The organism is Aeromonas sp. 600886 (genome assembly GCF_049174935.1).
Classification (GTDB): domain Bacteria; phylum Pseudomonadota; class Gammaproteobacteria; order Enterobacterales; family Aeromonadaceae; genus Aeromonas; species Aeromonas veronii_A.
In genome coordinates this window covers 1-115,343 of the sequence record NZ_JAAKUB010000002.1, presented here as the reverse complement: position 1 = coordinate 115,343, position 115,343 = coordinate 1, and the positions used below count along the sequence as shown (strand labels likewise).

Annotated in this window: 104 protein-coding genes, 3 tRNA genes, 1 pseudogene and 1 riboswitch (1 of these 109 running past the window's edge); of the genes and pseudogenes, 50 read left to right on the top strand and 58 right to left on the bottom strand. The window is 58.1% G+C overall.

Annotated features, from left to right (window positions below; genetic code table 11):
• The 7 genes from G5179_RS02410 to G5179_RS02380 all read right to left on the bottom strand — a co-directional run.
• Window positions 1-840 carry the 5' portion of a porin gene (locus tag G5179_RS02410; protein WP_227341512.1) on the bottom strand. The gene continues 234 nt to the left of window position 1, outside the view, so the window shows 840 of its 1,074 coding nt (coding positions 1-840); the start codon lies at window positions 838-840; its stop codon lies beyond the left edge, outside the window.
• Between the two features lie 102 nt (window positions 841-942).
• The gene (gene murP / locus G5179_RS02405; protein ID WP_041234056.1) at window positions 943-2,397 is read right to left on the bottom strand and encodes a PTS N-acetylmuramic acid transporter subunit IIBC; all 1,455 of its coding nucleotides are present in this window, start codon (window positions 2,395-2,397) and stop codon (window positions 943-945) included.
• 96 nt (window positions 2,398-2,493) lie between these two features.
• Complete coding sequence (murQ, locus tag G5179_RS02400) at window positions 2,494-3,390, bottom strand: N-acetylmuramic acid 6-phosphate etherase (RefSeq protein WP_227341511.1); 897 nt, start codon at window positions 3,388-3,390, stop codon at window positions 2,494-2,496.
• Between the two features lie 262 nt (window positions 3,391-3,652).
• Window positions 3,653-3,856: a hypothetical protein gene (locus G5179_RS02395; protein ID WP_041209699.1), complete on the bottom strand. Its 204-nt coding sequence runs from the start codon at window positions 3,854-3,856 to the stop codon at window positions 3,653-3,655.
• Between the two features lie 181 nt (window positions 3,857-4,037).
• Window positions 4,038-4,241 (bottom strand): hypothetical protein, encoded by a 204-nt coding sequence (locus G5179_RS02390; RefSeq protein WP_216952760.1) that lies wholly within the window; start codon window positions 4,239-4,241, stop codon window positions 4,038-4,040.
• Between the two features lie 159 nt (window positions 4,242-4,400).
• Window positions 4,401-5,123 carry a MarC family NAAT transporter gene (locus tag G5179_RS02385; protein ID WP_337073128.1) on the bottom strand — a complete coding sequence of 241 codons (723 nt, stop codon included), beginning with the start codon at window positions 5,121-5,123 and terminating at the stop codon, window positions 4,401-4,403.
• A 144-nt stretch (window positions 5,124-5,267) separates the two neighbouring features.
• Window positions 5,268-6,587: an MFS transporter gene (locus tag G5179_RS02380; protein WP_421257805.1), complete on the bottom strand. Its 1,320-nt coding sequence runs from the start codon at window positions 6,585-6,587 to the stop codon at window positions 5,268-5,270.
• A gap of 166 nt (window positions 6,588-6,753) precedes the next feature.
• Here G5179_RS02380 and G5179_RS02375 point away from each other — a divergent pair, with 166 nt between their 5' ends.
• A complete protein-coding gene (locus G5179_RS02375; protein ID WP_421257852.1) occupies window positions 6,754-7,434 on the top strand; it encodes an ATP-binding protein in 681 nt (226 codons plus the stop codon).
• On the opposite strand, the gene G5179_RS02370 is transcribed toward G5179_RS02375, so the two are convergent.
• The 5 genes from G5179_RS02370 to G5179_RS02350 are packed head-to-tail and all read right to left on the bottom strand — an operon-like array spanning window position 7,431 to window position 13,917.
• Window positions 7,431-8,561 (bottom strand): HD-GYP domain-containing protein, encoded by a 1,131-nt coding sequence (locus G5179_RS02370; protein ID WP_421257804.1) that lies wholly within the window; start codon window positions 8,559-8,561, stop codon window positions 7,431-7,433. The two genes, G5179_RS02375 and G5179_RS02370, sit on opposite strands and share 4 nt — an antisense overlap.
• Window positions 8,562-8,571: 10 nt before the next feature.
• A complete protein-coding gene (locus tag G5179_RS02365) occupies window positions 8,572-11,238 on the bottom strand; it encodes a response regulator (RefSeq protein WP_421257803.1) in 2,667 nt (888 codons plus the stop codon).
• Window positions 11,239-12,303: an ATP-binding SpoIIE family protein phosphatase gene (locus G5179_RS02360; protein WP_216952763.1), complete on the bottom strand. Its 1,065-nt coding sequence runs from the start codon at window positions 12,301-12,303 to the stop codon at window positions 11,239-11,241.
• A 6-nt stretch (window positions 12,304-12,309) separates the two neighbouring features.
• Entirely contained in the window at window positions 12,310-12,681 is a 372-nt protein-coding gene (locus tag G5179_RS02355; protein ID WP_216954502.1) for an anti-anti-sigma factor, read from the bottom strand.
• A 15-nt stretch (window positions 12,682-12,696) separates the two neighbouring features.
• Window positions 12,697-13,917: a PAS domain-containing protein gene (locus tag G5179_RS02350; RefSeq protein ID WP_216952764.1), complete on the bottom strand. Its 1,221-nt coding sequence runs from the start codon at window positions 13,915-13,917 to the stop codon at window positions 12,697-12,699.
• A 290-nt stretch (window positions 13,918-14,207) separates the two neighbouring features.
• Between G5179_RS02350 and G5179_RS02345 the strand changes: the two genes are divergently transcribed.
• Window positions 14,208-14,354, top strand: a complete 147-nt coding sequence (locus G5179_RS02345; RefSeq protein WP_302055900.1) for a hypothetical protein — start codon at window positions 14,208-14,210, stop codon at window positions 14,352-14,354.
• Between the two features lie 100 nt (window positions 14,355-14,454).
• On the opposite strand, the gene G5179_RS02340 is transcribed toward G5179_RS02345, so the two are convergent.
• Complete coding sequence (locus G5179_RS02340) at window positions 14,455-14,718, bottom strand: hypothetical protein (RefSeq protein ID WP_042658108.1); 264 nt, start codon at window positions 14,716-14,718, stop codon at window positions 14,455-14,457.
• Between the two features lie 169 nt (window positions 14,719-14,887).
• Between G5179_RS02340 and G5179_RS02335 the strand changes: the two genes are divergently transcribed.
• The 5 genes from G5179_RS02335 to G5179_RS02315 all read left to right on the top strand — a co-directional run bounded on the left by G5179_RS02335 (window position 14,888) and on the right by G5179_RS02315 (window position 20,994).
• Window positions 14,888-15,709 (top strand): HDOD domain-containing protein, encoded by an 822-nt coding sequence (locus G5179_RS02335; protein ID WP_421257802.1) that lies wholly within the window; start codon window positions 14,888-14,890, stop codon window positions 15,707-15,709.
• A gap of 130 nt (window positions 15,710-15,839) precedes the next feature.
• The gene (locus G5179_RS02330) at window positions 15,840-16,349 is read left to right on the top strand and encodes a GNAT family N-acetyltransferase (RefSeq protein WP_421257801.1); all 510 of its coding nucleotides are present in this window, start codon (window positions 15,840-15,842) and stop codon (window positions 16,347-16,349) included.
• Window positions 16,350-16,551: 202 nt separating this feature from the next.
• Complete coding sequence (locus tag G5179_RS02325) at window positions 16,552-17,904, top strand: alpha-glucosidase/alpha-galactosidase (protein ID WP_421257800.1); 1,353 nt, start codon at window positions 16,552-16,554, stop codon at window positions 17,902-17,904.
• Window positions 17,905-17,948: 44 nt separating this feature from the next.
• On the top strand, window positions 17,949-19,349 hold the full coding sequence (gene melB / locus G5179_RS02320; RefSeq protein ID WP_421257799.1) for a melibiose:sodium transporter MelB: 1,401 nt from the start codon (window positions 17,949-17,951) through the stop codon (window positions 19,347-19,349).
• A 58-nt stretch (window positions 19,350-19,407) separates the two neighbouring features.
• The gene (locus G5179_RS02315; RefSeq protein ID WP_421257798.1) at window positions 19,408-20,994 is read left to right on the top strand and encodes a hypothetical protein; all 1,587 of its coding nucleotides are present in this window, start codon (window positions 19,408-19,410) and stop codon (window positions 20,992-20,994) included.
• Between the two features lie 51 nt (window positions 20,995-21,045).
• Here the strand turns inward: G5179_RS02315 and melR are convergent, their stop codons facing one another.
• From melR to G5179_RS02285, 6 genes are all read right to left on the bottom strand, one after another.
• Window positions 21,046-21,966, bottom strand: a complete 921-nt coding sequence (gene melR, locus G5179_RS02310) for a transcriptional regulator MelR (RefSeq protein ID WP_421172683.1) — start codon at window positions 21,964-21,966, stop codon at window positions 21,046-21,048.
• Between the two features lie 193 nt (window positions 21,967-22,159).
• On the bottom strand, window positions 22,160-23,341 hold the full coding sequence (locus tag G5179_RS02305) for a MalY/PatB family protein (RefSeq protein ID WP_421257797.1): 1,182 nt from the start codon (window positions 23,339-23,341) through the stop codon (window positions 22,160-22,162).
• Window position 23,342: 1 nt separating this feature from the next.
• A complete protein-coding gene (gene nhaC / locus G5179_RS02300; protein WP_421205577.1) occupies window positions 23,343-24,806 on the bottom strand; it encodes a Na+/H+ antiporter NhaC in 1,464 nt (487 codons plus the stop codon).
• A gap of 114 nt (window positions 24,807-24,920) precedes the next feature.
• Entirely contained in the window at window positions 24,921-25,943 is a 1,023-nt protein-coding gene (locus tag G5179_RS02295) for a LacI family DNA-binding transcriptional regulator (protein WP_236346307.1), read from the bottom strand.
• 270 nt (window positions 25,944-26,213) lie between these two features.
• Window positions 26,214-26,390, bottom strand: coding sequence for a hypothetical protein (locus G5179_RS02290; protein WP_005340085.1), 177 nt, complete (start codon window positions 26,388-26,390; stop codon window positions 26,214-26,216).
• A gap of 506 nt (window positions 26,391-26,896) precedes the next feature.
• A complete protein-coding gene (locus G5179_RS02285) occupies window positions 26,897-28,174 on the bottom strand; it encodes a cation:proton antiporter (RefSeq protein ID WP_019446508.1) in 1,278 nt (425 codons plus the stop codon).
• A 216-nt stretch (window positions 28,175-28,390) separates the two neighbouring features.
• Here G5179_RS02285 and metH point away from each other — a divergent pair, with 216 nt between their 5' ends.
• Both metH and rimK read left to right on the top strand, forming a co-directional pair.
• Window positions 28,391-32,086 (top strand): methionine synthase, encoded by a 3,696-nt coding sequence (gene metH, locus G5179_RS02280; RefSeq protein WP_421257851.1) that lies wholly within the window; start codon window positions 28,391-28,393, stop codon window positions 32,084-32,086.
• A gap of 231 nt (window positions 32,087-32,317) precedes the next feature.
• Entirely contained in the window at window positions 32,318-33,214 is an 897-nt protein-coding gene (gene rimK, locus G5179_RS02275) for a 30S ribosomal protein S6--L-glutamate ligase (protein WP_005340088.1), read from the top strand.
• Between the two features lie 95 nt (window positions 33,215-33,309).
• Here rimK and G5179_RS02270 read toward each other — a convergent pair whose 3' ends face one another.
• Window positions 33,310-34,554, bottom strand: coding sequence for a sensor histidine kinase (locus G5179_RS02270; RefSeq protein ID WP_421257796.1), 1,245 nt, complete (start codon window positions 34,552-34,554; stop codon window positions 33,310-33,312).
• Window positions 34,551-35,219, bottom strand: a complete 669-nt coding sequence (locus tag G5179_RS02265; protein WP_005340090.1) for a response regulator transcription factor — start codon at window positions 35,217-35,219, stop codon at window positions 34,551-34,553. The genes G5179_RS02270 and G5179_RS02265 overlap by 4 nt, the downstream gene beginning before the upstream one ends.
• Window positions 35,220-35,307: 88 nt before the next feature.
• Here G5179_RS02265 and G5179_RS02260 point away from each other — a divergent pair, with 88 nt between their 5' ends.
• From G5179_RS02260 to thiH, 9 genes are all read left to right on the top strand, one after another.
• The gene (locus tag G5179_RS02260; protein WP_005340092.1) at window positions 35,308-35,730 is read left to right on the top strand and encodes a hypothetical protein; all 423 of its coding nucleotides are present in this window, start codon (window positions 35,308-35,310) and stop codon (window positions 35,728-35,730) included.
• A gap of 86 nt (window positions 35,731-35,816) precedes the next feature.
• Window positions 35,817-36,302 (top strand): hypothetical protein, encoded by a 486-nt coding sequence (locus G5179_RS02255; protein ID WP_421257795.1) that lies wholly within the window; start codon window positions 35,817-35,819, stop codon window positions 36,300-36,302.
• Window positions 36,303-36,562: 260 nt separating this feature from the next.
• Window positions 36,563-38,026, top strand: coding sequence for an aerolysin AerA (aerA, locus tag G5179_RS02250; RefSeq protein WP_181363612.1), 1,464 nt, complete (start codon window positions 36,563-36,565; stop codon window positions 38,024-38,026).
• A 269-nt stretch (window positions 38,027-38,295) separates the two neighbouring features.
• A riboswitch (TPP riboswitch) is annotated at window positions 38,296-38,408 on the top strand.
• A 280-nt stretch (window positions 38,409-38,688) separates the two neighbouring features.
• Entirely contained in the window at window positions 38,689-40,680 is a 1,992-nt protein-coding gene (gene thiC / locus G5179_RS02245) for a phosphomethylpyrimidine synthase ThiC (RefSeq protein ID WP_421257794.1), read from the top strand.
• Window positions 40,677-42,305 (top strand): thiamine phosphate synthase, encoded by a 1,629-nt coding sequence (gene thiE, locus G5179_RS02240; RefSeq protein WP_421257793.1) that lies wholly within the window; start codon window positions 40,677-40,679, stop codon window positions 42,303-42,305. Before thiC ends, thiE begins: the two co-directional genes overlap by 4 nt.
• Window positions 42,295-43,089 (top strand): HesA/MoeB/ThiF family protein, encoded by a 795-nt coding sequence (locus tag G5179_RS02235; RefSeq protein ID WP_421257792.1) that lies wholly within the window; start codon window positions 42,295-42,297, stop codon window positions 43,087-43,089. The genes thiE and G5179_RS02235 overlap by 11 nt, the downstream gene beginning before the upstream one ends.
• The gene (thiS, locus tag G5179_RS02230) at window positions 43,086-43,292 is read left to right on the top strand and encodes a sulfur carrier protein ThiS (protein ID WP_204478060.1); all 207 of its coding nucleotides are present in this window, start codon (window positions 43,086-43,088) and stop codon (window positions 43,290-43,292) included. Before G5179_RS02235 ends, thiS begins: the two co-directional genes overlap by 4 nt.
• A gap of 1 nt (window position 43,293) precedes the next feature.
• Window positions 43,294-44,061: a thiazole synthase gene (locus tag G5179_RS02225; RefSeq protein WP_421257791.1), complete on the top strand. Its 768-nt coding sequence runs from the start codon at window positions 43,294-43,296 to the stop codon at window positions 44,059-44,061.
• A 20-nt stretch (window positions 44,062-44,081) separates the two neighbouring features.
• Window positions 44,082-45,302 carry a 2-iminoacetate synthase ThiH gene (thiH, locus tag G5179_RS02220; RefSeq protein WP_421257850.1) on the top strand — a complete coding sequence of 407 codons (1,221 nt, stop codon included), beginning with the start codon at window positions 44,082-44,084 and terminating at the stop codon, window positions 45,300-45,302.
• A gap of 231 nt (window positions 45,303-45,533) precedes the next feature.
• Here thiH and G5179_RS02215 read toward each other — a convergent pair whose 3' ends face one another.
• The 3 genes from G5179_RS02215 to G5179_RS02205 form a co-directional block, all read right to left on the bottom strand.
• Window positions 45,534-47,522, bottom strand: a complete 1,989-nt coding sequence (locus G5179_RS02215) for an ATP-dependent nuclease (RefSeq protein ID WP_421257790.1) — start codon at window positions 47,520-47,522, stop codon at window positions 45,534-45,536.
• A gap of 209 nt (window positions 47,523-47,731) precedes the next feature.
• Window positions 47,732-48,271, bottom strand: coding sequence for a GNAT family N-acetyltransferase (locus tag G5179_RS02210; protein ID WP_421257789.1), 540 nt, complete (start codon window positions 48,269-48,271; stop codon window positions 47,732-47,734).
• On the bottom strand, window positions 48,271-48,687 hold the full coding sequence (locus tag G5179_RS02205; RefSeq protein WP_319920162.1) for a GNAT family N-acetyltransferase: 417 nt from the start codon (window positions 48,685-48,687) through the stop codon (window positions 48,271-48,273). Before G5179_RS02205 ends, G5179_RS02210 begins: the two co-directional genes overlap by 1 nt.
• A 287-nt stretch (window positions 48,688-48,974) precedes the next feature.
• Here G5179_RS02205 and G5179_RS02200 point away from each other — a divergent pair, with 287 nt between their 5' ends.
• Complete coding sequence (locus tag G5179_RS02200) at window positions 48,975-49,556, top strand: penicillin-binding protein activator LpoB (protein ID WP_257725757.1); 582 nt, start codon at window positions 48,975-48,977, stop codon at window positions 49,554-49,556.
• An 89-nt stretch (window positions 49,557-49,645) separates the two neighbouring features.
• On the opposite strand, the gene G5179_RS02195 is transcribed toward G5179_RS02200, so the two are convergent.
• On the bottom strand, window positions 49,646-50,281 hold the full coding sequence (locus G5179_RS02195; RefSeq protein ID WP_421257788.1) for a Vat family streptogramin A O-acetyltransferase: 636 nt from the start codon (window positions 50,279-50,281) through the stop codon (window positions 49,646-49,648).
• Window positions 50,282-50,304: 23 nt separating this feature from the next.
• A complete protein-coding gene (locus G5179_RS02190; RefSeq protein ID WP_058056329.1) occupies window positions 50,305-50,622 on the bottom strand; it encodes a DUF6968 family protein in 318 nt (105 codons plus the stop codon).
• Between the two features lie 349 nt (window positions 50,623-50,971).
• On the opposite strand from G5179_RS02190, the gene G5179_RS02185 reads away from it, so the two are divergent.
• Window positions 50,972-51,862, top strand: a complete 891-nt coding sequence (locus G5179_RS02185) for a sensor domain-containing diguanylate cyclase (RefSeq protein ID WP_159158084.1) — start codon at window positions 50,972-50,974, stop codon at window positions 51,860-51,862.
• Between the two features lie 152 nt (window positions 51,863-52,014).
• Here the strand turns inward: G5179_RS02185 and G5179_RS02180 are convergent, their stop codons facing one another.
• Complete coding sequence (locus G5179_RS02180) at window positions 52,015-52,269, bottom strand: hypothetical protein (protein WP_421257787.1); 255 nt, start codon at window positions 52,267-52,269, stop codon at window positions 52,015-52,017.
• Window positions 52,270-52,333: 64 nt separating this feature from the next.
• On the opposite strand from G5179_RS02180, the gene G5179_RS02175 reads away from it, so the two are divergent.
• The gene (locus G5179_RS02175) at window positions 52,334-53,608 is read left to right on the top strand and encodes an amino acid permease (protein WP_421257786.1); all 1,275 of its coding nucleotides are present in this window, start codon (window positions 52,334-52,336) and stop codon (window positions 53,606-53,608) included.
• Between the two features lie 66 nt (window positions 53,609-53,674).
• On the opposite strand, the gene G5179_RS02170 is transcribed toward G5179_RS02175, so the two are convergent.
• Complete coding sequence (locus G5179_RS02170) at window positions 53,675-54,313, bottom strand: exopolysaccharide biosynthesis protein (protein WP_421255090.1); 639 nt, start codon at window positions 54,311-54,313, stop codon at window positions 53,675-53,677.
• Between the two features lie 251 nt (window positions 54,314-54,564).
• Here G5179_RS02170 and G5179_RS02165 point away from each other — a divergent pair, with 251 nt between their 5' ends.
• Window positions 54,565-55,188, top strand: a complete 624-nt coding sequence (locus tag G5179_RS02165) for a porin family protein (protein WP_421257849.1) — start codon at window positions 54,565-54,567, stop codon at window positions 55,186-55,188.
• Between the two features lie 91 nt (window positions 55,189-55,279).
• Here G5179_RS02165 and G5179_RS02160 read toward each other — a convergent pair whose 3' ends face one another.
• On the bottom strand, window positions 55,280-56,203 hold the full coding sequence (locus tag G5179_RS02160) for a GGDEF domain-containing protein (protein WP_421257785.1): 924 nt from the start codon (window positions 56,201-56,203) through the stop codon (window positions 55,280-55,282).
• 505 nt (window positions 56,204-56,708) lie between these two features.
• Between G5179_RS02160 and amt the strand changes: the two genes are divergently transcribed.
• The gene (amt, locus tag G5179_RS02155; protein ID WP_103252255.1) at window positions 56,709-58,136 is read left to right on the top strand and encodes an ammonium transporter; all 1,428 of its coding nucleotides are present in this window, start codon (window positions 56,709-56,711) and stop codon (window positions 58,134-58,136) included.
• Between the two features lie 82 nt (window positions 58,137-58,218).
• Here amt and G5179_RS02150 read toward each other — a convergent pair whose 3' ends face one another.
• The 9 genes from G5179_RS02150 to G5179_RS02110 form a co-directional block, all read right to left on the bottom strand.
• Window positions 58,219-58,686 carry a glycine zipper 2TM domain-containing protein gene (locus G5179_RS02150; RefSeq protein ID WP_201952827.1) on the bottom strand — a complete coding sequence of 156 codons (468 nt, stop codon included), beginning with the start codon at window positions 58,684-58,686 and terminating at the stop codon, window positions 58,219-58,221.
• 119 nt (window positions 58,687-58,805) lie between these two features.
• A complete protein-coding gene (locus G5179_RS02145) occupies window positions 58,806-59,282 on the bottom strand; it encodes a GNAT family N-acetyltransferase (protein WP_139405189.1) in 477 nt (158 codons plus the stop codon).
• Window positions 59,283-59,394: 112 nt separating this feature from the next.
• Window positions 59,395-59,799: a nitrous oxide-stimulated promoter family protein gene (locus G5179_RS02140; RefSeq protein WP_216952788.1), complete on the bottom strand. Its 405-nt coding sequence runs from the start codon at window positions 59,797-59,799 to the stop codon at window positions 59,395-59,397.
• Window positions 59,800-59,886: 87 nt separating this feature from the next.
• On the bottom strand, window positions 59,887-61,689 hold the full coding sequence (locus G5179_RS02135; RefSeq protein ID WP_421257784.1) for an aminopeptidase P family protein: 1,803 nt from the start codon (window positions 61,687-61,689) through the stop codon (window positions 59,887-59,889).
• 33 nt (window positions 61,690-61,722) lie between these two features.
• Window positions 61,723-62,388 carry a GntR family transcriptional regulator gene (locus G5179_RS02130; RefSeq protein ID WP_058056336.1) on the bottom strand — a complete coding sequence of 222 codons (666 nt, stop codon included), beginning with the start codon at window positions 62,386-62,388 and terminating at the stop codon, window positions 61,723-61,725.
• A gap of 192 nt (window positions 62,389-62,580) precedes the next feature.
• Window positions 62,581-64,206 (bottom strand): phosphoenolpyruvate carboxykinase (ATP), encoded by a 1,626-nt coding sequence (gene pckA / locus G5179_RS02125; protein ID WP_005340139.1) that lies wholly within the window; start codon window positions 64,204-64,206, stop codon window positions 62,581-62,583.
• A 149-nt stretch (window positions 64,207-64,355) separates the two neighbouring features.
• Complete coding sequence (gene hslO, locus G5179_RS02120; RefSeq protein ID WP_421257848.1) at window positions 64,356-65,240, bottom strand: Hsp33 family molecular chaperone HslO; 885 nt, start codon at window positions 65,238-65,240, stop codon at window positions 64,356-64,358.
• A gap of 77 nt (window positions 65,241-65,317) precedes the next feature.
• Entirely contained in the window at window positions 65,318-65,716 is a 399-nt protein-coding gene (gene hslR, locus G5179_RS02115; protein ID WP_005340141.1) for a ribosome-associated heat shock protein Hsp15, read from the bottom strand.
• Window positions 65,717-65,971: 255 nt separating this feature from the next.
• Complete coding sequence (locus tag G5179_RS02110) at window positions 65,972-66,352, bottom strand: hypothetical protein (protein WP_005340143.1); 381 nt, start codon at window positions 66,350-66,352, stop codon at window positions 65,972-65,974.
• A 185-nt stretch (window positions 66,353-66,537) separates the two neighbouring features.
• Here G5179_RS02110 and G5179_RS02105 point away from each other — a divergent pair, with 185 nt between their 5' ends.
• Together G5179_RS02105 and ydiK are read left to right on the top strand one after the other, a co-directional pair.
• The gene (locus tag G5179_RS02105) at window positions 66,538-67,926 is read left to right on the top strand and encodes a bifunctional NUDIX hydrolase/phosphatase PAP2 family protein (protein WP_421257783.1); all 1,389 of its coding nucleotides are present in this window, start codon (window positions 66,538-66,540) and stop codon (window positions 67,924-67,926) included.
• Complete coding sequence (gene ydiK / locus G5179_RS02100) at window positions 67,923-69,014, top strand: AI-2E family transporter YdiK (RefSeq protein ID WP_421257782.1); 1,092 nt, start codon at window positions 67,923-67,925, stop codon at window positions 69,012-69,014. The genes G5179_RS02105 and ydiK overlap by 4 nt, the downstream gene beginning before the upstream one ends.
• 104 nt (window positions 69,015-69,118) lie before the next feature.
• On the opposite strand, the gene mutS is transcribed toward ydiK, so the two are convergent.
• Complete coding sequence (gene mutS / locus G5179_RS02095; RefSeq protein WP_421257781.1) at window positions 69,119-71,674, bottom strand: DNA mismatch repair protein MutS; 2,556 nt, start codon at window positions 71,672-71,674, stop codon at window positions 69,119-69,121.
• Window positions 71,675-71,876: 202 nt separating this feature from the next.
• Here mutS and G5179_RS02090 point away from each other — a divergent pair, with 202 nt between their 5' ends.
• Window positions 71,877-73,160 (top strand): tyrosine-type recombinase/integrase, encoded by a 1,284-nt coding sequence (locus G5179_RS02090; RefSeq protein WP_231720623.1) that lies wholly within the window; start codon window positions 71,877-71,879, stop codon window positions 73,158-73,160.
• A gap of 93 nt (window positions 73,161-73,253) precedes the next feature.
• On the opposite strand, the gene G5179_RS02085 is transcribed toward G5179_RS02090, so the two are convergent.
• Window positions 73,254-74,297 (bottom strand): hypothetical protein, encoded by a 1,044-nt coding sequence (locus G5179_RS02085; RefSeq protein WP_231720622.1) that lies wholly within the window; start codon window positions 74,295-74,297, stop codon window positions 73,254-73,256.
• 406 nt (window positions 74,298-74,703) lie between these two features.
• Here G5179_RS02085 and G5179_RS02080 point away from each other — a divergent pair, with 406 nt between their 5' ends.
• The 3 genes and pseudogenes from G5179_RS02080 to G5179_RS02070 all read left to right on the top strand — a co-directional run.
• Window positions 74,704-74,886 (top strand): helix-turn-helix transcriptional regulator, encoded by a 183-nt coding sequence (locus tag G5179_RS02080; protein WP_162517042.1) that lies wholly within the window; start codon window positions 74,704-74,706, stop codon window positions 74,884-74,886.
• A gap of 632 nt (window positions 74,887-75,518) precedes the next feature.
• A complete protein-coding gene (locus tag G5179_RS02075) occupies window positions 75,519-76,202 on the top strand; it encodes an inovirus Gp2 family protein (RefSeq protein ID WP_231720621.1) in 684 nt (227 codons plus the stop codon).
• 693 nt (window positions 76,203-76,895) lie between these two features.
• Window positions 76,896-77,140, top strand: a pseudogene (locus G5179_RS02070) (transposase); the annotation flags it as partial.
• A 308-nt stretch (window positions 77,141-77,448) separates the two neighbouring features.
• Here G5179_RS02070 and galK read toward each other — a convergent pair.
• Genes galK through galE form a run of 3 tightly spaced genes read right to left on the bottom strand, consistent with a single transcriptional unit; the run spans window position 77,449 to window position 80,702 of the window.
• Window positions 77,449-78,606: a galactokinase gene (galK, locus tag G5179_RS02065; protein WP_231720620.1), complete on the bottom strand. Its 1,158-nt coding sequence runs from the start codon at window positions 78,604-78,606 to the stop codon at window positions 77,449-77,451.
• Window positions 78,607-78,615: 9 nt separating this feature from the next.
• On the bottom strand, window positions 78,616-79,656 hold the full coding sequence (gene galT, locus G5179_RS02060) for a galactose-1-phosphate uridylyltransferase (RefSeq protein WP_421257780.1): 1,041 nt from the start codon (window positions 79,654-79,656) through the stop codon (window positions 78,616-78,618).
• 26 nt (window positions 79,657-79,682) lie between these two features.
• Window positions 79,683-80,702: a UDP-glucose 4-epimerase GalE gene (gene galE, locus G5179_RS02055; protein WP_041215920.1), complete on the bottom strand. Its 1,020-nt coding sequence runs from the start codon at window positions 80,700-80,702 to the stop codon at window positions 79,683-79,685.
• Window positions 80,703-81,014: 312 nt separating this feature from the next.
• Between galE and galR the strand changes: the two genes are divergently transcribed.
• On the top strand, window positions 81,015-82,016 hold the full coding sequence (galR, locus tag G5179_RS02050) for an HTH-type transcriptional regulator GalR (protein ID WP_231720619.1): 1,002 nt from the start codon (window positions 81,015-81,017) through the stop codon (window positions 82,014-82,016).
• Window positions 82,017-82,480: 464 nt separating this feature from the next.
• Window positions 82,481-83,767, top strand: a complete 1,287-nt coding sequence (locus G5179_RS02045) for a maltoporin (protein WP_100654853.1) — start codon at window positions 82,481-82,483, stop codon at window positions 83,765-83,767.
• Between the two features lie 310 nt (window positions 83,768-84,077).
• Here the strand turns inward: G5179_RS02045 and G5179_RS02040 are convergent, their stop codons facing one another.
• From G5179_RS02040 to G5179_RS02025, 4 genes are all read right to left on the bottom strand, one after another.
• A complete protein-coding gene (locus G5179_RS02040) occupies window positions 84,078-85,082 on the bottom strand; it encodes a glycoside hydrolase family 53 protein (protein WP_231720618.1) in 1,005 nt (334 codons plus the stop codon).
• Between the two features lie 123 nt (window positions 85,083-85,205).
• Complete coding sequence (locus tag G5179_RS02035; protein ID WP_041212954.1) at window positions 85,206-85,625, bottom strand: hypothetical protein; 420 nt, start codon at window positions 85,623-85,625, stop codon at window positions 85,206-85,208.
• Between the two features lie 25 nt (window positions 85,626-85,650).
• The gene (locus tag G5179_RS02030; protein ID WP_041215314.1) at window positions 85,651-87,693 is read right to left on the bottom strand and encodes a methyl-accepting chemotaxis protein; all 2,043 of its coding nucleotides are present in this window, start codon (window positions 87,691-87,693) and stop codon (window positions 85,651-85,653) included.
• Between the two features lie 297 nt (window positions 87,694-87,990).
• The gene (locus G5179_RS02025) at window positions 87,991-89,073 is read right to left on the bottom strand and encodes an ABC transporter ATP-binding protein (protein ID WP_100654389.1); all 1,083 of its coding nucleotides are present in this window, start codon (window positions 89,071-89,073) and stop codon (window positions 87,991-87,993) included.
• A gap of 560 nt (window positions 89,074-89,633) precedes the next feature.
• Between G5179_RS02025 and G5179_RS02020 the strand changes: the two genes are divergently transcribed.
• The 9 genes from G5179_RS02020 (at window position 89,634) to G5179_RS01980 (ending at window position 100,446) form a co-directional block, all read left to right on the top strand.
• A complete protein-coding gene (locus tag G5179_RS02020; protein ID WP_421257779.1) occupies window positions 89,634-90,863 on the top strand; it encodes an extracellular solute-binding protein in 1,230 nt (409 codons plus the stop codon).
• 78 nt (window positions 90,864-90,941) lie between these two features.
• Entirely contained in the window at window positions 90,942-92,246 is a 1,305-nt protein-coding gene (locus tag G5179_RS02015) for a carbohydrate ABC transporter permease (protein ID WP_421257778.1), read from the top strand.
• 12 nt (window positions 92,247-92,258) lie between these two features.
• Complete coding sequence (locus G5179_RS02010) at window positions 92,259-93,110, top strand: sugar ABC transporter permease (protein WP_041212959.1); 852 nt, start codon at window positions 92,259-92,261, stop codon at window positions 93,108-93,110.
• Window positions 93,111-93,132: 22 nt separating this feature from the next.
• Window positions 93,133-94,332, top strand: a complete 1,200-nt coding sequence (locus tag G5179_RS02005; protein ID WP_421257777.1) for a glycoside hydrolase family 53 protein — start codon at window positions 93,133-93,135, stop codon at window positions 94,330-94,332.
• 62 nt (window positions 94,333-94,394) lie between these two features.
• Window positions 94,395-96,449 (top strand): beta-galactosidase, encoded by a 2,055-nt coding sequence (locus G5179_RS02000; RefSeq protein ID WP_100654386.1) that lies wholly within the window; start codon window positions 94,395-94,397, stop codon window positions 96,447-96,449.
• Between the two features lie 54 nt (window positions 96,450-96,503).
• A complete protein-coding gene (locus G5179_RS01995; RefSeq protein ID WP_042080911.1) occupies window positions 96,504-96,851 on the top strand; it encodes a glucose PTS transporter subunit EIIB in 348 nt (115 codons plus the stop codon).
• Window position 96,852: 1 nt separating this feature from the next.
• Window positions 96,853-98,031, top strand: a complete 1,179-nt coding sequence (locus G5179_RS01990) for a glycoside hydrolase family 53 protein (protein WP_421257776.1) — start codon at window positions 96,853-96,855, stop codon at window positions 98,029-98,031.
• Window positions 98,032-98,075: 44 nt separating this feature from the next.
• A complete protein-coding gene (pykF, locus tag G5179_RS01985; RefSeq protein WP_421257775.1) occupies window positions 98,076-99,488 on the top strand; it encodes a pyruvate kinase PykF in 1,413 nt (470 codons plus the stop codon).
• 547 nt (window positions 99,489-100,035) lie between these two features.
• Window positions 100,036-100,446: a S16 family serine protease gene (locus G5179_RS01980; protein WP_266134617.1), complete on the top strand. Its 411-nt coding sequence runs from the start codon at window positions 100,036-100,038 to the stop codon at window positions 100,444-100,446.
• A gap of 59 nt (window positions 100,447-100,505) precedes the next feature.
• Here G5179_RS01980 and G5179_RS01975 read toward each other — a convergent pair whose 3' ends face one another.
• The 8 genes from G5179_RS01975 to G5179_RS01940 form a co-directional block, all read right to left on the bottom strand.
• On the bottom strand, window positions 100,506-100,850 hold the full coding sequence (locus G5179_RS01975; protein ID WP_082177875.1) for a type IV toxin-antitoxin system YeeU family antitoxin: 345 nt from the start codon (window positions 100,848-100,850) through the stop codon (window positions 100,506-100,508).
• 91 nt (window positions 100,851-100,941) lie between these two features.
• Window positions 100,942-101,439 carry a RadC family protein gene (gene radC, locus G5179_RS01970; protein ID WP_421257774.1) on the bottom strand — a complete coding sequence of 166 codons (498 nt, stop codon included), beginning with the start codon at window positions 101,437-101,439 and terminating at the stop codon, window positions 100,942-100,944.
• Between the two features lie 111 nt (window positions 101,440-101,550).
• Complete coding sequence (locus tag G5179_RS01965; protein WP_100654382.1) at window positions 101,551-101,808, bottom strand: hypothetical protein; 258 nt, start codon at window positions 101,806-101,808, stop codon at window positions 101,551-101,553.
• Window positions 101,801-102,211: a hypothetical protein gene (locus G5179_RS01960; RefSeq protein ID WP_421257773.1), complete on the bottom strand. Its 411-nt coding sequence runs from the start codon at window positions 102,209-102,211 to the stop codon at window positions 101,801-101,803. Before G5179_RS01960 ends, G5179_RS01965 begins: the two co-directional genes overlap by 8 nt.
• A 9-nt stretch (window positions 102,212-102,220) precedes the next feature.
• On the bottom strand, window positions 102,221-102,646 hold the full coding sequence (locus G5179_RS01955) for a DUF2787 domain-containing protein (protein WP_100654380.1): 426 nt from the start codon (window positions 102,644-102,646) through the stop codon (window positions 102,221-102,223).
• Window positions 102,647-102,665: 19 nt separating this feature from the next.
• Window positions 102,666-103,013, bottom strand: a complete 348-nt coding sequence (locus G5179_RS01950) for a YkvA family protein (protein ID WP_100654379.1) — start codon at window positions 103,011-103,013, stop codon at window positions 102,666-102,668.
• Between the two features lie 83 nt (window positions 103,014-103,096).
• On the bottom strand, window positions 103,097-103,546 hold the full coding sequence (locus G5179_RS01945) for a hypothetical protein (RefSeq protein ID WP_421257772.1): 450 nt from the start codon (window positions 103,544-103,546) through the stop codon (window positions 103,097-103,099).
• Between the two features lie 48 nt (window positions 103,547-103,594).
• Complete coding sequence (locus G5179_RS01940; RefSeq protein WP_042658366.1) at window positions 103,595-103,930, bottom strand: hypothetical protein; 336 nt, start codon at window positions 103,928-103,930, stop codon at window positions 103,595-103,597.
• 207 nt (window positions 103,931-104,137) lie between these two features.
• Between G5179_RS01940 and G5179_RS01935 the strand changes: the two genes are divergently transcribed.
• Window positions 104,138-104,488, top strand: coding sequence for a helix-turn-helix domain-containing protein (locus G5179_RS01935; protein ID WP_101530889.1), 351 nt, complete (start codon window positions 104,138-104,140; stop codon window positions 104,486-104,488).
• Window positions 104,489-104,499: 11 nt separating this feature from the next.
• Here G5179_RS01935 and G5179_RS01930 read toward each other — a convergent pair whose 3' ends face one another.
• From G5179_RS01930 to G5179_RS01920, 3 genes are all read right to left on the bottom strand, one after another.
• Window positions 104,500-105,480 (bottom strand): hypothetical protein, encoded by a 981-nt coding sequence (locus G5179_RS01930; RefSeq protein WP_421257771.1) that lies wholly within the window; start codon window positions 105,478-105,480, stop codon window positions 104,500-104,502.
• A complete protein-coding gene (locus G5179_RS01925; protein WP_421257770.1) occupies window positions 105,477-106,466 on the bottom strand; it encodes a YqaJ viral recombinase family protein in 990 nt (329 codons plus the stop codon). The genes G5179_RS01930 and G5179_RS01925 overlap by 4 nt, the downstream gene beginning before the upstream one ends.
• Before the next feature lie 94 nt (window positions 106,467-106,560).
• Window positions 106,561-107,511 carry a DUF932 domain-containing protein gene (locus G5179_RS01920; protein WP_421257769.1) on the bottom strand — a complete coding sequence of 317 codons (951 nt, stop codon included), beginning with the start codon at window positions 107,509-107,511 and terminating at the stop codon, window positions 106,561-106,563.
• 611 nt (window positions 107,512-108,122) lie between these two features.
• Between G5179_RS01920 and pncC the strand changes: the two genes are divergently transcribed.
• From pncC to G5179_RS01875, 9 genes are all read left to right on the top strand, one after another.
• Window positions 108,123-108,614: a nicotinamide-nucleotide amidase gene (pncC, locus tag G5179_RS01915; protein ID WP_421257768.1), complete on the top strand. Its 492-nt coding sequence runs from the start codon at window positions 108,123-108,125 to the stop codon at window positions 108,612-108,614.
• Window positions 108,615-108,694: 80 nt separating this feature from the next.
• Entirely contained in the window at window positions 108,695-109,759 is a 1,065-nt protein-coding gene (recA, locus tag G5179_RS01910) for a recombinase RecA (RefSeq protein WP_005348744.1), read from the top strand.
• A 44-nt stretch (window positions 109,760-109,803) separates the two neighbouring features.
• Complete coding sequence (locus G5179_RS01905; RefSeq protein WP_139405140.1) at window positions 109,804-110,313, top strand: regulatory protein RecX; 510 nt, start codon at window positions 109,804-109,806, stop codon at window positions 110,311-110,313.
• Window positions 110,314-110,608: 295 nt separating this feature from the next.
• The gene (gene alaS, locus G5179_RS01900) at window positions 110,609-113,233 is read left to right on the top strand and encodes an alanine--tRNA ligase (protein ID WP_139405126.1); all 2,625 of its coding nucleotides are present in this window, start codon (window positions 110,609-110,611) and stop codon (window positions 113,231-113,233) included.
• A gap of 16 nt (window positions 113,234-113,249) precedes the next feature.
• A complete protein-coding gene (locus G5179_RS01895) occupies window positions 113,250-114,488 on the top strand; it encodes an aspartate kinase (RefSeq protein ID WP_111809428.1) in 1,239 nt (412 codons plus the stop codon).
• Between the two features lie 103 nt (window positions 114,489-114,591).
• Window positions 114,592-114,780, top strand: a complete 189-nt coding sequence (gene csrA / locus G5179_RS01890) for a carbon storage regulator CsrA (RefSeq protein ID WP_005336053.1) — start codon at window positions 114,592-114,594, stop codon at window positions 114,778-114,780.
• Between the two features lie 213 nt (window positions 114,781-114,993).
• Window positions 114,994-115,086 (top strand) — tRNA-Ser (locus tag G5179_RS01885).
• Between the two features lie 3 nt (window positions 115,087-115,089).
• A tRNA-Arg gene (locus G5179_RS01880) sits at window positions 115,090-115,166 on the top strand.
• 100 nt (window positions 115,167-115,266) lie between these two features.
• A tRNA-Arg gene (locus G5179_RS01875) sits at window positions 115,267-115,343 on the top strand.

The window sequence follows — 115,343 nt, the reverse complement described above, 5'->3', positions numbered from 1 at the left end:
CTGGTTGATGTCATACACCGCGGTCAGTTCCCACACCTTGTCTTCACTGTCGGCACGGCCATCGCGATAGGTCACCTGATCCTTGCTATAGAGGGCACCCAACATCAGAGGGCCGAGATAGTAGCGGGTACCGATCCCGGCGAAGCGATACTCATCGGCATTGGGATCGACCTTGCTGCCACTGCTCTGGGCGGCTTTGGTCTGCTGATACGCCACGACTGGAGCCAGTTTACCTGCATTGCCCAGATCGAAGGTGTAGCGCAGGGCGCCGTTGTAGCCGTAATCAAGATCCGAGGTACCGTTACCAAGGATGTAGGCGAGCGAGAGATCCAGATTGCCGAGGGTGTTCTGGTACTGCAGGGTGCCATCCTGACGGAACACCTGCACGGCGGTGGAGTCCACCTTGCTGGCCTGACGAGCCATGGAGACATCAGAGGCGGCAAACACATCGCCAATATCGGTGAACATGATGAGGCCGGAAGAGACGCGCCCGCCGGTCACCTTGCCCCACTGGCCACCGTCGATCCCGGCCCAGACGTAACGGGCAGTGAGGTCGCTGCTGTTCTTCTGCACGTTGTTGGCGTATTCGGCTGCATTGACCTGATATTGCGCCATGCCGATCACTGCGACATCGTCATTGACGGTCTGACGGGCGGTAAAGCCGATACGGCCATCGAAGTCACCCTGATCATTGCCGCTCTTCTTGTCGGAAATATTGAAGCCAAGACGGCCGTAGAGGTCGACGTTGGAGCCATCGTCAGCCTGATAGATGACGGCCGCATGAGCGGAACCTGTGCCGAGCAGTGCGGGAAGAACCAGAGCAAGCATGGATTTTTTCATTTTTTATCGTTCCTGTACGGGCTCTGTGCCAGAGCCGGGATGAGTTTGGCCATGACCCCGATTGCTCGGGGCCAGACCTTGGCTAGAAATCCGGAGGAGGGATTAACTCAGATCGACGTTCTTGCAGCCGAACATCAGGGTGAAGAGATAGCCGCCGAGGTAGGCGACGGCGAGGCCGACCGCATAGACCATCATGCCGGGGAAGATCCCCTGGGCGGAGGTCATCAGCGGCAGGGCGACGATACCGGATGGTCCAAAGACGGTGTTGAGGCCGACCGGCAGACCCAGCCAGGAGATCAGGCCAACCACGAAGCCCCCCAGCGAACCACCGCAGCAGGCCGTGATAAAGGGTTTGACCCGCGGCAGGGTGACGCCGTAGATGAGCGGCTCACCGACCCCCAGAATGCCCGGAATGATGGTGCCCTTCACCTGAGTGCGCAGTAGGGAATCCTTGCCTGCCCGGCTGTAGAGCGCCAGCGCAGCCCCTACCTGTCCGGCACCGGCCAGCGCCAGGATAGGAAACAGGGAGTTGAAGCCCTGGGCATCCATCAGCGCAAAGTAGACGGGAACGAACCCCTGGTGGATGCCGAACATCACCGAGATGAGGAACAGGCCAGCCAGAATAGCGGTACCGAACGGGTTGCCATTGAGGTTGATGAAGAGCCAGGACATGCCGTTATAGAGCTGCACGCCGAGGGGCATGATCAGGATAAAGGTGACGGCTCCCATGATCAGCAGGGTGATGCAGGAAGTGAGGATCATATCCAGACTGTCCGGCATGTAGCGGCGAACCTGGCGCTCAACTGAGGCGCCTATGATGCAGGCGATCAGCACGCCGATGATGTTGCCGCGGGGATCGATCTGATGGCCGAAGAAGTCGGTGATACCGGAGTAGATGCCGCTGCTGGCCTGAGGGTCATAACCCATGACAAACAGAGAGGCGATGATGGCACCGTTGACGCCGGAGCCACCAAACGCCTTCTGGGCGTTGTAGCCGATCAGTATGCTGAGGAAGCTGAACAATCCCTTGCTGAAGAGCTTCATGTAGCCGACAAATTCGGCCAGCATGCCCCCTGTCTGCTGTCCTTCCAGCAGCAGGGTTTGCTCGATCAGGGTGGCGCAGCCGAGCAGCAGACCCGCAGCGATAAAACCGGGGATCAGCGGTGTGAAAATGGTGGCAAACTTGGCCAGGAAGCGGTGCGCCGCACTGCTCTGTTTCTGCTTCAGCGCCTGTTTGTTGGCGGCGGCGATGTCGACAAGATCCGCTGATTGCGGGCGGGGGGCGGTGAGGATGCCCGCGTCCGCACTCAGCATGCCGTTCATCATTTCGCAGGCGGTCTGGGCTTTGCCCGGACCAAGCACGATCTGGAACTGGTTGTCGCTTTCAATCACCCCCATCACCCCGGCGATCCGTTTGATGGTATCGCGATCGGCATGCAGGCTGTCCGCCAGGCTCAGCCGCAAGCGGGTCATGCAGTGGCCACAGTTGGTGATGTTATCCCGGCCGCCGATGGCCTGGATGATCTGGCCAATCATGGAATCAGTTATTTTTGCCATAAAGAACCCGGTCAGTCTGATGTGAGGGGGCGGATGCCCCCGCTTATGTTGTTATCCTGTCGCCATTGCTGGCGCGGCCAATGTGCGGTCGGCCGATTAATCTGTGCATTTGCTGATAAAGCCGCCGCTGCTTTTCAGCCGCTCTCGTGCTTCGCTGGCGGAGATATTGGCCAGGATCATCACAATGGCGGTCTTGCAATGGTTATCTGCGGCAGCAAGAGCCTGCTCGGCCGTGCCACGATCACATTCGGTTGCTTCCATGACGATGCGCTTCTGGCGCTCCACCAGTTTGGCGTTGGTCGCCTCCACATCCACCATCAGATTGCCGTAGACCTTGCCGGTACGGATCATGGCGCCGGTCGAGAGCATATTGAGGATCAGCTTCTGGGCTGTGCCCGCTTTCATGCGGGAGGAGCCGGTCACAATCTCGGGGCCGACCACGGCGACCATGCTGATGTCGGCCGCTTTGGCGAGCGGGCTGCCCGGGTTGCAGCTGATGCTGCACACTGTGGCACCCAGGCTCCTGGCATATTGCATGGCGCCCAGCACATAGGGGGTTCGCCCGCTGGCTGCGATACCCACCAGCACGTCGTGGGCACTGAAGTGGATATTTTTAAGATCGTTGGCACCGAGTTCTGCATCGTCTTCGGCATTCTCCACCGCCTGCAGTATGGCCTTGTGGCCCCCGGCAATCAGGCCGATGACCAGCTCGGCAGAGACCCCGTAGGTGGGCGGGCATTCGCTGGCGTCCAGGATGCCGAGGCGCCCGGAGGTGCCAGCCCCGATGTAGATCAGGCGGCCGCCTTTGCCAAATGCGGCTGCAATAGCATCGACCGCCTTGGCGATCTCGGGCAGCAGTTGGCCTACAGCCACTGCAACGTGTTGATCTTCTTGATTGATGATCCGCAGCATATCCAGCGTCGGGAGCTGATCGATCTCGATGCTGGCTGGATTGCGGGTTTCGGTAATCATGCTTGATAGGTCAATGGTCATCGCTTCCTCTACTTCAGGTCGTCGCCATTCCCGGCGTAAATCATTCTTCTCGATGCGGGTCATCATGCTCGATTTTTGATTTTTATTATGAGACTGGTGTCGCATAATTAATTATTCCAATTATTTTCTTTTTAAAGGAGGTAAAATTCCATCAGAGGAGCATAGAGAGAAGAGGGAGTGACAGGGGGATTGGCTAGCCTGCTTGATGGACATGCAACAAAAAGCCCCGGTCAGTAGGCCGGGGCTTGCAGAATCATCGGTGTTAATTGACCGAGATGGCGCGGGCGTCGATGAAGTAACGGGCTTTACCCTGTTTGTCGATCTGGATTTTGGCGAGCAGCCTCTCTTGCTGCCTGTGTTCCCACAGTTGTTCTATGTTGGCAAGAGCTGGATTGGCTATGCCGAGCACATTCAGGTATTCGTGAAACAGGCTATGACTGCCGATTTCGGTCAGCATCTTGGTCATATGGGCACTCTTCTGGAACAAGGGGGGCAGATACAAGATAGCCATGTCGAGCTGAATGAGCGCTGTACAAAAAACAAACAGGGCTTCTGGCAACAGCAGAGATAATGCGGGTCAGCGAGTGCGGGATCGCAGACAACAAAAAGCCCCGTTCGGTGGAGCGGGGCTGGCTGGTTATTCGGTATCAGTTGATGGATATTGCGCGAGCATCGATGAAGTAACGGGCATTGCCCTGTTTGTCGATCTGGATTTTGGCGACCAGCTGCTCCCGCTTTTTATATTCCCAATGTTGCTCAATCTTGGCGAGGGATGGGCTCGCAATCCCAACCACGTTCAGGTACTCGTGAAACAGGCTATGGCTCCCTATTTCGGTCAGTATCTTCTCCATCTGCATACTCTCCTGAAGTTGAGTGGGTATTCATCAACAAACCTATCAGCGTCCGTCTGAATAAAGTCTGTATAAAAAACAAACTAATCCATTTTTGTGTCAATAACATGATCAGGAACAAGATCAGTGCAGATCGTCAGAGACTTTTTGATACCGTTTTCAATCAGAGCTGGCGGGCTTTTGCGGCAACTGATCAAACGTGCCGGAAGCCTGCGGTAGCGCCGGTGCGGTTTGCACGGCCTGGCCGCCGTGGAAGACCGGATCCTGTGCCACTTCCTTGATGCCGTTGATGCAAAACTGCATACCCATGCAGACCAGCAGGAAGCCCATGATGCGTGTCATGGCATCGATGCCGGTGGCGCCAAGGATCTTGCAGACCGGATCCGCCAGCTTCAATACTCCCCAGCTGATCAGGCTCATCAGGGCAAACGCAGTGACCATGGCGCCATAGATGGTGAGGCGGTTGTACTCGTCAGGCAGCTCGGCAATCTGGGCTGCCCCGCTTATCACCAGCGCCATGGTGCCCGGCCCGCACATGCTGGGCATGGTGAGTGGTACGAAGGCGATGCTCTGGTTGATATCGACCCCGCTCTGCTGGCTGGGGGCGGGGAACAGCATGCGAAAGCCGATAAAGCCGATGATGAGCCCCCCGGCCAGGCGCAAACCCGGAATGGAGATACCGAACAGATCCAGAATCGAGGATCCGATAAAGAAAGTGATGCAGAGGGTGCAGAACAGATAGATGGCCGCCATATTGACCTGACGTCGCACATGTTCGCGCGACATCCCCTTGCTCAGCCCCAGCAGCAGGGTGGCCGTGGTAGGCGGATTGACCATGGGCAGCAACGCCAGCAAAGCGAGAAATACGACCTGAAAGAACATGTTGAGCCTCGGATAGCAGGGATGAATGGGAATACCTTGATCCAGGTGGTCACCTGACTCAAGAGGGAGGCTATCTTATGCTGGCGAAACTGAACATAAGCAGTACAAAAAAGCCCCGGCAGATACCGGGGCTTGATGTTCGGTTCAGGCCGCTTGCGGCGCTTGCTGTTGCCGGATGGCTCGTTGCTGGAACCAGAGCCAGAGGCCGATGGCGAAACCCAGCACCGACAGGCTTACCACATAGTGGGAGGGGGCCAGCATGTCGCTCTTCATCCAGAGGGTCACCGCCATCGGGGTGAGGCCGCCGAAGATGGCGTAGGCCACGTTGTAGGAGAACGACAGACCTGAGAAGCGCACCACCGGCGGGAAGGCGTTGACCATCACGTAAGGCACGGCGCCGACAATCCCGACCGCAAAGCCCGCCAGCATGTAGAGCGGCACCAGCTGGCTCGTACCGGCCGCCAGACCGTGATAGAAGGCGTAGCTGGAGCCTGCCAGCAGCAGGGAGCCGAACATGAAGGTGAGACCGCTGCCCAGCAGGTCGATCAGTCGGCCATAGACGATGCAGCCGAGGGTCAGGGCAATGATCGCCAGCGAGTTGGCGGTCAGGGCGTCCGCCGGGCTGATGCCATAAACCTTCTGCAGATAAGTCGGGGTCATCAGGATCACCACCACGATACCGGCGGAGAGCAGCCAGGTGAGCAGCATGGAGACCACCACGCAGCTCTTGTGGTTGCGCAGCACCGACTTGAGGGGCAGCTCGTCAGCCAGGGTCTTGTTGGCCTTCATCTCGGCGAAAACCGGGGTCTCGTGCAACCAGCGACGCAGGTACATGGCGACGATGCCGAAGATACCGCCCAGCAGGAAGGGAACTCGCCAGCCCCAGTCACTCACTTCGGCCGGGGCCAGGCTCTTGTTGACCGCAGTGGCGATGAGGGAGCCGAGCAGGATGCCGGCCGTCAATCCCGCCGTGAGCGTGCCGCAGGCGACCCCGACCCGACGGGCAGGAACGTGCTCGGCGACAAATACCCAGGCGCCCGGCACTTCACCGCCGATGGCGGCGCCTTGCAGGATCCGCAATCCCAGCAGGGCGATGGGGGCGCCGATGCCGAGCACCGCATAGGTGGGCAGCAGACCGATCAACAGGGTCGGCAGCGCCATCATGATGATGCTGAGGGTGAACATCCGCTTGCGACCGATGAGATCGCCAAAGTGGGCCATGATGATGCCGCCAAGCGGGCGGGCCAGATAACCGGCGGCGAAGATGCCGAAGGTCTGGAACTGGCGCAGCCACTCGGGAATGTCGGCCGGGAAGAACAGCTCGCCGATGACCACGGCGAAGAAGACGAAGATGATGAAGTCGTAAAACTCCAGCGCGCCGCCGAGGGCAGCCAGACTCAGAGTTTTGTAATCCTGTCGATTGAGGGGGCGGGCGTGATCGTGTTGTTGTGTGGTCGTGGTCATATCCGTATGTTTCCCATCGGTTTTTTTAGTTATTGTCACCCCGGACAAGGGGTATATACAGGTGATCGAGAGTATGCTGCCTGCCTCTTGTGTGTAAATCGCGCAATTCGCAACACTGTCTTGCATCTTTTTGGGGCAATCCGAGTGCCCCGCTGGTGGAGGAATGATGGAAAAGAAACGGGTACTGCTCTCCTGGAGCAGCGGCAAGGATTGCGCATGGGCACTGCATCAGTTGCGGCAAGATCCCGCCATCGAGGTGGTGGGGCTGTTTACCACCCTCAATCAGGCATTCGAGCGGGTAGCGATGCATGGGGTGCGAAAGCAGCTGTTGACCGAACAGGCCGCCTGCGTCGGGCTGCCGCTCATCACCATCGATCTGCCCTGGCCCTGCAGCAACGAGGATTACGCCCGTATCATGACCGGCTTTATCGCCGATGTGGTGGCACAGGGGATCCGCCATATGGCCTTTGGCGACTTGTTCCTTGAGGATGTGCGCGCCTATCGTGAAAAGCAGCTGGCAGGTACCGGCATCGAACCACTGTTCCCGCTGTGGGGCAGCAATACCCGTGAACTGGCGCCGCAGATGGTGGCCGCTGGGTTGAAGGCGCGGATCAGTGCTCTCGACCCGAACAAGCTGGATGCCAGCCTGGGTGGCCACGATTTTGACGAGGCACTGCTGGCGGCGCTGCCGGCGGGGGTCGATCCGTGCGGCGAGAACGGCGAGTTTCACACTCTGGCCTGGGATGGTCCCATGTTTCTGCGCCCGCTGGCGATCTGCACGGGGAAGACGGTGGAGCGCGATGGTTTCATCTTCACTGACTTGTTGCCTGCTGATTCCAGCACCTAGTCGAGTTTGGCCTCCTGATCGCTCTTGTCGTCGTTGTAGCGCAGCGCGATCTCGTGAAATTGCACGTGGATGTGAGCGAAGGCATCCGTGATGTCGGGATCAAAATGGTTGCCCCTTCCCGCCAAAATGATGGGCACCACCTCTGCATGGGTCATGGCTGCCTTGTAACACCGCTTGCTGATCAAGGCATCGTACACATCTGCTAGCGCCATCAGTCGGGCCGAGAGGGGAATTTCATCTCCTATCAGACCGTAGGGGTAGCCGGTGCCATCCCACTTCTCGTGGTGGTAGCAGGCGATCTCCTTGGCCAGTCTCAGAAATTCCACCTCTACCCCCAGTGCCTCCTCGGCGTGGACTATGGCCTCTTTGCCAAGGGTGGAGTGGTGTTTCATCTGGGCGAACTCATCTTCATCGAGTTTGCCGGGTTTGAGCAGGATCCGGTCCGGTACGCCGACTTTGCCGATATCGTGCAGGGGGGCCGACTTGAACAGCAGCTCTATGGTCTTGGGGGTCAGCTCGGCACGAAAGCGAGGGTGCTCGCAGAGAGTTTCCGCCAATATCTTCACATAATGCTGGGTGCGCAGAATGTGGTTGCCGGTCTCGTTGTCCCGGGTTTCGGCCAGAGAGGCGAGGGAGTGGATGGTGATGTTCTGGATCAGCTCGTTTTCTCGGGTGCGTCGTTCAACCTCCTGCTCCAGATAGGCATTTTGGTCATGTAGCAGATCCCGTGCCGTCTTCAGCTCAAGGTGGTTTCTGACGCGGGCCAGCACGATGGCGGGGGAGATCGGCTTGTGAATATAGTCCACGGCGCCGAGAGCCAGTCCATGTGCCTCGGCGCTCTCCTCTACCTTGGCAGTCAGAAAAATCACCGGAATATGCCGTGCCTGCGGCATCTCCTGCAGTGCCTGCATCACCTGATAACCATCCATCCCGGGCATCACGACATCAAGCAGGATCAAATCTACCCGGGAGTCTGATGACAGTATCTCCAGTGCCCGCAGGCCACTGATGGCGACCTTGACCCGGTATTGCGGGCTGAGCAAGGCGCTGAGCAATGAGAGGTTTTCAGGGGTGTCATCGACCACCAGCAGGGTGGGCTTGGTATCGGGATCCAGCAGGTTGAGCATGGTGGTGCCCTCACTCTTGGTTGAACAGATCGGGCCTGAGGGCCCGGACTTGCTTCAGGTGTGCCAGTGCATCCGTAAAACGGAAGCCGGTAATGGCGTCAGCCATCCTGGATGCCGTCTCTCCCAGCACTCTCGTCAGCTGCTGCTGATGCTGCTGGAACAGGGTCAGAGCTCCGGCATCATCTTCCGCCAGCAGCCGGATCAGCTGCGCCAGCAGGGGCGCCAGGTCGACTTGTTCTTGCTCCGGCAGGTCGGCTGTGGTCTGGGTGGGTAGCAGGGCCTGTAGGCCATCGCTCAGTTGCTGCTGCATCTGCAGCCCCTGTTCCGCCAGTGGAAGCAGGCTGGTGGTGTCATCCCCCCGGGAGAGTGCACTCTCCAGCCTGGCCGAGATACCCCGCAGTGGTTCGGCGCCCAGAGTGGCGGTAATCCCCTTGAGGGTATGGGCCTGACGATGGGCCTCCTCCCGGTCGTTCTTCTGCAGGGCGGCGATCAGGCTCTGCATGGGCCGGGTGCCCTGTTGGGCAAATCGTTGCAGCAGATCCTGATACCACCCCCAGTTGTACATCAGCCGTTGCAGGGCGGCTTCGGCATTGAGTCCGAGCGCTCTTAACTGAGGCTGCAATGGCTGGTGCTGTGGTGAAGGTGCGCTCTTGGGTATTGCATCGGTTTCAACGCTGAAGGCAGGGGCCCAGCACTGCAGTGCGGCATAAAGCTTGTCGGGGTCGATGGGCTTGGCGATGTGGTCATCCATACCGGCCGCCAGACAGCGTTCCCGGTCACCGGCCATGACATTGGCCGTCATGGCGAGGATCGGAGTGTGGTGCCCTTCGCTCTCTTGCTGGCGCAACTGACGGGTGGCAGTCAGTCCATCCATCACCGGCATCTGCATGTCCATCAGGATCAGGTCGTATGGTTGTTGCGCAGCCATTTCCAGAGCAATGGCACCATTGGCAGCAATGCTGACGTCGATGCCCGCCGCTCGCAGCAGTTCCATGGCCACCTGCTGATTCAGCTCGTTGTCTTCTGCCAGCAGTATACGGAGTCCCTCGAAGCGATAGTTGTGGGTAGGCTGGGTGGGCTTCAAGGCAGTCGCCGTGGTTTGCTGGCCGAACAGCCCAATGATGGTATCAAACAACACAGAGGCACAGACTGGTTTGACCAGTACCCTATCAAAGCCGGCGGCCTCTGCTTCGCGAAAAATCTCTTCCCGCCCATAACCTGTCACCATGACCCGATAAAGCCGCTTGCCAAGGCCGCGGGCGATGAGGCGGCGCCCCGTCTCTATGCCATCCAGCCCGGGCATGTGCCAATCCAGCAGCACCACCTCGTAGGCGTTACCTTCCTGCTCGGCACAGGCGATCATCTGCAGCCCTTGCTGACCCGATTCGGCGGTGTCGACCACGAAACTCATGCTGCGCAGCAGGGCAGCCAGTATGGTGCGGGCGCTGGCACTGTCGTCGACCACCAGTATGCGGCGGCCACGCAGATCCAGACTTGGCAGATAGCGTGAGCGGTATCTGCCGCGGCCGAGTCGGGCAGTAAACCAGAAAGTGCTTCCCTTGCCCGGTTCGCTCTGCACGCCGACCTCCCCTCCCATCAGTGCCGCCAGTTCGCGGGAGATGGCGAGCCCGAGGCCGGTGCCGCCGTATTTGCGGGTGGTGGAGCTGTCCGCCTGCTGGAAAGACTGGAACAGCCGTTGCTGCTGCTCCTGGCTCATGCCGATCCCCGTGTCCTGCACCGAGCAGTGCAACAGCACCTCTTGCGGTCGTTTCTCCAGACAAGTGACCTTGACCAGTATCTCCCCCTGCTCGGTGAATTTGACTGCGTTGTTGGCGTAGTTGATCAGGATCTGGCCGAGCCGCAGGGGATCGCCATAGAGCAGGGTGTCTAGCTGGTGATCGACCTCGAACAGCAGTTCTATGCCTTTGGCTTCGGCCTTCTCGCCCACCAGGGTTGCCAGATTTTCCAGCACATGGTCGAGATCGAACTCGATCTGCTCCAGATCCAGCTTGCCCGCCTCGATCTTGGAGAAGTCGAGGATATCGTTGATGATGCCGAGCAGGTGATGGGCCGAGCGCTGGATCTTGCCCAGATAATCAGCCTGCTGCGAGTCGAGGCGTGTTTGCAGGGCGAGGTGGGCCATACCCAGAATGGCGTTCATCGGGGTGCGGATTTCATGGCTCATGTTGGCGAGAAAATCGCTTTTGGCCCGGGTTGCGCTTTCTGCCAGCTCATAGGCCTGCTCCAGCTCCTGATTCTTGGTCTGCATCACGGCGAACAGCTCATCCCGGGTCGGTTCAGCGAACTGCTGCTGCATCTGCAACAGCAGAGCGTCATCGGGCCAGTGTGGCAGGTGGCATACCAGAGCGATGGCGGTGTCAGCATGAGGAACCAGCCGGATGCTGCCATGGGTTGCACCGGGTGCGTTGTGCTGCAGTGGCTCGTCGGCCGAGAGGGAGACCCACAGCTCCCGCGTATTGCTCTCCAGCCAAAGCTGGAGTTGCAGTGAGTCGATGGTTGCCGTCAGCTGGCGCACCAGCTCCGAGGTGGTACCCGCCAGCGGCGCCACGAAGGTGGGGCTCTTGTCGATGCAGGTGAGCACCTGGATCACCTTGCGTCTGGCGGTGAGGGCTGCCGTCGGGCCAGAGAGCCTGATATCACCGATCAGCTGCCGCATCTAGCGCTCCTTCTCTGGTTGTACCCGCAGCACAATACAGCTCGCATCGTCGGTGCTGCGCCCACTATGGTCTATGACTTGACGGGCCAGAATGACGGGATCAGCCCCCAGATCCAGTGCGCCGTCACGCAGGTTGAGTGACTCGCTGATGCCATCCGAATAGAGCATCAGCACATCCCCCGGCTTGATGGGCTGCCGTTGCAGCAAGGGGGTGGGGAAGCGCTCCCCCAGCACCCCATCACGGGAGATACCGCGCCAGAGGTCATGGCCGCGCAGACAGATGCGGGTGTTGCCGATGCCGGCGTAGCTCAGTTCACCCCGTTCACTGTTGACCAGGGCTATGCCAGCGGCCGCTCCCCGGGTACCGATGCAGTGTTGGTGCAACAGCTGCAGCAGAGGTGCCGGCTCCTGTTCAGGGGTGTTTTGCAGCGCCTCTTGCAGTATCAGTGCCAGCTTGTTGGCCGAGGAGCCGTGGCCGCTGACATCGATCAGTACCAGCAAGACGCCGTCGGATGTGGGCCGGATAAAGACCAGATCGCCGGAGACCTTTTCCGGATAACAGGGTCTGTTTTCGCTAGCCCAGACCAGTGTCAGACCTGCCTGCCCCCATTGTTGGGTGGGCGTGATGAGACGTGGGACCGAGGGTACAGAACCCAGCCATTTGCGCGCCTGCACCAGGGTGCCCCCTTCCGGCGGTGTGCTGATGGTGAGCTCTGACATCATGCGCCGCACGCCGGGCAGTCCCAGTCCCAGGGTGCCGGAAGTGCTGTAGTGATCCTGCAGGGCCTGATAGACATCCGATATGCCGGGCCCTTTGTCACGGGCGATGATGTCGATGCAGGATCTCCCCTTCGGGTGATGGAGCATCAGGGTGATCTCCCCCTGCCCGGCGTATTTCAGGATATTGCTGCCAAGTTCGGAGACCACGGTGGAGAGCATGGCGCGATCCACGTCGGATAGGTTGGCGATAAATGGGAGCCGACGAACCGACATCACAGCCAGGTGCAGATCGATATCGTGGCGTAGCGGATAGCTGGCCTCCCGGGTCGCATGCTCTTGTATCATGGCGGTTTACTCCTCGCCCTGGAGGCGGCTGACATGGGCAAAAGCGTCGTCCATGTCGATGAAGCAGCGCAGTGGCCCGGGCTGTGCCTCGGCTAGCGCCAGAAATGCGGCGATCCCGGCATTGAGCCCTACCAGCAGGCAGGTGGCACCCAACAGACGGCACACCTCGGCAAGTTTGCAAACCTGTCTGAATTCATGGTGATCCAGTAGCATGACGCCGGAGAAGTCGAGCAAGACTGCATGGTGACGCCCGTGTACCAGTCGCTGGGAGAGGGCCTGCATCAGCATCTGCATGCCGTCGTCTCCGAGATCGGGGCGCATGCTGACTACTATGCAGTCGGCCATATCGGCGATGCCAAGATCGTTGTTGAGCTGCATGGTCATTGCCGCGACCTAGAGGGCTGAGCCAACCCGTTTGAGCGCTATTTCGAAGGCGTCTCTCAGGGTCGCCGTGGTACGGACGTCACCGACCGACACCCCCAGCTCCACCATGGTACGGGCAATGGCGGGGGAGACTCCCGAGATGATGGCTTCACAGCCCATAAACTGGGTCGCCTTGGTGATCTTGATCAGCTGGTTGGCGACGCCAGTGTCCACGGTGGCGACTCCGGCAATATCCAGCACAAAGACCCGGGCGCGGGTTTCGGCAATCTTGGTGAGCGACTTGTTCATCACGTCGGCAGTGCGCATGGAGTCGATGATCCCAACCAGTGGCAGCAGCAGGATCCCGTCCCAGATAGGGGTGACAGGGGTCGACATCTCTTGCAGAGACTTGTGCAGCTCCTCGCGCACTCTGGCGGCCTCTTCCGCTTCCACCATCGCCTGTTTGAGCTGGCGGTGCTGCTCCACCTGCGCCGTGATGTCGGTGGCAAACTTGACGATTTTACTGGGCTTGCCGTTCAGATCCAGCACGGGGTTGTAGGAGCCCTGGATCCATACCTCCTGTCCCTGCTTGTTCAGGCGGCAGAATTCGCCAGCCAGAAACTCGCCCCGGCGCAGCGTGTCCCAGAAGGCGAGGTAATCCGCCGACTGGGCGTAGTCTGGGTCAACCAGCAGCCTGTGGTGTTGCCCTTTCAGCTCTTCCAGCTGGTAACCCACTATGTCGAGAAAGCGTGGATTGGCATCCAGTATGGTGCCCTCCAGCGAAAACTCGACCTTGCCCATGACCCGGCTCAGCGCATTGAGCTGGCCCTCGAAGCTGGCCGTGAGCTGCTTCTGCCCGGTCAGATCCATGGCGTACAGAGTCATACGAGATAGTTGTCCATTGTCATCCAGAACCGGGCTGCAGGCTCCACGGATCCAGACATCCCGTCCCGGCTTGTCCAGCAGGTGAAGCTCGTCCTCCTGCGAGGAGCCGCTGCGCAGTGCGGCCTGAAAGGTGTCATGTGTGGCGGATTGCACCTGGTCCGGGGAGAGCAGCATGCCGTAGTGCTTGCCGGAGAGCTCATCTAGCGTGTAGCCCATGAGGCTCAGAAATCGCGGGTTGGCATCAAGGATCTGCCCCTCTGGCGAGAGTTCGAGCCGTACCAGCACCTGATCGAGGGTGTCTATCCCGGCATGATGAGTGGAAGGGGCCGAACCTGTGGTATTGGAAGAGGAAGTGTGCGCGTCCATGGCATCTCCAGAGAGAGTCGTTGATTTTGATATCAATAGCGGGTGTTAAGCAGTTATAGCCCACTCTGGCTCTTCCAGCCGATATCTAGGGTCAAAAGAGGCTTGTCATATCCTGGTTGGTGGAGGCTTATCCCGGGCGGATAAAATGGGGGGCTAGCCACCAAGACCGAGACCGTGAGCCAGATCCTGCAGCAGACCATGAATATTCCGGCCGACCAGCTCAATCCGGTGATCTTCGCCGGTGGCCAGCGGGGCAGAACACCAAGGTGCAGTGGCTCAAGGATAAGCCGATGACGCTCTTCTACGGTGATATCAAGGCGGCGCAGGAGGTCGGCATTCGCGGCATTCGGCTGCTGCGGGCCGCCAACTCCAGCTATCGACCACTGCCGTTGGCAGGGGCGCTGGGGGAAGAGGTGGTCATCAACTCCCAGTTCTGATCCGGAGCGGATCCATACAACAAGGGCGGGGCCATTGGCGCCCGCCCTTCTGTTTTGAAGGAGTCATGCAAAGGCGTAGCGCCTTGGTCAGCTCCGGTTATCAGTCAGCCCACGGCATCTCGGGCAGGCTGTCGAGGAATTCGCCGTAGCGGGTCAGATTGAAGGGGCCCTGATCGGCCTCCATCGCCATCAGCTCGGCCCCTAGGGCGCAGGCGATATATTGCAACGCCTCTTCCCGCGGGGTGCCCTTCATCACCAGCCGCATCAGGGTCGCCTTCACATGGGGAGGGTGACCATCGTTGAGCTGGTTCTCCACCATCTCCAGCAGCGTCTCTTCGTCAAAAAATTCCTGAGTGTCGTTCATGGGATATCCGCAACAGTGAATGTGGCGGCCAGTATAGCCTGAATGTGACTAACACCTTGAATGGCCAGCGAATAAACAATCCGATGAGGAGGCCATTTGTTACCCATAATTAGGAAGAGTTTGCCAAGGCAAACAGGTTGGAACACAGATAACATGGATGGACACGCCTATGCCCACGATAGATTCCCTGCTGGCCGAGCCCAAGCTACTGCCCCAGATCCCGGAAGTGATGCGCGATTTGATCCAGACCTTCAATGAAAAGGATCCGGATCTGCTGAAGATCAGCAAGTTGATCAACAAGGACCCTGTCATCTCCGCCAAGTTGCTGCGGCTGGCCAACTCGGCCAAATTCGGCAGCAGTCGTCAGATCGGCACCGTCAATGAAGCCGCGGTGCGGCTTGGACTGGCGATGGTGCGCAACATGGTGCTGGCCTGCGGGCTCACCGAATCGGTCAAGGCCGTGCCCGGCATTGATCTCAAACATTTCTGGGGCAGCGTGTTCAACGTGGCTGAACTGGCCCGCCGTCTGGCGGTGAAGAAAGGGATGAAGGGAGATGAGGTTTTTACCTGCGCTCTGCTGCACGATCTTGGCCGGCTGGTGATGCACGTGGGGCTGCCTGAAAACACTGTCCACCACATTCACGATCTGGAGCTGCACAAGGGGCGGGCCAAGGCAGAAGAGCTGGTGGTTGGCTTCAACTATGCCCAGGTCGGGGCGGCCATGGCTCGTTACTGGAAGTTTCCCGATACCATCAGCAATGCGGTGGAGTATCACTACAATCCCATGCTGGCCAAGGTATTTTCCGCCGAGGCCGGGTTGATCCATCTGGCCATTGTGCTGGCGGCCCAGTCCGATGTGGGGGAAGAGGCGCCCCCTGAGTGGCCCCACAAGGTGGCAGATGCGTTGGGGCTGAGCTGGGCCGATTGCGCTGCCCAGTTCACTGCGCTGCGCGAGCAGGGCAACGGCTATGCCGGACTGCTGGCCGCCTGAGCCCGTTTCTCCCATCTCGTCAGGGGTCGCACTGCGGCCCCTTTTGTATGAGTGATGGTGCCACAGGCTTGCCAGCCCGGGAGTGACGGGGCACTCTTTGCCCTTCACTTTCCGTTTGAGAGCCCTTGCCATGATTGCCTCCTCCCGCCTGATCCTGCGCGAAATGATCGCCACCGACGCCCCCTTCATCCTTGAGCTGCTCAATGACGGTGACTTCTATCGCTACATCGGTGATCGGGGCATTCACACCCTCGAACAGGCGCAGGAGTATATCCAGCAGGGGCCGGCAGTCAGCTATGCCCGCTATGGTCACGGGCTCTATCTGGTGGAGCGCAAGGATGACGGTGCCAGCCTCGGTATCTGCGGTCTGATCAAGCGCGATACCCTGGAGCAGGTCGATATCGGTTACGCCTTCCTGCCGCAATATCGTGGCCAGGGCTACGCCATTGAAGCGGCGCAGGCCGCCCTTGCCGATGGCAAAAGCCGGTTGGGGATCGGGCAGGTAGTTGCCATCGTCACTCCGGGCAACGAGCGATCCATCGGCCTGCTGGCCAAGCTGGGGCTGGTGCACAGTCGACTGGTCAAATTGAGCGAAGATGCCGATGAGTGCCTGCTGCTCGAATCCGGGGTAACGGAGTAACGTTCCGGCTGTCTGCGAGCCGGTCGATGCCAGGAGAAGGGAGTCCCACTTTCGGGAACAAGTGTCCCGTTTCCTAAGATCTTGTCAGCCAGCCCATCAAAAATGAGTTTTTGGGAGTCTCTGTTCCGTAAGCGAGACGCACCTGACGGGACCAGCCCTGCATAGTAGGCACACTGGTTTCACCGTCATTGGAGCAATGGACATGAGAACTCCCAATATCACCTTTATCGGCGCAGGCTCTACCATCTTTGTGAAGAACATCCTGGGGGATGTGTTTCACAAACCGGCCCTGAAAAATGCCAACATCTCCCTGATGGACATAGATCCACAGCGGCTTGAAGAGTCCCAGATTGTGGTGCGCAAGCTGATGGATTCCAGCGGTGCCAAGGGGCTGCTCAGTTGCCATACCGAGCTGAAACCTGCGCTGGCAGGGGCCAACTTTGTCATCGTTGCTTTCCAGATCGGCGGTTACGAGCCCTGTACCGTGACCGATTTCGAGGTGTGCAAACGCCACGGTCTCGAACAGACCATTGCCGATACGCTTGGGCCCGGCGGCATCATGCGGGCACTGCGCACCATCCCTCATCTTTGGCGGGTGTGCGAGGTAATGAGCGAGGTGTGCCCCGATGCAACCATGCTCAACTACGTCAACCCGATGGCGATGAACACCTGGGCCATGTATCAACAGTTCCCTCATATCAAGCAGGTGGGACTGTGCCACTCGGTGCAGGGAACGGCGCACGAGTTGGCCCGTGATCTCGGCATCGATCCGGCGACCTTGCGTTATCGCTGTGCCGGTATCAACCACATGGCCTTCTATTTGACCCTTGAGCATCAGCTGGAGAGCGGCGAATTCGTCAATCTCTATCCCGAGCTGCTGGCTGCCTATGAAGCGGGGACTGCCCCCAAACCCGGCCTGCACCACAACCAGCGTTGCCAGAATCTGGTGCGCTACGAGCTGTTCAAGAAGTTTGGCTACTTCGTTACCGAATCTTCCGAGCACTTTGCCGAGTACACCCCCTACTTCATCAAGCCGGGACGCCCCGATCTCATCGAGCGCTACAAGGTGCCGCTCGACGAGTATCCCAAGCGCTGCGTCGAGCAGATTGCCCGCTGGCAGGATGACCTCACTGCCTATCGTCAGGCCGAACGGGTCGAGGTGCCCGAATCGAACGAGTATGCGAGCGTCATCATCAACTCCCTCTGGAGCGGTGAGCCCAGCGTCATTTATGGCAACGTCAGAAACGACGGCCTCATTACCAACCTGCCGGATGGCTGCTGCGTGGAGGTGCCCTGTCTGGTGGATGCCAACGGCATTCAGCCCACCGCCATCGGTCGGCTGCCAACCCATCTGGCCGCCCTGATGAGCACCAACATCAACGTGCAGGCGCTGGTCACCGAGGCGATCACCGAGCGCAAGCGGGAAAGCATCTACCATGCAGCCCTGCTCGATCCCCACACGGCGGCAGTGCTTGGCATGGACGAGATCTACGCCCTGATCGACGAACTGATTGAAGCCCACCGCGGCTGGTTGCCGGAGTGGATTCACGGCTGAGCAAGAGCCCCCTGCGGGGGGCTTAACCCCCAAGGAGATAAACCATGAGCGTCTCGCTGAAAACCAAGTTGAGCTATGGCTTCGGGGCCTTCGGCAAGGATTTTGCCATCGGCATCGTCTACATGTACCTGATGTTCTATTACACGGATGTGGTGGGGGTGTCGGCTGCCTTCGTCGGCACCATCTTTCTGATTGCCAGGATTTGGGATGCGGTCAATGACCCCATCATGGGGTGGATTGTCGACAATACCCGCAGCCGTTGGGGCAAGTTCAAACCCTGGATACTGATAGGTACAGTGGTCAACTCCATCGCCCTGGTGATGGTGTTCAGTGCCCACTATTTCGAAGGGACGGCCCTGCTCGTCTATGTGGCCATCACCTACATCCTGTGGGGCATGACCTATACCCTGATGGATATACCCTTCTGGTCGCTGGTGCCAACGTTGACCATCGACAAGCACGAGCGCGAGGCACTGGTTCCCTATCCCCGCTTCTTTGCCAGTCTCTCCTGGCTTATTACCGGTGCCATCGGCCTCAAGGTAGTGGACTATTTTGGCCAGGGGGACAAGGCCCACGGTTTTCTGATGTTCACCTTCATCCTGGTCGCCTTCTTTCTTGTCTCGACCCTGGTCACCCTGCGCAATGTGAAGGAGCGCTACAGCTCGGCCGCGACCCCCACTGTCAGTCAGCAGCGCACCACCATCATGGATTCGGTCAAGCTTATTTTCCGCAACGATCAGCTCACCAGCGTGCTGTTTATGGCGCTCTGCTACAACGTGGCGAACAACACCATCACCGCCTTCGCCATCTACTACTTTACCTATGTGATTGGTCAGGAGTCCCTCTTTCCCAGCTTCATGATGTACGGGGGCATCGCCAACCTGATCACCCTGATGATCTTCCCGCGGCTGGCCCGCTTCATCTCGCGGCGGGTGCTCTGGGCGTTGGCCTCACTCTGCCCCATAACGAGCTGCCTGATGCTGATGTATATCGGTTTCATTGCTCCCCAGAATGTCGCGCTGATCATCCTCTCCGGCATCCTGCTCCACATAGGTACCGCCCTGTTCTGGGTGCTACAGGTGATCATGGTCGCCGACACGGTCGACTATGGCGAGTACAAGCTTGGCACCCGCAACGAGAGCATCGCTTACTCGGTGCAGACCATGGTGGTCAAGGTTGGCTCGGCCTTCGCCGGCTTCTTCATCGGTGTCATGTTGACTCTGGTCGGTTATGTCCCCAATGCGGTGCAGAGTGCCGAAACCCTCTTCGGCATGCAGGCCATCATGGTGGTGCTGCCGGCCATCTTCTTTGCCCTGACCCTGTTTGTTTACTTCCGCTTCTACAAGCTCAACGGCCACTACCAGAGCAAGGTGGTAGATCATCTGATGTGCAAATATGAATCCGAAAGTATCGAGGCCAAGCAGGCGCAGGCGGCGGCCAGCTGATCTCTTTCACCTATAACGCCGACCTTGGGGTCGGCGTTCATCATCAAAGGAGTTGAACATGGGATATCCAATGAGTCGCCGGGCCCGTCTCTCATGCGCCATGATGGCGGCAGGCATCGCTACCCTCTGTGCGCAGCCGGCGGTCGCCGCCGGAGTGGAGGCTGCATCGCAACCGGCCGTGCATCTCAGCTCTTCCAGCACCGAACTGGCGGAAGGATTCAACTGGGCGGCCGCCAAAACGGCGCAGTTCATCATGACCGGCCAGCGTGGCGTCACCAACAAGGACGAGTACCACCCGGAGGGGGATGGCACCGGCCTGCATGACTACATCCCCTCCTACTGGGCCGGCTATTACGATCGCACGGCCTTTTACGGACGCGACTTTGCCCATCAGGTTGCCGGTGCCGAGATTGCTGGCTGGCGCGCCGAGAACTTTTCGATGTTCAAGGTGTTTGCTCGCAATGCCACCGACGCGCGCAAGTGGTATACCCTCTGGGCCTTCAACTTTGATGGCTCTCCCCACACCATCGACTACAAGGACGACAGCTGGTTCGTGCGCGAGGTGCCCGCCCAGTTCGAGTTGGTGGAGAAGGCTTACCACGCCTACCTCTGGAGCGGCGATCGCCGCTATATCGAGGATCCCGAGCTGTGGTCCTTTTACGGCAAGGTGCTGACCGACTTCATCGCGCTGCATGATGAGCAGCACCCCAACGGGATCGCCGAGGGCAAGGGAGGTATTTTCCAGGGATCCTGCACCTACAACGAGCGGGGTGAGCACCCGATAGAGGCAGCCGATGCCATCGGCTCCCAGTATCAGGCGACGCTGGCTTATGCCGCTATGCTACAGGCTCGCGGTGAAAAGCGGGCGGCGCAAGTCTGGCAGCGCAAGGCGGTGCTGCTGAAGCGCTACTTCAACGAGGAGTGGAGCCGGGTTGCCGGGGATGAGCAGGGCCACTATGCCCGCATCCTCGACAGCAATCTCAGCAAGCGCAACGATTTTGGCAAGGAGAACAGCTGGTTTATTCCGATGAAGCGGCTATCTGAGCCGGGGCCGCGCAATGACCGCTATCTCGACTTTATCAGCGAGATGGTGGGTGAGGGGATCGGCTCGACACCACAGGCACCCGCCAACATCGAGGCCTACACCTATCTGCCGGATACCTATTTCCCCTATCAGCGCAACGAGGAGGCGTGGCGCTGGATGCGCTACATTCTGGCCAAGCGAAATCTCCCCCATGAGCGGCCTAGTCAGGGCACCAATGGCGACTATCCGGAGATCTCCTTTACGCTGGTGTCGCAGACCGTGGAGGGGATGATGGGGGTTGAGCCGGATGCGGCCGCGCACCGGGTGGCAACCCTGCCCCGATTGCCCGCTTTCATCGACTGGGTAGCCATCGAGCAACTGCCGGTCGGGGCCCACCGGTTGTCACTGCGCCATGAGGGCGTTACCGCCAGCAAGTTGGGCAACACGGGGCCGCGCGCGCTGTTCTGGGAGGCCCGCTTCCCGGGCAACCACGGATTCCTGCTGGTGGATGGCAAGCAGCGCAAGGCGCGTATGCAGCGCCTCAACGGAGTCACTGTGAGTGCGGTCGAGGTGACTGTGCCGCCGGGTGGACGAGTGAATGTATCGGTACCGTCCCGCTAAGCGGGGAGAGATTGAGTCAGGGGGGCGTGAGCCCCTTTTTTATTTGGGAATTTACTGCGAAGAGTTGGCCCGTTCCCGACTCAGTTGGCGGTAGCGACTCGGTGTCAGCCCCAGATAACGCTGGAAGGTCTCATAGAAGCGGCTGCTGGAGTTGAAACCTGCCGTCAGTGCGACATCGAGGATGGTGCGGTCGGTATCGCTGAGCAGGGCTCTGGCATGGTTGATCCGCATCGCGGTGACGTACTGCTTGATGCTCATCTGCATCACCTTCTGAAACAGCCCCATGGCGTAGTTGGGGTGCAACCCAACATGATCGGCCAGCTCCCTGGTGGTGAGCGGGGCATCATGGTGGGCGGCAATGTATTCGAGCATCTGCTGCACATGGAACTGGGAGTGTTTCGAGGCACCCGTCGTCGTCCCCTGATTGCTGTGGTTGGCGAGCAGGCGGCTCCAGCCATCCAGCCCTAGGCGCCGCAACATCAGGCAGATCTCGTCGGCAACCAGTTGCTGACGGCCAGGGTCATCCATCCGGCTCTCCGTGACCCAGCGGGTCAGTTCAAACTCGCTCACCAGCATGGCTGATCGCGACTGCAGTACGCCGCCATGGGTGACCTGATTCAGCAGCTCCCGATTGATGGGCCAGGAGAGAAACAGATGGATCGGTATATTGATGAGGCCCATTTGCGAGCAGTGGCCGATACGGGTCAGCTGATGGGGAATGGCCGCCCAGAACAACCCTGCATGCCCTGCCGCCAGGGTAAAGGATTGGCCATTCATGGTGTACTCCACATCGCCATCGAACGGGATGTTGACTTCCACCTGGCCATGCCAGTGGTAACCGGCCATCTCGTGGGGAGCCCGCAGTTCCACATCGATCGCCTCATAAACGGAGTAGAGCGAGAGGGGGCTGCTTAGCCCCTCATCGGTCTCGTGCACGCTGGAAAAGTAGGGGCGTTCAAGCTTCGTCATCATGCAGGCATCGTTATCAGGTGGATTGAAGAGACCCTGTTTGTATCACCATTCCGAGTCTCTGCCTGTGGCGGTCGTTCCGTTATTGCATCTTGTGGTGCACCAGAGCGGGAAACTGCCGGTGAACTCACAGTTGGGGTATGCAGGAGACAGCGGGGTTGCATGCTCTACCCCTGTTGTCCCCTGCTCTGCGATGTCATCTGGACACCAGCCGCTCCAGTCCGGTGAGTGCTTGTTCCAGATAGCTGCGCGGGCAGCCCAGATTGAGGCGAATAAAGCCCTGCCCCCCTTTGCCAAAGCCGATCCCCATCGACGGGACAACTCTCGCCTCTTCGATAAGCCGCTGTTTCAGCTCATCGTCATCCAGCTCCAGCTGGCGGCAATCGATCCAGGCCAGATAGGTGGCATCGGCCTCCATCAGTTGCAGACGGGGCAACCGGGTTGCCAGCTGCTCGGCAAACCAGTGGCGATTGTCTGTCAGATAGGCGAGCAGCCCGTTTAGCCATGCCTCGCCGTGCTGATAGGCCGCAGTGGCAGCCTCCATGGAGAGCGCATTGAATACATCCAGACCATGGGCATCGAGACGCTGTTTGAAGCGCTGGCGCAGCGCAGGATCCGGGATGATGAAGTTGGAGATGCGCAGCGAGGAGAGACCGAAGCTCTTGCTGGCAGAGGTCGCTACCACCATGTTGGGCAGCAAATGGGGCGGCAGGGAGAGCACCGAGGTATGCCGATGGCCAGCCAGTTGCAGATCGGCCCAGATCTCGTCTGATACCAGCGTCACGCCGTGCTGCTGGCACAGGGTCGCCAGTTCATAGAGCTCGGTGAACGTCCAGCTCCTGCCGGTCGGGTTGTGGGGATTGCAGAGGATCATCATGGCGGGGTGCTCCACCATGAAGAGACGTGCCAGCTGCGGCAGATCCATCTCGTAGCGATTCCCTTTTCGCAGCAACGGGTTATCTAGCAGTCGTCGCTCGTTTAGCGCGATGATCTTGGCAAAGGAACCATAACAGGGGCCCTGGACCACAATCCCTTCTCCGGGTTGTGTCAGCATTTGCAGTAGCAGCGAGATGCCGGGGATCACCCCCTCGACGGAGTGGATCCACTCCCGTTCTATGGTGATCTGATGGCGCCGGGCAAACCATTGTTGTATGGCGCTGAAGTAGTCATCCCGTCGCTCGCTGTATCCGAATACGCCGTGGGCGACCCGCCGTTGCAGTGCCTGCTGCACGGTTGGTGGACAGGCAAAGTCGAAATCGGATACCCACATGGGTAGCAGATCGCTGCCGTCGATGCCAAGGTACTGGGGCATACAGTCCCATTTGATGGAGTTGGTATTGTGGCGATCAATCACTTGGTCAAAGTTGTGCTCCGGCATCTTATCGCTCCTCCGCCACTGTCATGGTCCGCGGCTCCTCTGTCACCTCTTTCCGGTCTGCATGGGCGATGCCAATACCGGTAAAGCCGTAGCCCAGGGCAAAGAAAAGGGCGGCATAGCACTGGATGGCCCAGGGGAGGTAATCGAGCGTCGGGATGCCAAGGGTGCCCGCCATATAGACACCAGCAGCCGTCCATGGGATCAGGGGCTCAATCACGGTGCCCGCATCCTCTATGGTGCGGGAGAGGTTCTTGGTATCCAGCCCCATGCGACGGTAGGCGTCCTGAAACAGCTCGCCCGGGATGAGCAGGGCCAGCTTGCCGTCACTGGTGGCACCGGTGACCAGCAGGGTGGTGGCAATGGTCGAGGCGATCAATTGGCCAGTGGAGTGAATAAGGGTCAGCAGGCGATTGATGATGAGGTCGAGCGCCCCCGTCAGGGTCAGTACACCGGCAAAGGAGAAGGCGCAGAAGACCAGCAGAATGGTGCTCATCATCGAGAACATGCCACCGCGATTGAGTAGGCGGGGGATATCGGGGAGCAGCTGGCTGACGTCATGACCCAGCGGGGTGAACATGGTGAGGTTGAAGCCGTCGATCAGGGCATTGAAACCGGACTGTAGCGGCAATCCCTGCAACGTAATCCCGAGGATAATGGCGATGGCGCTGGCCAGCAGCATCAAGGGAATAGTGGGCTTCTTGGCGATCGCCCCCCACAGCACAATCAGCGGGGGCAGCAGCAGGAGAGGATTGAAGTGGTAGAGCTGCTCCAGTGTGGACAGGATGGTGATGACCTTCTCCGGTGTGGCCACCTCTTCACCGATGACTGAAAAACCGGCGACGAAGAAGACGCCGGCAGCCAGCAGGAAGCTGGGCAGCGTGGTCCAGAGCAGGTGCTGGATATGGGCGTAGAGGGTGGTATCGGCCACAATGGCGGCGAAGTTGGTCGAATCGGAGAGAGGAGAGATCTTGTCGCCGAAATAGGCGCCTGACACCACGGCCCCGGCTGCCGCTGCCAGCGAAACATCCAGACCGTGCGCAACCCCCATCAGGGCTACCCCGACGGTGCCTGCTGAGCCCCAGGAGGTACCGGTACAGACCGAGACCAGACTGGTGATGAAGAAGGCCGCAATGAGAATGTATTGCGGGCTGATCAGCTTGAGCCCCCAATAGACCATGTAAGGGATGGTGCCGCTGAACATCCAGCTGCCAATCAATCCACCCACACAGACCAGGATCAGAATGACCGGCATCGCCTTGGCCAGCTTCTGGACGATGGACTGGATGATCTCGTCCCAGCTATATCCCTGCCAGCAGGCGAGCAGTGCTGTGAAGATGGCGGACAGCAGGAGCAGTGGCTCAATGCGCAATCCCATCAGAACATAGCCAACGATCAGGAGCCCCAGCATCACCAGAATGGGTAATGTGGCAAGCCCCAGGGTCAGGGTCTTTCTCTCTTGTTTCATCACAGTTGATCCATCGCTTCAGAACATGGCGCCATTGTGGGGCGAGCAGCCTGGTGGAAATGTGAGCCTTGCACGCCAGCCATGTAACCGGTTACATGGTGTTCTGGAACGTGATCATGGTCGCAGAAGGGGAGGTTGCGTCAGGGGGATAACCGACTCGCGAATGACCAGTGCAGGGGTGAACTCATGGATCTCCGGGCCCGGGTCCTGCTGTTGCAGTCGGGTGATGGCCAGCTCGGCAGCCCGTTTGGCCATGGTCTCAATGGGGTAGTGCAGAGTGGTCAGTGTCGGGTAGAGGTAGCGGGCCAGCATGATGTCATCGAACCCGATAATCGACAGGTCTTCAGGGATCCGTCGCCCGCATTTTCTCAGGTGCGACATCATGCCTGCCGCCATCACATCGTTGAAAGTGAGCACGGCGGTTACCTCGGGGCACTCAGCAAGCAAGCGCGCCGCCGCCTGTTCGCCCCCCTCCTCGGTAAAGGGCTGGCTGATAACCCACTGTGGTTTGAGTGCCAGATGATAGTGAGCCATTCCTTGCTCATATCCCTCCAGGCGGAGCTGCCGATCGGCGATGGGCAAATCACAGGTGATGAAGCCGATCCGGCGATGACCTTGAGCCACCAGATGGTCGACGGCGGCTCGGGTGCCTGCCCGGTTGTCCAGCCAGACACTGCGGTGAGCCAGCTCGGGCAGATAGCGATTGATGGGAATGAGTGCTGGCATGTGTGAGGCGTAACGGAGCAGCAGTTCGTCAGAGAGGCGAGTGGTATGGGCAACGATGGCTTCGCAGCCCTGATTGATCAGAAACTCGAGCCCATACTGCTCCTGCTCGCTTTGATGGGACCCGCTACAGACCATCAACCGAAAGCCGTGCTGCCGGCTGATGGCTTCTACTCCGCGGGCCAGTCTGGCAAAGAAGGGATCGGCCAGATTGCCGGTCAACAGGCCGAGCATATTGCCGCTGCGTTTTGCCAGAGCCACTGCCGCCATGTCGCGTCGATAGTCGAGCGCACGCATTGCTTTCTCTACCCGTTCCCTGGTCGCCGGTTCAACATGGGCAGAGTTATTGATCACTCTTGAGACGGTTGCCGTCGAGACCTTGGCGAGGGTTGCGACCTGTCTGATGGTGGCCATCTGATTGCCTTGTTCATACTCCGGAGATAAGGGGCTCTCTTATAACGACAACTCGGTATGTCAGCTACCTCTTGCGGTTCGCTTTACTGCGATTTGTGATCGGAGTGGCACATTGGTGGTTTGCAAGGCGAATGAGATAAAGAGGCTAAGGGAAGGAGCAGAGACGATGCGGGGTGTACTATCACCAGATGATGGCGGAGGGGGATAAGCAAAGAGGCCGCCGTGAGTTGCGGCCTGTCTGCATCGGGCGCTGCCGGAGGGCAGGCAGGATCAGTTGAGGTCTTCGATGGAGAACTCGCCAGCGATACCATCACAGGAGATGGCGAAACCGCCGCTGAAGCGGGTGCTGAACTGGATCAGAAACGCATCATTGTCGTGCTCTTGCACAGGCAGGTTGATGGGCTTGCTGCGACGCAGGGGCTTGTGTGTTTGTACTGCTTTCATCATGGTATTTCTCTATATAAATTAGGTGTTTGCTCCTTGTATTGGCAAATGTCAGGTCAATGGGCGCGGTCGATTGGGTGAACGACAAGCGCGCAGGAATACCCAGCCCGGTTAAAGGGCGTCTGCACTTTCAAGGAATATGCTGATGCATAAATCAAATTGGGTGGGCAGATCGGGTCTGCACCGTGAGAGCCGGGCAACGCAGGCAGACAGCCTGACGGTTCTCAAGGCGAGTAAATCAGAAGAAGGTTATGCGGGTACTGGCAGGATTCATCGTGAGGTGAAGCATTGCAGGATAAACATAAACAGGGCTGATTAACTAGCCGACGCGCATTCTCTCCTCGAAATGAATAAAAAGCAAACAATAATTTGCCAATGTTGAAGTCAGTACGCTTTTCCTCTGTGTAATCAAGGGGCTATGAGCAGCAAATATTCGCATCTATCCGCCATAAAAAGAGGGCTCCCGACGGGAGCCCTCTCTCATTCTGCAACCAGCACAGTGGGCCGACTCAGTAGTCGCCACAGGCCTTCTTGGCGGCCGTGATCATCGGGGTGATGGTCATGCCTTGCACCACGATGGAGAACATCACCACCGAGTAGGTCATCACCAGGATGACCTCCCGCAGGTCGACGCCATGTTCCGGGATCATCATGACGCCGGAGGGGAGTGCCAGCGCCATCGCCATGGCCAGACCACCGCGCAGGCCACCCCAAGTGAGGATCCGTACCGAGAAGGTGTTGTAATTGCGGAATCGGCGGAAAGCCACATAGGGCAGCGACACGCTGATAAAGCGGGCACCCAGGCAGAGCGGTACCGCAATGACCAGCAGGATCCAGTCACGCCAGGCGAGATCCAGCAGTACCAGCGCCAGACCGATCAGCAGGAACAGCAGGGCGTTGAGGAACTGGTCCATCAACTCCCAGAAATGATCCAGGTGATGGCTGCTCTGCTCGGAGAAGCCGGAGTGACGGGTCCAGTTGCCGATCATGATGCCGGTGACCACCATGGCCAGTGCGCCGGAGACGCCGATCATGTTGGCAAAGGCAAAGCCGGCGGTCGGGATACAGAGGGTCAGCAGCAGCTCCAATGAACCGTCATCGGTGGCGCTGATCATCACGTGGGCGATAAGGCCCAGCACGGCGCCGAACAGGATGCCACCGAGAGCTTCGTGCAGGAACAGACCGGCCACGCTACCGAAGGTGGGCTCGACACCGCCAAAGGCGACGGCAAACACGGTAGCGAAGATGACGAGGCCGACACCGTCGTTGAACAGGGATTCCCCTTCGATCTGGATGGCGATCTGGGGTGGCGCTTTCATCTTCTTGACGATGGCCAGTACGGCAATCGGGTCAGTGGGGGAGATCAGCGCGCCGAACAGCATGCAGTAGACCAGCGGCAACTCCCAGCCCAGCAGCTTGGCGATAAACCAGAAGCCGTAGCCGATGAGGAAGGTGGAGAGCAGGGTGGCAATGATGGCCAGAATGGTGATCTCCCACTTCTGGCTACGCAGCGCCTTGAGGTTGATGCCGAGGCCACCGGCGAACAGCAGGAAGCCCAGAATCCCCTTCAGCAGGAAGTTCTGGAAGTCGATGCTCTCCATGGTCTTGACGGCAAGAGGTTCCAGGTTGAACCAGCCCAGTTTGCCAAACAGCACCAGCAGTGCGGAGATCAGCATGGAGCCCGCAGTAATGGCGATGGTGGTCTGGATCTTCACAACATACTGGTTGGCAAAGGCGATAAAAATCGCCAACGCTGCCAGAAAACAGAGTGTGTAGTAGACGCTCATAGTTATTTTTTTCTCATTGGTAGACAGCAAGCACGTATCCCTATGCAGGACGGGCATAGGTTACTCTCGGGCCCTATGTTACTCATTACCCATAAATGAGTATATGGTGGCGCATTTGGACTGATAGACGGCTAGATTTCCATTTTATTTGTTTGCTGTTAGGATGCTGTTTACGCAGTTGCATGGATGTAAGAGGAACACGCGGTGTCGAACGTAATGTCGAGCAGAGAGCCGAGCAAGCAGTCGGACGTAACAAAGAAGCTGGAAGCCTGCCTCAGGGAGCGGATCCTGATCATCGACGGGGCCATGGGTACCATGATCCAGGGCTACAAACTCGGGGAGGCGGATTATCGGGGTGAGCGGTTTGCCGACTGGCATACCGATATCAAGGGCAACAACGATCTGCTGGTGCTGACCCGTCCGGCGGTGATCCGCGAGATCCACGAGCAGTATTGCGCTGCCGGGGCCGACATTCTCGAGACCAACACCTTCAACGCCACTCGCATCGCCATGGCCGATTACGAGATGGAAGAATTCTCGGCCGAGATCAACCGTGAAGCCGCCCGTCTGGCCCGCGCCGTGGCAGACGAGTGGACGGCAAAAGATCCCGCCAAGCCGCGTTTCGTGGCAGGGGTGTTGGGCCCCACCAACCGTACCGCCTCCATCTCGCCGGATGTGAACGATCCCGGCAAGCGTAACGTCACCTATGACCAGCTGGTGGCGGCCTACACCGAATCGACCCATGCCCTGATCGAGGGCGGCGCCGATATCATCCTGATCGAGACCATCTTCGATACCCTCAACGCCAAGGCGGCCGCCTTCGCGGTGGAAGGGGTGTTCGAGGCGCTGGGCTACAGCCTGCCGGTGATGATCTCCGGCACCATTACCGATGCCTCCGGCCGTACCCTTTCCGGCCAGACCACCGAAGCCTTCTACCATTCGTTGCGCCACGTCAAACCGGTGTCGTTCGGCCTCAACTGTGCGCTGGGCCCGGACGAGCTGCGCCAGTATGTGGAGGAGTTGTCGCGCATCAGCGAATCCTGCGTCAGCGCCCACCCCAACGCCGGTCTGCCCAATGCGTTCGGCGAGTACGATCTCGATGCCGTCGAGATGGCGGAGCATATCCGCGAGTGGGCCCAGAGCGGCTTCCTCAACCTGGTCGGCGGTTGCTGCGGCACCACCCCGACTCATATCCGCGCCATGGCCGATGCCGTGGCGGGCATCAAGCCGCGTGTGCTGCCCGAGCTGCCGGTGGCCTGCCGGTTGTCGGGCCTCGAGCCCCTTATCATCACCCCTGAATCCATGTTCGTGAACGTGGGGGAGCGCACCAACGTCACCGGTTCGGCCAAGTTCAAGCGGCTGATCAAAGAGGGGCTCTACGACGAGGCGCTCGACGTTGCCAAGCAGCAGGTAGAGAACGGTGCCCAGATCATCGACATCAACATGGACGAGGGGATGCTGGACGCCGAAGCGGCCATGGTGCGCTTCCTGAACCTCATCGCCGGTGAGCCGGATATCGCCCGGGTGCCGGTGATGATCGACTCCTCCAAGTGGGAGGTGCTGGAAGCGGGCCTCAAGTGCGTGCAGGGCAAGCCGGTGGTCAACTCCATCTCCATGAAAGAGGGGGAGGAGAAGTTCATTCAGCAGGCGAAACTGCTGCGCCGCTACGGCGCCGCCGTCATCGTGATGGCGTTCGATGAAGCGGGGCAGGCCGATACCCGCGCCCGCAAGTTCGAGATCTGCCAGCGTGCCTACCGGATCCTGGTGGATCAGGTCGGTTTCCCGCCGGAAGACATCATCTTCGACCCCAACATCTTCGCGGTAGCGACCGGCATCGACGAGCACAACAACTACGCGGTGGACTTCATCGAGGCGGTGAAGGACATCAAGACGCACCTGCCCCACGCCATGATCTCCGGCGGCGTCTCCAACGTCTCGTTTTCGTTTCGCGGCAACGAGCCGGTGCGCGAAGCCATTCACGCCGTCTTCCTCTACCACGCCATCAAGAACGGCATGGACATGGGGATCGTCAACGCCGGTCAGCTCGCCATCTATGAAGACATTCCGGCGGAGCTGAAAGAGAAGGTCGAGGCGGTGGTGCTCAACCTCAATGACAATGCCACCGAGGAGCTGCTGGCCATCGCCGAGAAGTATCGCGGTGCCGGTGCCCAGGCTGAGGATCCGCGGGATCAGGAGTGGCGCAGCTGGCCGGTGGGCAAGCGGCTGGAGCACGCACTGGTCAAGGGGATCACCGACTTTATCGAAGAGGATACCGAAGAGGCGCGCGCTGGCGCCGAGAAGCCGCTGCACGTCATCGAAGGGCCGTTGATGGATGGCATGAACGTGGTCGGCGACCTGTTCGGCGCGGGCAAGATGTTTCTGCCGCAGGTGGTGAAGTCAGCGCGGGTGATGAAGCGGGCGGTGGCCTATCTGCAGCCCTATATCGAGGCGGAAAAGTCGGGCGGCTCCAGCAACGGCAAAATCGTGCTGGCGACCGTGAAAGGGGACGTGCACGACATCGGCAAGAACATCGTCGGGGTGGTGCTGCAGTGCAACAACTTCGAGATTGTCGACCTCGGGGTCATGGTCTCCTGCGAGACCATTCTCAAGACTGCGCGTGAGGTCGGCGCCGATATCATCGGGTTGTCGGGTCTCATCACCCCGTCCTTGGACGAGATGGTGCACGTGGCCAAAGAGATGGAGCGTCAGGGCTTCAAGCTGCCGCTGCTGATCGGTGGTGCTACCACCTCCAAGGCGCACACTGCGGTGAAGATCGAACAGAACTACTCGGAGCCAGTGGTCTATGTCTCCAACGCTTCCCGCGCGGTGGGGGTGGCCCAGAGCCTGCTTAGTCCGGATCTCAAGGAGGCGTTTGTCGCCCGCATCGACAAGGAGTACGAGATCGCCCGGGATCAGCATGCCCGCAAGCAGCCGCGCTCCCGCCCGGTCAGTCTGGCCCACGCCCGCGCTAACCGGCATCAGCTGGATTGGGTTGGCTACCAGCCACCCAAGCCCCACGAGCTCGGGGTGCAGAAGTTCGAAGATGTGGCCATTTCGGTGCTGCGCCCCTACATCGACTGGACGCCGTTCTTCCTCAGCTGGGAGCTGGCGGGCAAGTATCCGCGCATCCTCGAGGACGAGATCATCGGCGAGGAAGCGACCAAGCTGTTTGCCGACGCCAACGCCATGCTGGACCAGCTGGAAAAGGATCAGAGCGTGCGCTGCGCCGGGGTGGTCGGCCTGTTCCCGGCCAACGCGGTAGGGGACAGCATCGAGGTCTACAGCGACGAGTCCCGCACCGAGGTCATCAAGGTGCTGCATCACCTGCGCCAGCAGAGCGAGAAGCAGGGCTTCCCCAACTACTGTCTGGCGGACTATGTGGCGCCGAAAGAGAGCGGCAAGCCCGACTGGATCGGCGCCTTCGCGGTGACCGGCGGCATCGGTGAGGAGGCCATCGCCAAGGCCTACAAAGCGCAGCACGATGACTACAATGCCATCCTCATCCAGGCGGTGTGTGACCGTCTCGCCGAGGCCTTCGCCGAGTATCTGCACGAACAGGTACGCAAGGTTCACTGGGGCTATGCTCCCGACGAGGCCCTCAGCAACGAGGAGCTGATCCGCGAGAACTATCAGGGCATCCGCCCGGCCCCCGGTTATCCGGCCTGCCCGGAGCACACCGAAAAGGGGAGCATCTGGGAGCTGCTGGATGTCGAGCAGGCTATCGGCATGCAGCTCACCGAATCCTACGCCATGTGGCCGGGTGCGGCGGTGTCGGGCTGGTACTTCTCCCACCCCGAGAGCAAATACTTCGCGGTGGCGCAGATCCAGCAAGATCAGGCGGAAGATTACGCCGTTCGCAAGGGGATGACGCTGGCCGAGGCCGAGCGCTGGTTGGGGCCAAACTTGAACTGATTTCCGCGTGACATCGGTTGATCTTTAACGAGAAACGGCGGCATCCTTGCTTGGGTTGAACAACCTGCGCAGAGCCGCCGTTTAACCTGTTGGTCACAGTGATGTGGTAGCGTGCGGTTTGGTGTGGTTTGTCTTGTTGTCAGGATAAACAATTGGCGTTGTCTTGGCGCTGTGGCACCTTATACTCTCCCGCCCCATCCTGCCCAGGCACAGCCTTCTAGCGGAATTGTCATGAAGATCGCCATTTTATCCCGTGAGCCGAAAAACTACTCCACCCGCCGTCTGGTCGAGGTGGCACAGGCGCGCGGTCATCAGGTAGAGGTGCTCGACACCCTGCGCTGCTATATGAACATCGCTTCCCACAACCCCTCCATTCACTACGAGGGTGGGGAGCTGGGAAGTTATGACGCCGTGATCCCCCGGATCGGTGCCAGCATTACCGCCTACGGCACCGCCGTGCTGCGCCAGTTCGAGATGATGAACACCATGGCCCTCAACAGCTCGGTGGCCATCAGCCGTTCCCGCGACAAGCTGCGGGCGATGCAACTGCTCTCCCGCCATGGCATCGGCCTGCCCATCACCGGCTATGCCCACAGCACCCACGACGTGCCCGACCTCATCACCATGGTGGGCGGTGCGCCGCTGGTGGTGAAGCTGCTGGAGGGAACCCAGGGGATTGGCGTGGTGCTCTGCGAGACCCAGAAAGCCGCCGAGAGTGTGATCGAGGCCTTTATCCAGACCAACAACAACATTCTGGTGCAGGAGTATATCCGCGAGGCCAATGGCGCCGATATCCGCTGTCTGGTGGTCAACGGCAAGGTGGTTGCCGCCATGCGCCGTCAGGCCCAGCCGGGAGAGTTTCGCTCCAACCTGCACCGTGGCGGCACCGCCGAGGCGATCAAGATCACCCCGGAAGAGCGCGCCACCGCGGTGCAGGCCGCCAAGATCATGGGACTGGATGTGGCGGGGGTGGATATCCTGCGCAGCGCCCGTGGCCCGCTGGTGCTGGAGGTCAACTCTTCCCCCGGCCTGCAAGGGGTGGAAGCCGCCTCGGGCAAGGATGTGGCCGGCAAGATCATCGAGTTCCTCGAACTCAAGGCGAGCCGCAAGAACAAACCGGCGGAGTGAGCCGCGGGCTTGCATCCGTCAGATAGAAACAGGGCGCCCTCGGGCGCCTTGTTGCTATCTGGCTGGTGGGTTGGCGGTGCCACTGCGCCCTCACCCTAACCCTCTCCCAAAGGGAGAGGGAACTGTTCGGCAGTGATCATTGCCAGCCGGGCGCTGAAAATTCCGTCCTTCAGCCGGGTATCGATCTGCCAGCCCAGCTTCTCGCAGATGCGCTGAATGATGGTGAGGCCACAGCCGTAGCCGAGGATCTGATCCGGCGCCGCCGCCGTCGGGTTGCTGATGGTGAGCACCGGGCCACACAGCTCGATGTCGATATGTCCTTCGGCATAGCTCAGGGCATTTTTCAGCAGGTTGCCGAGGGCAATGGCGAGCAGGGAGAGGGGGGCGTTTACTTCGCTGCTCTCGTCCAGATTAAGCCGGATATCGAGGGCCTCCCGCTGCAACAGCGGAGCGAGGCGGGCCAGCTCCTGACGGATCAGCGGGGTCACCTGCTGCAGTGGCCGCTCCACCGCCTCCTTGCGGCCCAGCAGCAGGAAGGTCTCGGTGAGCAGCGCCATCTCGTCGGCGGCGGCGCGGATGCGGGTGGTGGCGCGGGCGGCCGGTGCGGGCAGATCTGTTACCTTGCCGAGCAGGGCGGCCGAGCCCTGGATCACCATGTTGGGGGTGCGCAGCTCGTGGCTGGCGAAGCGACTGAACTCCTGCTCGCGAGCAAACACTGCGCTCACCTCCTGCTTGCCAGCCAGCAGCGCCAGCTCGATATCCCGCAGCTCCTGCCAGGGGGCGTCGGGTTCGAAATCCGCCTGATCCGGGGTGAGGTGGGCGACCCTCTGTTGCAGCCGTTGCAGCGGCCCTGTGATATGGCGCACCAGCCAGATGCCGAAGCCGAGGCAGCCCAGCAGCAGGGTCACCCCGATCAGCCGGGTCGCCAGATGCAGCTTGTCTTCGTAGGGATCCAGGTAGTCATCGGCGTCGTCATTGAAGACCAGATAGAGCAGTCCCTCGCCGGAGGGGTGACGGGCCACCAGAAAGTGTTTGTCCTCCTTGCCCAGCTGATGCTCGAAAAAGCCGGGTGTCTGGTAGCGCTTCAGCCACTTCGGCAGGCGTCCCGCCTCGGTCCAGTAGCTGGAGAACTGTCTGGGGCTCGGGGCGGCGGCCGCCGGGCCGAGTCGCAGCCAGTCATCGCTGTAGCGGGTTACTTCGGCTTCCAGCCAGTGGCGCAGGCTCAGCTCTTCCATCTTGTCCTCGGCCACCAGCATCAGGCCGGAGAGCAGGATCAGCAGCACCACCCCGGCGCCGCCGAGCGCCATGATCAGGCGGCGACGCAGGCTCGGCAGGCTCATGCGCTCACCAGTCGGTAGCCCTGGCCGTGGAGGGTCTCCAGCATGGGGGTGGGGAAGGGTTTGTCGAGCGCGTTGCGCAGGGCGTAGATATGGCTGCGCAGGGCATCGGAGTCGGGCTCCTCATCCCCCCAGACGGTGTCGAGCACCTCCTGACGGCTGACGATGGCGGGGGCGCGGCGGGCCAGCAGGGCGAGGATCCGGAACGGGATCTTGCCGAGCTTGAGGGGCTCTCCGGCGCGGGTGGCGCGGCCGCTGGCGACATCGACCGTCAGATCGCCAAAGCTGATGGCCCCCACATCGCCGCGCGGGCCACGCAGGCTCAGGGCTTGCAGTCGCACCTCCAGCTCCTCCATGGCGAACGGCTTGACCAGATAGTCATCCCCTCCAGCCTTGAAGCCCGCCAGCTTGTCTTCCAGGCTGTCGCGGGCGGTGAGAAACAGCACGGGAGTGGCAATCCCCTGCTCGCGCAGGCGCGCCACCGTGCTGAGGCCATCGAGGCGCGGCATCATCACATCCATGATGATGACGTCAAAACGCTGCTCCTCCAGCAGTTGCAGCGCCGCCTGACCGTGATAGGCACAATCAAGGCGGTGACCGGCCAGCTCCAGATAATCCATGATGGTTTCCGCCACCTGAGGATTGTCTTCCACTACCAAAATCTTCATGCTTTGCTCTCCTGGTTGGCGAGCGTTTCACGCTCTTTTCACACCGGATTCGGCATCCTGTTTGCCAGTGTAACCCCGAGGATCCCTGATGAAGAAGTCTCTCTGCGCCCTCCTGCTGCTGATTTTGTTGCCACTTGGCACCGCACAGGCGACCGAATTCAAACTGACCGGCCGCACCACCTGGCAGCTTGGCCAGTTGATGGTCAACGGCATGCCGTTCGTGATCGACGACCAGACCCGCTTCAAGGATTGGCTCAACGAGGATGATCTCGGCGGCACCTGGGTCGAGATGAAGGGGGTGGTGGAGAACGGCGTGCGTTATGTACGCAAGGTCGAAGCCCTCGACGAAGATGACAAGGACGAGATGGATCTGGAGGGGCCGGTGGAAGGGGGGCGGATCTGGGGCTACACCACCTCGGACAACAGTCTGGCGCCGTTCGAAGGGCGCTGGCTGGAGCTGGAGTGCAAGTTTGACGGCATGCGCCTGAGCCGCTGCCGCGAGGATGACTGATCCGATCTCTGCGTTCCGATTAGAAATGCTCCCGAATGAAGCCCATGCTTGTCCAGCATGGGCTTTTTGTTCAGGGACGAACGAAGATGGAACAATCGAGAAAGTGGTGTGCATGGATGCTGGGTGTGCCGCTCTGGGCAGCGCAGGCGGGAGCCGATGAATTGTGGCTGGTGGAGCTGGAGCACAGCGACGGCATCCGCCTGCAATTTCAGGGGGCCGAGGTGGAGCAGGGCAGTGCCGCCGTCTGGCGGCAGGGGGAGATTTGGCCACAGCCACTCAAACCCGGCGACCAGCTCGCCCTGCTGGTCACCGATGGCGTTGCCACCCGGATTGAGCAGCTGGCCGCCAGAGCTCCGCTGGCCAATCAGCCCTGGCAGCGGGCGCAAGATCGCCTGCAATCCTTCGATGACCGGCAGCTCACGCTGGCCACCCTGGGCACTGTGCCACTCAATCCGCAGGTGCGCTGGGTCAACGGCTCGGCCGCCGATCTGCATGCCGGGAGCGAGCTGGTATTGATCCGTTCGTCGGATGGAATATTGCAGGGAATTGAAGTGATCAATCCGGAAGAGTAATTCAGCATCTTCTTATTTAATATGGTTTCACCATATTGTGGCAGGCATTAAATAATGACTGTCACAATATTTATGATTTATTCCTCAATAAAGTCATCGCTCTAATTATTTTCCAGTATCACCATTATTTTGTTTGTCATGGATGTTTTTTGGTGGTTTATTTTATTTGTGTCAGGTTTTGTCGGAGTCCATACCTGTCAAATGAAAAAGGATATTTCTACACAATAACAATTATCGTATGTCTGAAAGAGGGATAAATGATGAATAGAATAATTACCGCCAATCTGGCGTTTTTGGCGTCTTCATTGATGCTCGCTCAGGTGCAGGCGGCTGAACCTGTCTACCCTGATCAGGTCAAGTGGGCGGGTCTTGGCACGGGCGTCTGTGCCAGTGGTTACCGTCCTCTGACCCGCGATGAAGCCATGAGTATCAAGGGTAATCTGGTCAGCCGCATGGGGCAGTGGCAGATCACCGGGCTGGCGGATCGCTGGGTGATTATGGGGCCGGGATATAATGGCGAAATCAAACAGGGCACTGCCGGAGAAACCTGGTGTTATCCCAATTCACCGGTTTCCGGAGAAATACCAACACTCTCTGACTGGAATATTCCGGCGGGTGATGAGGTCGATGTGCAATGGCGGCTTGTCCACGACAATGATTATTTTATCAAGCCAGTCAGTTATCTCGCCCATTATTTGGGATACGCCTGGGTGGGTGGAAATCATAGCCCCTATGTCGGAGAAGATATGGATGTTACCCGGGTTGGCGATGGCTGGCTGATAAAGGGAAATAATGACGGCGGCTGCTCCGGATATCGTTGTGGGGAGAAGAGCTCCATCAAGGTAAGCAACTTCTCATATACCCTGGAACCCGACTCCTTCAGCCATGGTCAGGTCACCGAGAGCGGCAAGCAGCTGGTCAAGACCATCACGGCCAATGCGACCAACTACACGGATCTGCCTCAGCAGGTGGTGGTGACCCTGAAGTACGACAAGGCCACCAACTGGTCGAAGACCGACACCTACAGCCTGAGCGAGAAGGTGACCACCAAGAACAAGTTTCAGTGGCCGTTGGTGGGGGAAACCGAACTGGCCATCGAGATTGCAGCGAGCCAGAGCTGGGCCTCCCAGAAAGGGGGCTCGACGACCGAGACCGTCTCGGTTGAAGCGCGCCCCACGGTGCCGCCTCACTCCAGCCTGCCGGTGCGGGTTGCCCTCTACAAGTCCAACATCTCCTACCCCTACGAGTTCAAGGCCGAGGTCAATTATGACCTGACCATGAAGGGCTTCCTGCGTTGGGGCGGCAATGCCTGGTATACCCATCCTGAGAATCGTCCGACCTGGGAGCACACCTTTGCCGTCGGCCCGTTCCGCGACAAGGCGAGCAGCATTCGCTACCAGTGGGACAAGCGTTATATCCCGGGTGAAGTGAAGTGGTGGGACTGGAACTGGACCATCAGCGAGTATGGTTTGTCGACCATGCAGAATAACCTGGGTCGTGTGCTGCGCCCGATCCGTTCGGCGGTGACCGGTGACTTCTATGCCGAGAGCCAGTTTGCCGGCGATATCGAGATTGGTCAGCCCCAGACCCGTTCCGCGGCCTCTGCCCAGTTGCGCAGTGCCTCTGCCGATGAGGTGGCGCTTACCGGTGTGGATCTGGATAGCGAGGCCCTTGCCAACGAAGGGTTTGGCAATGTATCCCTGACCATAGTTCCGGTTCAATAACCTCCCTCGCAGGCCCCTTTCATAGGGGCCTGTTTCTGCTCTGCGCAAGACGATGCACTTGCCTGCGCCCCTCGATTTTCCCTCTTTTTTCCTCTTGTCCCTGCATGATCACAGCGGGAATCTGTGGCTTGCCAAGGGGATGCCAACGCAGGTTTGACCTCTGTTTGGGGTGGCCCCGTGAGCGAGGCATTGTTCACTCATTTGTTGAAAGAGGTGTGTTGGCCAGATTGTTAACGGCTTGTGCTTTAAATTTTCCCCCTTATACTGGCGCCATCTTGTCGGAGTGCTGACCGTCGAACGACGCGAAGCTGAGACCGTTAATTCGGGATCCGTGGAACCTGATCAGGTTAAAACCTGCGAAGGGAACAAGGGTAACTTGCGGGTTACCGCGCCGGGGGAGGAACAAGCCTCTTCCGCTCATCGAAGGGATCACTCTTGATGGGTCAGGGCGCACAGGAGGGAGTCTGTCCCGTCCGGTTGTCCAGCTCGTGGGGCGCCTTGCCCACAGCATGCAGAGAGCGGGAAGCGGCAGAACAGCAGCGCGGAGATCCATCCCGCGCGCACTCCCTCCCGAGATAAACACCCCGCCGCAAGTTCATCTTCTCCTCGAACTCCAGACAAGCAAACACCCATAACTTCAACCAGTTAATGTGAGTTTTGCTATGTCTACTTCCGTATCTGATATCGCCAAATCCAGCCGCCGCGAGCAGCGCTCCAGCGCCCAGGCCTTTATCGACAGCCTCAAGGGGATGGCTCACCCCAACTCCCGCCGCATCTTTATCGAAGGCTCCCGCGCAGATATCCGTGTCCCGCTGCGGGAGATCCAGCTGGCCGACACCTTCGTCGGCGGCACCAAAGACGATCCCAAGTTTGAACCCAACGAGCCGGTGCCGGTCTACGACACCTCGGGCCGTTACGGGGAGGAGGGGGTCGCCATCGATGTGCGCCGCGGCTTGCCGCGCCTGCGGGAGAACTGGGTGCTGGAGCGTGATGATACCGACGAACTGCCGGGGCTCAGCTCCACCTTTACTCAGGAGCGGCTGGCCGATGAGGGGCTGGATCACCTGCGCTTCGAGCATCTGCCGAAACCGCGCCGCGCCAAGCCGGGTCGTCGGGTTACCCAGCTGCACTATGCTCGTGCCGGCATCGTCACTCCCGAGATGGAATTTATCGCCATTCGCGAAAACATGGGCCGTGAGCGGGTGCGCTCCGAGCTCCTGCGCACCCAGCATCCGGGCCGCGATTTCGGTGCCCGCCTGCCCCAGAACATCACCCCCGAATTTGTCCGTGATGAGGTGGCCGCCGGTCGCGCCATCATCCCCAGCAACATCAACCACCCGGAAGCGGAGCCGATGATCATCGGCCGCAATTTTCTGGTGAAGATCAACGCCAACATCGGCAACTCGGCGGTCACCTCCAGCATTGAAGAGGAGGTGGAGAAGCTGGTCTGGTCAACCCGCTGGGGCGCGGACACCGTCATGGATCTCTCCACCGGCCGCTACATCCACGAGACCCGCGAGTGGATCCTGCGCAACAGCCCGGTGCCCATCGGTACCGTGCCCATCTATCAGGCGCTGGAAAAGACCAACGGCATCGCCGAAGACCTCACCTGGGAGCTGTTCCGCGACACCCTGCTGGAGCAGGCCGAGCAGGGGGTGGACTACTTCACCATCCACGCCGGTGTCTTGCTGCGCTTCGTGCCGATGACCGCCAAGCGCCTCACCGGCATCGTGTCGCGCGGCGGCAGCATCATGGCCAAGTGGTGCCTCTCCCACCATAAAGAGAACTTCCTCTACCAGCACTTCCGAGAAATTTGCGAGATCTGCGCCGCCTATGATGTGGCCCTGTCGCTGGGCGATGGTCTGCGTCCGGGCTCCGTCTATGATGCCAACGACGAGGCCCAGTTCGCCGAGCTGCGCACCCTGGGCGAGCTGACCAAGATCGCGTGGGAGTACGACGTGCAGGTGATGATCGAGGGGCCGGGTCATGTGCCGATGCACATGATCGAGCGCAACATGACCGAGCAGCTGGATCACTGCCACGAGGCGCCGTTCTATACGCTGGGCCCGCTCACCACCGACATCGCCCCCGGTTACGATCACTTCACCTCCGGCATCGGTGCCGCGCTCATCGGCTGGTACGGCTGCGCCATGCTCTGCTACGTCACCCCCAAGGAGCATCTGGGGCTGCCCAACAAGGAGGATGTGAAGCAGGGGCTGATTACCTACAAGATCGCAGCCCACGCCGCCGATCTTGCCAAGGGCCACCCGGGCGCCCAGATCCGCGACAACGCCATGTCCAAGGCGCGCTTCGAGTTCCGCTGGGAGGATCAGTTCAATCTGGCCCTCGACCCCGACACCGCCCGCGCCTATCACGACGAGACCCTGCCGCAGGAGTCCGGCAAGGTGGCTCACTTCTGCTCCATGTGCGGGCCCAAGTTCTGCTCCATGAAGATCACTCAGGACGTGCGCGACTACGCAGCAAAGCTTGAGGCCGTGGAAATCAAGCTGGTCGGTATGGATGGTCAGCAGGAGCAGGTAGTGGCTCAGGTGGAGAGCGGCATGGCCCGCATGGCGGAGACCTTCAAGGAGACTGGCGGCGAGATCTACCATCAGGCAGCTGCGCTGAAACAGGCCGCAGGGGAGGAGGCGTGATCAGCGCAAGCGGGGCTGTCAGCCCCGCCGACCTGTCGCCCGTGACCGACTCGCGACCCTTGGGTTGTGATCTCAAAATGAGAGTCTGGACCATAGCCGGTTCCGACTCCGGCGGCGGCGCCGGCATTCAGGCCGACTTGCACACATTGCACGACCTCGGCGTGCACGGCTGCTCGGTCATCTCCGCCATTACCGCCCAGAACTCGGTGGCGGTGAAGATGGTCGACCCCGTGCTGATGCAGACCTTCACCGCCCAGATCGACGCCCTTGGCGTCGATCTGCCGCCCGCAGCCATCAAGATTGGCCTGCTGCCGACCCGGCTTCACGTTGAGGTGCTGGCCCGCCGACTGGCTGCCATCGAGGCTCCCTTCGTGGTCTACGACCCGGTGGCCATCGCCAGCACCGGCACCCCGATGGCGGAGCCTAATATGCTGGAGGCGGTGCGCGAGCAGCTGCTGCCACGTCTGTCGCTTATTACCCCCAACGGCCCCGAGCTGGAAGCCCTGACCGGACTGCCGGTCAGCAGCCCCGAACTGGTGCGCCTTGCCGCCCGCCGCCTGCGTGAACTCGGCGCCCGCGCCGTGCTGGTCAAGGGGGGGCATCTGGAGTGGAGCGGCGATCTCTGCCTCGACTACTACCAGGATGAGACCCGCGAATTCTGGCTCGCGGCGCCGCGCCTCGACACCCGCCACGGCCATGGCACCGGCTGCTGCTACGCCAGCGCCATCGCCGCCGTGGTGGCGCAGGATTATCCGATGGAAGATGCCATCACCCTTGCTCGTGCCTACCTGCAACAGGGGTTGGCGGCGGCGCAGGGGGTGGGTGCAGGCCCGGGCCCCATCGCCCATCTCGGCTGGCCAGCCGACCTTGCCCACTTCCCCCGCGCCGTGCTGGCAGGTTCAACCCTCGATCGCCGTTTCGGACTTTATGAAACAAGCCGCGCCCGCCTGCCGCAGGGCCCCTTCGCGCCGACCGAACATAACCTCGGCCTCTATCCGGTGGTCGATTCGGTCAAGTGGCTGCGCCGCCTGCTGGGGCAGGGGGTCAAGACCATCCAGCTGCGGATCAAGAATCTGCCCGCCGCTCAGGTGGCACCGGCCATTCGCGATGCGGTAGCGCTTGGTCACCGCCATGGGGCGCGGCTCTTTATCAACGACTACTGGCAGCAGGCCATTGAGGCGGGTGCCTGGGGCGTGCATCTGGGGCAGGAGGATATGGAGACAGCCGATCTCGCCGCTATTCAGGCCGCCGGGCTGCGCCTTGGCATCTCCACCCATGGCTACTTCGAGCTGATGCGGGCCCGCGAGCTGGCCCCCTCCTACATAGCGCTCGGCCATATCTTCCCGACCAATACCAAGGCGATGCCTTCGCATCCGCAGGGGCTGGTGCGGTTGCACCGCTACCGCGCCCTGATGGCGGACTGGCCGACGGTGGCCATCGGCGGCATCAGCGAGGAGCGGGTGGCGGCGGTCAAGGCAAGCGGGGTCGGCAGTATCGCGCTGGTCTCGGCCATCACTGCCAGCGACGACTGGCAGGGGGCGACCGAGCGGCTGCTCGCGGCCGTGGGGGCGGGGGATGAGCCACGCTCGGCCACCGTTATACGGGAGGCAGAACATGCGCTCTGATGCTGCTTCTCTTGGTGACAAAGAGTATTTGAGATACGGCCGCCAGCTGATGCTGGCGGAAGTGGGGGAGGCGGGTCAGGCACGGCTGAAAGATAAGTCCGTGCTGATCGTCGGTCTCGGCGGGCTCGGCTCGCCGCTGGCCCTCTATCTGGCTGGCGCCGGTGTGGGCACCTTGTGGCTGGCCGATGGCGATACGGTCGATTCCAGCAATCTGCCGCGCCAGATCCTGTTCGATAGCGAGGCGGTCAACCACTCCAAGGCGGAGCTGGCCCGCGAGCGCTTGGCCGCCCACAACCCGCTGGTGGAGCTGATTGCCATCAACCAGCGGCTCGATGCTGCCAGCCTGCCGGAGTTTGTGGCCGAGGTGGATCTGGTGATCGACTGCTGCGACAACCTCGCCACCCGCCAGGCCATCAACGCCGCCTGCGTGGCTCAGGACAAGCCCTGGATCTCCGCCGCCGCAGTGGGTTGGCAGGGGCAGCTGATGGCGCGTACCAGCACGGATCACGCCTGCTACGCCTGCCTCTATCCGCTGGATACCACGCTCTCCCAGAGCTGCGAGACCAGTGGCGTCACTGGCCCGCTGGTCGGGGTAATGGGCTCCTTGCAGGCGCTGGAGGCACTGAAAGTGTTGCTCGGTCTGCCGAGCCCGGTTGCCGGCACCCTGCGCCGTTTCGATGCGCTGGCCCATCAGTGGCAGACCCTCACTCTGGCTCCCGACCCCGATTGCCCGGTTTGCGGGCAGCGCCGATGCCCGACACACGATAAGGAGATCACCCCATGACCCTCACCATCCGACTCAACGATAAAGCGCAGCCGCTGACGGCAGGGCAGAGCGTGGCCGACCTGCTGGCGGCGCAAGACGTTAATCCACAGGGGGTAGCGGTGGCCCTTAACGGCACCGTGCTACCCCGAGGCCGCTGGGCCGAGACCCGTCTCAATGACGGAGACGAACTTCACCTTTTCACCGCCATTGCGGGAGGCTGACATGCTGAAAATTGCCGATCACACCTTCTCATCGCGCCTCTTTACCGGCACCGGCAAGTTTGCCCGCCCGGATCTGATGGCCGCCGCCATCGAGGCGAGTGGCTCCCGGCTGGTCACCATGGCCATCAAGCGGCTCGAACCGGGCAAGGCCCACGACGATATCCTGAGCCCCTTGCTGCAACTCGGGGTCAAGCTGCTGCCCAACACCTCTGGCGCCAAGACCGCCGCCGAGGCAGTGTTTGCCGCCCACCTCGCCCGCGAGGCGCTGGGGACGAACTGGCTGAAGCTGGAGATCCACCCCGACCCGCGCTATCTGCTGCCCGATCCCATCGAGACGCTGAAAGCCGCCGAGCTGCTGGTGAGAGAGGGCTTTGTGGTGCTGCCCTACTGCGGCGCCGACCCCGTGCTCTGCAAGCGGCTGGAAGAGGTGGGCTGCGCCGCCGTGATGCCGCTCGGTGCGCCCATCGGCTCCAATCAGGGGCTGGTGACCCGGGAGTTTCTCTCCATCATCGTCGAGCAGGCCAATGTGCCTGTGGTGGTGGATGCGGGGATCGGTGCACCGAGCCATGCGGCCGCTGCCTTTGAACTGGGCGCCGATGCCGTGCTGGTCAACACCGCCATTGCGGTGAGCGGCGATCCGGTCGCCATGGGCCGCGCCTTTGCACTGGCCTGCACCGCCGGTCGCAGCGCCTATGAAGCTGGCCTTGGCGCCCGCGCCCTGCAGGCGCAAGCCTCCAGCCCGCTCACCGATTTTCTGGGGGCGTTATGAGTCATGAAACAGGGGCGACCATGAACATCTCCCCCTTGCCCCAAGGGCAGCCAGAGGTTTGCCTCCCTCTCCCTCTGGGAGAGGGGCTGGGGGTGAGGGCGCCGGGGGGGAGGGCTAAGGAGCCTTCCTTTCTCGACCGCTGGTTCGAACTTGAGTGGGACGATATCGGCATGCAGATCCGCGCCAAAACTGCCGCCGATGTGGCCCGCGCCCTGAGTGCTCCGCGCCGCACTCTGGGCGATTTTATGGCGCTGATCTCCCCTGCCGCCGAAGTCTATCTACCGCAGATGGCGGCCGAGGCCGAGCGGCTGACCCGCCAGCGCTTTGGCAACACCATCGGCTTCTATGTGCCGCTCTATCTGTCGAACCTCTGCGCCAACGACTGCACCTACTGCGGCTTCTCCATGAGCAACCGCCTCAAGCGCAAGACCTTGAATACAGAGGAGATTGAGCGCGAGTGTCTGGCCATCAAGGCGCGCGGTTTTGACAGCGTGCTGCTGGTGACCGGCGAGCACGAGCACAAGGTGGGGCTCGCCTATTTTCGCGAGGTGATGCCCATCATCCGCCGCCACTTCAGCACGGTGGGGATGGAGGTTCAGCCCCTCTCGCAGGCTGACTATGCCGAACTGAAGAGCCTCGGCCTCGATGCCGTCATGGTTTATCAGGAGACCTACCACGCCCCCACCTACGCCCGCCACCATCTGCGTGGCAACAAGCGGGATATCGCATGGCGCCTCGCCACGCCGGATCGGCTGGGCCGCGCCGGTATCGACAAAATCGGGTTGGGGGCGCTGATCGGCCTCTCCTCGGACTGGCGCGCCGACAGCTACTTTGTCGCCGAGCATCTGAGCTGGCTTGAGCGCCACCACTGGCAGAGCCGCTACTCGCTCTCCTTCCCGCGCCTGCGCCCCTGCACCGGTGGGCTGGAGCCTTCCGTGGTCATGTCGGATCGCCAATTGGCCCAACTTATCTGCGCCTGGCGCCTCTTCTCACCGACGCTGGACTTGTCGCTCTCGACCCGCGAGTCGGCCGCGTTTCGCAACGGCGCGGTGCGCCTTGGCATTACCCAGATGTCGGCCGAGTCGCGCACCCAGCCGGGGGGCTATGCCGAGGGAGATGCCGAGGAGCTGGAGCAGTTCGCCATCCACGACGACCGCCCGGTGGGGGAGGTGGCCGCCGCTGTGCGGCAGGCCGGGTTGCAGCCGGTGTTCAAGGACTGGGAGCCGTTTTTGGGGAGATAGAGGGTGATTTCACTTTGCCATACGCAGATCGGGGAGTGTGATGCCGAAACTCAATAGCTATTCGCGGTAAACGTTGGGCTTCGCAAGCTCAGCCACAACCTACATCTGTGGTAGGTTGGCGCTGAGCGTAGCGAAGCCCAACATACGAGATCCAATCAGCAATGGCTGGTTTGGAGTAAGGGCCGGAATGAATAGCAAAGTTCGGCAGACCGAATGAGTTGATAGCCTTTATTATTTTTGATGCATTCGACCGCGCTCGTTCAAAAAGCGAGCAAATCTATGTATTTCTGGAAAACCAACAGCCCCATTAGAGAACATTTTATCTAGGGAAAAATAAAAGTAATCTTCTATGTAGGATGGTTCTAATGAAATACAGGAAATAATTCCAGAGATAATATCCTTAAAGTCATCTTTATCGCATGAGTGTGAAATATCACATTGATTTAGCTTTTCTATAGAGTATGTCATATATGTATGGTAATACATGGTATCTTGACAACCGAATATTTTTATTATGTTTGATGGGTTTTTTAAAAGGGATTTTTTGATGTGGTTAGACCTAGCTGTCAATTGTCCAGTAACTTTTTCTGAGTGCTTTTTGTTTAAGAGCCGTTCCTTGTGACTTGCTATATGTTGAGACCAATACATCTCAATAATAGTGCTAATGTACTCTGCTGTGAATTCGTCACTTTTGTACATTGAAGTAATAAAATGAGTAAAGCTTTGCTTGTTGGTGAATATTGATGATTCAATAGTGTAGCTCTCCCATATAAAACAATCTATGGAGATTTCCTCCTTTAATTTATCAATCAGGTTATTTGTCTGGTCTTTTGTTAAACAATCACTATCAATAATTATTTTCGATTTGTCCCATAACGGTTCACTAGAGCCAATACCATCAAGAAATGATTTGAAATGTTTTATTTCTTGTAGCAAGGAATCAACTCCCTTGAATGACCAGAACGCACAGTTTATATCCAGCTCATACATTTCAAGTATTTTCTTAATATATTTTATGTCATCAATACCTTCAACAAGTAAGATTAGGTCTGCTTCAATAAAGCCAATGATATCTAAGGAGGATGTTGAGTGAATTTTACTTATTATAGATGAGTGATGATCTATGCCAGCTCCTTTTTGTCTTTGGGTATTACTTTCTGATATGATTGGGTAAATGTTAGTTTTATCTGAGGTACAAATATTCTCTTCTATATGAAAGATGTTCTTAGGATTAGTTGAACGAATTAACCCTTCATTATGCGTTGTTAGAAAAATTTGTGTTGCAGCCGTTTTTTTCTGTAGTGTTTGGATAAGTCTTTTCTGGATGTCTCTATGTATGTGTGAATCCGGTTCATCTAAGAGTATTAAGTTAAGATCTTTTTCTTCCTCATAACATGTCAGAAGTAAGCCTATAATTTGTAATGTTCCACTTCCTAGCAAAGATACATCTTTATAACTTAGCTCAATGCCCATCCTTATACTGACATTAATGTTTGTATCTTTATTTATATCGCTTTCAATACTAAAGTATATTTTATTTTTGTTATTGTTTAAGATGTATGAAACATCATTTGAGAATGCCTCAAAAGCCTCTTTTTGTTTGGACAGAAGATAAAGTCTATTTCTTATGTAAGACGATGACTCTCGAGATGTCACACGGTTCTTTATGATCGGTTTTGTTGCAAATTCCTCATATGCTGGAATTACTGCTATAGGAAGAGCAAAGTAGCAGCCAATTGGTTCGGGAAGATGTTTAAATGAGCTGTTGAACCACTCAAAATCAAATTCATCATGATCTTTAAGGATTATCTCATAATTACTACTGCCAGATGCTCCCCTAATTTTGAAACAAATTTCTTTGGTTGTCCCATTATTATCAAAAAATGACAATCCAATTTCAATTTGATTAGAAATGGTCAACTCATAGAAAATATCACTAAATCGATAGCTCCGTACAGAATGTATAGCCCGATAATCAAAGTAATTCTGTGCTTTCTTCCCTAGACGGTAATAACCTGATTTTATAGTTGTTCCACGCGTAGCCTTCTTTGCCATCATTAACAGAAGAGAAAAGCATTCATGCCATAATGCAATTGCTTCAAGAATGGTCGTCTTGCCACTATTATTTGTGCCAGTTATTACGTTAAGGCTTTCATCAGCATGAAACATGGTGTTTCTATATGCTTTGAAGTTGTTTATATATATGCTTTTTATTTTCAATTTTATCTCTTGCAATATGTTTTTATGTTATTGACTAGTTTAACTCTTATTGGGTTTTATATGAAGCTTTTTGGACTGGACGAAATGCTATGAACTCCACGTTTTCAACAGTGAAGTAATAACTATGTGTAAAGGGTAAACATCATGTGTGGTGACTATCACTATTAACCCTCCAGAATTGTGCAGAGTGTCTCTACTACAGAATTAAGCTACTCGGGAATAAGAGCATAGATATGTGCATCAAGAGGCTGGCCATGTAGGAAGATGCGATTCCTTGCCCGGCACTCAAAGGTTGCCCCAGCGGCGATGGCAACGGCTTCGCTGGCGCTGTTGCCAACTTCCATCACGATCTCAAGCCGAAATAGGCCCAACTGCTGAAAGCCAAAGTCACGGAGCAGGGCGACCGCCTGTCGGGCGATGCCGCAGCCTTGGCGGGATTGCCGCACCCAATAGCCGATATTGCCGTAGCGGTGATGGGGCGACAGCTGGTTGATACCTGCGCCACCCAAAAGCTGGCCGGTGGTGGCGCAGAAGATGCCCATGTCAAAGGCACGTCCCGCCGCACGATCCTGATCGCAGCTGGCAAACCACTCCAGCGCGCTCTCCCGGGTAAATGAAGGGGAGCACCAGCTCATCCATTGGCCGACCGTCTCGATGGATTCGTGGGCCGCGTGGACAAACTCGTCGGCATCGGCCGGTTCGAACGGGCGGATCACGATATTGGCATTGGCAAGGGGCTGGAATGTCATCACTTGTCCTGCTTTTTCAGAAAGTAACTGATATGCCCCGGCGGCATATCGGGCAGCTGGCCAAAGACTTCGTAACCCTGCTTCTGATAGAAGGGGAGGGCCTGAAAACTGGTGGTTTCCAGATGGTAGTTGCTGATGCCTTTGCTTTGGGCGTACTGCTCCATGGCGCCGAGCAGGCGGCCGCCCCAGCCATCGCGGCGGATGCTTTCGTCGATCCAGAGCCAGTCAACATGCAGCCAGCCCCACTTGATGTCGGCGATGATGCCGCCGTGTACCTTGCCCTCTTTATCCTTGATAAAGCTTGCGATCCGCTCGCGCAGATGGGTGCCGGCGTGATCCTTGTTGAAGCCCGAGAGGCCAATGCGCAGCGCTTCGATCTCATCGTCCTGAGGCGGTTGGGGTGGGGTGAGTTGCATAGTGCTTCCTGCTTGAGTGTGATGATCTCTGTCGGGTTGCGACGTGTTGTGCGCCGGGCTTACCGCTGCGTTACTGTTGATGTTTTACCGACACTACCCTAACGGAATCGGGTGGAGCCGTGCCAGCTTTTTCGTGGGCCCAGGTTCGCCAGTCTCTGTCGCCCTGTGGTGGTGGGCGTATCGACCCCGCCGGGGTTTGTCCCTAGCATAAGGAGGATGCGGGGCAGGGGCTCCGCCATGCGGGCATGTGTTGATGCCCGTTTACGGATTTCTGGCGGAGAGAAAAGATGAAGCTGCGTTCCTTGTTGATGGTGGGGGCCCTGCTGCTGGGCGGTTGTGCGGTCAATCCCTACGGTGGTACTCAGGCTCCTGTCAGTGAACCCGATCAGCCAGTGAGCCAGCCGGACAAGCCGGTGACCAAACCGGATAGCGGGGACGTTCAGCCCAAGCCGGTGGCGCCGACCGGACTGGCGCAGGCCATGGCCGATCTCTTTGTGCAGGCCCCCGAGGTGCGGGAGCTGGCGCAAACCGGTCAGCCGGTGCTGCTGCTCACCCCGCCCCAGAACGGCACCGGCGAGCCGGTGGACACCCGCGCCATGGCGGCGGCCATGAGCAAGCGCATCCAGAGCAAGAGCGGTTTTCACTTTGTCGACCAAGGGCAGGTGGCAGCCATCACCGGCCAGCTGGAGTATCAGCAGGGCAGGATGAACCCGGCCTCCCTTGTGCGGCTTGGCCGTCAGACCGGCGCCGGCTACATGCTCTACGGGGATCTGGTGACAGAGGGGAGCCGTTATCGGTTGTCGATGACCCTGATGGAGCTGCGCAGCGGCGAGCTGATCTGGAGCGGTAGTCGCTCCGCCAGCCACTGAGCGGTCTGCGACCAATCAAAAAGAGGGTTGAGTGCCTGTACGCTCAACCCTCTTCTCATTTCTGGCCCTATGCCTGATGGGGCTTGTCTCTAGCGGATTGCCGCTTCCAGCGCGGCTATCTCGCCGCCGCTGATGAGCGGCAGGTTGCGGCTGATCTGCTCCACCGGCCAGTCCCACCAGGCGATGGCGTTGAGACGGGCGATGGTGTCGTCGTCGAAGCGGTAGCGGATCACTTTGGCCGGGTTGCCGCCGACCACGGCGTAGGCGGGCACGTCACCGGTGACCACGGAGCGGGCGGCGATAATGGCGCCGTTGCCGACCTTTACCCCCGGCATGATCAGAGCCTCATAGCCAATCCAGACATCGTTGCCGATCACGGTATCGCCCTTGTAGGGGAGGCTGCCCGGGGCGGGGGCGGCGCTCTCCCAACCGTTGCCGAAGATAAAGAAGGGGTAGGTGGAGAAGCCGGAGGTCTGGTGGTTGGCGCCGTTCATGATGAACTTCACCCCGCGGGCGATGGCGCAGAACTTGCCGATGATGAGCTTGTCGCCGATGAAGGGGAAGTGGTAGAGGACGTTGCGCTCGAAGCCCGCCGAATCCTCCGGGTCGTCGTAATAGGTGTAGTCACCCACCTCGATATTGGGCCCCTTGATGGTGTTCTTGATAAAACACACCTGGGGGAAGCCATTCATGGGGTGGGGATTGGCGGGGTCGGGTCCGTGCATCCGGGCTCCTAGGGTTGGCCGGGCTAGAGCGCCGGGAAGTAGCAGGCGCTCATGTCGATAGGGTGATCGGGGCAGCCTGGCAGATAGAATTGCCAGCCCGCATCGGAGAAGGCGCGCAGTTCAGTTTCGACAAACTTGATGGCGAGGCTCAGGGCCTGCAGGCTGTCGATGCCGTAGATAAAGGTTTTGTCGCTCAGCCCCGCCAGCTTCACCTTGCAGCGCCAGTCACCGCTGGCGGACTTGGGATCCGGCTCGGGGGCCTTGATGGCGATCTTGAGGGTGAGCTGTTCCCCTTCGGTACTGATAGCGTCGAAGCGGGCGGTAACGATGGCGTTTTTCATCTGGCGATTCCTTTTCCGTGGTACAGCCCCTGCGGTTGCGGGGGGGCTGGCGTTCCTGATGGCTGATGAGGTGAAAACTGGACTCGTGACGGCCAGCGTAAATGAACTTGTGAGTTGAAACAATGAGATATCATTGAGCGAGGGAGGGGCCATCCGCCACTGCGAACGGTCGCAAGTCAGAGCGGCGGTGGGCGCAGGCAATCCTTGCTGGCCGAGACGTCTGCATGCTGCTAGATGTAAAGGGTTGTTGGCTATGACGGCAGATTTTTCTCCGTTGCCGATGAGGGCGAGTGAGTCCTTTTAAGGCAGAATATCTCCCCCTGTTTGACCCTAACGTACAGGAGTCTCCGTGGCGCTTTCGGTAACCCAGCTTTATGAAGTGATGGCCCAACTGCCAGATCCCATCTTCATCCTCAGTGAAGATGGTTATTACGTGGAATATATCGGCGGCATGGAGCAGCAATCCTATCACGATGGCAATCCGCTGGCGGGCAAGCAACTGGCCGATGTGCTGCCACCCGAGATGGCCATGTGGGTCAAGGCACAGGTTGCCGAGTCACTGGCGAGCGGTCAGGTGCGGGTGGTGGAGTATGAGCTATCAGCAGCCGAGGTGGGGGGGATCAATGCCGCCGTCGGGCCGCAGGGGGTACAACGCTTCGAGGGCAAGATTGCCCCGCTGCCCTCCCTCTATGACGGCAAGCGGGCGGTGGCCTGGGTGACTCGCAATATTACCCGCCAGTACGAGTTGCAGCAGCGACTGCAGCGCCAGAGCGAGACCGATCAGCTGACCGGTCTCTACAACCGCCGCTTCTTCTTCGAGCACTGCCAGCCGCTGCGGACAGGGGAGGCGCCCTGTGGCCTTATCATGCTCGACATCGATCACTTCAAGCAGATCAACGATCACTACGGCCATCAGCAGGGAGATCGGGCCTTGCAGCGATTCAGTGGCTGCATCGATGCCCTGTTGCGTGCGGACGATCTCTTTGTGCGCAGCGGCGGCGAGGAGTTTCTTATCCTGTTGCCACGGATCGATGAGGCCGGTTTGCTGCAGATGGCGGAGCAGATCCGTGCTGCTGTCGAAGCATTGCCTGCCGATCCGGTCGCCATCACGGTCAGTCTGGGCACAACCCTGGTGCAGCCGGAGGAGGAGATCAATCAGGCGCTGGCCCGGGCCGACGAGTGGCTCTATCAGGCCAAGCGGGCAGGGCGCAACCGGGTGGCACACTGCCCGGCACGCTGAGCTGATTGGTCCTGTTATTGGCAGACATCACCTTTCCTTTTGCCATAAATAAATTGGCTGACATCACTGTCAATTAGTCGAAAAGTTGGCCGAATTATTTCACTCATATTCCACAGCTTAAGGTGTTAATATTATCGGCCTGATCGCTGGTCTTATTTGTGTTGTTGGGCAACAGCATGAGGTTTTATCGGTATGTTATCAAAAGGGTTTGGATCTGGTTCTGGATGACGAATGTGACACATTTCATTGTCTTTTGAAACAATCCGATTCAAACGGTCATGAATTATTAACCTTGACCAGGTTGGCGATTTCAACGATGGTAGCGTGGCAGCTCCGTTTCTCTCCGGTGGCTCTGTTGGCCGCTGGCGGCGTTGTTTTTTCATGTGCAGGGCGATATGCAACGACATATCTCCAGCCTGTTATTCGGGCCAATAAAAATAATGATGACAGACTAATAAGGTATATATTGCAATGAGTGTTTCTATTGCTGAAAAGAGTAACTCTGTTTCAAAATTGAAATGGGAGAAAAGCGATTCGGTATGGACCATGGGCCTATATGCCACTGCTGTCGGTGCCGGTACGTTATTTCTTCCTATTACTGTCGGCAGTAATTCCCCGGTTATTTTGCTGTTTATTTTATTGCTGGCTTTTCCGCTCTCTTATTATTCCCACCGGGCATTGAGCCGCTTTGTGCTCTCCAGCTCCCATAAGGAAGGGGATATCACCCATGTGGTGGAGGAGCACTTCGGTGCCAGGGCGGGCAAGCTGCTGATGCTGGTCTATCTGATGGCCTTCTACCCCATCATTCTGGTCTACAGCATCTCCATCACCAATGCGATCCAGAGCTTCGTGGTACATCAGCTGGGGGATGCCGAGCTTCCCCGCGGCTTGCTGGTGCTGGGGGTGATGCTGGGCCTGCATCTGGTGCTGCTGGCCGGCAAACAGATCGTGGTGTCGGCCATCAGCGTGCTGGCGCTGCCCATGGTCGCCTTTCTGATTGGCCTCTCCATCTATCTGCTGCCCCAGTGGAGCCTCTCCTATTTCACAGAGAGTCAGGCAGTGGAGTGGCGTGACCCGGCGTTCTGGAAATCCCTCTGGCTGATCGTGCCGGTGATGGTCTTCTCCTTCAGTCATGCGCCCATTATCTCCTCCTTCAGCGCGGCGCAGAAAAAGCGCTGTCAGGAGAGTGCCGACCTGCGTGCCAAGCGGATCATCAAGTACAGCAGCATGCTGATTTGCGGCAGCGTGCTCTTCTTCGTGGTGAGCTGCGTGATGAGCCTGAGTCAGGCCGAGATGGCGCTGGCCCGCACCGACAATATCTCCGTGCTGTCGGCGCTGGCGAACAAGTTTTCCAATCCGCTGATCGCCTATGTGGGGCCGCTTATCGCCATTCTGGCCATGTCCAAATCCTTCCTCGGCACCTCCATGGGGGTTAGCGAGGGGACGGTGAGCATGGTGAGCGGTGCCTGTCAGGGGCTGGGGCTCTCTCTCAAGGAGTCGACCATCGCCCGGGTGTCGTCGGTGATCCTGTTTATGGTGACCGCCCTCATCACCTATCTGAACCCCAATGTGCTCGACATCATCGAGCGCGTCAGTGGCCCGCTGATCGCGGTGATCCTGTTTCTGCTGCCGGCCTGCTCCATCTATCGCTTACCCGCACTCAAGCGTTATCGCGGGCCGAGTACCCTTTTTGTGTTGGTGATGGGGCTGCTTGCCATCTCGGCCCTTATCTACGATCTGCTTTGACCGGGCAGTATCCCGCACAAATCCAAAAGGGCGACCATCTGGTCGCCCTTTTTCTGTGCATCGGGGTTAGCCGAGCAGGCCGGTGGCGCTCTGGCCCGCCATCAGCAAGCCGATGGCCAGCACGCTGAACCAGACCAGGGTCGCACTTACCAGCAGATAGCCGCTGGCAACGAACAGACCGTCCCGCTGCAACATGCCGGTGCAGAGCAACAGGATGGCCCAAGCAGGCATGGCATTGGTGAAGGGGATGGCGCCCAGGGGTAGCATCAGCAGCAGGGCGGCCAGCATGATCAGCAGACCGTTGCAGCGGTTGACCGTGCTGCTGCCGGTCAGCACCAGCAGACGCGGGCGGATAACGCGATCGACACGGGCCAGCAGATCTGCCCCCTTGTGCAGGGTCGGCTTGAGCTGGTCGGCGGCGAAGCGGCGCTCCATCAGGATGGCGGGTAGCCAGGGCACCCGGTTGAGGGTGATGCCTATACCGATAAAAAGGATCAGCAGGCCAAACGGGGTGCTGACACCGGGGATGGAGACCGGCAACAGAAAGGGGACGGTGAGCAGCACGCAAAACAGCAGCATGCCCTGTTCGCCCACCAGCTCCAGCATCTGGCGCAGGCTGATGTGGCTTTCGTCGATGGCGTGCGCGGTGGCCCGCAGGGTATCCGCGAGGGTGGTTTGGGGGTCGTGAAGTTGCGCGGCAACCATTCCCTGATGTCCTTCTGAGTGGTGATGACTGGTCCCTATGACCCGCTTTGGCGCCAGCATACGTGGCAGAGGTTAACCGTCGATGAATGGTGGCGGGGAGTACGGCAAGGCCACAATGGTACTGCTTTGCCGCGCCATCGATGAGTGTGATCCCCCCCATGAAAGTGATCCGGTACAGCCGCCGTTTAGGATGGGCCTAGGACGCCTCTGGTATGCTTTCTGCACAATCACACAGGGAGCAGGGGATGATGATGAAGAGAGCCGGGATAGTGATGATGGGGCTGTTGCTGCCACTGGGTCAGGCCTGGAGTAGTGAGGCAGCAACCACATCCGGTTGGCAGGTGACGCCGTTTTTCGGCTACAGCTCAGCCATCGACTTCGAGAAGAGTGACGAGGTGGTGCAGCCGGTCTCGCGCTCGGCCTCGCTCGATTCACTGCAGGGGCAGGGCTCTGGCAGTTGGGGTCTCTTTATCAGCAAGGAGGTGGATGATCCGGGCATGATCGAGCTGCTCTACAGCCATCAGTCCACCACCCTCTCTCCCGACCAGCCGGATCGCCTGACGGTGGACATCCTGCACTTTGCCGGTGCTCTGACCCTCTCTGACAACCTGATGGCGCCCTATATCGGCGCCGGGATCGGGGTGACCCGCTTTGCCGCTTACGACAGCGAGGTGACCCCTTCCATGTCGCTGGCGCTCGGGGTGCAACCGCGCCTCGCCGAGCTTCTGGCGCTGCGGGCCGAGGTGCGCGGTTATGGCTCGCTGGTTAACGACAACAACCAGTTTCTCTGCAACCCGGAGCAGTGCGTGTTCAAGGTACGCGGGGAGCTGGTGACCCAGTGGCAGGCCAATATCGGTCTTACCTTCCGCTTTTAGGTGGGGGGATTTCCCCCCATAAAACAGGGGCCCCTGGGCCCCTGTTTCAGCAGCAATGTTCCGCAGTGACCGGCAATCAACCGGCAGCTCTTCACGCCTCTTTATTAGTCGGCGTCGCCCATACCGCGCAGTTTCTACCCGCCTCCTTGGCGCCATAAAGCGCCTGATCCACCCGTTTGAACAGCGAGACGGCCGGCTCCCCGGGCTCGCGGATCCCCATCCCCAGACTGACCGTCATGGTATGGGTCGGGTCGGGGGCTATGGTGCGGGTCGCAGTGAGCAGGGTGTTGGTCAGTTGCTGCAAATCGGCTTCGTGAGCGACGGGCAGCAGCAGGGCAAACTCTTCACCACCGACGCGGGCCGCCAGCGCACCCGGTGGGCAGTGCTGTTGCAACAGCTCGCCAAACTGCTGCAACACCCGATCCCCGATATCGTGGCCGTAGTTGTCATTGATCCGCTTGAAGTGATCCAGGTCCAGCAGGATGAGGGCATGGCAAACCCCTTGCTCCAGAAACAGCTGCTGATGAAAGTAGCGCCGGTTTGGCAGCTTGGTCAGATCGTCAAACAGCGCCTGCTCTCTGAGCCGGGTATTGATATGAAAGAGGTGGTGCATGGTGCTCAGGATGCCGATGCTGCTGAGCAGGATGCCGCTGGAGCGCAGCAGATCCTCGGCATAGATGGCGAGCCAGAGCGGCTGCGCCACCAGCTCATCCATGATGTCGGCGGTGGCCCCCATGAGCCACAGCATCAGACCGCAGGAGAGCATGCGGTAGGTGTGGGTGGGCAGGTGGGCGCACTGCACCACCCAGAACAGGAACAGCATGGTGAGCCAGTTGATCACCTCGAAGCCAAAGCTGACGGCGTAAAAGCGCTCGTAGGGGAAGTGGGGCAGCAGCAACAGATGAAGGGTCATGATGGCCAGCATCAATCCCCCCAGCAACAAGATGTGGGAACGATGCTCCCGATCGAGCTGATGGTAGTGGGAGAGGCTGATATCGAGACGATCAAACTGCATGGTGTTCCTCGGATTGGGCCCGCCATCACGTTGCAAACAAGGCGCTGCGTAATGGTATGCCGTAGTCGGATAACAGAAACGGCTGGTCTGCCAGTGTAAACGAGTTGGCCCGCAGCGCGCGATATCGAGGGCTTCAGCTTGTGGGCTGGTTCAGGATTTGCGCATTTGTGGTGCGCCGGCCATGCCCTGCCCTGTGACAGGGCGGTTCAGTACCGGTTAGCGCAGAGCGTGCGCCATTTTGGTGCGTTAACGATGGCTGAGATAGTTAATTTAATGATTTTTAAGGATTTAAAATTATGGCTCACTTTATGCTTTTTTACATGTCAGACGGTCTCTTGCGCTCATCGGCGGCAGACGCAGTGATGAGGAAGTGGCAAGAGGCATCCCCGTGCCGGGCGCGGGTGTGATTCTGGCGGGTTGCAGCAACACCTTGCGGTTCGCCACAGATTCAATCAGGGAAACGGAGCCGGTCTTGTACCGGTACGACAGGGAAGGAGAGTGCTCTATGGTCAAAAAATGGATGATGGCGGGTCTGACGATGTTGCCTGCCTTGCTGGTTACCCCAAGTTGGGCCGAAGAGGTCGCTCAGGTACAGGCGGCGGTGGCACCGGTTGCCGCCATGACAATCAACAAGGGTGACAACACCTGGATGCTGCTCTCGGCGGCCCTGGTGATCCTGATGTCGATCCCCGGTCTGGCCCTCTTCTACGGTGGTCTGGTGCGGGCCAAGAATATGCTGAGCGTGCTGATGCAGGTCTTTACCCTGTTCTGCCTTATCTGCGTGCTCTGGGTAATTTACGGTTATTCACTGGCCTTTACCGAGGGGGGCAATTTCTACGGCTCCTTCAGCAAGGTGCTGCTCAAGGGGGTGACCCCTGACTCCATCGCCGCCACCTTCAGCAAGGGTGTCGGGATCAGCGAGCTGATCTATGTGGTGTTCCAGGGGGCCTTTGCCGCCATCACCTGCGGCCTTATCGTGGGGGCGTTTGCCGAGCGCATCAAGTTTGCCGCCGTGCTGCTCTTCTCGGTGATCTGGTTCACCTTCGCCTATATCCCGCTGGCTCATATGGTGTGGTATTGGGCGGGTCCGGATGCCTATACCAGCGCCGAAGCCGCAGCAACCGCGACCGCAACTGCCGGGTATCTGTTCCAGCATGGTGCGCTGGACTTTGCAGGCGGCACCGTGGTGCACATCAACGCCGCCGTGGCGGGTCTGGTGGGAGCCTATCTGGTGGGCAAGCGTCTGGGCTATGGTCGTGATCCCATGACCCCGCACAGCCTGACCATGACCATGATCGGTGCCTCCCTGCTCTGGTTCGGCTGGTTCGGTTTCAACGCGGGCTCCGCGCTGGAAGCCAACGGGGTGGCTGCGCTCGCCTTTATCAACACCTGGGTGGCGCCGGCTGCGGCAGCTCTGTCATGGACGCTGGCCGAGTGGGTGATGAAGGGGCGTCCCTCCCTGCTGGGTGCGGCGTCCGGAGCGGTGTCCGGTCTGGTGATGATCACCCCGGCGGCCGGGTTTGTCGGTGTCGGTGGCGCGCTGGTGATGGGTCTTGTCAGTGGTGTGGCCGGTCTGTGGGGCGTCCACGGTCTTAAGCGTCTGCTGGGGGCCGATGACAGCCTGGATGTCTTCGGTCTGCACGGGGTGTGCGGCATTCTCGGCGCCCTGCTGACCGGCGTCTTTGCCAGCCCGGATCTGGGCGGCACCGGGGTGTGGGACTATGTCACCAATCAGGTTGCCGAGGGCTACTCCATCCTGACTCAGGTGAAGATCCAGGCTATCGGGGTCGGTGTCACCCTGCTCTGGTCCGGTGCCGTGGCGGCGATTGCCTTCAAGGCGGTCGACATGCTGATCGGGCTGAGGGTCAATGGCGATGCCGAGCGGGAAGGGCTGGATGTCACCTCCCACGGCGAGAAGGCTTACAGCATGTAATCCCGAACGTCAGACAACAAAAAACCGCCGGAACCGGCGGTTTTTTTATGGCTCGAGGGTGGCGAAACCTTGGTTCACACGCTTAATTCACGACGGCCACGTTGATGCTGCCATTGCCCTGGGTCATGCGTACCCGCGCGCCCGGCACGAAGGTGGGGCTGGCTTTTTGTACCACCACGATGGCTTCGCCGTTCTCTTTCTTGATCTCCAGCTCGACCCCGTCGACCTGGTTGAGTTTGTCGCCAGCGGCCTTGCCGGCTGCCGCGCCTGCAATGGCACCACCTGCTGTGGCGATATCACGGCCGGTGCCGCCGCCTATGGTGCTGCCTAGCAGGCCGCCGACCACGGCGCCGCCAATAGTGCCGAGCAGGGAGTTTTCATCAGCCTGGATCTTCACCGGGCGGGTGGAGATGATGGTGCCATAGCTTACGGTTTGTACCTGTTTGGCACGGTCTTTGGTGTAGACATCGCCAGAGTAGACATCGCTGTTGGCGCAACCGGTGACGGTAGTGGCGGCCAGCAGGGCAATAAGGGTCATACGTTTCAACATGATGGGCCTCCAAGGCTGAATAGAATTCAAACAATCAGTTTGATGAATTGAACTTTACTCCAAGCAAGCGGGACATGAAATCGGCAAAATGTAACCAATTATGCGTTCTGTAACCGGTTTTATCCTTGAATCGCAGCTGTACCGGAGAGGGTTTTAACCAGCACAAGCCGATCCTCGCCGGGGCCGAAGTAGTCGGCGACCTCTTCAACCAGTTGATAGCCAAGACGGTAGTAGAGGCGCTGGGCCGGATTGGCCGGATCGACCGTGAGCCGCAGTTCGCTGATCTGCAGCGCCTGCTGGTTGGCCTCCATCTGGCGCATCATCCGCTCCGCGAGGCCGAAACCGCGCGCCTCGGGCAGCACCGCCAGCGAGAGCACCCAGCCTTGCGACCGCTCCTGACCAAAGCCACCCAGCACATAACCCACCAGTTGCCCCTCGTATTCGGCCACCAGCAACAACTCGGGCCATAAATCCATCGCCTGACGGAAGAAGAAGGCGGGATAGACATCTTCACCAAAGACTTTGGCATCGATCTGCCAGATGGCGTGCATGTCATTGTGGGTGGCGGTGCGTAGCAGGGGCGGGTTGTGGTGCATCAGGACTCCATCGGCAGCAAACGGATCGGCAACGCCGCTGACCTTGGGGCCAACGGCAGAAAAGGAGTCATAGGGTAGTGGTCATCCCCTGCCGGATGCAAGGGATTGGCGGTTATGGCGGCAGCGGTCTGCTGTGGGGCAGTTTGGGAGCCTTGCGCAAGCCGTCGAGCAGATGGCGGAGGGTGAGCCAGGGGTGGCGCAGCAACATGCGCGGGCCGCTCCACTTCATCACCTGCTGGATCTGTTTGCGCATCGCCGGTGCGTAGCAGTGGATATTGCAGTTGGCGCAGGTGGGTTTGTGGCCGTGGCCATAACGGCAGCGACGAAGGCGCTGATGGGCGAAATCCCGCAACTGGCGACAGTGGCGGCAATGGGGATCCTGATGATGGTGCTGGCAGTAGAGGCGGATCATGGCGCTGACCGTCTGCTGCTCGCGCATGAGTCTGGGATGGTCACTCGCCTTTTTGCTGGCTGCGGCGTGTGAGCCCCGGGCTGGGTGGGCATGATGACTTTTCATGGCCGCCATTCTCCTGACCTGCTCGCATGGGGTGTTGATACAGGTCAAAAGGGGGGATAAAAAACAGGGCCCGCAGGCCCTGTGTCATCAGATGAGGCTGGTTGCCTGCTCCAGCCAGGCGAGATCCTCGCCCTCGAGCAGCGGGCTCAGGCGGCGGAACACCTCGACGTGGTATTCGTTGATCCAGCGGAATTCGGCCGGGCTCAGCAGGCTGCGGTCGATCAGGCGGGTATCGAACGGCACGTAGGTCAGACGCTCGAAGCCCAGCATCGGCAGCTCGCCAACCTGTTCCAGCTCGGTCACGACTACCAGGTTCTCGCAACGGATGCCGAAGCCATCTTCACGGTAGTAGCCCGGCTCGTTGGAGAGCACCATGCCCGGTTGCAGGGCGACCATGCTCCCTTTCGGCGCGATGCGCTGGGGCCCTTCGTGGACACTCAGGAAGTGGCCGACGCCGTGGCCGGTGCCGTGGTCGTAGTTGTAACCGGCTTGCCACAGCGGCATGCGGGCCAGCACGTCGAGCTGGATACCGGCGGTGCCGCGGGGGAAGCGGGCCTGATCCAGCGCGATATGGCCCTGCAATACGCGGGTAAACATCGCTTTCTGCTCGTCGCTCACCTCACCCACCTTGATGGTGCGGGTGATGTCGGTGGTGCCATCCATGTATTGGCCACCGGAGTCCAGCAGATAGAGGCTGTCCTGACCAAACGCACGGGGAGTGCCGTTGGTGTGGTGGTAGTGGCACATGGCGGCGTTGGGGCCGAGTGCCGAGATGGTGTCGAAGCTCGGCTCGACGTAGTGCTCCTGCTCGCGGCGGAACGCTTCCACCTGATCGGCCAGGGTGCCTTCATCCACTCCCTCGAACTCGCCGGAGGCAACCAGCCGATCCAGCCAGGCGAGGAAGCGGGTCATGGCCACGCCATCGCGCAGGTGAGCGGCACGCATGCCGGTCAGCTCGATCTCGTTCTTGCACGCTTTCGGCAGCATGGTGGGGTCTTGCCCTGCCACCAGAATGGCGCCCGCCTCTTCCATGACGAGCTGGGTCCAGGCGTTGGCGCTGTCCGGATCGGCCAGCACCTTCTGCTGATCTTCACCGATGCGCTGCAACACGTCGCCCAGCTTGTCGATGGGGTAGACGGAGACATCCTGCCCCACGTGTTGGGTGAAGGCGAAGCAGTCAATTTTGTCGGTATCGACGAAGAAATCCATGCTGGTGTTGGCGTAGAGCACCGCAAAGCCCAGCACCACCGGCAGCCGGTCGATGTCGCGGCCACGCAGGTTGAGCAGCCAGTTGATGGGCTCGGCCTGGGTCAGCAGCACTGCATCCAGCCCGCGCTTGCGCAGGTCGGCCGCAAGCTGTTCACGTTTGGACTGGCTGGACTGGCCTGCCAGCTCCTCGCTGTAGAGGATGACCGGGCTCTTGGTCGGCTCCGGGCGATCGCGCCAGTTCAGGTCGATGGGGTTCTGCTCGACGCGGATCAGCTCGATACCGCGGTCGGCCAGCACGGCCTTGGCATTCTTGTACCAGGTCAGGCTGTGCAGGCGGGCATCGAAGCCAACCCGGGAGCCTGACGGCAGCTGCTCGGCCAGCCACTGCACATGAGGATTTTCAATAAGGTGGAGGAATTCGAACAGTTCGGCGGGGGTTTGCATCCGCGCCTGCACCGTATAGCGACCATCGACAAAGAGGGCTGCTCGCTGGGCCATGATGATGGCGACCCCGGCAGAGCCGTTGAAACCGGTGATCCAGTCAAGCCGCTCGGCATAGGCGGGGATGTACTCGCCGAGGTGCTCATCATCGTGGGGGACGATAAATGCGTCCAACTCCTGCATGGCCAGCTCGGCCCTGACTTGGGCGACGCGGGTTTCAATTATCTCGAAATTATTCATGTCGTTAGTGCCAGATGGTTGCTATATGAGTGTTCAGTTTTTATGGCCGCTGGCCAGGATCCGCTTGATCGACTGACCTGCTGCTTCGATATGCTGCCTGAGCAGCACCACCGCCTCGTGCTTGCGCCGGGCGCGGCACAGTTCCAGCAATTGGGCGTGTTCACGCTCCGCCTTGTCCACCCCGTCGCTGGCAAACAGCAGCTCGAAGCGGACATAGCGGTCACAGCTCAGATTGATCTGGGCGATCAGGTCAAGTGCCTGGGGGCGACCGGCTGCCTGATAGAGGGTGGCGTGAAAGCTGTGGTTCAACTCGGCCCAATGTTCGATCTGGGTGCCTGACTCCAGGGCGTGATCAAACTGGGCGAGGATCGCCTCCGCTTGCGCGAAGGTGGCTTCCGTCATCTTGTCGACGGCGTGGAACAGGGTATCGGCTTCCAGCAGCGCTCGCAAATAAAAGAGCTCTTCAATGGCCGAGGCGTCCAGCATGGTGACCACGGCGCCGCGATGGGCTTCGAACTTCACCAGCCCCTGCGCTTCCAGCTGCATCAGGGCTTCGCGCACCGGGATGCGGCTCACCGCCAGCTCTTTGGCAATGGCATCCTGACGCAAGGGGGCGCCAGCGGGGAACTCCCCACGGAGGATCCGGCCACGGAGGTTTTCCATCACCATCTGGGTTCGGGTCTTGTAGGGGGGGGTCATGGTCGGGTCACGATTGGGCGTTACAAAATTGTATATTGTATAAAGTTTGGCTGAATCTACCCCGTCAGGGCTGGCAAGGCAAGGTTTAGGGGGCTGTTGCTGCGTGGTTGGCGGCGTTCGGGGCTCCACAAAAACAAAAATGCCGGTCAGCGTGGCTGACCGGCATGATGTCACTGATACGAAGCGAGCCTGTTACAGCTGCGGGCCTGCCGCAACCAGACGTTTGCCTTCATCGTTATCGGTGAAGCGCTCGAAGTTCTTGATGAAACGGCCTGCCAGATCGACGGCCTTGGCATCCCACTCGGCCTTGTCGGCGTAAGTGTCGCGCGGGTCGAGGATCGCCGGGTTCACATCGTGCAGCGCGGTCGGGATCTCCAGATTGAAGATCGGCAGCACCTTGGTCTCGGCCTTCTCGATGGAGCCATCCAGGATGGCATCGATGATGGCGCGGGTATCCTTGATGGAGATGCGCTTGCCGGTGCCGTTCCAGCCGGTGTTGACCAGATAGGCCTCTGCACCTGCCGCTTCCATCCGTTTCACCAGCTCCTGACCGTACTTGGTCGGGTGCAGGGAGAGGAAGGCTGCGCCGAAGCAGGAGGAGAAGGTCGGAGTCGGCTCAGTGATGCCGCGCTCGGTACCGGCCAGTTTGGCGGTGAAGCCAGACAGGAAGTGGTACTTGGTCTGCTCCTTGGTCAGCTTGGAGACCGGGGGCAGTACGCCGAAGGCGTCAGCAGTCAGGAAGATCACCTTGGTGGCGTGACCTGCCTTGGAGACCGGCTTGACGATGTTGTCGATGTGATAGATGGGGTAGGAGACGCGGGTGTTCTCGGTCTTGGAGCCATCATCGAAGTCGATGGTGCCATCGGCAGCAACGGTCACGTTCTCCAGCAGCGCATCGCGACGGATGGCGTGGTAGATATCCGGCTCGGCCTCTTCGGAGAGCTTGATGGTCTTGGCGTAGCAGCCCCCTTCGAAGTTGAACACGCCGTGGTCATCCCAGCCGTGCTCGTCATCGCCGATCAGCTGACGCTTGGGATCGGTGGAGAGGGTGGTCTTGCCGGTGCCGGAGAGGCCGAAGAAGATGGCGACGTCGCCGTCCTGACCCACGTTGGCGGAGCAGTGCATGGAGGCAATGCCGCGCAGGGGCAGGAAGTAGTTCATCATGGAGAACATGCCCTTCTTCATCTCGCCACCGTACCAGGTGCCACCGATGAGCTGCATTTTCTCGGTCATGTTGAAGGCAACAAAGTTCTCGGAGTTGAGACCCTGCTCCTTCCAGTTCGGGTTGGTGCACTTGGCACCGTTCATCACCACGAAGTCAGGCTTGAAGGTTTTCAGCTCTTCATCGCTCGGGCGGATGAACATGTTTTTCACGAAGTGTGCCTGCCAGGCCACCTCGGTGATGATGCGCACGGCCAGGCGGGTATCCGGGTTGGCACCGCAGAAACCGTCGACCACAAACAGGCGCTTGCCGGAGAGTTGTTTGGTGACCAGCCCTTTCAGATGTGACCACACTTCCGGGGTAATGGCTTTGTTATCGTTTTTACCCTGGTCAGACCACCACACAGTATCCTGGGTAGTGGCATCTTTGACGATATATTTATCTTTTGGGGAGCGACCGGTGAAGATACCGGTGTTTACGTTGACGGCGCCCAGCTCGGTCACCACACCGCGCTCGAACCCTTCCAGGTCAGGGCGTGTCTCTTCGGCGAAAAGCTGCTCGTAAGAGGGGTTGCGAACGATTTCTTGGCTGTTTTTGATGCCGTACTGGTCCAGTCCTAATTGTTGGGCCAGGGTGGGTTCTGCCACGATTGTCATTGTATTCTCCTGGGTTCAGAGGTTGGTAGGGTTCTATCTGACGGTCATCCTATCACTTAGGTGGTAGAGTTTAGCGATCGCCATCAAACTTTATAAAATAGGGTATTTTTTTGTTATTAAAGTTAAAGGCGGGTTTTGCCCGCCTTTAATTAGTGTAACTGGTTTGCATCATTGCCGGGAGCCCTGCTGAACAGGGTTTCGACATCGATCCCATTAAATTGGTACTGGGCGCCGCAATAATCACAGTGCATGTCGATCTTGCCGAGCTCCTGCACCATCTCCATCACCTCTTCCTTTTCTATCTGCAACAGGGCTCCTTCGCAGCGCTCGCGGGAGCAGGTGCAACGGAACTCGACCGCCTGCGGATCGAACACCCGCACCTTGTCCTGATGGTAGAGACGATAGAGGATCTCTTCTGCCTGCAGGCCGAACAGCTCTTCATCCTTGATGGTGCTGGTGAGCTGGGTCAGGTGATCGAAATCGTTGCTGTGATCTTCGCTCTGGGCGGGCAGCTCCTGCAGCATGATGCCGGCAGCGCGCGGTTTGCCTTCATGGTAGCCGGTACGGATCCACAGCTTGGTGGCCAGCTGTTCGGAGCGGGCAAAGTAGTGCTCCAGGCAGCCCGCCAAGGTGTCGGCGTCCAGCGCTATGATGCCCTGATAGCGCTCGCCCTGCTCCGGGGTGATGGTGATGATCAGCTGGCCGTTGCCGATCAGGCTCTGCAGCTTGCCATCGCTCGGCAGCTCGCCTTCATAGCGGGCCACGCCGCGCAGCTGCTGGTTGTTGTCACCGTTGATCACGGCCAGACGCACCGGGCCATCGCCCTGCAGTTGCACCGTGATGGAGCCTTCAAACTTGAGGGTGGCGGTCAGCAGGCTGGTGGCGACCAGCAGCTCGCCCAGCAGTTTTTGCACCTGCACCGGGTAGTTCTGGGCTTCCACTACGTGGCGGTAGGTGTGATCCAGCTGGACCAGCTCGCCACGCACTTCGTACTCTTCAAACAGATAGCGATACAGCAGATCTTGGTTGCTCATCATGTATTCCTGGCTTTTCGGTGAGGTAAATCGGGCGGGCTGGGGTTGATGCCAGCCCGGTATCAAATCGGGGTCGGTCAGTACTGCTTGACCTTGAGCAACTGGCGTCGCTCCTGCTTGTCGGGGCGGCGCTCTGGGCTGGGGGCAAACTGGCTGTTGAAGCGACGCGCCTCGCTGTTCTCGGCCCGTTTTTTCAGGCTCTCGGCGGTCTCTTCATAGAGCTGCTGGGCCAGCGGTGCCGATTTGCGCTGCTCGCTCAAGGCCAGCACCCGCACTTCGCGTTCGTCCTGCCCCTGCCAGAAGCGGATCAATGCACCCACTTCCACCTGTTTGCCCGGTTTGCTGCGCTGACCATTGTAGTGCACCTTGCCCCCGTCTATCTGATCCCGCGCAATGGAGCGGGTCTTGTAGAATCGGGCTGCCCACAACCACTTGTCGAGACGAACCTCGAGGGCACTTTCTGCATGATTGGGCATGAACAGGCTCCATAACGGGGAAAAGAGGTGGTCGATTATACCAGAGCACGGGGTCGGGATAGAAACCGGGCCGCCGCCGCGCGGGGCGCAAACCATGTCAAGGTGATGCAACATATGGGCAGTTTGCTGATTCACAAGGGAAAGCGCTGCTTTATCGGGTATTCATGGGGTCTGGGAAGGGCCTTCATACCGCGCATATAAAGCTGCCGCCCCGGTTGGGGGCGGCAGCGTTCACATCCGTTGACCACTGCTTAGTCAGAAGTGATCGTGCTGATCCGGCTTCTTCTGGTCGTGGGGGCCTTCGCTGTGGGCGATGGCGGTGCGGATGAGATCAACTCCGGCGCGGATAATCAGCACCCCCATGTTGACCAGCTTGACGCAGACCCACATGAAGGTGATGAGCAGGATCAGCTTGAGCACGGTCTGGAAGGCTTCCAGGAAGTTCTGCTCCAGCTGGGCGGTCAGGCCGTTGGCGCTGGTCATCAGCCAGGTGTAGACCTCGCGCACGAACGGGATGCGGCTTGGCATCTCCAGTACATCCAGTGCGGCAGGGAGCGCCTGGAAGATGACGATGCTGCCGAACAGGATCAAAATGACACCGATGGCGATGCCGAGGAAAAAGCCGAACTGTCTCATGGAGGGCTCCAGCATTTGCTGCATGAAATTGAAGATAGCCGCCAATAGTAGGGAGTGCCCTGCTTCATCGCAATCTTCCGTGCACCGCCAGCGAGGCGGGAACGGCGGCGATCCGGCCGCTACCGTTGCCCAACTATCTGATTTCTGGGAGGCTTGTCGCCATTGTGCATAGGGAAAGCAAATTGATGTCGAGAACCCTCTTTTTACTCTTGCTGGCGCTGTTTGCCGCTCTGCCAGCCCTGAGTGCCGAACCGGCTGGCCCAACGGCAGCCGCCTGCGCCATCCGCCATCAGGATCAACTGCTGCTGGTGCAGGATCGCATCTCCTCTCGCTACAGCTTGAGTGGCGGCTATATAGATGGCGACGAGCGCCCCGAGCAGGCGGCGCTGCGCGAGCTGTATCAAGAGACCGGTCTGCGCGGCAAAGTTGTCGCGGATCTTGGCCGCTGGCAGAAAGCGCAGGTCTTTGCCTGCCGCACTCTTGAGCCTATCGTCGCCCAGCAAGATTCCGATTTTGTCTCGCTGCTGCAGGCCCCCAATCTGGGCAGGGAGATCCTCAATGCCCGCTTGATCGCGGTGGACAAGCTGCCCCGCGCGCAGCGCCGCTTCCCGGAGCAGCTCGACTGGCTGCAAGCCCGGCTTGGCGAGCTGCCCGAGAGCGAGGTGCACTGGCAGGCCGATTTCGTGGCGCAGGGCAATGCGCTGCATCAGGCCGAGATCCCGCTGATGATGCGCCTGCAACAGTGGCTGGGGCCAGATGTCTGGTGGCTGTCGGTCAGCAATCTGTTTGGTTCAGGCGGCTTTCAGCTTGCCCTGATACCTTTGCTGCTCCCGCTGCTGGGGTGGCCACGGCTGCGCCAGCTGCTGTTCGCCATGCTCTGGCTCGGTCTGCTGGTGCAGGCGAGCAAGGAGGGGATCGGCTGGCCGCGCCCCTTCCATCTGCAACCTGAACTGGCGACTCACAGTGCCCAGGGCTTTGGCATGCCGAGCGGTCACACCGCGTCGGCCCTGCTGTTCTGGGGGGCGCTGCTTGGCTGGCTGTGGCCGACGCACCGTTGGCGGGTGCTCTCGCTGGCCCTGCTACTGGCACTGACTACAGGTCTTGCGCGGGTTTGGCTCGGGGTGCACTTTATCTCCGATGTGGCGGTTGGCCTGCTGATTGGCGCCTTGCTGCTGGCGGTTCGCCCATACTGGCGGCTGGATCAGCGCGCTTCTGCCTGGGGCTTGCTGATCGTCGCCGCACTGGTTTGCGCTGGCCTGAGCCAGTCGGCCCATCTGGCCGGGATCGGGCTGGCCGCGCTGGGCCTCTGGCTCGGGGGAAGGGGCACGCTGGTGCGTGACGGTTATTCCCCGTGGCTTATCGGCGCCGTGGTACTGGCGGGCATGCTGCTGATGGTGGCGGGCGCGTGGGCATTGCCGCTGTTGACCAGTAGTTCGCTCACTATCCTGCTTGGTCAGTTTGTGCTCTTTTTCGGGTTGGGGCTCTGGTTGAGCGCTGGCCTCTGGTGGATACTATCTCTCTTGAAACAAGACTCTCGACCCAGGGGCGGATGCCCTGACAGGGAAACCCTATGAACATGAAAAAAGTGGATTTGGCCAAGATAACCCTGGGGGTGCTGTTTATCAGCATCCTGATTATCTCCTGTTTCCTGGTGCTGCAGCCCTTCCTGCCCGCGCTGGTGTGGGCAACCATGATCACCATCGCCACCTGGCCGCTGATGCTGATGGTGCAGCGGGTGCTGTGGGGCAAACGGTCGCTGGCGGCCCTGTTCATGACGCTGGTGCTGCTGCTGATGTTCGTTATCCCGCTCTTTATGACGCTGGCCAATGTGGCAGAGAAGGCGCCCATGCTGATCGAGCTGGGCACCAATATCAGTCAGTCGCCGCCGCCCGAGCTGCTCTGGTTGCAACAGATCCCGCTGGTGGGCGACAAGCTCTACGGCTTCTGGCAGCAAATTCTGGCGAGCGGTGGTCAGGTGCTGTTTGCCAAGCTGGCCCCTTACTTTGGCCAGACCGCCCGCTGGCTCGCCTCTCAGGCGGGCAATCTGGGGTTGCTGTTCGTTCACTTCCTGCTGACCGTCGGCATCTGCGGCCTGCTCTACCACTCCGGTGAAGTGGTGGCGACCGGCATTCGCCGCTTTGCCCACCGTCTGGCTGGGGATCGCGGTGACAACGCCACCGTACTCGCTTCACAGGCGATCCGTGCCGTGGCCATGGGGGTGGTAGTGACCGCGCTGGTGCAATCCTCGGTGGCCGGTATTGGCCTGCTGATTGCCGGTATCCCCTACGCCATGGTGCTGGTGGTGGTGATGTTCTTGCTGATCGTTGCCCAGATCGGCCCCTTCCCGGTGCTGCTGGCCTGTATCGGCTACCTCTACTGGAGCGGCGACACCACCTGGGGCACCTTCCTGCTGGTCTGGTCACTGTTTGCGGGCACCATGGACAACTTCCTGCGCCCTTTCCTCATCAAGCGCGGCGCCAATCTGCCGCTCATCCTCATTCTGGTGGGGGTTATCGGCGGCCTGCTGGCGATGGGGATCATCGGTCTGTTTATCGGCCCTGTGGTGCTGGCTGTGGCTTATACCTTGCTGGATGCCTGGATCAAGGAGGGTGACCATCAGTCAGAGGCGACCCATATCGCTGCACCGCCCAGAGTAGATTGACGGTTCTATAACAAGCTGATGCAAAGAGCCGCCCGATGGGCGGCTCTTTTGTTGATGATGACAGCGTCAGGCCAGTTGTTTCATACCTGAGCCGCAGCGGTTGTTCACAGCATCTGCTTGAGGCGATAGAGCAGGTCCAGCGCCTGGCGCGGGGTGAGCTCGTCCGGGCGCACCGTTTCCAGCTCTTCCACCACCGGATGAGGCTGCGGGGCGAGAGTCACCGGAGCCGGACGGGTTTCACCGGCGGCGGCCGGAGTGGCGCTCTCCAGCTCATGCAGTTTGTGACGGGCCTGCTGGATCACCGATTTGGGTACCCCCGCCAGTGCCGCTACTTGCAGGCCGTAGGAGCGGCTGGCCGCCCCTTCCTGCACTGCGTGCATAAAGGCGATGGTGTCGCCGTGCTCTACCGCATCGAGGTGGACGTTGGCCAGCCCGCTCATCAGCTCGGGCAGGCGGGTCAGCTCGAAGTAGTGGGTGGCGAACAGGGTGTAGGCGCCAATCTTGCTCGCCAGCTGTTCGGCGCAGGCCCACGCCAGCGAGAGGCCGTCGTAGGTGCTGGTGCCGCGGCCAATTTCGTCCATCAGCACCAGACTGCGGGCGGTGGCGTTGTTGAGGATATTGGCAGTCTCGGTCATCTCCACCATAAAGGTGGAGCGGCCGGAGGCGAGATCGTCCGATGCCCCGATGCGGGTAAAGATGCGGTCGATGGGGCCGATGCGGGCGCTGTCGGCGGGCACGAAGGCACCGATGTGGGCCAGCAGCACGATCAGCGCGGTCTGGCGCATATAGGTGGATTTACCGCCCATGTTGGGACCGGTGATGATCAGCATCCGCCGCTCCCGCTCCAGCCGGATAGGGTTGGCGATAAAGGGATCTGTCATCACCTGCTCAACCACCGGATGGCGGCCCGCCTCGATGATGATCTGATCTTCGTCGATGAGGGTCGGGCAGCGATAGTCGAGGGTCTCGGCCCGCTCGGCCAGGTTGGCCAGCACGTCCAGCTCCGCCAGTGCGGCGGCGGAATCCTGCAGATCGCCCAGATGCGGCAGCAGGGCATCGAGCAGCTCTTCGTAGAGCCGCTTCTCCAGCGCCAGCGCCTGGGACTGGGCGGTGAGTACCTTGTCCTCGTACTTCTTCAGCTCATCGATGATGTAGCGTTCGTTATTCTTGAGGGTCTGGCGGCGGATGTAGTGGGCCGGCACCAGATGGCTGTTGGCGCGGCTCACCTCGATATAGAAGCCGTGCACCTTGTTGTAACCCACCTTGAGGGTGTTGATGCCGGTCAGCAGTTTTTCCCGCTCCTCGATGCGGGCGAGGCTGGCGGTGGCGCCGTTGGCGAGATCCCGCAGCTCGTCCAGCTCCTGATTGAAGCCGTCACGGATGACGCCACCATCGCGGATTAGCACCGGCGGCACTTCCATCACTGCGCGCTCCAGCAGGTCGAGCAGCTCGGGGAAGGTGCTGGCCCGCTCGGCCAGCTGTTGCACCGCTTCGTGCTCGTTGTCCGCCAGCAGGCGTTGCAACTCTGGCAACTGGGCGAAGGCCTGACGCAGGCGGGTGAGGTCGCGCGGGCGGGCCGAGCGCAGGGCGAGGCGCGCCAGCACCCGCTCCACATCCCCCACCTGACGCAGCAGGTTGCCCAACTCGTCGTAGAGGTTCTGCTCAATGAGCTCCTTGATGGTGCTCTGGCGACCTTTCAGGATCACCCGATCGCGGATCGGCTGGTGGATCCAGCGCTTGAGCAGGCGGCTGCCCATGGGAGTGGCGGTGCGATCCAGCACCTCGGCCAGGGTATTTTCATAGCCACCGGCCAGATTCTGGGTCAGCTCCAGATTGCGGCGGGTGGCGGCATCCATGATGACCGCATGATCCGGCTGCTCGAGGCGAACGTTGCGGATGTGGGGCAGGGCGGTGCGCTGGGTATCTTTGACGTACTGCATCAGACAACCGGCGGCGCACAGGGCGGTCTCGCTCTTGTCGACGCCAAAGCCCACCAGATCCTGAGTGCCGAACTGCTGGCAGAGCAGCTTGCGAGCTGTGCCCAGCTCAAACTCCCACTCCGGACGGCGGCGCAGGCCGCGGCGACCCTCGATATGGTGCAGGAACTCGAACGATTCGGGATAGAGCAGCTCGGCCGGATTGGTGCGTTGCAGCTCCGCCAGCAGGGTCTCTTCCTTCTCGAACTGGTTGATGAAGAAGCGACCAGAGCCGATATCCATGGTGCCATAGCCGAAGCGGCGGCCATCGTGGTAAACGGCGGCGATCAGGTTGTCCTGCCGCTCGCTGAGCAGCGCCTCGTCGGAGACGGTACCCGGGGTGATGATGCGGATCACCTTGCGCTCCACCGGCCCCTTGCTGGTGGCGGGATCCCCCACCTGTTCGCAGATGGCGGCGGATTCGCCAAGCTGCACCAGCTTGGCCAGATAGCCCTCGATGGCGTGATAGGGCACCCCCGCCATCGGGATGGGGCTGCCCGCCGACTGGCCACGTTTGGTCAGGGAGATATCGAGCAGTTGGGACGCCTTGCGGGCATCGTCATAGAACAACTCGTAGAAGTCGCCCATCCGGTAGAACAGCAGGATCTCCGGGTTCTCGGCCTTGAGGCCAAGGTACTGCTGCATCATAGGTGTGTGTTGCTGTAGATTTTCTATTGTTATCAATGTCTGCTCGTCGTTAAGTTACTGTTCTTAAACTGTCTTTATTCTTTGTTAAAGCTCAGCATGGTTCAGTTTGTCTCACCTAAGCTCACTGAATCTTGCTTCAAAGCGTAGGCTAAAGCGTAGGTTTGTGTGATGATGAACGTGATTAGAATGAAAACCTACGCTTTTCTCTCATAAAAAACGATATGAAAGGATGTAAGTGATGGCTGCGCCCCAGAATAGCAAACCGCTTTCTTACAAGGCAATTGAGTCGATGAAGCCAGGAGACAAAGATAAAGTCGACATCGGTGATTACCGAGGATTGCGAGTAGCGTGCGGGAAAACGGGAAAGAAAAGCTTTTACTACCGCTACAATGACCCTTTGAATCCGCGTAAACAAAAGCAAGTCACCTTAGGTGTCTTTCCTGCCATGTCATTGGAGGAGGCAAGGACCAAGTTCAAGGAATTGAAGCTCATGAGGCATCAAGGTGTCTGTCCGGCTACAGAGCTGAGCGCAGTTAAAGTCAAGCTCGAGCAGGAACCTGAAGTCGTTGCACCGTTTACCATCACTGACATGATCGAGCTTTACCTGACTGAGCACATCGAAGATCGGCACGCCAAGGAAGGAGGGATTTTACCTGGAGCCCGTAAACCCAAAGGGCAAGCAGAAACACGAAGGACTCTCTATAACGATCCTGTGCGTGTATTCGGAGAGAGTTTAGCCACGGAGGTGCTAGCTAACGATATCGTGGCTTTGATCATGGAGATTGTTGCGCGGGGAGCGAATGTTCAAGCTGGTAGTGTTCTGCGTGAGCTATCAGCTGCTTTCGATTATGCAATTGGAACGGGTAAACTGGATGAGCACTTTGTAAACCCAGTTACAAACGCAAAGAAAAGATTAAAATTAGCGAAAGTGCGTTTAACATGTCAAAAAGGAACTCGAATTCTTAGTGATGAAGAGCTAAAAAAATTTCTTCTCTGGTTACCAAGTTCTGGTTTTACTATTCCACAGAAAAACGTGCTCAGAATGACGCTATGGACAGGATGCCGTACCGGAGAAATATGTGGTGCTTATTGGCGAGATATTGATCTAAGTAATGGTACATTCCATTTAAAAGAAACAAAAACTGATACCGAGCGATATGTTCAGTTGCCAAGACAAGCTATCGAATTTCTTCATTCACTGAAATTAATCACAGGTGATTGTTTATTCCCATCTATTTTGACTAAAAAACCGATACCTCAAAAATTGTTAACTGAAACAGCATGGCGACTGCGCAAAGACAATGTAATGATTGATATACCTTCTTGGACACCACATGACCTTAGGCGTACCGTTAGAACGGGGCTTGCAAAGCTGAAATGCCCCAGTGATATTGCAGAGGCAATACTAGGTCATGCCCCGAAAGGCATAGAAGGAACATACAACCTACACAGATACAATGATGAGTGCAAAGAGTGGTTGCAAAAGTGGGCGGATCATTTAGAAAGGTTAATTGCGATATAGAAAATTCTCATCGGTCAAATATATTTATTTGTGGGGGCGTAAGTGCCCCCATGTAACATGTGATTTTTATAGCTAGCTTAAATATTGATGAAACTACCCATCAGGATTGATGTTGCAGTACGCATCGTTGATTAGTTTTTCTATGACTTCATTTCTTTTTAGTCCCTTCGACTTTGTAATTTCTTTTAATTTACCTTCAATGTCTACACTCATGATGAAATTATATTGCTTGCTGTCTGGATTGCTTTTTCTGTAATTTTTTTGAGTTAGGGATTTTTTGATTCTATCAACTTTGACTATGCAGTCACTTTCTTTAAATACGAATAGTAAGTCAAAGTAGGTTTTAATGGTCTCGAAAACATCTTTGTTACTATTACCGTCAATTATTTTTAAAAAAAGCTCATCTTGATCTATCTGGTTTTTTATCCATAACAAATCTTCATTTTTTAATTTTTCAAAGTTTGACCAGCTTTTAGGTTTTTGGCTTTTAACTATTTTATTCCAAAACAATTCAATAAGCTGAAGGTGCTTGGCCTTTATAGCTATTTCATCATCTAAGTGATCAAAATACTCTATTATCCTTTCTTTTTTTTGACGAGGAGTTTTGGCTCTGGGGGGTGTATTGGTAAAACGCATGTGGCTGAATGATATTGCGTCTTCAAATGAATTGTTTCTAAAATAATTTGGCCCTGGCTGACTAAAGTTTTGGATAGGCTTCTTGTAAAGGTCACTATCTTTGTCAAAAAAATAACCCCAATTATTAGTTATGGCAAATGCAAAATTACACACTCTTTGGTTCGCTTCCTGTATCCAGCAAAAGTGTTCTATTTCTAGACAGTTTCTACTAAACTGTTTGAATAGAAATTCTGCGATGGTATCGATATTCTCTAGCTGTATGGAGTTATCTATTTTTCGAATATAGTTTGCGACAACATAATCGGGGTTGGTTTTTAAATAGTCATTAAAAGTTAATAAAATTGAGTCGGAATCAATATTGATGGTATCAACTTGTAGTTGATGCAGAATATATCCTGCAAATCTTATCATTTCCTCTGTAGCTTTAAGTCTATTGAATTTATCCTTCCACGGGTATTTTGAATCACTTGTTTTTGGTAATTCATAATTGGCTGGCGTCATATTAACTAATTCCATTTAAAAGTTATTTAATTTTTATACTAGGGTTTTCCTAGTGTCGGTCAAGTGTTTTTTTAGGGTTTTTATTGAATTTTTGTAGTCTGTTTATAGTGTTTTTATGTGAGCTAAAAACCCATGGAAGCCATGGCTTTTCATTGATTTTTATTAGCTTTTATGGGCGATTGCGTTGTGTCTCGTGGTTGGTGTGAGGTTTCTCATCACTGGTTTTACAGAGAGCTGGTATGTGAATACCTATAGTAGCATCGGTGAGTTGTTGATGATTTGGTATTGGCTGTGGATCAGTGAGTATAAATATTGGGGTAATAGATCAGAGTGTGATGATGGCGTCTGGGCTATGTAAAAATGAACGCAACGAACCTTAGGTATGAAAAAATCTAAGGAGTGTAAGATGGGTCTCATTAAAATAAATGAATTAATAGCAATGACTAAGCTGTCTCGCCCTACAATCTACCGGCTAATCAAGGCTGGAAAGTTCCCTTCACAACTCAAAACATCGCCCAAGACGGTGGCATGGGAAAAATCAGAAATAGAGGACTGGATTCGCAAATTGATAATGGAGCGAGAAGGCTAACAACTAACAATTTACTTGGCTCCCCTTTGGGGAGCCTTTTTAGCTTGGTGGTTTAATTTTATCTGTTTAGGGGCGGTAACTGTTGGTCGACAACTTTTTGCTGGTTAATTTCATTGCATGGAGTAGTTGCTTGTACGTTGAATCTAACTTCAGAGTAACTTTCTTGCCTTAACAACCAGTATTAGTGGAGGTTTATTTAAAATAATCACGTGTTCCCCGGTGATTTAGGAGGTCGCTAAGTTCGGTAATAGTAATATATACACCAAGGTGTATACCAAGGTAGAGGGTGTAGGAGATATATCGAAGATGAGAGTGATACACCACCAAAGTGTATCACAGGGTATACCAACGAGCATATGTGATATACACACGAAGTGTATACCAATCAGATACACATCGGGCTTGTACGTCAGATACAAGCCATTAGCCGTATACATCGGCATAGCGCAGCATATGCAAAGCACAGAGTGCTAAACGCAGGTTGGTATATCAACCTACTGGTTTGATAAGAGAGCAGGGTATCAGTTGACCGTAAAGTTTTACGCAGCGGCCCTCATTAATGACGATGAGTGCTGTTACCTGAGCATCTAACCAACTGGCATGGGTATTCCATGTAAATCATAGGGCCGTATATGAAATCAAATGGCGGGTATTGTTTAATAGGCAACGAGCTAGACAATTTGCGAGTTGTGGCTGAGGCCAAGTATGGTGAAATATCCTTTGAGCAGTTGAAAACATCCGTGGAGGTGATCGCCAGCTTTTTGAATAAACATCCGAGAGTGTTTGCTGTACGCGTTGATATGCGTTTCCCTCATATACCAGTTATGGATGATCCGGACATGCCGACAAGCTTTCCACCGGAGGTAGAAGAGGAAAAGGTTATTACGCGATTTATTGCTTCACTAAAAAGCCAGATACATGCGTTACGTCACCGTAAGGGTAAGACTGGTAAACGATTCTTCTTGGGTTATATCTGGGTAAAGGAGCAAGTAACAAGCCAGTACCCTCATTATCACGTGGTGCTACTATTTAACCGAGATGATTACGGTTATCTTGGTGGCTACGCTAATTTTGATGCGGATAACATGGCTACGCGTATTCGTAAAGCTTGGTGCAGAGCATTGAGGCTTGCATACCCTGATTATGCGTCTTTGGTGCATTTCCCTCCTGACGCAGAGTATCGATTTGATCGCAGAGATGCAGATCTGCAGAATGAGAATTTTTATAACTTCTTGGTGAGGATCGGGTATTTATTTAAATTGCGTTCGAAAGTACGAGGTGAGCGTAATTTCGGGCATAGTGAACGGATAAGGTAATGTTCACTCTTAATTCACTGGCCCTAGTGGGGATGCTTGGACATTCAAATTCAATTCGGGAGTTTCTACTCCCGGATCTGTTAAGCTAATCCCTCATTTGTTATCGCATCAGTTGGAGTAACCCATGGCAGCCTATTCCCCTTCCTTCACCCATGACCCATGCCATGTTGAGTCGAGTGGCGGATATCGCTGAGTTGCTGCGGCTGTAGCGGTTTGCTCAGAGCTCTCAGGTTCTTATGTTGCGTCGAGAGAACCGGATCCGCACCATCCAAGCTTCGCTAGCTACTGAGCACAATACTCTGAGTGTTGAGCAGGTGACGGCAGTGATTGAGGGGAAGACGGTACTTGGGCTTCCACGGGAAATCCAAGAGGTCCGTAATGCGTTTGCGGCCTATGAGGCAATGCCTAATAGGGATCCAGCTTCAGCGGAAGATTTACTTGGTGCTCACGGACTACTGATGCGTGGACTCTGTGATGATGCGGGTCACTGGCGTAGGTATTTATCGAGGCGAGCAGTTAGTGCATATGGCTCCCCCTGCGAACCAGGTCCCTCGTCTGATGGGACAGCTATTGACTTGGCTGGCTGAGAACGAGGCTCATCCGCTGCCATATAAAGGGGTTTGGTCGGTGTGAATTGCCCCTAGTTCCCTAGAGACCTAACTGCCTTAAAATGAGGCCAGCATTGGAGGTGCCATGGTCCGTCAGCGTTATCCAGAAACTTTCAAAATCGAAGCTGTTAAACAAGTTACTGAGCGTGAGATGCCTGTGGCTGACGTTGCACGAGCCCTTGGGGTATCCAGCCACATTCTGTATGCCTAGCTCAAGCCGTACGGCAAGCCTGCAGAGCAGCAACACGAAGAGTCTGCCTTGCAAGCCGAGATACACTGCTTGAAAACCGATCTGCGTCAATTAACCGAGGAGAGCGCAACATCTTAAAGGAGGATGGGATTCAATCGGGTGTGTCACGACCATGTGAAAACATGCAGTTGCGGAGGATTGTTGAATGCAACGAACATTTACAGCAAAGGAAAAGGGGACTGCCGAAGCAGTCCCTGAGTTAGGCTCATTGCGATAACACATGTCTGAAGTTTGGTTCAATTGTATTATCTACATGTTAACCACAGCTGCTCACAGAGAGCGTTGTTTAACTCAACTAAGTCGAGCGTTCACCGTCTAGCAGGGCGGCTATACCATGACCAGTCTGGAAATACGTGACCACTACAATATTGAGGTGTCAGCGAACATATCAGAGTGGGCCGGCTCCGGCGGAGGGCTTACAGATATAGATGCTCGGGGCCAGACCGCTCACTTGGGGATAACGAATATTAACCTGTTCGCACACTGCTGCTGTCAGTGACTGTGGAACCAATGCAACCACACAGCCACCAAACCCGCCACCAGTCATCCTCACACCACCACGACTGCCGATGATCTCTTTGATCATGTCGACCAAGGCGTCGATAGCAGGCACTGTGATGGCAAAATCATCACGCATCGAGGCATGGGACCGCGCCATTAATTCGGCCATCATGACCATGTCTTCATTCGCAAGCGCATCGGCTGCTGCCAGCGTTCGTTCATTCTCGGAGATGACGTGGCGTGCACGGCTCGCGACGACAGGATCCAGTTCGTTGGCTCGCTCGGTGAACTGGGTCATCGTCAGATCGCGCAGTGCCTTGACCCCAAAATGCCGTGCGGCCTCTTCACACTGTGCCCTGCGGGTATTGTATTCGCTATCCACCAGGCCCCGACGTACGTTCGAGTTGATAATGACCACATCAATGTCGGCTGGCATGCTCACAGGACAGGTATCCAGACTGCGGCAATCGATCAGCAGAGCATGATCTTGCTGACCCAGAGCCGAGATGAACTGATCCATGATGCCGCAGTTGCAACCGACGAACCTGTTTTCCGCCAGTTGTCCATTCAGGGCGATATCTGCTTGGCTGATGTCGAGGTGATTCATCTCTTTGAAGATCTGTCCTACTGCCACCTCCAGAGAGGCGGAAGAGCTCAGGCCTGCTCCCTGAGGTACATTGCCACTGATTACCAGGTCTGCCCCTGTCAGTTGACAGCCTCGCAATAGCAAATATTTGACGACGCCTCGCACATAGTTGGCCCACAGGTATTCCGGGCGCGCCTCTATGGGGTGGCGTAAGTCAAATTCATCCAGTTGGTTGTGATAGTCGGCAGCGATAACCCTGATCAGACTATCTTGGCGGGGGGCAGCACTGATCACGGTCTGATAATCGATGGCGCAGGGTAGCACGAAGCCATCGTTATAGTCCGTGTGTTCCCCAATGAGGTTAACACGCCCAGGTGCCTGAATGGCGAGGGTCGGGCGATAACCATACTGAGTGTAAAAGGTATGTTCAGTCACGCTGTGTGGCGATTCAATACTCATATCTCAACCTCAAACCTGTTCACGAAAATGGATATCGCTGACGGAACGCAGGCGTTCGGCCGCCTGTTCTGTCGTCAGGTCACGTTGTGTTTCTGCCAGCATTTCATAGCCCACCATAAACTTGCGTACGCTCGCAGAGCGCAGCAGGGGCGGGTAGAAGTGGGCATGCAACTGCCAGTGATCATTCTCTTCGCCATTGAATGGCGCACCATGCCATCCCATCGAATAGGGGAAGGAGCACTGAAACAGGTTGTCATAGCGGCTGGTTAGTTTTTTGAGCGCCAGTGCGAGGTCTGCACGCTGTTGCGGTGTCAGTGTCGGTAGACGTGTTACCGCAAACTTGGGAAGCAACAGGGTTTCGAAGGGCCAGGCAGCCCAATAAGGCACTACTGCCAGCCAGTGTTCCGTTTCCACTACGGTGCGGCTGCCGTCAGCCTGCTCGCGTTCCGCATAATCGAGCAACATGGCTCGACCATGTTTGGCAAAATACTCCCGTTGGGCGACATCTTCCCGCGCGGCTTCGTTGGGCAAGAAGTCGTTGGCCCATATCTGCCCATGGGGATGGGGATTGGAGCACCCCATCATGGTGCCCTTGTTTTCGAATACTTGGATCCAGCGGTATTCGCGCCCCAGCTCTGCAGTTTGTTCACACCAGGTGTTGACCACGGCAGTGAGGGAGGGGATAGACAACTCGGGCAAGGTCTTGCTGTGATCCGGTGAGAAGCAGATTACCCTGCTGGTGCCGCGTGCACTCTCTAGCTGGAAGAGGGGGTCCTCGCTGGTTGGGGCCATAGGTGTATCAACCATCAGTGCCGCAAAGTCGTTGGTAAAAACGAAGGTCGACGGATAATCCGGATTTTTGTCACCAGTGACGCGAGTATTGCCGGCGCAGAGGAAACAATCCGGATCGTGAGGGGAGCGCTGGGTACGATCGGGTTCATCCTGCTGGCCCTGCCAAGGGCGTTTCGCCCTGTGGGGAGAAACGAGAACCCACTGTTGGATCAATGGGTTGTAACGACGGTGAGGGTGGTCGGTCGGTTCGAATTGCATAGTAAGGTCTGTCTCGTTCTGTATATTCATGGAAGGGGGTAACCGTTTGGATTTTGGGATTGCCAGCGCCAGGTATCAGCCGTCATCTCATCAAGCGTGCGATAAGCCTTCCACCCCAGCTCGTTATAGGCTCGTGTTGGATCTGCCCAACACTGTGCTATGTCCCCAGCGCGGCGCGGCACGATCTCATAAGGCAGTTCGCGGCCACAGGCCTTGGAGAAGGCGGCATGAATGTCCAGGACACTGTAGCCATGCCCAGTGCCCAGGTTGTACACATGGACGCCAGCTTGCCCAAGCGCATGTTTCAAGGCTGCGACGTGGCCATCGGCTAGATCCATGACATGAATGTAATCCCGCACACCGGTACCATCTGGTGTCGGGTAGTCATCACCAAAGATGGCGAGTTTGGCACGGCGGCCCACTGCCACCTGGGCAATATAGGGCATCAGGTTATTGGGAATGCCCTGGGGATCCTCGCCCATCAGGCCGCTGGGATGGGCGCCCACCGGATTGAAATAGCGCAACAGGGTCAATGACCAGTCGGGGGCTGAGTGTGCAAAGTCCTTGATGAGGCGCTCCACCATCAGCTTGCTTTGACCATAAGGGTTGGTGGCGTGAAAGGTGGGCGACTCCTCGGTGATGGGCATGATCTCCGGCTCGCCATAGACGGTGGCAGATGAGCTGAACAGCAGGGTCTTGACCCCGGCGCGTCGCATTGCCTGCAGCAACACCAGGGTGCCGCTGACATTGTTGTCATAGTACTCGAGAGGCTTTTGTACCGATTCCCCTACGGCCTTGAGGCCTGCGAAATGGATCACGGCATCTATCTGCTGGTCTGCAAACACACGATCCAGCAGGTCGGCATCCCGCACATCACCGTGATAGTGCTGGGGGCGCAGTCCGCTGAGGCTGTGGATACGTTCGAGGACGCTCTCTTTGCTGTTAACCAGATTGTCCAACAAGATGGGGGTCATCCCGGCAGCGATAAGCTGCAAGCAGGTATGACTACCTATGTAACCAGTTCCACCTGTCACGAGTATCTTCAACATGAATCGCTCCTTGGTGCTCGTTTTCATTGGGTTTTATTTGGTGTAATCGCTTTCCCTTATTCTGCGCTTGTGAACAAGGTCCTGGAAGATGCATCTCCATTTGATGTGATTTTTGTCACATTTTTCACCGCGATGAGCATGAGAATGGATAAGGGTGTATGTAAATGGATTACACAGCGAGACGCTCGTATTGATAGAATGCTCCCGCTTTTGACATGAAAGCCGTGTCAGGTATTGGAAATGTCGGTAGTATCTTGACCCTATAAAGCACTGGTTTTTATTTATACCGTTCACCGGAAAAGCTAATTCATGGCAACCATCAAAGATGTAGCACTCCTGTCAGGCGTATCCGTCGCCACAGTCTCACGTGTCATCAATAATTCGCCAAAGGCAAGTCAGGCGTCACGCGATGCCGTCTTCAAGGCGATGCATGAACTCAACTACCACCCCAACGCGAATGCGAGAGCCTTGGCCCATCAGAACAACGAAACGCTGGGGTTGATTGTTGCCGATGTGTCTGACCCCTTCTTTGGCACCATGGTTAAAGCAGTTGAGCAGGTGGCGCAGGCTACGGGGAATTTTCTGCTCATCGGAAATGGCTACCACGACGCAGCCAAAGAGAAGCACGTAATAGAGCAGTTGATAGGGCATCGCTGCTCTGGCTTGGTGGTTCATGCCAAAATGCTGCCAGATGAAGAGCTGATCCAGATGATGAGCTATGTTCCCGGCATGGTGCTAATCAACCGTATCGTTCCAGGGTTCGAGTCCCGTTGTGTGGCGCTGGACGATCGCTATGGTTCCTGGCTTGCAACTCGTCACCTGATCCAGGAAGGGCACAAGAAGATAGGGTTTCTGTGTTCAAATCATCTGATCTCTGACTCTCAGGATCGCATGCAGGGGTATCTGGATGCGCTGCAAGAGCACAATATCCCGGTCGATGAGCGCCTGATCTCCCGTGGCAGTCCGGATGAGCTGGGAGGTGAAGCCGCGATGACTGAGTTGTTGAGCCGGGGGCAACAGATGACGGCGGTCGTCTGTTATAACGATTCGATGGCGGCAGGAGCTTTGTCCGTGCTTAGCGACAACGGGATCGAGGTTCCCCAGGAGCTATCTCTGGTGGGGTTTGATGATGTACTGATATCCCGCTACTTGCGCCCTCGTCTGACTACGGTGCGTTATCCCATCATCGCCATGGCGACCCAGGCCGCCGAGCTGGCCATTGCTCTGGCAAAAGGTGGGCCCTTGCCCCAGACGACACATATGTTCAGCCCGACTCTGGTACGCCGTCATTCAGTCCGCAGTATCGATTGATCGACGATTTGGCAACCTGAATTCATCGGCCATCAGGCAAGGTTACCCGTCAGGGGCCTTGCCTTTTTAGTGCCTCATCTTCTTCCTCTCTCTTTTGTCGCTCACTCCTGTGGGGTCGGGAAGGTCTCACGGTGCCTTCCTATGCCCTGCACGAGGAGGTCATGTCTGCTGCGATGAGTCTGGTCGAGTCATGGTTCTCAGGTGTAGATATTACCATTACGAGTGTAATCGATAACACATGATTTTTTATCAAATACCCCTTTAATTTCAATTGCTTGAGTTTGCCTTGTGGCTTTATCAAGTGTTTTTATAGCAGTATTTATGTAATAATTACAGTTTTGTGAGTTTTGTCATGTCAATGATGGCACAGTTATTCCTATAATCTCCATCGGACAGTGAAAGCGCTTTCCCTATGGGTTGGTAAGCGGTTCATCAAGATAACAATGCAACAGTGGATTAAAGGAATAACTATGAAAGTGAAACTACTGACGACATCCGTTGCCCTCGCTCTGTCAATGACTGCATTGAATGCTAATGCTGTTGATTTTACAGGCTATTTCCGCTCTGGCGTAGGTGTATCCCAAGACGGTGATATGCAAACCGGTCGACAGAACTTTGTCGGTCGTTTGGGTAACGAAAGCGATACCTATACCGAAATTGGTATTGGTCAGGAGGTTTACAACAAGGATGGCAAGACTTTCTATGTAGACAGCATGTTCAGCATGCAGAGCGATGGCTCCAATGACTATGAAAGTACCACCACTGTGTGTAACTTCGATCAAAAGGAGTGCAAGGACGATGCAACATTTGCCCTGCGCCAATTCAATGTTAAGGCCAAGGGGCTGATTTCCGCTGCGCCCGATGCTGTGGTGTGGGCTGGCAAGCGCTTCTATCAGCGTCACGACCTTCACATCATCGATACCAAATACTGGAATATCTCGGGAGCCGGTGCCGGTATTGAGAACCTCAAGGCAGGTCCAGGCGCCTTCTCACTGGCGTGGATCCGGTCTGATGGTAACGATATCGATAACTCGATTGTCAACAATGACCTCAACGTTAACTTCCTGGACCTGCGCTATGCCGGCTGGGCTCCTTGGGAAGGGGCTTGGACTGAAGCGGGTGTCAGCTATGCCATGCCCAATCCGACCGATGAGCAGGAGAAAGCTGGTAATCTCTATGATCCCAAAAATGGTGTCATGTTGACCGCAGAAATGAGTCAATACTTTGCCGATAGCCGCATCTACGAGAAGTTGGTGCTGCAATATGCTGATAAAGGGCTGGCCCAGAACATGATCTCCCAAGGGGGCGGTTGGTATGATGTTTGGCATCTGACCGATGATGCCAAGGGATACCGTGTGATTCTGACTGGTGACATTCCCATGGGAGAGAAATTCAGTGTGAACCATGTATTCACTTACGGTAAGGGTGAGAAACTTGAAGCATGGCATGACAACACCGAACTGTTCAGCGCTGTCGCGCGAGGCGGTTATGCGTGGACTGACATCATGAAGACGCTGGTTGAAGCCGGTACTTATGAGAGCACCAAGACCTGGACAAGCGGCTCTGAAGAAAAATCGAGTGGTCAAAAATATACCTTGGCTCAAGCTTGGTCAGCTGGTTCCAGCATGTTTGCCCGCCCGGAGATCCGGGTTTTTGCCAGCTATCTGAAAGATGGCGAAGGCAAATCCTTCAACGGCGGTGAGGATGATAATACTTGGAACTTCGGCGTGCAGGCTGAAGCCTGGTGGTAAATCCCGACTCGTCACCCCGCAGGGAGCCCGCTTGGGCTCCCTTTTTTATTTTGCATTGAACGCGCGCCTTGTCGTGCTGACGTCGTCATCGGGGCTCCATCGTTGCGAATCCCGGCGACGAAGGTGTCGTCCGCGAGTCTGCCTCGGGGAGAGGGTGGCCATGTTTTGGTGATGGTGCCGGAGGGCGCGGAGCGGTGGAGGCGGGATGATAAGCGATGGCGAGAAAGGGCGAAGAGACGGGCTAAGTCATGTCCAGGCGGCAGATGGAAGAGGCGCACGACTCACCGCGCCTCTGTGTAACGTTACATCTTTATTGCAACAGGAAGGCATCCAGCGCATAGGTGGGTTTGCCGCTGTTGTCCATCAGACCCAGGCTGTAGCCCTGCCAGTTCTTGTAGCTCTGTGGTTCCCAGTAGAGCACGCCGAGTCCCTTGCCGTCAGGGATCCACGTCATCTTGTTGAGCAGGTCGGCAATGGTGTCGTAACTGTTTTTCGGGTCATCCCACGGCATGCCCACCTCGACGATCATCACCTCCTTGCCATAGCGGGTCACCATGTCGGAGAGGTTGTCGTAGCAGAGATTGTCTAGGGTGAACCAGTCACCGTTGCCGCTCTGGGTCGGGTAGAGGGAGGCGCCTATCACATCCCACTTGGCCCCGTTGCTCTTCAGCCCGTCAAACATCCAGCGATAGAGGCTGTTGTTCTCGCAGTTGGCCAGATGGACGATCACCTTGGTGCCGCTGTTGACCGCCTTGACCGCGTCATAGCCGCTGTTGATGAGCCAGGCAAAGTTCTTCATGTTGACCGAGGCTCGCCCCTCTTCCCACAGCATGCCATTGTTGGTCTCGTTGCCCACCTGCACCCACTTGGGGGTAATGCCGGCATTTTTCAGGGCCACCAGGGCGTTATAGGTGTGCCACCAGACGTTCGACATCAACTGCTCGAAGGTGTAGCTCTGCCAGGCCGCCGGCTTGGTCTGCTTGCCCGGATCGGCCCAGCTGTCGCTGTAGTGGAAGTCAATCAGCAGATCGAAACCGGCCGCCTTGGCCCGCTTGGCCTTGGCGATGACGTCACTGATGTTGTTCCAGCCATCGGCAGGATTGACCCATACCCTGAGCCGGATGGTGTTCATACCGTGCTCTTTCAGGGTCTTGAACAGATCCTGCTGCTGGCCGGCGTCGTTATAGAACTTGTACCCGGCTTTCTCCATCTGGGTCAGCCAGCTGACGTCAGCTCCCTTGACCATGGCCTCTCCCTGGCCATGAAACAGCAGGGCGCCGCCAAGCAGCAGGGTGGTAAGCAGATGTCTCTTCATTGTTGTTATCTCCTGTCTGGATGTGTGTAGGGTGGCGACAGGGAGGCAGTCCCGCGCCGGGATGGCGTCGCCGTGCGGCGCCATCCCGGCGGAGGCTGGGGCCGCCTTGCGGCGGCCCTAGGATCACCCGGCGGGGGAGACGGTGACCTGGATGTGTTGGGGATCGCGGCGATCCAGGGTGATGCGATACTGGCCGTCGCTGGGCGGGGTGAACTTCATGTCGCTCCACTGCCAGCCGGCCTTGACTACCACCGGCTTGTCCGACTCGACCTTGGCGGCGGGGTCGAACTGGCCATAGGTGGTGTCGGCCTTCCACTTCTCGTCGGCAATCTTGAACTTGTAGGCGCCGTGACTGGCCTGCAAGGCCACCTGGACCGACAGCAAGTCCCCTTGCTGGGTAACCAGTTGCTGGTCTGCCGGGGCCTCCCAGTTGTTCATCTCGCCGCGCAGGAACAGCGGGCGGGCCAGGGGATCCTCCTCGTTGGCCAGCGCGGGCTGGAGGCAGGCGATCAGGGTAGTCAGCAACAGTGTCTTCTTGAACATGGATGGTCCTCTCTGTGGTGTGTGATCAGGCGCTCTGCAGGGTGAAGCGGCGGGTCAGCGACAGTTGCTGCTGCGATAGCTGCTGCAACTGGTCGCTGGTCTGTGCCACCTTGGCCAGGGCGCCCTGGTTGTCGTCGGCAATCCGGGCGATGTTGGTAATGTTGCGGGCGATCTCGGCGCTGGTCTGCTGTTGCTGCAGGGTCGCGCTGGCGATACGGCTGCTCTGCTCGGCCACCTGCTGCAGCGCCTGGGATAGCTCGGCTAGGGTGGCGCAACCCGCGTCGCTGTCGGTGCGACTCTGGGCCATGGCGTCGTGGCAGCGCAGCATGGTGGCGACCGCACCGCGGGTGCTTTGCTGCAGATCGTCGATGATCCCCTGGATGCGGGTGGTGGAGTCTGCTGTGTGGTGCGCCAACTGACGCACCTCGTCGGCCACCACGGCAAAGCCACGCCCCTGTTCGCCGGCGCGGGCCGCCTCGATGGCGGCGTTGAGGGCCAGCAGATTGGTCTGCTCCGTGATGCGCTCGATCAGGGCGAGGATGTCACCGATGCTGACGCTCAATGTCTGCACCTGCTCCACGCTGCGGCGCGACTCCGCCAACTCGTCAGCCAGTTGCTGCAGCCGTTGACCGGTCGCCGCCCCACGCAGGCTGGCGGCGTGGGCCGCCGCGGCTATGTTGCCGAGGGTCTGCTCGGTCTGGCCTATGCTGCCGGCGACCTCGCGCACCGAGTAGTCCATCTCCTCCATGGCGCTGCAGACCCCTGTGGTTTCGTTGCGCTGCTCGCCGATGGCAAGTTGGGCGTGATGCTGGGCGTGCTGGTTCTGGCCGGCCATGCGGCCGAGGGCATCGGCGGCCTGAACTATCTGACCGAGCATGCCGCTCATCTCGTCGGCCAGGGCGTTGATGCCGGTCGCAAGCTGGCCGAACTCGTCGTGACGCAGTAGCGGCACGCGTTGGCGCATATCTCCCTGACTCAGGGCCTTGAGGGTGGTGAGGATGTGGTGCAGTGGCTGGCGGATGGCGCGAACCAGGTGCCACAGCACCAGGGCGCCGAGACCGAGGGAGAGCAACAGGCCGGCGCACAGCCCGAGGCGCAGCCAGAGCAGGATGGCGCCGCTGCCGGCGGTGCTGTGGCGAAGCTGAGCGTCGATCGCGGCGTCAAGCTCGCTTAGATCGCCTAGCAGGCTGTCGATAAGGCGGCTGGCCTGCACACTCTGGTTGCGCAACATGATGCTCTGTTCGACCAGCGCCAGGTGGCGTGCCGGCAGGCTCTCGGGGCCGGCCAGCAGGGTGGCGAGGGTATCGAACCTGGCACCCGTGCCGCGTTCCAGGCTCAGGGGCACGCCGAAGGCATCCTCCTGGCCGGCGAGCTGGCGTGCCAGCTCCTGGCGCAGTGCCGCCGCCTGTTCGCTGGCGCGTGCATTGGCAGCCAGACGTGCGGCAACGGGGGCCGGATCCTGCTGCTTGAGGATCTCCTGTGTGGCGCTGACCTGTTGTTCCAGGTTTGCCAGCAGGCGGCTCTTGAGCAGCACGGCGGGGTGGCTGCCCAGAGGGGCGAGCAGCACATCGAGGGCGCTGGCAAGCTGGCGCGCCGTGTCGCCAAGGCGGGTGTCGGCCGCCAGCTTGCTCTGTTCGAGGCGGTTGTGGGCATAGTCATCGACCAGTTGCTGGGCCAGTTGCCAGTAGGCGGCCTGTTGCTCGCGCAGGCTCTCGACGCGCGCACTCTGTTGCGGCTCCCCCGCTATCTGTCGAGCCAAGGTGGCCAGATCCTGGTCGAAACGGGCCTGCCATTGCTGCATCTGCTCGCGGGCGGCGCCCAGCTCCTCCTCTCCGGTCTGCAGCAATGCGTTACCCAGATGTCGGTCGAGGGTGAAGAGATCGCGGGTCACGGCGCGGCTCTGCACCAGGGTCGGCGCGGTATGGCTGGCGAGCAGCCCCACCTGGTCGGCCAGCCGTTGGCCGGCGTAGAGAGAGAGGGCCACCGAGAGCAGCAGCAGCAACAGGATGACGGCAAAGCCCAGCGCCAGGCGCTGGATGATGGAAAGGTGACGAGTGCGCAAGTTCATGGTATCGGTTACATGTGGTTTTGAGTCAACCCAGCCTGATGGTGCAAGTGATAAGTCATCTCTTATCAGTGCTTTATCTTGTTAAAAGATAAGGCCGCGATAATGGAGGGAACCTAATTCTGATTTTTAGTGTAACTCTTTCATTGTTTTGTGAATCTTTTACACTCTTTCTCGGCACCCTTGTACGGGATTTGTCCAGGGTTGCGAGCCCGCTCTCATTTTGTGTCCCGCGCCCGGGGATAAAAAAAGCCCCCGACTGGCGGGGGCAAAATGGATCGGGGCATGCAGTAGCCGCGTTCAGCGGCTGATCCTGAGCCCTTCGGCATTGAACACAAGGCAATTTTGCGGGGCAAAGAAGACATCCATCTTCTGGTACGGATGAAACTCCCCATCCCCTGCCAGCAGCAGCTTGAAGCCGTCGGTGCCGCAGCACTGACCGAACAGGTAGGTGCTGTTGCCAAGACGTTCCACCACCTCGCAGGTAAAGGCGAGGTGGATCCCCTCTGCGCCCGGCACCACATGCTCGGGACGCAGGCCAAGGGAGATCTCGCTGCCCGGCTCGAGTCGCTCGGTGAGGATGGGCAGGGTGAGCTCCTGCTGGCCGGCTACCTTGACCCGGATCTGCTCCGGGCTCCAGGCCAGTACGCGGGCCGGCAGGAAGTTCATCTTGGGTGAGCCGATGAAACCGGCCACGAAGCGGTTGCAGGGTTTGTAGTAGAGCTCCATCGGCGAGCCGACCTGTTCCACCTTGCCATAGTTCATCACCACTATCTTGTCGGCCAGGGTCATGGCCTCCACCTGATCGTGGGTCACGTAGATCATGGTGGTCTTGAGCTCCTGATGCAGCTTGGCGATGTGCAGGCGCATCTCGACACGCAGCTCGGCATCGAGGTTGGAGAGCGGCTCGTCAAACAGGAACACCTTGGGGTTGCGCACGATGGCACGGCCGATGGCTACCCGCTGGCGCTGGCCGCCGGAGAGTTGCTTGGGCTTGCGATCGAGCAGGTGGGAGAGCTGCAGCGTCTTGGCCACCATGCTGACCTGGTGGGTTATCTCCTCTTTCGGCACGCCATTGACACGCAGGCCATAGCCCATGTTCTCGGCCACCGTCATGTGGGGATAGAGGGCATAGGACTGGAACACCATGGCCACGCCGCGATGAGCCGGTGCGACATCGTTGACCACCTGCTCATCGATGGCAATCTGGCCTTCCGATATATCTTCCAGGCCGGCGATCATCCGCAGCAGGGTGGACTTGCCACAACCGGAAGGGCCGACGAAGACGGTGAACTCGCCGTCTTCCACGTCCAGGTTGACGTTATGCAAGGTCACGTTGCTGCCAAAACGCTTGACCACATTGTTCAATCTGATACTCGCCATGAGCTTTAACTCCTTGATAATGAATGCATTAGCTGCAGAACTCCGAGGTGGCCATACCCCTGCTGCGGCTTCTTTGCCCTGGGAGGGAGAAGGCGTTTCACACCGTTTCACTCTGTGGCTTTGGGAGGACTATATCAGTCAGGTGTAAGCGGTTGCACAAAATGCTGTTTCTTTTGTGCATGAGATCACAGCCTTGGTACGTGCTACTGGCAGGCTGGGCAAGCACCGCTTACCGTAGAGCCATTCGGTGTAATCGTTACCTTTTTTGCCGCATGAAAGCGCAGTGAAAGGCGTGGGTGGCAAGAAACAAGAGAGAGAGCGAATTGCTCCGGATCTGATGTATAGGATTAAACCAGTTATTTATCATGATATTAGGTGACGGTGAGTGCGCGTCATAGAGGCCAGACCAGTACAGTGTGCAATGTGGTTGTGCTCTGTTTTACACACTAATCGGTAACAAGCGTCATAAGTTACACCGGCTGGATGGCATCGTAACACCCACCTAACCGACGTGGTCGGCGAAGGCCTGTTTTTACCTGAGTTAGGGACAAGGAAATCATATGAAAATCAATAAATTGACCGCTGCAATGTTGTTTTCTCTTGGCGTGGTGGGGTTGGGGCAGGTAGCCCGGGCTGCCGACGGTGAACTGCTGGTGTGGGAAGACATCAAGAAATCAAACGGCATAGAGGAGGCCGTCAAGGCGTTCGAAGCCAAGCACAACGTCAAGGTGAAGATCCTCGAAACCCCCTATGCCCAGCAGATCGAGAAGCTGCGCCTGGATGGCCCGGCCGGCATAGGCCCGGATGTGTTGGTATTGCCCCATGATCAGGTGGGTACCGCCGTGGTGCAGGGGCTCATCAGCGAGATCAAGCCGGGTGCCGACTATCTGGCAGGCTTTACCAAGCCGGCGGTGGATGCCCAGACTTATGAAGGCAAGCTCTATGGCCTGCCCAAGGCGGTCGAGACCATCGTCATGGTCTACAACAAAGACCTGCTGCCCAAGGCGCCGGAGAGCTTCGACGAGCTGGTCAAGGCCTCCCAGACCCTGCGTGGGGAGAACAAATACGGCCTGCTCGCCAAGTTTGACGAGATCTATTACTCCTACGGCGTAGTGGCCGCCATGGGGGGCTACATCTTCGGCCAGAACCCCAACGGTTCGCTCAACGTCAAGGACGTGGGCCTGGCCAACCAGGGGGCGGTCGACGCGGTCAGCTTCCTCAAGCGCTTCTATAGCGAAGGGCTTTTCCCGGCCGGTATCGTCGGTGAGACCGGCGCCAACGCCATCGATTCCCTGTTCACCGAGAAGAAGGCCGCTGCCGTCATCACCGGGCCCTGGTCGTTCCAACCCTACAAGGATGCCGGTGTGAACTACGGTGTCGCCCCGCTGCCGACACTGCCCAATGGCGAACACATGCGCTCCTTCCTCGGCGTGAAGGGGTACAGCATCTCCACCTATTCCAAGCAGAAAGAGCTGGCGCAGCAGTTCATCGAGTTCATCAACCAGCCTGAGTACGCCAAGGTCCGCTTCCAGAAGACCGGCGAGATCCCGCCGCTCAAGGCGCTGATCGACGATCCGCTCATCAAGGACGACGAGAAATCCCGGGCCGTGGCCATTCAGGCTGGCTTCGCCACCCCGATGCCGAGCGTGCCCGAGATGCAAGAGGTGTGGACCCCTGCCAACAGTGCACTGCAGCTTGGCGTGACTGGCAAGCAGGATGTGAAGGCGGCACTGGAAGGTGCAGTCAAGAACATCAACATGCAGATCGAAGTTAACCACGCGCAGCAATAACACAAGTTGGGCGCAGGCACAATTCGGGCCGGGCGGCATTCGTGGCCGCCCGGGCTCTTAATGGAAAGGAGGTACATTGTGGTTGTCGATTCCGGATCGCTTACCCAGATCGGTACAAGAACCCATCATGCCAAGGTGGCCGCCCTGCTCTCGCTGATCCCGGGACTCGGTCAGTGGTATAACCTGCAATGGGTCAAGGGCACCCTGTTTTTCACCGTCATGGCCTGCTTCTTCGGCGTATTCCATGATTTTCTATCTCAAGGGTTCTGGGGGTTGTTTACCCTCGGCACCGAGTTGCCCCGGGACAACTCCGTCTTCCTCCTGGCCAAGGGGGTTATCAGCGTACTGGTGGCCATCTTTGGTTGTGCCATCTATTACTGGAGCGTCCGCGACGCCTATGTTAACGGCGATCGCCGGGATCGTGGCGTAGCGCTGACCAGTGTGCGCAAGCAATACCAGTTGCTGCTGAGCGAAGGTTTTCCGTACCTGATGATCACCCCGGGCTTCATCCTGCTGGTGTTCGTGGTGGTGTTCCCCATCATCTTTGGTTTCTCCATCGCCTTCACCAACTACGATCTCTACCACACGCCGCCGGCCAAGCTGGTGGACTGGGTGGGGATGAAGAACTTCATCAACATCTTCAAGCTCGATCTGTGGCGTTCGACCTTGCTCGACGTGCTGCAGTGGACCGTGATCTGGACGCTGATCGCCACCACGTTGCAATGCTCGGTCGGGGTGCTGCTGGCGATCCTGGTCAATCAGAAGGATCTGCGCTTCAAGCCGCTCATCCGCACCATCCTGATCCTGCCGTGGGCAGTGCCCGGTTTTGTCACCATTCTGGTGTTCGCCGGCATGTTCAACGAGACCTTTGGCGTCATCAACAACGGTATTCTGGCTTCTCTGGGTATCGACCCCAAGGCATGGATGACAGATCCCTTCTGGACCAAGACGGCCCTCATCCTGATGCAGACCTGGCTTGGCTTCCCATTCGTCTTCGCCATGACCACTGGGGTGTTGCAGGCTATCCCGGATGATCTCTACGAGGCGGCCACCATCGACGGTGCCAGCACATGGCACAAGCTGACCACCATTACGCTGCCCCTGGTGCTGTATTCGATCGCTCCGATCCTCATCACCCAGTACACCTTCAACTTCAACAACTTCAACATTATTTACCTGTTCAACAACGGGGGACCTGCGGTGGCTGGTTCCAATGCCGGCGGCACCGACATCCTGGTCTCCTGGATCTACAAGCTGACCATGTCGTCATCCCAGTATGCGATTGCAGCGAGCATCACCATTCTGCTCTCCATCTTCGTGGTCGGCATTGCCCTGTGGCAGTTCCGTGCGACCAATTCGTTCAAGCAAGACGACATGGTGTAAGGAGATCCAGCCATGAGTGCCAAACACAGTCTGAAAAAGAGTAATGCCATCCGCCTGACCCTAAGCTATTTGCTGCTGGCTATGGTTGCGGTGATCATCATCTACCCCCTCATCTGGACGGTGGGGGCATCCCTCAACCCGGGCAGCAGCCTGCTCAACACCTCGATCATCCCGGAAAACTTCTCCTTTATTCATTACCAGGAGCTGTTTGACGGGCGCATCGACTACGCCGCCTGGTACTGGAACTCGATGAAGATCAGTTTCCTGACCATGGTGTTGACCCTCATCAGCGTCAGCTTCACTGCCTATGCCTTCTCGCGCTTTCGTTTCCGTGGGCGGCAAAATGGCCTGATGTTGTTCCTGTTGTTGCAGATGGTGCCCCAGTTCTCGGCCCTCATCGCCATCTTCGTGTTGGCCCAGATGCTGGGTCTGGTCAACAGCCACCTGGCGCTGGTGCTGGTCTATGTGGGCGGCATGATCCCGATGAACACCTATCTGATGAAGGGTTATCTGGACGCCATCCCCAAGGATCTTGACGAGTCGGCGCGTATGGACGGAGCGGGCAACTTCCGCATCTTCATCGAGATCATCATGCCGCTCTCCAAGCCCATCATTGCGGTGGTTGCACTGTTCTCCTTCACCGGCCCGCTTGGCGACTTCATCCTGGCCAGCACCATATTGCGCACCCCGGATCAGTTCACCTTGCCCATTGGTCTCTACAACCTGGTCGCCCAGAAGATGGGGGCCAGCTACACCACCTATGCGGCGGGAGCTGTGCTCATCGCGGTGCCGGTGGCCATCTTGTACCTCTCCTTGCAGAAGTACTTCGTTTCCGGTCTTACCGCAGGTGGGACCAAGGGTTAATCCGTTAAACAGGACGTTCGACATGAAAATCAAGAAGACGCTGGTGATGGCGGCGCTGCTCGCCACCGGCATGTTGGGTATGCATGCCCCCGCCGTGGCTGCCGAAAATGTGGTGGTGCAACCAGTTGCGGTACCGCAGGAGTTCATCAAGGGGGCTGATGTCTCCATGCTGGCCGAAGTAGAGAAATTTGGTGGCAAGTTCTTTGATGCCAGTGGCAAGCAACAGGACGCCATGGCAATCCTCAAGGAGAACGGCTTTAACTACATTCGCCTGCGCCTGTGGGTAGACCCCAAGGATGCGGACGGCAAGCCTTACGGCGGTGGTAACAACGATCTGGCTGCAACGATAGCGCTTGCCAAGCGTGCCAAGGCCCTTGGTATGAAGTTCCTGCTCGATTTCCACTACAGCGACTTCTGGACCGATCCGGGCCGCCAGAACAAGCCCAAGGCGTGGCGTACGATGTCAGTCGAGCAGTTGGCGGATGCCGTTTACGCCCATACCAAGGAAAGCATGGATGCCCTGGCAAAGGCCGGTGTGATGCCTGACATGGTGCAGGTCGGCAACGAGATCAATGGTGGCATGTTATGGCCAGAGGGCAAGAGCTGGGGGCAAAACGGTGGGGAGTTTGATCGCCTGGCCACACTGCTCAAGGCTGGTGTACGTGCTGTGAAAGAGCACGGCAAAGATATCAAGGTGATGCTGCATCTGGCTGAGGGCACCAAAAACGACACCTTCGTCTGGTGGTTTGATGAAGTCGCCAAGCGCGAGGTGCCCTTCGATATCATCGGACTCTCCTTCTACACCTACTGGAATGGCCCCATCAATGCCCTCAAGGCCAACATGGATGACATCAGCAAGCGCTATGGCAAGGATGTGATCGTGGTCGAGGCCGCCTACGGCTACACCACGGAGAACTGCGACAACGCCGAGAACAACTTCACTGCCAAGGAGGCGAGCGACGGTGGTTACCCGGCCAGCGTACAGGGGCAGGCCGACTTCCTGCGCGATCTGATCAAGAGCGTGGTGGCGGTACCGGACGGGCGTGGCAAGGGAGTCTTCTACTGGGAGCCTGCGTGGCTGCCAACCCCTGGTGCCACTTGGGCTACCAAGGCTGGGATGAAGTACAACAACGACGACTGGAAAGAGGGCAATGCCCGGGAGAACCAGGCGCTGTTTGACTGCTCCGGCCATGTGCTTCCCTCGATCAAGGTATTCAACTGACCCGGTTCAACCGATAGGGCGACCGGCCATGGCCGGCGCCCCCTCGTTTTAGGAGATGTGTGATGTTCAAGTTTCCCCCGCTCAGTGAACGCGTGCCCGCCCTGCTGCATGGTGCTGATTACAACCCGGATCAGTGGCTGGATGATCCCCAGGTGTTCGAGCGCGATCTCGAGATGATGAAGCAAACCCGCTGCAACGTGATGTCGGTCGGCATCTTCAGTTGGTCTTCCCTGGAGCCACAAGAGGGGCACTATGAGTTCGGCTGGCTCGATACGGTGCTCGATCGCTTGCACGAAAACGGTGTGTCAGTTTTCCTCGCCACACCAAGTGGTGCTCGTCCGGCTTGGCTTTCCCAGCGTTATCCCGAGGTGCTGCGGGTCAGCAAGGAACGTGTGAAGGCACTGCACGGTGGCCGTCACAATCACTGTATGAGTTCGCCTGTCTATCGTGACAAGGTGCGCGCTATCAACGGTGCCCTGGCCGAACGCTACGGCCATCATCCCGGTGTCATCGCCTGGCACATCTCCAACGAGTACGGCGGCGAGTGCCACTGCGAGCTTTGTCAGGAGCGCTTTCGTGACTGGCTCAAGGCTCGTTATGGCAGCATAGAAGCGCTCAATCACGCCTGGTGGAGCAGCTTCTGGAGCCATACCTACACCGACTGGTCACAGATCGAATCCCCGTCTCCCATCGGCGAGAGCTCGATCCACGGCCTCAACCTAGACTGGAAGCGTTTCAATACCGCCCAGGTGAGCGATTTCTGTGCCGAGGAGATCAAGCCCTTGAAGGCGGCCAACCCGAGCCTGCCGGCCACCACCAACTTCATGGAGTACTTCTACGACTATGACTACTGGCAGTTGGCCAAGGAGATCGATTTCATCTCCTGGGACAGCTACCCCCTCTGGCACAACAGTGGCGATGACTCGACCCTGGCGGCGTACACCGCCATGTATCACGACCTGATGCGCACTCTCAAGGGAGGCAAACCTTTCTTCCTGATGGAGTCGACCCCGAGCCTGACCAACTGGCAGCCCATCAGCAAGCTCAAGAAGCCGGGAATGCATATCCTCTCCTCCTTGCAGGCGGTAGCCCACGGCTCCGACTCGGTGCAGTACTTCCAGTGGCGCAAGAGCCGTGGTTCGGTCGAGAAGTTCCACGGCGCCGTGGTCGATCACGTTGGTCACATCGATACCCGGGTGGGCCGCGAGGTGCAGGCGCTAGGCGAGATCCTAGCCAAGTTGCAAGAGGTCGCTGGCAGCCGCGTCGAGGCCAAAGTGGCCATCATTTTCGACTGGGAGAGCCGTTGGGCCATGGACAATGCCCAGGGGCCGCGCAATGCCGGCCTCTTCTACGAGAAGACGGTAGCCGAGCACTACCGCCCATTCTGGGAGGCCGGGGTGGCGGTGGATGTCATCAATGCCGACTGCGCGCTTGATGGCTATGACCTGGTTATCGCCCCGATGCTCTACATGGTGCGCGATGGCTTTGCCGAACGGGTTGACGCCTTTGTCAAACGAGGTGGGCAGTTTGTTACCACTTACTGGAGTGGCATCGTCAACGAGACCGATCTCTGTCACCTGGGGGGATTCCCAGGGCCGCTACGCCCGGTCCTTGGGATCTGGGCAGAGGAGATAGACGGTCTCTATGACGAGGAACGTAACGCCGTCTCGGGTCTTGCTGGCAACGAAGCCGGACTCTGCGGCCCTTACGAAGTCACTCACCTTTGCGATCTCATCCACCTGGAAGGCGCGAGGGCCCTGGCCAGCTATGACGGTGACTTTTATGCCGGACGTCCGGCGGTGACGGTCAACGAGCACGGGACAGGTCGCGCCTATTATGTCGCCTCGCGAAATGATCTGGCGTTCCAACACGACTTCTTTGGCCATCTCATCGAGACCCTGGCCCTGCCGCGTGCTTTGCCAGCCTTGCCGGAGGGGGTCACCGCCCAGTGCCGCAGCGATGGTAAGCAGGTGTTCGTGTTTGTGCAAAACTTCGCCAACGCCGAGCGCCTGGTCACTCTGCCGGGTGGTCACAGTGACATGGTGAGCGGTGAGGCGCTGAGCGATTCACTGGTGCTGCCTCCATTCGGCTGCCGGGTGCTGCGTCGCGCCCGTTGATTGCGGGGCGGAGCCAGTGGCTTCGCCCTCTTTTTTCACGTTTAGGAGGTTCAAATGGTCAAGATGCAGGACTTCAAGCGGCTGTTCGCCGCGGCCCTCGGCCACAAGGAGGAGAAATCGGCCGAGGCACCGCTCTCCGGGCTGGACGAAGCGGCCATCACCGCGCTCATCGCTGCCTTTGGCGGGCGCGACAACATCGTGGGCTTTGACGCCTGCCTGACCCGGCTGCGGGTCAGGGTCAATGCCTTGCAGCCGGTCGACAGCGAGGCGCTGCAGCGTCTCGGCGCCATAGGCGTCATCATCATCGGCGACGAGGTGCAGGCCATCTTCGGCAAACGCTCGGACAACCTGCGTCGTGATCTCGGTCAGTGGTTCGAGCTGCACGAGCCGGAGCAGCACTAGGATGCGCCCCCCGCTGAGCTGGCCACTGTTGGTCATGCTGGGAGCCATCAGTGCAGGGGCTGGTGCCGCTCCTCATAACCTGGCTATCCGAGGGGCGGATGTCTCCACCCTAGCCGAACTCGAGCGCCTGGGCGTTCACTATCAAGACGGAACGCGGCAGGGGGATTTGCTAACCCTGATGCGCAAGCGTGGCCTCAACCTGGTACGCCTGCGGCTGTGGGTCGATCCCCGTTCGGCCAAGGGGGAACCCTTTGGTGGTGGCAACAATGACTTGGAAAAGGTGATTGCACTGGCGCAGCGAAGCCGGTCCCTCAACCTGCCCTGGTTGCTCGATCTTCATTACAGCGACTTCTGGGCCGACCCTGGCAAGCAGCACACGCCACGGACCTGGCGAGGCAAGTCGGATGCAGAGCTGGCGGCAATGCTGCACGATTACAGCGCCGCCGTGATACAACGCCTGCGCGAGGCCGGGGTGCAACCGCAAATGGTGCAGGTCGGCAACGAACTCAATAACGGCATGCTGTGGCCGCAGGGGCAACTACACCGGCAAGAAGAAGAGGAGGGGTTCGATCGATTAGCCCAGTTGCTCAAGGCGGCCATCGCCGGGATCCGTGCTGGCAGCGAGGGGGGTATCACCCCACGACTGATGCTACATCTTGCTGAAGGAGGGGATGAGGCTCAGTGCCTACGCTGGTTCAAGGCGATGCAGGTACGCGATGTGCCGTTCGATCTGGTGGGTATCTCCTTCTACCCATATTGGCACGGATCTCTGGGCGACCTCTCGCGCACCATGAACAGCCTTGCCACCCAAATCAGGCGTCCGCTGCTGGTCGTTGAGACCGCCTATGGGCATGACACCGTCAACCAGGACGAGGTTCGTAACGCCTTCGGTGAGCAGGAGGCCGTACGCGGCGGGTTTGCTGCGACGCCCGAGGGGCAACTAGCGTTTCTCGATGCACTGCGTGCTGCTATTGCCGCAGTGCCGGATCAGCTCGGGCTCGGGTTTGTCTATTGGGAGCCGGGCTGGATCCGGGTCCCCGGCGACAGTTGGGCCAGTCGCGCTGGCATGGCGTTCCTCGGGATAGATGAGCCCCTCGGCAATGGCTGGGAGAACCAGGCCCTGTTTGATCGGGAGGGCAGAGGACTGCCGGCGTTGGCCGCCTTTGGCCTGACCCGCTGACTATTTCATATTAAAGAGATGACAACAGCACCATGAAGATTGACATGAAAAAGACCAAAATTGTCTGCACCATCGGTCCGAAGACCGAATCCAAAGAAATGCTGGCCAAAATGCTGGACGCCGGCATGAACGTCATGCGCCTGAACTTCTCCCACGGTGACTACGCCGAGCACGGCAGCCGCATCAGCAACCTGCGCGCTGTGATGGCAGAGACCGGCAAGCACGCTGCTATCCTGCTGGACACCAAGGGTCCGGAAATCCGTACCATGAAGCTGGAAGGCGGCAACGACGTCGCGCTGGTCGCTGGCCAGACTTTCACCTTCACCACCGACCAGACCGTGGTTGGCAACAAAGACAAAGTGGCCGTGACCTATGCAGGTTTCGCCAACGATCTGCGCGTCGGCAACCGCATCCTGGTTGATGACGGCCTGATCGGTCTGGACGTTATCGAAATCACCGAGCGCGAAGTTATCTGTAAAGTGCTGAACAACGGTGACCTGGGCGAGAACAAAGGCGTTAACCTGCCGGGCGTCTCCATCAAGCTGCCGGCCCTGGCCGAGAAAGACAAGCGCGACCTGATCTTCGGTTGCGAGCAAGGCGTTGATTTCGTTGCTGCTTCTTTCATCCGCAAGAAAGAAGACGTTCTGGAAATCCGTGAGCACCTGAAGGCCCACGGTGGCGAGAACATCCAGATCATCTCCAAGATCGAAAACCAGGAAGGTCTGGACAACTTCGACGAGATCCTGGCTGTTTCCGACGGCATCATGGTTGCTCGTGGCGACATGGGTGTAGAGATCCCGGTTGAAGAGGTTATCTTCGCCCAGAAGATGATCATCGCCAAGTGCAACAAAGCCCGCAAAGTGGTTATCACTGCCACCCAGATGCTGGACTCCATGATCAAGAACCCGCGTCCGACCCGCGCCGAAGCTGGTGACGTGGCCAACGCCATCCTGGACGGTACCGACGCAGTGATGCTGTCCGGTGAATCCGCCAAGGGTAAGTACCCGCTGGAAGCCGTGACCATCATGGCCACCATCTGCGAGCGTACCGATGCCGTGATGCCGTCCAACCTGTCTGCTGCCAACGACAGCAACAAGCTGCGCATCACCGAAGCCGTATGTAAAGGCGCCGTAGAGACCTCCGAGAAGCTGGACGCCCCGCTGATCGTGGTCGCTACCGAAGGCGGCAAATCTGCCAAGGCCATTCGCAAGTACTTCCCGAAAGCCTGGATCCTGGCTATCACCACCAACAAGAAAACTGCTGCCCAGCTGGTTCTGACCAAGGGTGTGGTTGCCCACGTGGTTGACAGCATCGCCTCTACCGACGATTTCTATCGCATCGGTAAAGAAGCCGCGCTGGAAATCGGCATGGGTCTGAAAGGTGACGTGGTTGTGATGGTCTCCGGTGCTCTGGTACCGAGCGGCACAACTAACACCGCCTCCGTGCATATACTCTGAGCGGGAGTCGAGTCTTTTTAGTCCCATACTAGACTTAAACATTCTTAGCTAACTTCTAACTACTCAGAACCCGTGATGCACCATATCACGGGTTCTGTATTTCAAGAGGGGTACGCATATGTTATAAATATGCGCTATCTTACCGCCTTGATATCACTGCAGAAAACGTGGTTTACCACCTTTCCATCTTCTGCGGGGCACTTCCATTTTACCTATGCTTCTGAAGAGCTCATACATCACAGTCAGTAGCATTTCATCAAATTTGAGCAAATAGTTCAGCACATTATGCAATAGCAGATGACGTTCTTCTAAGTCATCGTGATACACCATGCTAATATCGTATATTCCCTACTCCTCAAACTTATTCCTATACGCATTACAGTTGTAATATGTTCTGGGTGCACTGCTCAGTGATTTCCAGCCTTGGCCTAATCGACGCCAAAGGTTAATATCAGTGACGGCGTATCGTTTGTGGGCACGGATGGCGCCAGATAACGGCAAGCATTAAACCTCAGGCCTAGGTTCCAATACGCCAGCGAAGGAGGCGATCCGGGTCGGTTTCGATTACTTCAAAGGCAACCTGAATCGGGTCAGCGCAACGGCCAAGTTCTCCGAGCATGAGTACCATTTGCATGTGGTCGAGCTACATAACTCCGGCCCTAGCACCAAAACCAGTCTGGCCGCGCTGGTGGCGTTTTGTTCCATTCTGATGGGCAAGCCGGTGCAGGAGCAGATGGTGGTGCTGGGTGACATGACGCTAGGCGGTGTGGTCAATCCGGTTGAGGATTTGGCTGGCAGTCTGCAACTGGCAATGGACAGTGGCGGAAAACGAGTATTACTGCCGATGGCGTCAGCCTCGGATATTCCAACCGTACCGGCGGAGATCTTCTCCAAGTTTCAAATCAGCTTTTATGCTGATCCGGTGGATGCCGTCTACAAGGCATTAGGGGTTCAGTAGTCAGCCAAAAAAAGAAGTCTCAGGTAGGGTGAGCTACATGCTCACCCTCTGCCTCAGATTTATCTTTTCGTGGCTTGAACATTACCGCATTCCTGCCGGTAGACATCCAGATAGAGATATCCGTAGCTGGCTTTGGGATTAGCCAGACATACCCATTCCCCTTGCTGCAACGTCACCAATTTATCTTGGTCACTCAGTAGTTCTCCTTGTTGAAAGAGCTTGCTAAGGCGCTCAATAAAACTCGGTATAACGGTATCAATGTCGGTGAGCCATTGCTCGTCAGCATCGCCATAGACGCCGCAGCGATCCCAAAGCAGGGAAACCCTGCTTCGTTCAACAATTGCACGTGCGCCAAAACGTGGTTGAACTTGGGTGTGTAATCCCCAACTCCCTATGGTTCCCATTTTCTGTGTACTCCTAATGATGGTAAGTCGTTGTAGAGCTCACTGCTGGCCATGCCTTCTTCCTCCATGGGCTCCCTGACCGGCGTGGTAGTTACAAATTCCCTCGTTCCGCCAGCGACACCACACCCTCAGTACCGACGACCAGATGATCCAAAATCCGGATATCCACCAGTGCCAGGGCATTCTGTAGGCGCAGGGTGATCTCGATATCTGCCCGGCTGGGTTCCGGGTATCCCGACGGGTGGTTATGCACCAGCATCAGGGCGGCAGCATTGTGGGGCAGTGCTCGCTTGACGACATCGCGGGGGTAGATGGTCGCAGCGGACAGGGTGCCAAGGAACAGTTCCTCGTAGGCCAGGATCCGGTGTTGGTTATCGAGGAACAGTGCCGCAAAAACTTCTCGATCTCGTGTTTGCAGCAGCCCTTGCAGGGCCTGATGGGCCAAGTGTTTATCGGTAATAGCTTCTCCCTTGGCCAGTTTCTGCCGGGCAACAGCTTGGGCGATGGTGAGCAGGTCATCGTCGGTGACAAGGTCAGTCACCCGGTAGGTGCCGGGTTGCTCCCCGGCGGTGAGTTTTTGATGCAACATGATTAGGCTCCATACGCCATCGCCCCACCGCATTGGACGCGGCAGGCTAGGCGAAGTAGTTGGTTAATGGGTTACTGAATGGGGTGTGACCGCAGGCTTGGCTGGCTGTGTTCAGGCCGCCAAGGTGTGCGGGGTGTAGTCGTGTAGCGGAATGTGGTAACTGGTGGCGAGCATGGTGCCTAACTGGGTTAGCCAGCGGTGATCCGGATGATCGCACAGCCATTGCGCCAGTCTGTCACCCCGTTCGTTTTCATAGCGTAGATAGATAGCGTAACCGGCCACCGGCTGGCCTTGGTCATGCACTGCTTCAATCTGACCATTGTGCTCAAGATAAGCCTCCAGCTCGATGGCGATCACGGCGTTAATCATCTTCGCTCTCCTTGTCGGCGATGGGGCCACTCTCCACGACATAGCCGCGATGGGTGCAGATCCGCTGCAGGTCAGCCAGGAAACTTGCCAGTACGCGAGGCCGCTCGGTGAGCGGCACGGGTCCAGCTTGGCAACGCCAGAAACAGCGACGTTTGGGGGCGATGCAGATCTCATCTCTCGGCTGGCTCATGGTGTGCCAGTCCTCGGCATTGCTGATGGTGAGCAGTTGCCACTGCACGCCTGACCAACGGACCTGCAGGGTGACTGTGCGGATGTGTGGACTATCCGGTGTCAGGTGCAGCAGCCATCGCTGACTACTGCGGGTGGGGGTTATCTTGGCGTTGGCGACAACTTGTCCCAACCACTGACGTGAGTAGTGGGAGAGCGCTAATTCTTGGCTCATCGTGTCCTCCTAATCTCCTGCGACCGTGACGCTGAAACACTCCAACCGGCAGTAGGCAATGAAGTTGCTCTGCCAGATATCGAACAGCTCCCGCGCTTCGGCCAGCCGCAGCGGTCCCCAGCCCAGCATGGTGTGTTCCCCATCAAGGAAGTTGAAATCGAGCTCCTTGCTGAGCTCGGCATCCGAGCCCAGCCCTTGATAACTGAAGTCGGTGACGTAATCGAACAGCCAGCCATCGAGCCCACGGATCAGCCGGATCTCGACTGGGTGCACGCCGCCTTGAGCGGCACTGTAGCCGGGGTTACGAAAGTTGAAGGTCAGTTGGGTTAAGCGCTCGATGTCGAGCTCGGTTTTAGCGACTTCTTGGTTGAGCAGAACCAGCAAAGCTTGGGCAACGGGCAGGGCAAAGCCCTCCCGGAAAAAGGGAATGGCCATGGTGTACTCCTTGTGGGGGTTAATCTTGGTCGAACAGCTCGCGCATTTTTTTGGCCACACGGGCACGGATCTGTTCATCAATAAAGGCGGCAATGCTGGCGAGAGCTGCACTCAGTACCGCGATGTCATCGGTGAGTCCCATCGGCAACACATCCGGGATCGCATCAATGGGCGATATAAAGTAGGCCAGCGCACTGTAAATCAGGAGCTTGGCCCAAAGCGGCAGATCATCCTTTTGGCTGGTGTAGTAGAGCAACAGGCAGGTCTCGATAAAGGGCCGACCGGCACGTTTGGCAAAGGCCCAGAGTTTGTGCCAAAAGCCTTGGTGATCGAACGGCTCGCATTCAGGGGGAATGCAGGGGGGCATAGTGCGTCTCCTTCAAGAGTGGGTGAATGGCAGAAATAAAAAGAGGAGGCAAATGCCTCCTCTTGGATGGGAATGGGTGTGACCTATTGGTCCCACATCAAGCAGTTAAACTCGGGGGTATTGGTGGCGGGCAGAACTGATGCCACCTCTTGGGTCGGCAGTGCGAGCTGCTTGCCGTCAGCCGTCAAAATTCTGATCGACTTGGCCTTGCGTAGCTTGCCCCACATGTCGAAGAAATTGTTCTCACCGACACGGGACTCGGTCTCATAGGGCGCATCGTATTGGCTGCCATCGACGACGATGGAGAAAGCCTGCCCAGCATAAGAGCCGTACTCCTTGCCCTGCACGGTGGCCGTCATGCTGACCTTGCGGGTGTCATTACAGGCGATATAGAGGTTGTTTTGCTCGTTGACCACCGCCGTGTATTCGCTGGTGCCCTGACCCCAGCCGCTGCTCCAGCGTCCGGCCTCGCCATACGCCATGGCGTTGCCGCACAGCAGCAGTGCTGTTGAGGTAATGAAGAGTTTTTTCATCCCTGTGACTCCTAAAGGCTCAAGGATTTAGATGAGCCATTAACGTGGTTATTTTTTGTAAAGCACGCTGAGTGAGTTATCCACCAAGTGCTTAACGATTTCATAGTCTGGATTGTAAGTGGCGAGATTATGTGCCGCGATGGTGACGGCAGATGCGATCCCGGCTAGACCGGTAATACCGCCAAAGACGCTGGCCCCTGCTGCGGCGATCCGGCCCTTGGTATACACCCGGCATTTCAGCCCGGCAGGTTCGATGCTGTTTTCAAGTTTTGTCACAGCGGCGCTCATACGCCCAGATAGCCCCACGACTTCGAAAGATTTTCGTGCACGGATCAGTGAGGCCAGCTTGTCAGTACCTAGATCTTCATAAGTCAGTCTTTCCATGTTTTGTTTCCTTGGTCGTTTAGTAAAAGGGTCTTATGGAGCCCACCTGTTGCGAGTTGGTCACGCTGGTTTATTGGTTGAGGGCCTCGCATCTGTGTCAAATCAGCACCAATTGCCGTTTATGGACTCATTAAGTCTTTAGTCTACCTTTTGAGTCCTTATCGTCAATGGGTCCATGGTCAACCATAGAGGTTGACTGGAGGACCCATGACAGATATCAACCTTGAGCTGTTAGCCAAGAGCGTTGGCAAGGCGATCAGCCACAAGCGTACTCAAGCCGGATTCACGCAAGAGCATGTGGCTGAACACCTCAATATCGGGATGGAAGCCGTCTCTCGAATGGAGCGGGGAATTGTGGTGCCGACCGTGGTGCGGCTGGCGGAGCTCGCTCAACTGTTTGGTTGTGAGCTAGCCGACTTTCTGCGTGAGACCAGTAACCGCCCGACCGAGCAGGGCATTGTGCTGAGCCAGCAACTGGCTCGGCTCGATGATGCTGACCGAACCCTGTTGCTGGAAACGGTAGAACGGTTGGTGGAGCGGTTGGCGCGTCCCCGCTGATCACCCGCCATTCACTGGGGAGGGGATGGGTTCCCTTTCCCCAATTTGTTGGTGAGTGGACTCCTTCTTGGTTGCGGCCTCTGTGGCGTTCTGGTTGCTTGGCTTTGCGGTGCGGCATGCGAAGTAGTCGCCTCCACACCAGCGTTACCATTCGCCGTCTCGTCGCTGTTGGTTTCGGGATAGAACTCCTCCAGCAGCATCGGTACCTCTTCATCAATATCCTCAAACTGGCCGTTACGCAGCAGCTCACGAGCGGCTTGCTCCATCTGGTCGATTGCAAGGCCTGCCTCCTGGTCACGCTGGGCCGCCTCCTGTGCGAGCCTGACTGCCTCGGTCAGGTTGGTTTCCTCCCGCAAGGTTAAATCCACGTAGTAGACCGGGGTGCGGTAGGACTGGGTGGTGCTCTTGGCCCGCAGCCGTAGAGTGAGCGGCAGATAGCGGGTATGGCCCCCGCTCACAGCCTCCAGGTACTTCAGTCGAGCCGCCAGAGTGCGCACCGAGTTGTAGCCGGTGGTGCGGAAGATAAAGCTACCCAGCTCATCCCCTTGCCCCTCCACAAACAGGTTCAGTCGACCGTACAGCTTGCAGCCCTGTTGCCCTGCAAAGGCGCAGCGCTCTGGTCCAGGGCAGCTGACTTCCTCCATGCCTTGCGCCCCCACTCGTCTCGCCACCTCCCCATTCCCGACACACAACGGCCTGCCGGTTTGACGGTCAAAGGCGCTATATTCCGCCCGTAGATTCAAGTCGCTATCGTTGAACAGCACCCGCACCGGAATGGCGCGGATCTTGGTTTGTTCCTGCCCTTGGCCACTCTTTTGCGATGAGTAGTGTTGATGCAGGGGATGGAGTAACCATCCCCCTTTTTGTTGTACCTGGGTGGTGAGGGTGAAGCTGTCGTCCTTCTCCGGTACCCATTTATCCTGTTTTTGCACCAGCTTGCCGATGCAGATCCGCCCGATCACGGGCGGGGTGATCGCCAGTCCTTTGATCATGGAGTTTGCCTCAAGGGTTGAATGGTGAAACGGCGCACGCCGGGCACCGGTTTGACGTAACGGGTGAGCAGGTCGGGATGATCCTGACCGAGCTTATCCAGATCCGGCGCCAGCCGGTCTTTGCTGCGCTTCCAGGTGATCTTGCCATCGGCAAACAGCCCGGCTGTCGCTTCACCCAAGGTGGCTTGCAGCCGCTGCTTGAGCTGCGACTCCTGCAGCTCGACAGCTTCCTTCTGCTGACGCAATCGCAGCAGCTCCCCAAACAGCTGGTTGAACTCGGGAGAATCGGAGAGATCTACCGTCTGGCCATCGTCACGCGGAAACAGCCAGCTCAGGGCATTGGCGGCATCATTGGAGCCGTCAGGCTCGGGCTGCTGGTCTTGTTGCACCATCTGCCAGAACTGCGCTTCCCGCTCGGTGAGATCCTGGATCTTCTCCTCATCGCGCTCGATGCGGTAAATCCGAAAATCCTGGCCGCCGATCAGCACTGCCACCTCAGCCCAGGCATGGCCGGTAACCGCCAATTGATGCAGTACCTGACACTGATAAGCCACCGGCACTCCTTCCTCCCACTGGGGAGCGCTGTGATAGCTGGCGGTCTTGATCTCCAGAATGCCCGGCCCATCGGGATGGCCGACTACCTCCCGATCGAGGTTGGCGAGCATGAAAGGATGCTCGGGGTGTTGCAGTACCGCATTGACCCGTCGAACCTTGTAGCCAGTGCGTTTGGCATAGACCTGCGCCAACACCGGCTCCAGCTCAATGCCCCACAGCACCGCGTCCTTGTGGGAGATATCCTCTGGCTCCTTGCGACCGGTCTTTTCCAGCCACAGGCTGAGCGGACATTTGTAGGGAGAGAGCCCCACTGCCACGGCGGCATCGGAGGAGCCAATGCCGAGCTTGCGGATAGCGAGCCACTGCTCGCGGGTTAACTGGGTAGTAGAGGCTAGCCGCAGGGCTTGGCCGTATTTGGCTTTTGATTTCATGACTATTCCTTGTTGACGGCATAAATGGCGACGCCCGGATTGGCTTGCGCCAGTCCGGGTGAGGTCGTTATGCGGTTTGAATGGGGAAGCGTAATTACTGCAGCAGAGTGAGTGCCTGATTCAAGGCTTGGGATTTGAGTTGGGCGCCCTGACCGAACCAGGCGGAATCGAGCCGGTGATCCTGGCTGCGGGCACGGCGGTGGTGATCCACGTATTCAGTGACCGCATTGACCAGCCCCCAGGCGGTATTGCGGGAGCTCGCAAGTTCTGAGCCCATGCCTGCACCCTGATAGAGCTCATGCAGTCGTTGTACCGGCTTGGTGAGAATGATGTTCTCCTCATCGAGCGGTTGCGCCAGCAAGTCGCTGAAAAAGCGCAGCGCCTCTTCGGGGGTGACGGGCCGTTGTGCCAATTCCTTAGTCTGGACTTTGAACTCATCCCAATGGGAGAGCCCCAGCCCGAGCGACTCTTTGACGGCAGCGGCATCGAACTGAGTAGAGTGGGGCACCTTGATGGCGCCGGTAGCACCGCGCAGTGCCATCTGTAGGGTGTTGTTGCAGACTACCCGCAGCGAGGTGAACTGCGCCGTGGTGCAGAGCGTGCCGTCGCAGCTGGTCGCCAGCAGCAGATAGGACTTTACCAAGTCATTGCCTTTGAGTTTTAGATCCTGGCCGGTCTTAGCGAGTGCCCACAGCTTGCGGCCGCCTTTGAGCGAACCAGCAGTCTCCAGCTCAAAGCCACCGGCTTCCACTAGATCTTGATAGAAGTGCAGCACCTCGTGAGGCTGTACCACGTTGTAGCGGCTTGAGACCACCGACAGAGGGGTGAGGGTATCGGAGCGATACAGCACCTTGCTATCGCTGTAGGGACGGATATGCAGTGCATCGGAGGCGACGTTAAACATCACGTCGCTCTGCTCGATGGTCCAATCCATCCCGGCTGCCTGTAGCCAGATATCGAGAGATTGTTGCGGAGGCAAAACATTGCCAAGGCCATGCCAAGGGGTTTGGCCGGTGTAGGCCATGGTGTCGATCAGGTGAGCCATATCTCCTCCAGGAATTGTGAAATGCAGACATTCAGCCTGCTAACTCATGTAGGTGATATAGGTTTGAAATTTCATTGAATAGGATGTAGTCGTGTTTTTATTTGTGTGCGCTGTTAAGCAGCATACTGGTTGTTATGTTTGGACAATGCCCTTCATTGGGGATGTGGGTGCAGGATTGGTAAAAGAGGCTCAATCATGAAGGGTGTTCATAGCGTAGGTTAAAGCGTAGAAAGATAGATAAATTTCAAAAAAGCACATTAAAATCAACATGTAAACACCCTTGCATCATGGGCGTGTGGGCGCTCAGATTTGCGCCGGGAGCGGAGCCTGTGGCGCCGCTGGCTTGGTGTTGTGCGGTCATGTTCTGTTCCAGAAGGGGCCTCTGCGGGCCAGTGTCTGCGGTGATGAGCCTTGAGCTTGATGGCGCCATTCTACACATAAGCGCCGCGCCGGGGGAGCGGGTGTTCCGGGCGCGGTTGTTCTGCACTATTGAAGGCATGACACAGGTGCGGCACCGCAAATTACGGCAGGCAAGGGCGGTCTGCCGTGGTTGCGGGCGGCGCTAGCGGGATCGCATAATATGCCTCTTAAGCGGATCAGAAGGAGTCGTGATGAAACTGGATGCAGAGATAGAGCACCTTGCCATCGAGCTGGGACGGGCCCTTGGCCAGCGTGGCTGGCTGGCGACGACCGCCGAATCCTGTACCGGCGGCGGGGTGGCCAGCGCCATCACCGACATCGCGGGCAGTTCCGGCTGGTTCGATCGCGGATTTGTCACCTACACCAACGAGGCCAAGCAGCAGATGTTGGGGGTGAGCGACGAGAGTCTTGAGCGGCACGGCGCGGTGAGCGAGGCGGTGGTGCTGGAGATGGCCCGCGGCGCGCTGGCGCACTCGTCTGCCTCCATCAGCGTTGCTATCAGTGGCATCGCCGGCCCCGGCGGCGCCACCGAGGGCAAGCCGGTCGGCACCGTCTGGTTCGCCTGGGCCGACCGCAATGGCCGTCACCACTCCCTGCTCGCCCGCTTCGACGGGGATCGCCGGCAGGTACGTCAGCAGGCGGTGAGACAGGCCTTGTCGGGTCTGTTGGCCCTGCTCAGATAAATTGGGCTTGATACTGTATGAATAGACAGTATACTTAGCCCAACTTCACTTCTTACTCACGATTTCCAGCGGAGATTGGCATGGATCAGAACAAACAGAAGGCACTGGCGGCTGCGCTGGGTCAGATTGAAAAGCAGTTCGGCAAAGGTTCCATCATGCGTCTGGGCGACAGCAAGACCATGGATATCGAAGCCATCTCTACCGGTTCCCTCTCGCTGGACGTGGCGCTGGGCATTGGCGGTCTGCCGTGTGGCCGTATCGTCGAGATCTACGGCCCGGAATCTTCCGGTAAAACCACCCTCACCCTGCAGGTGATTGCGGAAGCCCAGAAGAAAGGCAAAACCTGTGCCTTCGTCGATGCGGAACACGCTCTCGACCCTATCTACGCTGCCAAGCTGGGCGTCAACGTCGACGACCTGCTCATCTCCCAGCCGGATACCGGCGAACAGGCGCTGGAAATCTGCGACATGCTGGTGCGCTCCAATGCGGTTGACGTCATCATCGTCGACTCCGTGGCGGCCCTGACGCCGAAAGCGGAAATCGAAGGGGAGATGGGTGATTCCCACGTTGGCCTGCAGGCTCGTCTGATGTCCCAGGCGCTGCGCAAACTGACCGCCAACATCAAGAACGCCAACTGCCTGTGCATCTTCATCAACCAGATCCGGATGAAGATCGGCGTTATGTTTGGTAGCCCGGAGACCACCACAGGTGGTAACGCGCTCAAGTTCTACGCCTCCGTGCGTCTGGATATCCGTCGTATCGGCGCCATCAAGGAAGGTGACGAAGTGGTCGGTAACGAGACTCGCGTCAAAGTGGTCAAGAACAAAGTTGCCCCGCCCTTCAAGCAGGCTGAATTCCAGATCTTCTACGGCGCCGGTATCTCCAAAGAGGGCGAGCTGGTGGATCTCGGCGTCAAGCACAAGCTGATCGACAAGGCCGGCGCCTGGTACAGCTACAACGGTGAGAAGATCGGTCAGGGCAAGGCCAACGTGATGAAGCTGTTCGCCGAGAACAAGGTGATGGCTGGTGAAGTGGAAGCCCGCCTGCGCGAGCTGCTGCTCTCCGGCGCAGTGCCTGTCGATGACAAGGCTGCACCGGTTGAGGCAGACGAGTTCGATGCCGAAAGCGAACAAGAGTTCGAATAAGGAACAAAGGAAGGCCGGGTAGATACCCGGCCTTGTTATTTATGATGGTTGATGAATCCGTTACCGAACCGGTCGAGCCTGCCGAACCGACCTTTGCCGAGCAGCTTGCCGCCGCCCGCGCCTTTGCCATGCGCAGTTTGGCCCGCCGCGAGAGTGCCGAGTCAGAGCTGGCCAACCGGCTGCGCCAGCAGGGCTTCAATGAAGAGGTGATCGAGGCGGTGGTCGACTACTGCCGCGGTTACAACTGGGTCAATGACGAACGTTACGGCGGTATGGCTGTACGTGCCGGTGCCGCCAAAGGGCATGGCCCCATAAAGATCCGCTTCGATCTGCGCCGCAAGGGGCTCGACGATATGCAGATTGATGCCGCATTCGATCAGCCGGAGCTGGACTGGTTCGAACTGGCGTTTGCCCTGCTCGAACGGCGCGCCCGGATGGCCGATCTGGCGGATTTCAAGCTGCGGATGAAGTGGCTCAAATATCTGCTGGGGCGCGGCTTTACCCAGGATCAGGCCCGTTATGCCATCTCGGCCCTGCAGGAGCGGGAGGAGTAACGCCACTGCGTGGTAACAGCCGTCTTACCTCTCCTTGTGGCCGGTTTTTCCTGCCGGCTCAGTAGGTTGCGAGCGCAATCCCGAAAAAGCGGCCTTTTGTTCATCTCATCCCTCTTTCTGCGCTGCTTTTTTGCCTCTCGACAGTGAAAAAAGCCACTGTGGGCAGCGGCGCTCTTCTCTGGCCCGTTTATGTGCGCTTTTTCGCCCGTGGCGGCCCTGTCCGTTTTACTTTACCCCGCAGAAAACTTACATTAATGCGGTTAAAAGTCCGTATTCGAATCAAGCAGGATTTTCCATGTATATGTCCACGTCAGAGATTCGCGCTGCGTTTCTCGAGTATTTCCGTTCCCAGGGGCACCAGGTTGTCTCCTCCAGCTCGCTGGTACCGCATAACGACCCGACCCTGTTGTTTACCAACGCGGGTATGAACCAGTTCAAGGATGTGTTCCTTGGCGCAGACAAGCGTGCCTACAATCGCGCGACGACTTCCCAGCGTTGCGTGCGTGCCGGTGGTAAGCACAACGATCTGGAAAACGTCGGCTATACCGCTCGTCACCACACCTTCTTCGAAATGCTGGGTAACTTCAGCTTCGGTGACTACTTCAAGCAGGATGCCATCAAGTTTGCATGGGGCTTCCTGACCGAGGTGCTGCAGCTGCCGAAAGATCGCCTGCTGGTGACCGTCTACGCGACTGACGATGAAGCTTTCGACATCTGGGAAAAAGAGGTCGGTGTCCCGGCCGATCGCATCGTGCGCATCGGTGACAACAAGGGCGCCCCTTACGCTTCCGACAACTTCTGGGCGATGGGTGATACCGGCCCGTGCGGTCCCTGTACCGAGATCTTCTATGACCACGGCGATCACATCTGGGGTGGCCGTCCCGGCTCACCGGAAGAGGATGGTGACCGTTTCATCGAGATCTGGAACGTGGTCTTCATGCAGTTCAACCGTCAGGCTGACGGCACCATGGAGCCGCTGCCGCGTCCGTCCGTGGATACCGGCATGGGTCTGGAGCGGATCTCCGCCATCATGCAGGGTGTCCACTCCAACTACGAAATCGACATCTTCCAGGCGCTGATCAAGAAAGCGGCCGAGATTGTCGGTACTACCGATCTGAGCAACCAGTCCCTGCGCGTCATCGCTGACCACATCCGCTCCTGCGCCTTCCTGGTGGCAGATGGCGTGATGCCGTCCAACGAAGGCCGTGGCTATGTGCTGCGCCGCATCATCCGCCGCGCCGTGCGTCACGGTCGCAAGCTGGGCGCTACCGATGTCTTCTTCTACAAACTGGCTGCCGAGCTGGCCGTGCAGATGAAAGACGTCGCTGCCGAGCTGATCGCCCAGCTGCCGCTGGTCGAGCGAGTGCTGCGCATCGAAGAGGAGCAGTTCGTCCGGACTCTGGATCGCGGTCTGCTGCTGCTGGAAGATGCTCTGGCCAACCTGGGCGATGCCAAGGTTATTCCGGGCGAAGTGGTGTTCAAGCTCTATGACACTTACGGCTTTCCGGCCGACCTGACTGCCGACGTGGTGCGCGAGCGCGAGATAGGCATCGACGAAGAGGGCTTCAAGGCCGAGATGGAGAAGCAGCGTGCTCGTGCCAAAGAGGCCTCGAGCTTCGGCGTGAACTACAACGAGATGCTCAAGCTCGACTTCGAGACTCCCTTCACCGGTTACAAGACCCTGACCGAGCGTACCCGTGTGGTCGGTATCTACAAGGGTGTGGAAGAGGTGAGCGGTCTTATCGCCGGTGACGAAGCGGTCATCGTGCTGGAAGAGACCCCCTTCTACGCCGAGTCCGGCGGCCAGATTGGCGACAGCGGTACCCTGAAAGTGGACGACGGCATCTTCGCCGTGACCGATACCGTCAAAGCTGGCAAGGCGATCATCCACAAGGGTTATATGGAGTTGGGCACCCTGGAGAAGGGCGCCGAAGTGGAAGCCGTGGTTGATGGCGATCGTCGCCAGGCCATCGCCCTGAACCACTCCGTGACTCACCTGCTGCACGCTGCCCTGCGTCAGGCACTGGGCGAGCATGTCACCCAGAAAGGTTCTCTGGTTGGTGCCGAGCGCATGCGCTTCGACTTCTCCCACTTCGAGGGGTTGACCATGGCGACCATTCGCCGGGTCGAGGAGCTGGTCAACAACCAGATCCGCGCCAACCACGAAATCACCACCCAGCTGATGGATCTGGAAGCGGCCAAGTCCGCCGGTGCCATGGCGCTGTTTGGTGAAAAATATGAAGACGACGTGCGCGTGGTGCGCATGGGCGACTACTCCACCGAACTGTGCGGCGGTACTCACGCCAAGCGCACCGGTGATATCGGCTTCTTCAAGATCATCGCCGAGAGCGGTATCGCAGCTGGCGTGCGCCGTATCGAAGCGGTGACCGGCAAAGCGGCCATCGACTTCATGCATCAGGTCGGCGAGCAGATCGAAGAGGCTGCTGCACTGGTGAAAGGTGACCAGTTCTGCATCGCCGACAAGGTTCGCCAGATGCTGGACAAGGCCAAGATGATGGAGCGCGAGCTGGAGCAGCTCAAGGCCAAGCTGGCCGCTCAGGCCGGTAACGACCTGCTGGGCCAGGTAATCGAGATCAACGGTCAGAAGGTGCTGGTTGCAGCGCTGGAAGGGGCCGATCCGAAATCCCTGCGCGGCATGCTGGACGAACTGAAGAACCAGATGAAGTCCGGTGTTGTGCTGCTGGCCACCTGTGCCGATGGCAAGGTCAACCTGATCGCGGGCGTCACCAACGACCTGACCGGCAAGGTCAAGGCCGGTGAGCTGGTCAATCTGGTTGCCCAGCAGGTGGGTGGCAAGGGCGGTGGCCGTCCGGACATGGCACAGGCGGGTGGTACCCAGCCTGAGGCGGTGCCGGCAGCGCTGCAATCCGTTCACTCCTGGCTGGAAGAGCGCCTGTAATCGGGCGAGGTGATCTGTGGCACTCTATGTACAGAAGTACGGCGGCACCTCGGTCGGCACACTGGAGCGGATCGAGGCGGTAGCTGAGCGGGTCGAGCAGACCCGCGCCCAGGGACACGACGTGGTGGTGGTTGTCTCCGCCATGTCGGGCGAAACCAACCGGCTGCTGGGCATGGCCCAGCAGCTGGATCCTGATGCCAACCGGCGGGAGATGGATGTACTGGTCTCCACCGGTGAGCAGGTCACCATAGCGCTGCTGGCGATCGCGTTGAACAAACGCGGTTGTCCTGCGGTCTCAATGACCGGAGATCAGGTACGGATTCACACCGATTCCGCCTATGGCAAGGCGCGCATCACCCACATCGACACCGAGCTGGTTCAGGCCGAACTGGCTGCGGGCAAGGTGGTGGTGATCGCCGGTTTCCAGGGCCGTGACGAGCATAACGCCATCACGACGCTGGGCCGCGGCGGTTCGGATACCACGGCGGTTGCCGTGGCGGCGGCCATCAAGGCCGATGAGTGCCAGATCTTTACCGATGTGGATGGGGTATACACCACGGATCCGCGCATCGAGCCCAAGGCGCGTCGTCTCGACACCATCACCTTCGAGGAGATGCTGGAGATGGCCAGTCTCGGCGCCAAGGTGCTGCAGATCCGCTCGGTGGAGTTTGCGGGCAAGTACCGCGTCCCGCTGCGGGTGCTGTCGAGCTTTATCGATGGAGAGGGAACCTTAATCACATATGGAGGTGATAGGATGGAAGCTCCCCTGGTATCCGGGATCGCTTTTAACCGCAACGAGGCCAGCCTGACCATTCTGGGCGTGCCGGACAGACCAACCGTTGCCGCGCAGATCCTGAATCCGATCAGCGACGCCAACATTGATGTCGACATGATTGTGCAGAACACCCTGGGAGATGGCACCGCCGACTTCACCTTCACGGTGAATCGTGATGACTATCGCCGCGCCCGGGCACTGCTGGAGGAGACCGCCACCGAACTTGGCGCCTCCTGCGTGCAGGGAAATGGCGAAATTGCCAAGGTTTCCATTGTCGGTGTCGGCATGTGGAACCATCCCGGTGTTGCGCGCACCATGTTCAAGGTATTGGGCGAGGAGGGGATCAACATGCAGTTGATCTCGACCTCTGAAATCAAAATCTCTGTGGTGATTGACGAGAAGTATCTGGAGTTGGCGGTGCGAGCCCTGCACGCGGCTTTCGGGTTGGATCAGGCACCGCAAGAGCAGCCCTTGGGCTAACAATCTCTGATTGATTTAGTTTCAACCATTTACCATATCGGTATCTTTGTTAGATAATGTCGCATATCGATATAAAAACAAAACAGGATACAGGAGCAAGCGAATGCTTATTTTGACTCGTCGTGTTGGGGAAACCCTGATGATTGGTGATGAAGTAACTGTCACCGTACTGGGCGTTAAAGGCAACCAGGTCCGTATCGGTGTTAACGCGCCGAAAGAGGTCTCCGTACACCGCGAAGAGATCTACCAGCGCATCCAGGCCGAGAAAGTTCCGGGCCAACCGGGCTTCTAAGCCACTTTCATGGCTGTGACAAGGCGACACCTCATGTGTCGCCTTTTGTTTTTCCGGCCCCCTGAAATTGCCCTGCAGGGCGCGAAACTGCGGGATAAGTGCCGATATTGTTTGAATATTCCACGCTTTGACCAAATGCTGAGCGAACGCACTTTTTTCTCCAAAAAAGTGTTTGACTAAAAATCCCTGTGAAGTATTATCAGCCCCGCAAACGGAGAGGTGGCCGAGAGGCTGAAGGCGCTCCCCTGCTAAGGGAGTATGCGGCTTATACCCGCATCGGGGGTTCGAATCCCCCCTTCTCCGCCATTTGCGCCCGTAGCTCAGCTGGATAGAGTACCTGGCTACGAACCAGGTGGTCAGAGGTTCGAATCCTCTCGGGCGCACCATATTACGACTCAAGCAAGAGTCATGTGTTGACCATCAGCAAGTCGACACTTTGGAAAAGGCTTACTGATAAGTAAGCTTTTTTTATCGTTTTAAAACAGGGCGCCCGTAGCTCAGCTGGATAGAGTACCTGGCTACGAACCAGGTGGTCAGAGGTTCGAATCCTCTCGGGCGCACCA

Coding starts and splice junctions, on each gene's coding strand:
- G5179_RS02375 (WP_421257852.1), top strand. CDS start 6,754: ATGGAAAAGAAACGGGTACTGCTCTCCTGGAGCAGCGGCAAGGATTGC.
- ydiK (WP_421257782.1), top strand. CDS start 67,923: ATGAACATGAAAAAAGTGGATTTGGCCAAGATAACCCTGGGGGTGCTG.
- G5179_RS02200 (WP_257725757.1), top strand. CDS start 48,975: ATGAAGCTGCGTTCCTTGTTGATGGTGGGGGCCCTGCTGCTGGGCGGT.
- G5179_RS02265 (WP_005340090.1), bottom strand. CDS start 35,219: ATGAAGATTTTGGTAGTGGAAGACAATCCTCAGGTGGCGGAAACCATC.
- G5179_RS02385 (WP_337073128.1), bottom strand. CDS start 5,123: ATGTTCTTTCAGGTCGTATTTCTCGCTTTGCTGGCGTTGCTGCCCATG.
- rimK (WP_005340088.1), top strand. CDS start 32,318: ATGAAGATCGCCATTTTATCCCGTGAGCCGAAAAACTACTCCACCCGC.
- G5179_RS02315 (WP_421257798.1), top strand. CDS start 19,408: ATGGGATATCCAATGAGTCGCCGGGCCCGTCTCTCATGCGCCATGATG.
- csrA (WP_005336053.1), top strand. CDS start 114,592: ATGCTTATTTTGACTCGTCGTGTTGGGGAAACCCTGATGATTGGTGAT.
- G5179_RS02210 (WP_421257789.1), bottom strand. CDS start 48,271: ATGACATTCCAGCCCCTTGCCAATGCCAATATCGTGATCCGCCCGTTC.
- G5179_RS02380 (WP_421257805.1), bottom strand. CDS start 6,587: ATGACCACGACCACACAACAACACGATCACGCCCGCCCCCTCAATCGA.
- amt (WP_103252255.1), top strand. CDS start 56,709: ATGGTCAAAAAATGGATGATGGCGGGTCTGACGATGTTGCCTGCCTTG.
- G5179_RS02295 (WP_236346307.1), bottom strand. CDS start 25,943: ATGGCCACCATCAGACAGGTCGCAACCCTCGCCAAGGTCTCGACGGCA.
- G5179_RS02080 (WP_162517042.1), top strand. CDS start 74,704: ATGGGTCTCATTAAAATAAATGAATTAATAGCAATGACTAAGCTGTCT.
- G5179_RS01950 (WP_100654379.1), bottom strand. CDS start 103,013: ATGCCCCCCTGCATTCCCCCTGAATGCGAGCCGTTCGATCACCAAGGC.
- G5179_RS02140 (WP_216952788.1), bottom strand. CDS start 59,799: ATGAAAAGTCATCATGCCCACCCAGCCCGGGGCTCACACGCCGCAGCC.
- galK (WP_231720620.1), bottom strand. CDS start 78,606: ATGAGTATTGAATCGCCACACAGCGTGACTGAACATACCTTTTACACT.
- nhaC (WP_421205577.1), bottom strand. CDS start 24,806: ATGAAACAAGAGAGAAAGACCCTGACCCTGGGGCTTGCCACATTACCC.
- G5179_RS01940 (WP_042658366.1), bottom strand. CDS start 103,930: ATGGAAAGACTGACTTATGAAGATCTAGGTACTGACAAGCTGGCCTCA.
- G5179_RS02110 (WP_005340143.1), bottom strand. CDS start 66,352: ATGAGACAGTTCGGCTTTTTCCTCGGCATCGCCATCGGTGTCATTTTG.
- galT (WP_421257780.1), bottom strand. CDS start 79,656: ATGCAATTCGAACCGACCGACCACCCTCACCGTCGTTACAACCCATTG.
- G5179_RS02205 (WP_319920162.1), bottom strand. CDS start 48,687: ATGCAACTCACCCCACCCCAACCGCCTCAGGACGATGAGATCGAAGCG.
- alaS (WP_139405126.1), top strand. CDS start 110,609: ATGTATATGTCCACGTCAGAGATTCGCGCTGCGTTTCTCGAGTATTTC.
- G5179_RS01930 (WP_421257771.1), bottom strand. CDS start 105,480: ATGATCAAAGGACTGGCGATCACCCCGCCCGTGATCGGGCGGATCTGC.
- murP (WP_041234056.1), bottom strand. CDS start 2,397: ATGGCAAAAATAACTGATTCCATGATTGGCCAGATCATCCAGGCCATC.
- G5179_RS02000 (WP_100654386.1), top strand. CDS start 94,395: ATGTTCAAGTTTCCCCCGCTCAGTGAACGCGTGCCCGCCCTGCTGCAT.
- G5179_RS02020 (WP_421257779.1), top strand. CDS start 89,634: ATGAAAATCAATAAATTGACCGCTGCAATGTTGTTTTCTCTTGGCGTG.
- G5179_RS02360 (WP_216952763.1), bottom strand. CDS start 12,303: ATGATACAAGAGCATGCGACCCGGGAGGCCAGCTATCCGCTACGCCAC.
- G5179_RS02035 (WP_041212954.1), bottom strand. CDS start 85,625: ATGTTCAAGAAGACACTGTTGCTGACTACCCTGATCGCCTGCCTCCAG.
- G5179_RS02005 (WP_421257777.1), top strand. CDS start 93,133: ATGAAAATCAAGAAGACGCTGGTGATGGCGGCGCTGCTCGCCACCGGC.
- G5179_RS02390 (WP_216952760.1), bottom strand. CDS start 4,241: ATGGAGAAGATACTGACCGAAATAGGGAGCCATAGCCTGTTTCACGAG.
- G5179_RS02370 (WP_421257804.1), bottom strand. CDS start 8,561: ATGCTCAACCTGCTGGATCCCGATACCAAGCCCACCCTGCTGGTGGTC.
- pykF (WP_421257775.1), top strand. CDS start 98,076: ATGAAAAAGACCAAAATTGTCTGCACCATCGGTCCGAAGACCGAATCC.
- G5179_RS01920 (WP_421257769.1), bottom strand. CDS start 107,511: ATGGCTCACCTGATCGACACCATGGCCTACACCGGCCAAACCCCTTGG.
- G5179_RS02395 (WP_041209699.1), bottom strand. CDS start 3,856: ATGACCAAGATGCTGACCGAAATCGGCAGTCATAGCCTGTTTCACGAA.
- G5179_RS02355 (WP_216954502.1), bottom strand. CDS start 12,681: ATGCAGCTCAACAACGATCTTGGCATCGCCGATATGGCCGACTGCATA.
- G5179_RS02260 (WP_005340092.1), top strand. CDS start 35,308: ATGAAGAAGTCTCTCTGCGCCCTCCTGCTGCTGATTTTGTTGCCACTT.
- G5179_RS01990 (WP_421257776.1), top strand. CDS start 96,853: ATGCGCCCCCCGCTGAGCTGGCCACTGTTGGTCATGCTGGGAGCCATC.
- G5179_RS02270 (WP_421257796.1), bottom strand. CDS start 34,554: ATGAGCCTGCCGAGCCTGCGTCGCCGCCTGATCATGGCGCTCGGCGGC.
- G5179_RS01935 (WP_101530889.1), top strand. CDS start 104,138: ATGACAGATATCAACCTTGAGCTGTTAGCCAAGAGCGTTGGCAAGGCG.
- G5179_RS02350 (WP_216952764.1), bottom strand. CDS start 13,917: ATGGACGCGCACACTTCCTCTTCCAATACCACAGGTTCGGCCCCTTCC.
- thiH (WP_421257850.1), top strand. CDS start 44,082: ATGAACATCTCCCCCTTGCCCCAAGGGCAGCCAGAGGTTTGCCTCCCT.
- G5179_RS01975 (WP_082177875.1), bottom strand. CDS start 100,850: ATGGGAACCATAGGGAGTTGGGGATTACACACCCAAGTTCAACCACGT.
- G5179_RS02090 (WP_231720623.1), top strand. CDS start 71,877: ATGGCTGCGCCCCAGAATAGCAAACCGCTTTCTTACAAGGCAATTGAG.
- G5179_RS02160 (WP_421257785.1), bottom strand. CDS start 56,203: ATGCAGTTTGATCGTCTCGATATCAGCCTCTCCCACTACCATCAGCTC.
- G5179_RS02150 (WP_201952827.1), bottom strand. CDS start 58,686: ATGTTGAAACGTATGACCCTTATTGCCCTGCTGGCCGCCACTACCGTC.
- G5179_RS01945 (WP_421257772.1), bottom strand. CDS start 103,546: ATGAAAAAACTCTTCATTACCTCAACAGCACTGCTGCTGTGCGGCAAC.
- hslR (WP_005340141.1), bottom strand. CDS start 65,716: ATGCCCAATCATGCAGAAAGTGCCCTCGAGGTTCGTCTCGACAAGTGG.
- G5179_RS02345 (WP_302055900.1), top strand. CDS start 14,208: ATGACGCTCTTCTACGGTGATATCAAGGCGGCGCAGGAGGTCGGCATT.
- metH (WP_421257851.1), top strand. CDS start 28,391: ATGTCGAGCAGAGAGCCGAGCAAGCAGTCGGACGTAACAAAGAAGCTG.
- G5179_RS02085 (WP_231720622.1), bottom strand. CDS start 74,297: ATGACGCCAGCCAATTATGAATTACCAAAAACAAGTGATTCAAAATAC.
- G5179_RS02175 (WP_421257786.1), top strand. CDS start 52,334: ATGAGTGTTTCTATTGCTGAAAAGAGTAACTCTGTTTCAAAATTGAAA.
- G5179_RS02040 (WP_231720618.1), bottom strand. CDS start 85,082: ATGAAGAGACATCTGCTTACCACCCTGCTGCTTGGCGGCGCCCTGCTG.
- G5179_RS01995 (WP_042080911.1), top strand. CDS start 96,504: ATGGTCAAGATGCAGGACTTCAAGCGGCTGTTCGCCGCGGCCCTCGGC.
- G5179_RS02305 (WP_421257797.1), bottom strand. CDS start 23,341: ATGCCGGAGCACAACTTTGACCAAGTGATTGATCGCCACAATACCAAC.
- G5179_RS02030 (WP_041215314.1), bottom strand. CDS start 87,693: ATGAACTTGCGCACTCGTCACCTTTCCATCATCCAGCGCCTGGCGCTG.
- G5179_RS01905 (WP_139405140.1), top strand. CDS start 109,804: ATGGTTGATGAATCCGTTACCGAACCGGTCGAGCCTGCCGAACCGACC.
- hslO (WP_421257848.1), bottom strand. CDS start 65,240: ATGAGCAACCAAGATCTGCTGTATCGCTATCTGTTTGAAGAGTACGAA.
- G5179_RS02165 (WP_421257849.1), top strand. CDS start 54,565: ATGAAGAGAGCCGGGATAGTGATGATGGGGCTGTTGCTGCCACTGGGT.
- G5179_RS02325 (WP_421257800.1), top strand. CDS start 16,552: ATGAGAACTCCCAATATCACCTTTATCGGCGCAGGCTCTACCATCTTT.
- melB (WP_421257799.1), top strand. CDS start 17,949: ATGAGCGTCTCGCTGAAAACCAAGTTGAGCTATGGCTTCGGGGCCTTC.
- G5179_RS02145 (WP_139405189.1), bottom strand. CDS start 59,282: ATGCACCACAACCCGCCCCTGCTACGCACCGCCACCCACAATGACATG.
- G5179_RS01925 (WP_421257770.1), bottom strand. CDS start 106,466: ATGAAATCAAAAGCCAAATACGGCCAAGCCCTGCGGCTAGCCTCTACT.
- G5179_RS01960 (WP_421257773.1), bottom strand. CDS start 102,211: ATGAGCCAAGAATTAGCGCTCTCCCACTACTCACGTCAGTGGTTGGGA.
- recA (WP_005348744.1), top strand. CDS start 108,695: ATGGATCAGAACAAACAGAAGGCACTGGCGGCTGCGCTGGGTCAGATT.
- melR (WP_421172683.1), bottom strand. CDS start 21,966: ATGATGACGAAGCTTGAACGCCCCTACTTTTCCAGCGTGCACGAGACC.
- G5179_RS02285 (WP_019446508.1), bottom strand. CDS start 28,174: ATGAGCGTCTACTACACACTCTGTTTTCTGGCAGCGTTGGCGATTTTT.
- galR (WP_231720619.1), top strand. CDS start 81,015: ATGGCAACCATCAAAGATGTAGCACTCCTGTCAGGCGTATCCGTCGCC.
- G5179_RS02170 (WP_421255090.1), bottom strand. CDS start 54,313: ATGGTTGCCGCGCAACTTCACGACCCCCAAACCACCCTCGCGGATACC.
- pncC (WP_421257768.1), top strand. CDS start 108,123: ATGAAACTGGATGCAGAGATAGAGCACCTTGCCATCGAGCTGGGACGG.
- G5179_RS02290 (WP_005340085.1), bottom strand. CDS start 26,390: ATGATGAAAGCAGTACAAACACACAAGCCCCTGCGTCGCAGCAAGCCC.
- G5179_RS02330 (WP_421257801.1), top strand. CDS start 15,840: ATGATTGCCTCCTCCCGCCTGATCCTGCGCGAAATGATCGCCACCGAC.
- pckA (WP_005340139.1), bottom strand. CDS start 64,206: ATGACAATCGTGGCAGAACCCACCCTGGCCCAACAATTAGGACTGGAC.
- G5179_RS02195 (WP_421257788.1), bottom strand. CDS start 50,281: ATGCACGGACCCGACCCCGCCAATCCCCACCCCATGAATGGCTTCCCC.
- G5179_RS02235 (WP_421257792.1), top strand. CDS start 42,295: ATGCGCTCTGATGCTGCTTCTCTTGGTGACAAAGAGTATTTGAGATAC.
- G5179_RS02180 (WP_421257787.1), bottom strand. CDS start 52,269: ATGTCGTTGCATATCGCCCTGCACATGAAAAAACAACGCCGCCAGCGG.
- G5179_RS02190 (WP_058056329.1), bottom strand. CDS start 50,622: ATGAAAAACGCCATCGTTACCGCCCGCTTCGACGCTATCAGTACCGAA.
- G5179_RS02365 (WP_421257803.1), bottom strand. CDS start 11,238: ATGCGGCAGCTGATCGGTGATATCAGGCTCTCTGGCCCGACGGCAGCC.
- thiS (WP_204478060.1), top strand. CDS start 43,086: ATGACCCTCACCATCCGACTCAACGATAAAGCGCAGCCGCTGACGGCA.
- G5179_RS02105 (WP_421257783.1), top strand. CDS start 66,538: ATGTCGAGAACCCTCTTTTTACTCTTGCTGGCGCTGTTTGCCGCTCTG.
- aerA (WP_181363612.1), top strand. CDS start 36,563: ATGAATAGAATAATTACCGCCAATCTGGCGTTTTTGGCGTCTTCATTG.
- G5179_RS02075 (WP_231720621.1), top strand. CDS start 75,519: ATGAAATCAAATGGCGGGTATTGTTTAATAGGCAACGAGCTAGACAAT.
- G5179_RS02255 (WP_421257795.1), top strand. CDS start 35,817: ATGGAACAATCGAGAAAGTGGTGTGCATGGATGCTGGGTGTGCCGCTC.
- G5179_RS02335 (WP_421257802.1), top strand. CDS start 14,888: ATGCCCACGATAGATTCCCTGCTGGCCGAGCCCAAGCTACTGCCCCAG.
- G5179_RS01965 (WP_100654382.1), bottom strand. CDS start 101,808: ATGATTAACGCCGTGATCGCCATCGAGCTGGAGGCTTATCTTGAGCAC.
- thiC (WP_421257794.1), top strand. CDS start 38,689: ATGTCTACTTCCGTATCTGATATCGCCAAATCCAGCCGCCGCGAGCAG.
- G5179_RS02135 (WP_421257784.1), bottom strand. CDS start 61,689: ATGAATAATTTCGAGATAATTGAAACCCGCGTCGCCCAAGTCAGGGCC.
- G5179_RS01955 (WP_100654380.1), bottom strand. CDS start 102,646: ATGGCCATTCCCTTTTTCCGGGAGGGCTTTGCCCTGCCCGTTGCCCAA.
- radC (WP_421257774.1), bottom strand. CDS start 101,439: ATGTTGCATCAAAAACTCACCGCCGGGGAGCAACCCGGCACCTACCGG.
- G5179_RS02340 (WP_042658108.1), bottom strand. CDS start 14,718: ATGAACGACACTCAGGAATTTTTTGACGAAGAGACGCTGCTGGAGATG.
- G5179_RS02010 (WP_041212959.1), top strand. CDS start 92,259: ATGAGTGCCAAACACAGTCTGAAAAAGAGTAATGCCATCCGCCTGACC.
- G5179_RS02225 (WP_421257791.1), top strand. CDS start 43,294: ATGCTGAAAATTGCCGATCACACCTTCTCATCGCGCCTCTTTACCGGC.
- G5179_RS02130 (WP_058056336.1), bottom strand. CDS start 62,388: ATGACCCCCCCCTACAAGACCCGAACCCAGATGGTGATGGAAAACCTC.
- G5179_RS02025 (WP_100654389.1), bottom strand. CDS start 89,073: ATGGCGAGTATCAGATTGAACAATGTGGTCAAGCGTTTTGGCAGCAAC.
- murQ (WP_227341511.1), bottom strand. CDS start 3,390: ATGACCATTGACCTATCAAGCATGATTACCGAAACCCGCAATCCAGCC.